Origin of the sequence: Ruminococcus sp. AM26-12LB (assembly GCF_003480785.1) — a bacterium.
GTDB classification, from domain to species: Bacteria; Bacillota; Clostridia; order Lachnospirales; family Lachnospiraceae; genus Blautia_A; species Blautia_A fusiformis.
Genome location: NZ_QUJX01000011.1, coordinates 1 through 115,343 on the forward strand (window position 1 = coordinate 1; position 115,343 = coordinate 115,343).

Sequence of the window (115,343 nt, forward strand, 5' to 3'; positions counted from 1 at the left end):
AATGAAACATAGAAGTTTATAACTTTTTATAAGTTTTCAGTAACGGAGCATTCATATGAAATACGACTTCACTTCCATCATTGACCGACATGGCAGAGATTCCATCGCAGTAGACGGCCTGAAGGGCGATGGTTTCTCTCCTGCCCCGCCGAAGGAGGGCTTCGATGCCATCCCGATGTGGGTAGCAGACATGAACTTTCCTACTGTACCTACCATACAGCAGGCGATCATCGAACGGGCCAGTCACCCGGCCTTCGGTTACTTCGAAGCCCCGCCGGAATATTATAAAGCCATCATCCGCTGGCAGGAAACACGCCACGGTGTCACCGGTCTGAAGCCCAGGCACATTGGCTACGAAAATGGCGTTCTGGGCGGAGTTATCAGTGCACTGAACTGCATCTGCTCCCGCGGTGATAACGTCCTGGTCCACAGCCCGACATACATAGGCTTCACCTCAAGCCTGAAAAACAACGGCTACGAGGCCGTACATTCTCCGCTGGTAAGGGATGAAAACGGCATATGGAGAATGGATTATGCAGACATGGAAAAACAACTCCGTGAAAAGAAGATCCACGCTGCCATTCTCTGCAATCCACACAATCCCTGCGGACGCGTGTGGGAACGCCGGGAGCTGGAAAAAGCCATGGAGCTGTACCGAAAATATGATGTCTACGTCATCTCAGACGAGATCTGGTCTGACCTCATCCTGAATGGCCATAAGCATATCCCCAGCCAGTCCGTCAGCGAAGATGCCCGCCAGCGTACAGCAGCCTTCTACGCTCCATCCAAAACCTTTAATCTGGCAGGACTTGTTGGCAGCTATCACATTGTATACAACAGCTGGTGGCGGGATCGTATTTTGAAGGAGTCCAGTCTGAGCCATTATAATATGATGAATGTTCTGTCCATGCACGCTCTGCTTGGCGCTTATCAGCCTGAAGGCTATGAATGGACCGATGAACTATGCGAAGTACTAAGCGGAAATGTAAGCTTTGCCTGTGATTACATTGACCGGCACTTTAAGGGTGTCAACGTTTCCAGACCGGAAGGCACCTACATGCTCTTTGCCGACTGCACCGACTGGTGTACTGCCCATGGCAAAACAATCGAAGATGTGGAAAAAGCCTGCTGGGATGTCGGCGTTGCCGTCCAGGACGGCAGGATGTTTTTCGGTCCCTGTCACCTAAGAATGAATCTGGCCTCACCCCGTTCCCGCATAGAAGAAGCCTTCCGCCGAATGGATCGGTACGTCTTCAACAGGTAAAAATCCACTCTGCCATTCATTACAATCTATGCTATAATAGAGCTCATAACATCAGCGTTCCATCCTGTCACTTTCCGGAACGCTGTAAACAGGAGGAAATCAATATGGATATTAAAGAGGAAATCCACGCATTATCAGAAGAAATGCTCACAAATCTTGGCAGACTGGTTGCCATTGACTCCCAGCTCGGTACCCCTTCCGAGGGAAAACCATTTGGTGAGGGTCCTGCAAAAGCCCTGGAAGAGGGACTGAAGATTGCCGAAGAACTTGGCTTTAAAACCGTAAACCTGGATAACTACTGCGGTTATGCCGAAATGGGTGAGGGCGATGAGATCGTCGGCATCGCCGGTCATCTGGATATCGTTCCTGTAGGCGGAGACTGGACCTACGATCCGTTCCGCCTTACCCGTGAAGACGATCATGTATACGGCCGCGGGACCACTGATGACAAAGGCCCTATCCTGGAAGCGCTCTATGCCATGAAGCTTCTCCGCGACCACGGCGTGAAGCTGAACAAAAGAGTCCGCCTGATCATGGGCTGCAACGAGGAAACAGGTTCCAAATGTATGGATCACTACAATCAGGTAGCAGAAGAGCTTTCCTGCGGTTTCACACCGGATGCCAGCTTCCCGTGTATCCACGGTGAAAAAGGTCAGCTTGCCATGATCGCCTGCTCCAAAAACACCCGGATTATCTCCATGAACGGCGGTTTTGTATCCAATGCAATGTGTGACACCTGTACAACCATTGTTCCCGATGAGGACGGTCTGAAGGAAAAGCTGGAATCCGCACTTTCCCGGACGAAGCTCCAGGAATATAAGGTAACCGAAGAAAATGGTGAGCTCACCATCTACGCCAAAGGTATTCCGGCTCATGCCAGCACTCCCCATCTCGGTGTCAATGCTGCAGGAGTAACCTTTGAATGTCTGGCAAAAGCAGGCTTTGAAGATGACTTTGTGGAATTCTATAACTCCCATATCGGCACTGCATGTGACGGCTCCGGCATTGGTCTGAAATTTGCAGATGAATACGGCGATCTGACGTTATGCAACGGAATCGTAAAAACAGAAAACGGTGTCATTTCCTGTACCATCGATATCCGTGTTCCGGTAACTCTTAATGAGACCGATATCCGCAAAATGTGCCAGGACAGACTGGAAGATAAAAACGGTCGTATTGAGATCATAAAGGTTGTTGCTCCGTTATTCTTCCCAAGAGAATCTCCGCTGGTAAATGCTCTTTACAAAGCTTACACAGATGTGACCGGCGATACCGAACACAAACCAATGGTCATCGGAGGCGGCACTTACGCAAAATCCCTCAAAAACATCATAGCCTTCGGACCTGAAAAAGAGGGAATTGACTACCGTATCCACGGAGCCGATGAATTTATCCTGGTCTCCGGCATGGAAGAAGCAGTACTGATCTATATGGAAGCGATCAAAAATATGCTTGCGATCTGAAATCAGGAGGATAAGAAATCATGAGTACAAAAGCTGAACACGCTACAAAATTACACGAGAATGGCTGTAACTGTGCACAGGCAGTTGCCTGTTCTTTCTGCCAGGAATTTGGCATCGATGAAAACGAGATGTTCCGTATTGCCGAGGGCTTCGGCCTTGGAATGGGTGTTATGGAAATGTGCGGTGCTCTTTCCGGTATGGCTATGATCATCGGACTTTCCAACAGCCGCGGAAATACCGAAGAAGGTTCCGGCTCCAAAGGTGACACTTACAAAAAGCTCCGCACCTATATCCAGAAATTCAAAGAAAAAAACGGTTCCTGTATCTGCCGTGAATTAAAAGGTGTAGAGACAGGCAAGGTTCTCTGCAGCTGCCCGCAGTGTATCACCGATGCGGTTGCTCTTACAGAAGAATATCTTGCGGAAAACAGATAATCTCATAAAATAAAACAGCAGAATTGTATATTCCCTGTAATCCCGGGACATACAGCTCTGCTGTTTTCTGTTTCTATTCGCTTTTCACTGTCAGATCCTTCACCCATCTGTATTTCTTATAATTCAGGTACACAGCTGGGATCTTTGCAACTTCATCCAGACTGATGAGCTTTCTGGTAAAAATGCCGGCGCTCTTTTATTTTTGCCCACGCCTCTTCGTCAAACTTACGGTCTTTCCTGATTTTCTATTTCATCTCGATCTTAAACAGTCTGGCCGCTTTTTCCTGTGGCATCTTCACTACAAGATTTCCATTTTCGATCTTATATCCGCACATCTCTTCCTTCGGATAGATCACGGATACTCTGCGGACCTGCTCTGCATTTTCCAGCGGGATCACTGCTTCTGTTGTTCCCGGTGTCCATACCGAAAGATAGGTATTCTTCTCTGCTTTCACTCCGTAAGCAAGAACTTCAGATTTCAGAGTTCCAAAACCAAGCGGGAAGAACGGCACGCCGTCACGGACTTCCTCACGGATCTCCTTATACAGGGAGATTCCCTCCTTCATACGGTTCATGGAATTTTCGCCCAGCTTCCATACCATACCGCTGATATATGGGCGGAGAAGCATACCATTTACTACATTGTAGATCACATGCTCTTCTTCATCCTCATACGGATATACCCACATACCACCCTGCTCCGGAGTTACCGCACTGGCTACATTGGCAGCGATATTGGCATTGTAGAGATAATCTGTCTGATCACTGGTAGACTGCAGGCTTAAGATCTTCAGCATACCATAATCCATACGCTGTCCGCCGGAACCGCAGTTCTCCACAACAAGCTCCGGATGATCCCGGAAGATTTCCTCATACCACTGGTGAAGACATTCATAATGCTCACGGATGGCATCTGCACAGCTGTCACTGTTCAGATCACTTCCATATCCCATGGTTACGTTATAGTCCACTTTAAAGTACTCTACACCGTAATCATTGATCAATCTGTCTACTACATCACGGCAATATTTCCGTACCTCCGGATTGCGGAAATCCAGCATATAGCGTTTATTGTCAATGTGGCGTTTTCCATGACGGCAGACAAACCAGTCATCCGGAAGCTTGTTTGCCAGCTCGCAGGCAACTCCCATAACCTCGATTTCCAGCCAGAGTCCCATTTTCAGGCCTTTACTGTGTACATAATCGCAGACTTCTTTCAGACCATTGGGGAATCTTCCGGATGCTTCTTTCCATTCCCCGACACGGTCCCACCAGAATCCGTCGTCATACCAGCCTGCATCCAGGCAGTAATATTCGCATCCGAGCTCTGCTGCCTTGTCAATGATGGAAAGCTCCCGCTCCGTTGTAGGGTCTCCCATCAGGCAATTCATGTAATCATTAAATACCACGTTCAGCTTCTCATCGTCCGTATTCGGTCTGCGTACTTTTCTCCGATATCTGGTCAGTGCCGCTGCTGCCGGATTCAGGCCACCTTTTACAACCGCTGCCCCTGCCGGAACGGTTGTAAAGCTTTCTCCCGGTTTCAGATTCTTATACCAGCCATGCTCCTGCTCTGTGGCGCCGCTTAAGGCAAGATACAGATTTCCGCCCTGTGCAGAGCCATATTCTGCCAGCCACTGTCCGGAGCTTTCAATCTGGAAAATATACGTCTCCCCTGTTTCTCTGTCCTCGGCAATTCCCATGGGAAGATACTCACAGGTAGACCAGGTGCCCTTTCCACTGTAACAATAACGGTTCAGGCCATATCCCTGATGATTGAAGCCATCTACGACCATTCCGTTTAAATTCAGCGTTTCTGCATCGTATTTCTGCCACTGTGCCTCACAGCACCAGCTGTTAAACGGCACATAGATATCTGTTTTTTTATAATAAGGCTTCTCGCCGCCTCTGGAAATTCCCTGATACATAAAAGAAGAAACATAGGTCAGCCCCTGATCCTCGCTTCCCTCGTTGATGATCTCTGTCCAGGTCTGTACTGTCGGCACTCCGTCAAACAGGCGCATATGATATACTGCCTTCAGCTTTTCCGGGGAAATCATTACGATCTCCAGCTCTTTTCCGCCGGCCTGTGCCTTCAGCTCATGGTTCTCATAAACAAAATCCACAGAGGACTGATTGATGTTGTTTTTGTAGGCATGCATGTTTAAGCTTCCTGTGCCGCTTCTGTGGATCTCAACAGCCGGATAACAGATATCATCCTTCGGCTCCATGACTGCTTTTTTTACTTCCTGTGAAGAAAAATCTGCCAGCTCTACCACGCCGTTTTCCCGGATACGAAACTGGATATCCAGGCCATTCTCATGTAATTCGATCATTTTCATGTTTTCATTTTTATAGCTCATAGAAAATACCCTCCGTTTTTCTGATTCTGATCACAGTATAATATCTGTTTTTTTATAAGGTGACAGGTATCATCCCCTGAATGTAAAAATGCAATATATTGTCGTATTTATTTTTGCGTGATATACTGTTTGCTGACAGTAAAGAGTACAGTCAGTCAGACATGTAGGGCGATTTAATCGAATATCTGCATCTGTCCGACTCGCAATTTACAGCTGAAATATTTACATTCCGCTTCGCAGTATACTCAGGAGGTTTTTTCATGCCAGATATTTTCCAGGACTCTTCCCGATATTTCCATATTTCTGCTTTTTATGCTCTCTCCCTGCCTTATTATCATATGGAGCATCACACACATTCCAGCTATGAGATCATGTATATCACCTCCGGTTCCTGCCGGGTTTTCTGTCTGGATGGCACACAGGACACGGAATTCCCACTGAAATCCGGGCAATTTATCTTTATCCGGCCGGATGTACCTCACAGGCTGGAGATTCCGGATGGTTTTCCCTGCTCGATCCTGAATCTGGAATTTTCCCTTACTCCCGAAAAAAGTCCGGTTGCTCTGGAGCTTCTCCTGAAAAAGGATCCCGGATTTTCCTGGTTCTGGAATTTTACGGAAGCCTCCCAGGGCTTTTGCTCCGGCGCGGATTCCCGCAGCTTCGGATACAGCCTGAAGGATCTGCTCACCTTTTTACAACAAAATTCCGGTCAGATACAAAAGGAAGAATTTCTCTTCTTTCTTCTTTTCAGCCGCATGCTTACAGAGCTTGCATTCTGCGCCCGCTCCAGCCGGAGCCCCCAGGGAATCGTCTATCTGAAAAAAGCGCTCCGCTATATTGACGAGCATTATCTGGAAGACATTGATATTCCTGCTATCTCCGCATATGCAGGGATCAACAAATCCTACCTGCAGGCGCTCTTTACAGAAAAAAACGGCTGCACCATCAATACCTATATCAACCGCAAGCGTATGGAACAGGCCGCCTTTCTTCTGTGCAACAGTACTCTGCACATTACGGATATTGCCTTTTCTTCCGGATACAACAGCCGGCAGCATTTTGCACATACCTTCGAAAAATTTTATCATATGAGCCCCTCCAGGTACCGAAGCCTTCATACCCGGCCTCTCCGTTCGGATACCCAAAAGAAACGCTATCATATGACTGACGGACTGATGTTGGAAAGCGAACCCTTTCCTCAGGAATAAAACTTACTTCATACACCTACACCTTCAGGCTGATACCTGCGATCCACGTCTGAGCAGCCTAAAAAAGCCGGCCAGGTACGAAGCTCTTATCTCTTCGATAACCTGGCCGGCTTTTTATATTTATTGTCAAGCGGATATTCGCAATCCTACAGGGGACTTACTTGATTCGGTTAAAAATTTTCTATGGAAGCAGATTCTGCATACTCTTCAGGCTGATCGCCAGTGTGGAGGTATTATGCAGAAGTGCGGATGAAGTCGGCTGCAGGATACCTGCAACGCCACAGGCGATAAGACCTGCGTTAAAGGTAATAATAAAACGGTAATTGCGTCTGATACGCTTCATCAGTGCATTGCTGATCTCTTTCAGAACAACCAGCTCCTGAAGATCATCTGCACCTACAGTAATATCTGCAATCTCCCGGGCAATTTCAGCACCATCACTGATGGCGATACCGACATTGGCTGCGGAAAGTGCCGGAGAATCATTGATTCCGTCACCTACCATGATAACCTTTCTTCCGGCTGCCTTTTCTTTTTCGATGAAGTTGGCCTTATCCTCCGGAAGTACCTCGGAATAATATTCGTCCACTCCCACACGTCTGGCAATGGCTGCTGCTGTACGCTCACTGTCCCCTGTCATCATAACGATCTTGGAAATCCCTGCCCCACGCAGTGCTTCTACAGAAGCTTTCGCCTCCTCACGAAGAGGATCTTCAATACAGATCACGGCTGCAAGGCGTCCGTCAATGGCAAGATACAGATGGGAATACTCTTCCGGAATATTGTCGAATTTCTCCTTGCCATCCTCCGGGATCAGACATTTCTCATCTTCAAATACAAAGTGATAGCTTCCGATCACGGCCTTATGGTCTTCGATCGTAGTGGAAATTCCATGCGCTACTACATATTCAACCTTTGAATGCATCTCCTCATGGGCCAGATGCTTCTTCCTGGCAGCACTGACAACAGCCTTGGCCATGGAGTGTGGGAAATGCTCTTCCATACATGCGGCGATACGCAGCATCTCCTCCGGATCATTGTTGTCAAAAGGAACCACATCCACAACGGTTGGCTTCGCCTTTGTCAGAGTTCCTGTCTTATCAAATACGATGGTATCTGCCTCAGCCATTGCTTCCAGATATTTACCGCCCTTAACTGTAGCCTTATGTGTACCGGCCTCACGGATCGCAGACAATACAGAGATCGGCATTGCAAGCTTAAGCGCGCAGGAGAAATCCACCATCAGGATCGCAAGGGCCTTGGTGGCATTTCTGGTAAGGAGATATGTAAGTGCTGTTCCTCCAAGAGTATAGGGAACCAGCTTATCTGCCAGATGCTCTGCCTTTCCCTCCAAAGAAGATTTCAGCTTCTCAGACTCCTCGATCATGGTAACGATCTTGTCATAGCGGCTGGAACCACCTACCGTCTTTACGCGGATGGTGATCTCACCTTCCTCCACAACAGTGCCTGCATAGGCAACGCTGCCCTCTTTCTTGCATACAGGTACAGACTCACCGGTAAGAGAAGCCTGGTTGACCATAGCCTCTCCATCTGTAACACTTCCGTCAAAAGGAATTACGGTACCCATACGTACAACAACCTCATCTCCCGGCTGGACCTCTCCGGACTCTACCAAGATCTCCTGATCCTCTTTCTTCAGCCATACCCTGCCAACATTCAGGGACATGGTTCTTGCAAGATCACCTACGGATTTCTTGTGCGTCCACTCTTCCAGGATCTCTCCAATCCCAAGCAGGAACATGATGGAGCCTGCAGTACCAAAGTCCTGACGTAATACAGACACTCCAATTGCAGTGGCATCCAGGACCGGCACCTCGATCTTACGGTGAAGAAGTGTATCGATTCCCTTCCAGATATATTTCAGGGAAGTAGCTGTTGTATAAATGGCATTCAGCGGATATGGCAGAAAAAGCCTTCTTCCGTAATGGCAGATCACCTTGGAGATCAGCTTCTCCTGATATTCTGCATTCAGTGCTCTCCCTGAGCTCTGCAGCACCTGTGAAGGAACCTCTACATCCTGATAATGAAATTCGCTGATACCACGGATAACCGCAGCTCTGCTGCCCCGATAATTTACAACTGCGTCACAGGTTCTCTCATATACCTTGGCAGAAACCACTCCATCAAGATTCTCGAGATAATACAACAGCGTATCTGCCTGCCCGTAGCTCATCCTCTTCTGAGCAAGATGGATACGAAGCCGGCCTCTTGTCTCATGTTTGATATAAAATTTCACGGAAAATCGCCTCTTTACTCAGCTGTCTCTTCTGCTGTCTCTTCTGCTGTTTCTTTGAATGCATCCTCATCTGCAGTTTCCTCTGCTTCTGTCTCAACATCCTCTACAGCCTCTTCAGCTGCTGTTCTTTCCTCATTGATCTCCTTAGCTTCAGCATAAATATCTTCAGCATTCTCCTGAAGATTCGTAGCTGTTTTCATGATGCAGTCCTTAGCTCTTAAAACGGCTGCTGTGCATCCTGTGTAAAGCTTCTTCGCATCCTTGCTTGTGAGGATCTTGATTCCTGCTGTACCGAAAAGAACGCCTGCTGCAAAAAGTCCTGATTTCTTGAATTTAAAGTCTGCCATAATAATTTCCTCCTGATATATGATTTTTATTTTTTTCTGATTCCCGGTGAGGATTTTTCATGTCCGCCCCGATATTTTCATTATTATAAAATGTCTGTAAAAAAAAGTCCAGTGTTTTTTGTGTGAATTCAACACAATTTGTTAAATTTTCAGTTATTTTTGCCTAACAGTTAATTTTTACTAATAGTTTAATCTATCTAATTCTTAGTCTGTACAAACCTCTTCTTTCCTATTATATTGTGCCATAGCTTTTCCATACTCACCCGACCTCATGAACAGGCAGCAGCGCCAGGGTACGGATATTCTGTTCACTGATCTCCCCGCAGGCCCGAAGTCCTGCAAGAATCACTTCATTAAGCTTCTGTCCGGACAGATGGCATATCGTATCATCATCCAGTTCTACTGTGCAGACGCCTTTTGTGCTGCATGCCACGCGATACATATTCTTTCGGCTGATAGCACCAATGGATTCCAGCGTATTGACCATACGGTATACTGTAGCTACACCGATCTTCGGATCCAGTGCGGAAGCCCTGTAATAGATTTCCTTACAACAGGAGCACTCTCCCTCCAGGATAATGTCCAGAAGAATCTTTCTCTGTCTGGTGATGCGGAGCCCCTTCTCCTTCAGTTTCTCTATAATAAGATCCCTCTGCATCTCTGTATGTCGGTAGCATCCTGTTTTTTTCTCTTCTGTTTCGGCTTCTGCAATATGCATTCTGATCCCTCCTTTATTGAGAAAACTTTTCTTTTATCTAATAAGTTAGTATACTCCAACTTAGGTTAGTTGTAAATAACTCATTTGAACTTTTTTACATATTGAGGATTCTGCCTGAATACCATATAATGTTTCGTGAACCTGTACATAGGAAACCGTCGTTTTGACAAAATGACGAAAAATCCCCTTTCGTTTTTTCGTCAGAATGACAAGAAACTGCCGGAAACTTTGTAAGATTCAGCTCTAGCCCTTTTCTCTCATTTTCGATATACTGTTAACCAGCAAAGGAAATTACGTAAAAACAATATATTAATTTTGGAGGGAAACAACAATGGCAAGTTTATCATTATCTCACATTAATAAAACTTATCCGAACGGCTTCCAGGCAGTTAAAGATTTCAACCTGGAGATTGAAGACAAAGAATTCATCATCTTCGTAGGACCATCCGGATGTGGAAAATCTACAACACTTCGTATGATCGCAGGTCTTGAGGAGATCAGCGGTGGTACACTTAAGATCGGTGACAAAGTCATGAACGATGTTGAGCCTAAGGACCGTGATATCGCAATGGTATTCCAGAACTACGCTCTGTATCCTCATATGACAGTTTATGATAACATGGCATTCGGACTTAAGCTTCGTAAAGTTCCGAAGGACCAGATTGACAAGGCTGTTCGTGAAGCAGCAAGAATCCTTGACCTTGACAAGCTTCTTGATCGTAAACCGAAGGCTCTTTCCGGTGGTCAGAGACAGCGAGTTGCTATGGGACGTGCTATCGTTCGTAATCCTAAGGTATTCCTTATGGATGAGCCTCTTTCCAACCTGGATGCTAAGCTTCGTGTACAGATGCGTATCGAGATCTCTAAGATCCATCAGAGACTTGGTGCTACCATCATCTATGTAACACATGACCAGACAGAGGCTATGACACTTGGTACCAGAATCGTTGTTATGAAAGACGGTGTTGTTCAGCAGGTTGATACACCACAGAACCTGTATCAGAAACCAGGCAACCTCTTCGTTGCAGGATTCATGGGATCTCCGCAGATGAACTTCCTTGATGCTGTTATCTCCGAGAAAGGCGGCAATGTAGTTGCTACGATCGGTGGTGAGCATGAGGTTATTGTTCCGGCAGCTAAGGCTAAAGTCCTGAAAGACAAAGGCTATGTTGGAAAGAAAGTTGTTCTTGGTATCCGTCCTGAGGATATCCATGATTCTCAGATGTTCCTTGAGACATCTCCAAGCAAACCAATGAACTCCGTAGTTAAAGTTTACGAGCTTCTTGGTGCTGAAGTATTCCTGTACTTCGATGTTGACGGAACTCAGGTTACAGCACGAGTTGATCCTCGTACAACAGCTAAGACCGGTGATCCGATCAGATTTGCATTCGATATGGAGAAAGCTCACTTCTTCGACAAAGAGACAGAGCTTACTATCACAAACTAATTCTCGTCGAATCATAAAAACAGAATGTAACCCCGGGGGATATGATTTCCCGGGGTTTCTTTTTATTTCACTAGTTTTATTTCACATCAGAAAGGACGCTTTTTATGAAAATACAGCAAACAATTCAAAAATGTCTGGATGACTGGAACCGGATCAGCGGTCTTGATTTCTGTATTCTGGATGAAAATGACCAGATATACATTTCCACAGGGGACCGCCGACTTCCTTCTTCTGAAAAGCTTGCTCAGTTTCGGGAGGATCCTGCCTTATGCATCTCCAACCGCAGCTGCAGTCTGTACAAGCTGAACAACATACCTCAGAGCAATATGCTTCTGATCGTATGGGGCTCCGGAGAGCAGGCTTCTACCATCGGAGAGCTTGCTGTCTGCCAGGTAGAAAGTCTCCTCACTGCCTATACGGAAAAAACAGACAAGAACTCCTTTATGCAGAATCTTCTCCTGGACCGCTATTCCCAGGTAGAAGCTTTTAACAAGGCTGCCCGTCTTCATATCACACCTTCTGCCCGCCGTGCGGTATTTCTTGTGGAAACCAAGCAGCACAAGGACGAAAATGCCCTGGCTACCATCCGCAACATCTTTTCTGCCCGCACACGGGATTTTATCACTGCACTGGATGATTCCGGCATCATCGTAGTACGTGAGCTTCAGAGCACCGAAAGCTACGAAGAACTGGAGGGTATCGCCTGCATGCTGGTGGATATGCTCAATACAGAGGCCATGACCTCTGCCTGGGTTTCCTACAGCAATGTTGCAGATGATATCATGGAGCTTTCCGATGCCTACAAGGAAGCCCGCACTGCTCTGGAGGTCGGCAAGATCTTTTATGCTGACAAAAACGTTTTCGGTTACAACCGTCTGGGCATCGGACGTCTGATCTATCAGCTTCCCACTCAGGTTTGCAACATGTTTGTAGGCGAGATCTTCGGAGAAGAATCCCTGGAATCTATTGACGACGAAACCCTCAATATCATCCGGACCTTCTTTGAAAATAACCTGAACCTTTCTGAAACCTCCAGACAGCTCTATGTGCACCGGAATACTCTGGTGTACCGTTTTGAAAAGCTACAGAAGCGTTTTGGCCTGGATATCCGTACCTTTGAGGATGCACTGGCCTTCAAGCTTGCCATGATGGTGTCCGATTACATTACCTATTCCGGAAATCATGGAAAATAGATTCTGCTCGTAAAAATCCATCCAAAATGCAGGAACACAAAAAATCCCCGGAAACAGCAGATAATGTCTGTTTCCGGGGGTTCTTTATTTCAGCAGCATCAGATGCTCCGATGGAAAATACAGATATTCCGGAAGATCTTTGTCCGGATCCTCCGTAAAGCTGTTTTTGGGACGCATCCACCATAATCCGGCAGCATTCTCTTCCGCTTTGTTTCGGATCATATACTGATGTTCAAATGTAGTTTCTATGTATTGGTCTACCTGCACTGCCATACAGTTCTCACCCGGCTCTGATTCCGGGCGGATCCAGTGGCCACGGATCCCTACATGGGTAATATCCTCATCTACATTTTCTTCGGTATGGAGCTTCATTTTCCAGTCCGCCGCATAGATCTCGTGAGGTCCCAGCCTCTCCGCTCTGGAAAAATTCTTACAGCCGGTAAGCTTTGCTGCCTCCAGAAGTCCCGGTCTCTCAAACAGCTGCTTTGTCTCCCCTGTCACAAGGATTCTGCCTTCATGTACAATGGAAAGCTCCCTGCAGAATTTATAGGCCTCATCTCTGCTGTGTGTCACAAGGATCATATCTCCCGGATAGTCCTTGAGGAAATCCTGCATCTCCCGCTGGAGCACATCCTTCAGGTAACCGTCCAGTGCGGAAAACGGCTCATCCAGAAGAATAGCTTCCGGCTCTCCAATCATCATTCTGGCCAGTGCCACTCTCTGCTGCTGTCCGCCGGAAAGCTGTGAGGGCAGGCGCTTCTCCAACCCCTCCAGATGATATCGCCGGATCAGATCTGCCACTTTTTCTCTGGCGGAGGATTTTTCCCCACGATAACCGCAGCGGATGTTCTGTTCCACTGTCATGGTTGGGAACAGCGCATAATTCTGAAACAGATATCCGATCCGTCGCTTCTGCGGTTTCAAATTGATCCCTTTTTCAGAATCAAACACTGTTTTTCCATTGATAACGATCCTTCCCTTATCCGGTGTTTCGATCCCTGCAATACAGCGTAAGGTCATGCTTTTTCCGCTGCCGGAAGCACCAAGAAGCCCAATGGCTGCCGAACTGCCTTCAAAATCTACCTTCAGGGAAAAATCACGGAAGTTTTTTTCGATATTTACTTTGACTGCCATCAGATCCACCTTCTTGTTTTCATTCCTCTTCCGGATACGATATTGATCAGCGCTACGATCACAAAGGAGATCAGCACGATCACAACGACCCAGAAGCCTGCAGTTCCGTAATTTCCGGCTGCTGTCTCTGATGCAATGGCAACAGAAACTGTTCTGGTTTTTCCAAGGATATTTCCGGCAAGCATAGAGGTTGCGCCATATTCTCCGATCGCGCGTGCAAATGCCAGCACTGTTCCGGATGCGATCCCCGGTCCTGCCGCCGGCATGACTACCCGCCAGAAGATCCGGCTGTCGCTCATCCCCAGAGTCTGACCTGCATGGATAAGATTTATATCCACCTGTTCAAAAGCAGCCCGTGCATTGCGGTACATCAGCGGAAATGCAATCACTGCCGCTGCGACCACACAGCCCTTCCAGGTCTGCACGATCTTAATATCAAAATTATCCAGAAGAAAGCTTCCGAAGGGCCTTTTCAGGCTGAAGATCAGTAGCAGAAAAAATCCAGCCACTGTAGGAGGAAGTACCAGCGGAAGAGTAAGGATCCCGTCCAGTACTGCTCTGGCTCCCGGCTTCAGCTTCATGATCTTCCGGGCGCAAAATATTCCCAGAAAAAAAGCGATCACTGTGGCTGCCAGACCTGTTTTTAAGGAAATCCACAGAGGACTCCAGTTTATTTCTCTCAAAAATTCTGTCATATTTCATTCCTGTGCCGGCATTTACTGTGTTTCAATATTTACTGCCTGCCGGTTTTCTACACCATACTCATTTGGATGTGCTGTCTGCGGAAGCTGTGCTGTCCTCAGCCTCCGTGTTGTCTGCAGAAGCTTCTGTGGCATCCTCGGAATCCTCAGCCTCATATGCTGTAAATCCATAGTCCTCAAATACCTTGATTGCTGCGTCAGACTCCACATAATCAAGAAAAGCCTCTGCTGCCCTGGTATCGTCTTCCGATGCTTCCTTGTCCTCGATAAGTCCCACAGGATAAAGAACCGGCGTCTTAAGGCTGTCTGCCGGCGCCTCTGCGATGATATCTACTTTATCAGTAACAGACGCAGCATCTGTCGCATATACAACACCAACCTCATTACTTCCTTCACTGACTGCTGCAAGTACATCCGTTACATTCTTGCACTCGTTGATCTCCATTTTGTTTACATCGTCCATGATTCCAAGATTGTTAAAGATCTCACGGGCGTACTGTCCCACCGGAACATCCTCTCCTGCAAGCGCCATATTCTCAGCGTCTGTGATATTCTCGAATCCTGTTACCTTTGTCTCTCCGTCCTTTGGTCTGATCAGAACGACTTTGTTCTCAAGAAGATCCTTAACGGTGTCTTCCTTTGTCAGTTTTTCCTCTGTGAGGGCATCCATCTGTTTATCTGCTGCTGAAAAGAAAAGATCACAGCGTGCACCTTCCTCGATCTGTGTCTGCAGTGTACCTGAGCTGTCTGCACTGTAATAGATCGTTACATTCGGATAAAGCTCATTGAAATCCTTCTGGATCTCCTCCATGGAATTGCTGAGGCTGGCAGCAATAAATGCATAAACCTCTCCCTTCAGGTTCTCATCACCTTTCACTTCTGTGTCCGCCGCAAAAACAGTTCCGGTCATAAGGCCTGTTGTTAAAATTCCCGCGGTAAGGGCTGCTAAGATTTTTTTCTTCATCTTTTGTTTCTCTCCTTTTCCGTTTCGTTCAGTTTTGTTTAGTTTTGAATGGTTTTGTTTAATTTTACCGAAAGAAAAGTTTCTTGTCAAGCTATAAGGCATTGCTGTTTTTCTCTACAAGTGCTATCATAAATACATAGTTGACAAGCCAGGCGGATGTTCACGATCCGCTTCGTTTCTTATCATGAGTGGCTTACAGCACTCCTGATACAGACAAATCCCACACAAGGTTCATTGCTCTGCACAACGGAAGCAGAGAACTTGCCTGATCCGGTTCATTCAATATTCAAGAAAAGGAGAATTACTTATGAAACTCAGTGCACGTAATCAGTTAAAAGGAAAAATCATCAACATCAACCAGGGAGCTGTAAATTCCATCGTTTCCATCGATATCGGTGGTGGAAATATCATCACTGCTACCATCTCCTGTGCGGCGGTGAAAGAACTTGGACTGAAAGTAGGCTCTGATGCTTACGCAGTTATTAAGGCAACCAATGTTATGGTAGGTATCGATGAATAAAGTCTACACAGCACAGGAAGTTGCAGATAAACTAAAGATCAAAAAATCCACAGTATATGACCTGATCAAACGCGGAGAGCTTTCCTCCTCCAAAGTCGGCAAACAGCTGCGGGTCAGCGAGGAACAGCTGTCTCAGTATCTTAAGGGTTCGGAATGTTCTGCGTCTTCTGCTCAGTCTTATGATCACCAGCCGGAGAGTTCTCTTTTGAAAAGGGATTATCTTCTGCATTCCAGTGGACTGATCATCAGCGGACAGGCTTCTCCGGCTCTGGATCTTCTCCTGAATCAGCTTCCCACACACCCGGACAATCTGCCTGTTCTGCAGTCTCACATGAATACCTACAACGGACTGTATTCTCTCTATTTTGAAAAAGTCCACATTGCCTGTGCATCCGCCTCACCGGAAGATATCCATAGCCTTATACCCGGTATCCCACTGACTGTGATCTCTCTGTGTCAATATCCCGTCGGCTTCTATGTAAAAAAAGAAAATCCCAAAAATATCCGGGGATTTTCTGATCTTACACGGGCAGATATTATTTTTGTGAACCGCGAAAAAGGAAGCAGCCGTCGCATCCTTCTTGACCGTACACTTCTGTCTTCCGAAATTTCACCGGATTCCATATCCGGATATCGAAATGAGCTTGTTACCGATCACTCCACGGCTGCTGCAGTGGCTGGCGGACAGGCAGACATAGCTCTTGGCGAGGCCTGTGTAGCGAGAAACTTTCCGGAGCTGGATTTTCTTCCTGTTTGCCAGGAATCACTCTTCCTGGTTATGCAGACCAAAAATCTGAGCACCCCCGGCTTTCAGGCCGTAGCGGAAACCATTGCATCCGAACCTTTCCGCCGGTTTTTAGCTCTTCAAACCGGATACGATACTACTAACACCGGAAATATCCGGCATATTTAGGGCTAAGAAAAACGCTTATGTAAAAAATTCTTCCACAACCATTTCTTTGATAATACAAAATCAGCCAGCACGTCAATGATCACTCCTTATTTTTGCCCAATTAAGGAAGTTTCTTGATCCTATGACTGCTGGCTGATCTTTATTTATTCAGATATTGATATACTCTTGAAGAAATCGAACGAATTCCGTACAGTAAATGATCTTCGGAAGCGCCTTCTGAAAATATACATAATACATAATTTGTTTTCTTTCCATAGACGATTGCCATATCATGCTGAACTGAGCTTGTCTCACCAGTTTTGTTCGCGCATACTATACCTGTCGGAAGACCTGATGGAATTTTGTATCGTTTCGTCTGATGCAGTAAAAGATTTAGCATTTCTCTGGAATACTGTTGAGAAACACACTGACCTCGATAGATTTTTTCTAAGAGTATCCCACAATCTTTTGCAGATGCCGTGTTACGCCAGCCATCACTGCTCCAGGCAGAAGAAGACGGATGCAGGGAACTGTGACAACCGGTATTTTTGTAACCGTTCTTTCGAAGATATTGGTTCACTACAGCCGTTCCTCCTACAAAGCTTCCGCCTCCCTGACGCCTTACCAGTTCATTATAACATTCATTATCACTGACGGTGATCATATCCCACAGCAAGCTGTACACACCGGAGCTGTATTGCATTTTTCCCTGACGGATCTGATCATAGACCGACGCCATCACAAATGCCTTGATCGTACTTGCCGGATACATTTCCCGATCATTTATGTTTACAACATTTCCTGTTTTCAGATCTTTTATATAAACAGACCAGTCTCCACCGTAGGCAGAAACAAAGCTCTCCAATTCCGATTTAAATGCACTTAGAGCATACTCTGATCTTGTACTTTTTCTTCCCTGCCAGTCCACATACTGACCATCCGGTGTTTTCATATTTTTCGCAATGGTTCCGTTCGATTTCAGGTAATAACCATCTTTCCACCGGTTCACCAGCATTTTTCCATTTTGGTCTACATAATATTGCTGGCCCTCACAGGTTACCCACCCTGCCTTCTGCACCATTCTTCCGTTATCATTGCCAAAATAATAAATTCCGTTAAACTTTTTTCCCTGAACTGTTTTGTTCACTTTATGAAAAGACGGACACATGCAGATTCTTCCGGTTCCATAGAAATAATAATAACCACCTTTAAAATTACGCCCACCGAATCTTCTCTGTCTTATATAGCGTACTGTTCCACGATCAGCCAGTTTTCCGTACGCTTCCACATAATAAATGCCTGCGATAATTTTTTTGCCCCGTACCTTCTGTTCAGCTATGTTTACAAAGCCACGCTCTCCCTTTGAAATTCTTCCATTGGAGTCTGTGATGTGGTATTTATCAAAGCGGACACCAGAAACTGTCTTTTTATCGAAATAATAAACGGATTGCTTTCTCAAAAGTTTTCCGTTTTTATCAAACATATAAAATCCTGTTTTTAAAAACTCTGTCTTTGGGATTGACAAATAACGTAATCCGGTAAGTTTTCGCTTATTAGAATCTTTCAAATACCAGTTCCCGCCAGATTTCTGAAGATAATTTCCACTGTTATCCCAAAATCGTACCGTTCTTTCAGCAGCCTCGACCTTTATCTCTGTACTTCTGGCACCAATAATACATCCAAAAACCACTACTAATATCAACCAATATATACAAACTGTTTTTTTTGCTTTCATACTTTAACAAGACCTGCCACAGACGATGGCAGGTCTTTCTCCTTTATCTTTATTATCCTATTTTCACACAGATGTTCTGGATCAGGCGGTTGTATCCGCTTACCTTTTTCAGCCATTCCAGCGCTATGGACACTGCCAGTGAAGCCAGCAGAAGCGTCAGTGTATTGGTCAGAAAATATCCACTCACATACACAAAAGAAGATTTTCTTATAAATGTATGTATCAGAAATATATTCATGGAATGTTTTCCGAGGAACAATAAAATCTGTCGCACTCCCGGAATGACATTAATAAATTCGCAGCAAAATGCCATAAATACAATTGGATACACACCCCAGTGGATCTCACTGTATACCGTCAGCGGCAAAGTTCTGTACGCTTTATACAAAATAAACACCGCAAGAAGCTCCAGAAGAAATTTGAAAACATGCTTCATTCCAGCATTCCATATCTTAAACCATCGGTTAAACAGATCATACTTGGCTACACACATTCCCATGAGAAATACCGGTAAAAATGCATAAATACCCGTAATTCCCATAACCTCCAGGGAAATTATCCGTGGAAATGCTGCAACAGCCACAAGAATAAATACCAGATATTCTTCCTTTATCATAAACAGTGGCACGCAGATGATAAAAATGATCGCCGCACTCATATACCACCAGGTTCCGTTCAGAGTCGAAGTTCCGAAAAGTTTCGCCAGACCAAAAAAATCCAGCACCATTGCGCTAACACCTTTGGCAATATTTCCGTTTCCGAAATATCTGGCCACGGCATAGCCGTTATAAAGCTGTGAGCTCACAACAGAAAGCCCCCATATAATCCAGAACCCTCCCATTGTTTTTATCAGTCTTTTGGCTGTCCACTTGCCAGGTGTAGAATTATTTTTTCTGTAACTGAGATACAGTCCGTATCCGGAAATAAATGCATAGATCGGTACACAGATCTTAAATGTTCTGCACAGATACATGATCCGATCTGCTGAAAACGGAGTGAAAACAACATTCAGCCCCTCAAATCTATCTTGACTCAGATACATATGATGGAACAGCATTATAACAATGGCAATGCCCTTCATCACCTGAGAATTATATTTATCAAACTTTATTGCCTGCTTTCCTTCCAAAATCCAACCTCCATATTACCGATTCTCGATGATCCTCTCATAAACTCGTTTGGAACAGTTACGGTCATTAAATGCAAAGGTCTCATCCATTCGTTTCCGATATTCCTCTTTCATCTGACAGCCGTCTGCCATATATTCGATGATCCGGTCCACAGTTCCGTCCAGTGTATGCTCCACCTCTCCGAAGCCATCTCTCTCATAGTCAAAGTATCCCTCTGTGTAGGAATGCGCGCCACTGAAAAAGCTGTCTCTGTCAAACTGGGAGTATACGATGGGTTTTCTCAAATATGCAAAATCAAAGGCAACCGAAGAATAGTCCGTGATCATCAGATCTGTCTGGGCAAAAATGTCCTTGTAGGAATAAGACGAATCCATAAATTTTACCCGTGGATCATGACGGAACATATGCAGACCGTCAATGGTATTTGGGTGAGGCATGAAGCAGATGGTATATCCGTACTTCTCTGCCGCTCCCAGAAGTCTTTCGTTGTTGAGAAGATCATCATAAAAATGGAAATATTCGCTTTCCTGAAATTCTTTTCCAAGCTGCCATACCCCTCTGGCATCGGTTCCTGAGGAAAGGCTTTTGCGCCAGGTAGGCATCACCGTCACATACTTACGCTCATCATGAACCAGACGGTCATAACGCGGCATTCCCGTAAGCCAGATATTTTTTTCCGGATAAAAATAGTCATAGGTAAAGGCAGAATCATATTCCGGCTTTGTGCTGACGATAAATCCGAAAAGATTACGGTTGTATTTGTTCAGCCACTTGGACTGGTTGTCTTTGGTCACACCATGCTGCAAAAATACCAGCTTTTTGTCATAGATGATATCGCGGTACAGATACTCCAGCTTTCCAAAAGGATTGATCACCGGTTTGTTAGCCTGGGAGGACAGTGAAAATTCATTCAGCAGGAACAGAAGCTTATGCTTCCAGGAGAAAGGCTCCACAACCTTTCCAAGCTTCTTCATTTCCACATAATCCTGTGTATCCTTGTTGACTACAAAGTACGGCTCCACCGTAGGGTCCGGATTGGCGCAGAGATAGCGGAACATCACTTCGCCGTTGTCATCTCCGCGTGTTGTACGATCGGAGATCAGCCAGATCTGCTTTTTCTGCTTTGCCTTCTGCATCTCGTAGAGCTTACGTACGAGAACTGCCTTTTTTCCGGCCTTTCCCTGAGAAAATATTGCTTTGGTGCGTTTTTTCTTCAGCTGTTTCTCCCTACTCTGACTGTATGGCTCTACCGTTACTTCATACTGATGGCCCAGAACCTTTGCATCTTCCTGATCCTCTCCACGGATCATCCGGACTTTTTCGTTAAGATACAGAAGCTTATCCTCTATATGCAGGAAAAGCGGCAGCTTCTTTGTAAATGGCACATATTTTCCGTAGGAAATATTGTACATTTTATTTATATGTCCATCTGTGCCTGTGCCCCAGCTGATAAACTCCCGGATCTCGGAAAGCGGAATGTCCACGATATACAGCTTCTCAACGGCACTTTCTTCTCTGCACCAGCCGGTTCTTTCCAGTGTATATTTCCATCTGGCTTCATAGGTGTTGCCACCAGTCATCATATATGCACGGTTTGTCCTGCTCACAGGCTCCACAATGGAAAATTCACAGTGCAGCTGGTCTTTTTCCGGCTGGAATATCTTGACACGGAGATTGTCATATATGGGATTCAGGATCGTGTCTGCCTGATCCGGAAATTTTTTGCATATATCCGGATAATATTTTCGGAGAAGATATACTTTGTTTGCCCTGCTGATATGCTGATTGGACATCACGATCTCCGGAAACTCCATCTGCTTCAGGAAGCTTTCGATACCTTCCTCATATCTGCACTTTTTCTCTTCATCAAGCTTCTCGTTATCAAATATGATATCAGCTATTTTTGCGCTGTAATACAGCAGCACATAATCTGCATTTTTTTCATGAACAGGATTTTCTTTTATTCTGCAGTCTGCGATCTTTCGGAAAAATTCCTGATAAAATACCTCCAGCTGGTCCGGATCCTGCAGCATATTCTTCCAATCCTCCACCATGAGATGGTCCGCAAGGATCTGCACATAGATATCTTCCCCTGAAGCCACTCCCAGACTCCGGCAGCTTACAACGGACTGATATACCATGGTCATCACATCCAGATACCAGATCTCCGGACGGATCTCGGATACCCATTTCACCTGATCTGCGGCAAATGTGTAAGCGGTATACAGCTGATGCAGAAGATATACATTGTTATCCAGCGTTGTTTTTTCGGTGAAACGGTTACAGTAATTATTATGCTCCCGCACATAGATATTTCCTTTTCCACGGATCTTTGTTAGGACAACATCTCTGTTTTCTTCCTCAAAGCAGCGTCTGATCTCTGCACTGGATTTTGGGGAAAAACGGATTCCGGCTTTTGCAAAAACAACATAGCTTCCGGCTATCTTATCCTTCAGCTCCGCCACAAGATCCCCACATTCCAGTCCGTCAATATATAAAAGATCCCGGTCATCCAGCATCTCCCGGAAACGAGGATCCTCCGGATTGAACTCTCCGTAGATCTTATCCAGCTCTTCGTCCTTGAGCTCTTTCTCCTTTTCTCCGGCTTCCTCCAGCTCCCGCATGTCCCGTTCATCAGGAATATCCATATCTCCTGCAATGCATACTGCAAGGATCTGTACCGTTCCTTCCGGTGTGACCTCACGTACATTTTTAAAGGTTCTGTAAAGCTTTGCGGTATCTTTTGCAAAAACAACTACTGAAAATTCATACTCCCTGTTCATATTGCTCCTTTTGTATCCTTACATTAAAATTTTTTCTCTTTCAGCCTTCTTTTCAGTTTGTCCGGTATTTGAGCATTGGCTATATATTCATAAATTCGTTTGCTGTTGTCATTGTCCCTGTAGGGAAGAAGCTCATCTCTTCTTCCTGAAAATTCCGGTTTTTCACGGAATCCGTTCCTCGCATATTCTCCGATAAGGTCTACCAGCTGGTTCTGATCCCATGCCAGATCTCCGAAAACATCTTTTTTGTAGTCCATATAGCTTCCCTGGACTTTCTCATAGGTTTCCAGATCAAAGGGATAAAATACCACCGGTTTTTCCTGATAGTAGACATCCCAGGAAACAGAAGAATAATCGGTGATCAGCATATGACAGCTCATCAGAAGCTGATTCAGCGGCATAGTCCCAAATGGGATCAGACGGATATGCCTGTCTTCCACCTGAAAGCTCCGGATATGTTCCCGGAATTTCGGATGGATATAAAAATTCAGCGTGATATTTTCCTTTTCCAGAAGAGTCTTAAGCCTCTCATCCTGCAGAAATGCTTTATAACGCTGATAGTATTCACTTTTTTTGAACTGCTCCTCGCTGATATCCTCCAGCCAGCTTCTCCATGTAGGCATCAGCAGGATCTCTTTATGAGCCGGATCCGACTTGTCCTCCAGCACATCCCATCTGGCCAGTCCGGTGATAATGATCTCTTCATTATCGTATCCGAAATAATCATGGATGATCTTCTGTTCATAACCCGAAGACACCACAAACAGTGCCATCTGATTGCCTCCGCCTTTATGGAAGGTCCTGTGGCATTGCTTGAAGCCCATCACTCCATGCTGGAGAAATACGATGTTCTTCCGTGCCTGATACAGAACCTTGTAGATGCTGTTGGGCGAATCCCAGATATAAAAATGCCGGATTGCATCGGTAGATATCAGATACCGTGCAGCGCTGAGATAGATCATGTACTTAAATGACATGAACTGGATCACATTGGCATCATACTCTTTTACAGCCTGATAATCCGGACATTTTTTATCTATTACATAAAAAATCCGACTTCTGTCCTTCTCCGGTGCATGCTCCATACAGTACCGGAAAAAATAGAGGCCGTTGTCCTGTGCCATTGTACAGTATTTCTCGCAGATCAGCCATAATTTCTTATGATCCCAGTAAGGTTTCAGGATAAAATAGCAGAATAATGCAAGAAATTCTTTTGCTATAAATGCATAGCTGTCATATTTCGGATCATATTTCCGGTATTGAATGGTAAACTGCCTTGCTCCGTTGACAAAGGGATAAACCATATGCCCATCCCCGGTTCTGGTCCATCTTGGAAAAAGGATCAGCTTAAGTTTAAGTTTTGAACTTAAGCCTCCCAGGATCGCATCCTCATAATTTCCTTTTCCTTCTTTATCCACAGATGCCACCACATCCCAGAATGCGGTTTCCATCGGATACTGATCTACATTGATCTGTGCATGATACACGATCGTATTTCCTTTTTTTGCTGTCTGCATTTCAAAAGGAAAACTTGTATCCAACACTGCATTTCGCTGTTTCAGCTTCAGGGAACGGATCCTTCCTCTGGATCCTTCCAGCTCAAAACTGATCTTTATGGTTCCTTTTGTCAGCGAAAATTTCCTGGTTTTTACCTTGATCTCCGCCGGAGCTTCCATTAACTGCTGCAATTTTTCACCACCTGTTACATTTCTTTGATCGCTTTGTAATTTCTTTCACAATTCTTTGTATCCCACAGATCAAAATATTTTCCGTGTCTTTCCAGATAGATCTCTTCATTGGCAAATCCCTGCTTATGCAGGCGGATCAGCCAGTCCGTTACTTCCTGTTCCGTTACACATACCGGACCGAAGCCATCTTTCCGGAAATCAAAATACCCGATCTGATGATGACTTTGCCGGAATTTTTCATTGTCAAACTGGTAGTAGACCAGTGGCTTTTTCATGTAGGCAAAGTCCATGGCCACACTGGAAAAATCAGTCACCAGCACTGCGGACTCTTTAAGGAGTGTCTGCACATCGTACTCAGGCCAGGACGCCACTGTGATCTTCGGATGATCCACATGAAAATATTTCAGGAACCGATGCATTTCCCTGTGCGGATAAAAGATGATCTGAAGATCGTTCTCCTCAATATAGCGGATCAGTCTCTCATCCTTGAGAAGTGCATCCCAGTACCGGTAATAATCGGTTTCCATGAATTTCTGTGCTTCCAGCTCGTGATCAGAGGCTGAGATCTCATTGCGGATATACATACGCCAGGTCGGCATGATCAGGATCTGGTTCTTTTTTACCTTCATATCATGAAGCTGGTCAAAACGACACAGTCCCAGCTCCTGCACATAGCCTTCCGGATATCCGTACCGGTCATTGACATATTTCCACTCATCATAGGTACTGGTAACAAAAAGGCTCATTTTTGTATGGGGATAATACAGAAAACTAAGATCTGCCGTAATGATCCCATGCTGCAGGAACGCCCGCTTGTTCCGTAGGATTCCGTAAACCTCCAGCACATAGCAGATGGCTGCGTTTGGTTTTCCCATTTTCTGGGAGCTGATATTTTTTGATGCAGCCAGATAGTAGATCCAGTGGCGGAAGCTTCCATACTGGATCACAGGTCCCAGATCTTTTACCCGGGCATAATCCGGAGATTTTCTATTGATGGCGTACACTGCATCCTCACTGGTATTTTCTCTCAGATATTTGTACAGCCAGAATCCGTTATCCCGGCATTCATTCTCTGTATCACAGAGAAGCCAGAGATCCCTGCGAAAAAGTCTGTAGACCATCGCAATGGGAAATGCCAGGATAAACTTGATGATGTGAAGCAGATCCCCAGGTTTTACTCGTTTCAGTTTTTCAAGAAATGTCTGTTCCATGTTTCCCTCTGTTTACAGGATCCCGGTTTATTCCTCTGACCAGTCTCCGTTATCATCCCAAACAATCTCTCCGTCTCCGCTGTCATCTGTATCTGTACTGTTGTCAAGAGAATCGTCACCGCTTCCGCTGTTGCTGCTGTCATCTACATAGTCGCCGCTATTATCACTGCTGTCATAGTTTCCATCATCACTGCTGTTGTCGTAGCTTCCGTCATCGCTGCCGTCGTAGCTTCCGTCATTACTGCTGTCATAGCTTCCGTCATCACTGTTATCATAGCTTCCATCATCACTGTTGTCATAGCTTCCATCGCTGCTGTCGGAAGAAGTATCCGTGATACCGGAAGAACTGTCTGTCAGATCTGAAGCATCTGTGCTGTCTGCGGAATCACTGCTGTCCGCCTCACTGTTATCCGTTTCCACATTGCCAATAGTGCTCTTCTCACTCTTGTCACTGAGGCTTGTATAGGTCAGGTATGCTTCTCCGTTATCGATCATCAGTTTTGCCTTTTCCATATCGCTCAGCTGTACACTGTAGATCTCATAGGCATTTCCGTCTCCGTCTACGATCTTCATATCATAGATGGCATCTCTTGCAGAATCCGGGGTGTAATACATCTGCACCTGCTCCGCATCTTTGATGGTAGCTTCTGCAGGAACAAGACTTTTGCCCCATTCTTCCCCTCCTGCCGCGCGGAGATAGATCTCACGGATCTCTCCCTTCGTGCTGTTGGTAAGATAAACAAATTTTGCAGTACTGGTCTTTACACCGATCAGCTTCGGTGCAGGTGTAGATGTGGGAAGCGGTGTGGATGTAGCCGGTGCAGCCGTAGGTGCGGCTGTAGGAACCGGTGTTGGTGTCACCTCTGCTGTTTCCTTTGATGATTTTCCACAGCCGGCAATACCAAGCGCCGTCACTGCTGTCAGTACGATCAAAAGCTTCTTATATTTCATAATGATTACCTCCAGATTGCAGTTTTATGCTAAAAATGTTTTTCCAACGAAGTATCCGAGCACCAGGATACCAAGAATGATCCTGTACCAGCCGAATACTTTAAAATCGTGTTTCTTGATATATCCCATCAGGAATTTGATGGCAAGAATAGATACCACAAAAGATACCACAACACCTACGATCAGGATGATCAGCTCTGTGGAGCTGAAGGCAAAACCGAATTTCACCAGTTTCAGAAGACTTGCTCCGAACATAACCGGAATTGCCAGGAAAAAGGTAAATTCCGCTGCAACTGTACGGGATGTTCCTGCAAGGATTCCTCCGATAATGGTAGATCCGGAACGGGATGTTCCCGGAATCACGGAAAGCACCTGGAAGCAGCCGATGATCAGCGCTGTCTTAAAGGAAAGCTCATCCAGTCTGGTGCAGGTTGGTCTGCGGCGTTTGTTGTAGTTCTCGATAACGATAAAAAGCACACCATAAACGATCAGCATGATGGCAACGACCACATAGTTGTAAAATTTCTTTTCAATAATGTCATTAAAAGGAAGAGCGATGATGATCGTCGGCAGACATGCTACCAGGATCTTAAACCAGAGGATCCACTTATCCTTATCACAGTATTTTTCTACAAAAGTAAGGACAGTTCTGGGTACTGCCGGCTGTTTACGCAGTGCCATCTGTGTTTTCTTCGGGATTTTTCTTATGTAAAAAGGCCACAACTTGTTCCAGTACAGTACAACAACTGCCAGGATCGCGCCAAGCTGGATCACCACCAGGAAAAATTCCATAAATGCCTCGGATACATTCAGCTTGATAAACTCATCCACAAGGATCATATGTCCGGTACTGCTGATCGGAAGCCACTCGGTGATTCCCTCCACAATACCGAGAAGGATAACCTTCAGTAATTCTATAAAAATCATGTTAACTCCTTTCTAAAAGCAAGATAAGGACAGGGCCGGTATGTGAACGACGGCCCCGTCCTTATCAGTATATTACATATTTGACAATTCGTAAACTTTTAATTTTTTATTTCACAAAATTTACAATTTTTTATCGATTGTCGATGGTGGCGATATCTACCAGAGTCAGGTGGTTCAGGTCTGTATTCTCAAGACTTGTGACCAGAGCCTCTGCAGTATCAAGGCTTGTAAGCACATTGACACCTGTCTCGATAGCATTACGACGGATCACGAAACCATCCTTCTGGTGCTCAACACCCTGTGGCGGTGTGTCGATAACAACATCGATCTTGTGGCCAAGGATCAGGTCCATCAGGTTCGGAGACGGCTGCTCCAGCTTGTTGGTACGTGTTACCTTGATTCCGTTTTCAGTCAGTACGCTTGCAGTACCTCTTGTTGCAAAGATACGGTATCCCTGAGCTTCGAAACGTTTTGCGATCGGAATGATGTCCTTCTTATCCTCATCTTTTACAGTGATGATCATCTGTTTGTGCTTCGGAAGACGGATTCCGGCTCCGATGAAGGCTTTGTAAAGAGCCTCGTTAAAGGTTTTTGCAATACCAAGGCACTCACCTGTGGATTTCATCTCAGGTCCGAGGCTGATATCTGCGCCTCTGATCTTCTCGAAGGAGAATACCGGCATCTTGATTGCGAAGTACTCTGCTTCTTTCTGAAGTCCCGGTGTGTAACCAAGCTCTTTGATCTTATGTCCAAGGATAACTCTTGTTGCAAGCGGAACGATCGGGATTCCTGTTACCTTGCTGATGTACGGTACTGTACGGCTGGAACGCGGGTTAACCTCGATGACATATACATCCTCGCCTACAACGATGAACTGAATATTGATCATACCGATTACATGAAGTGCCTGTGCAAGACGGCGTGTGTACTCGGCGATGGTATCTTTTGCTTTCTGGCTGATGGTCTGTGCCGGATATACGGAAATACTGTCTCCGGAATGGATACCTGCACGCTCGATGTGCTCCATGATTCCAGGGATCAGGATGTCCTCACCGTCGCATACTGCATCGACCTCGATTTCTTTACCCATCAGGTACTTATCAACAAGGATCGGATGCTCCTGTGCGATCTGGTTGATGATTCCGATGTACTCTTCCACGTCCTCATCGCTGACAGCGATACGCATTCCCTGTCCTCCAAGTACATAGGACGGGCGGACAAGTACCGGATAACCCAGCTCATTGGCTGCTTTTTTCGCCTCTTCTGCTGTGAATACGGTATGTCCCTTCGGTCTCGGGATCTCACATTTCTCAAGGATGGCATCAAAGAGCTCTCTATCCTCTGCAGCATCTACGTTCTCAGCAGATGTTCCGAGGATCTTAACGCCCATCTTGATCAGTGCCTCTGTAAGCTTGATAGCTGTCTGTCCACCGAACTGAACAACAGCTCCGTCCGGTTTCTCGATATTTACAACATTCTCAACATCTTCCGATGTCAGCGGCTCAAAATACAGCTTATCTGCAATATCGAAGTCTGTACTTACTGTCTCCGGGTTATTGTTGATGATGATCGTCTCATATCCTTCTTTCGCAAATGCCCATGTACAGTGTACAGAGCAGAAGTCGAACTCGATACCCTGACCGATACGGATCGGGCCGGAACCAAGTACCAGGATCTTTTTCTTATCTTTTGTTTCTACAGCTTCATTCTCTGTCTGCTCATCGCCGTATACAGAATAGTAATATGGTGTCGCTGCCGCAAACTCTGCTGCACAGGTATCAACCATCTTGTATGCTGCACGGATGCCGTACTCTTTACGCAGGTCTTTGATCTCAGCTTCTGTCTTTCCTGTCAGGTCTGCGATGATGTAGTCCGGGAACTCCAGACGTTTTGCTTCCAGAAGAAGGTCTTTGTCCAGCTTCTGAGTTTTCAGAGCCTGCTCCATCTCAACAAGGATAGCCAGCTTATCGATGAACCAGATGTCGATCTTTGTGATATCATGAAGCTTCTCCTGGGAAACATTTCGTCTCAGAGCTTCTGCGATCTTCCAGATACGGCGGTCATCCACAATGTTCAGCTCGTCCATCAGTTCTTCATCAGAAAGATGTGAGAAATCATAGGACATCAGACTGTCTACATGCTGCTCCAGGGAACGGATAGCCTTCATTAAAGCACCCTCAAAGTTATGGCAGATACTCATAACCTCACCGGTAGCCTTCATCTGTGTAGTCAGTGTACGTTTTGCTGTGATGAATTTGTCAAATGGCAGACGCGGGATCTTAACAACACAGTAATCCAGCATCGGCTCGAAGCTTGCGTATGTTTTGCCTGTGATGGCGTTCGGGATCTCATCCAGTGTGTAACCCAGTGCGATCTTGGCTGCAACCTTGGCGATCGGATAACCGGTAGCCTTACTTGCAAGTGCGGAGGAACGGCTTACACGAGGGTTAACCTCGATAACGCAGTACTCAAAGCTCTCCGGATGAAGAGCGTACTGTACGTTACATCCACCTGTGATGCCAAGCTCTGTAATAATGTTAAGAGCAGATGTACGGAGCATCTGGTATTCTTTATCTCCTAAGGTCTGGGAAGGAGCAACTACGATGGAGTCACCGGTATGGACACCAACCGGGTCAATGTTCTCCATGTTGCAGACTGTGATGCAGTTTCCTGCGCTGTCTCGCATTACCTCGTACTCGATTTCTTTCCATCCGGCGATACATCTCTCTACAAGAACCTCGCCTACACGGGAAAGACGGAGACCATTCTCAAGGATTTCACGAAGCTCCGGCTCATTATGCGCGATACCACCGCCGCTTCCGCCAAGTGTATATGCAGGACGGAGAACAACCGGATAACCGATAGTCTGAGTAAACGCAACACCGTCTTCTACAGTTGTTACGACCTTGGATGCTGCAACCGGCTCGCCGATCTTTTCCATTGTATCCTTAAATTCCTGACGGTCCTCAGCTTTACGGATCGTTGCTGCTGTGGTACCGATGAGACGTACATTGTGCTCTTTCAGGAAGCCCTTTTCCTCAAGCTCCATGGCAAGGTTCAGACCTGCCTGTCCGCCCAGTGTAGGAAGTACACTGTCCGGTTTCTCTTTGAGGATCAGCTGCTCTACGACTTCAACAGTCAGAGGCTCGATATAAACTCTGTCTGCGATGTCTTTATCTGTCATGATGGTAGCAGGATTGGAGTTTAAAAGTACAACCTCCATGCCCTCTTCCTTCAGGGAGCGGCATGCCTGGGTTCCTGCATAGTCAAACTCTGCTGCCTGGCCGATTATGATCGGGCCTGAGCCGATTACAAGTACTTTTTTTATGTCCTTATTCCTTGGCATTATTTCTCTCCTCCCATCATCTTCATGAATCTGTCAAAAAGGTAACTGGAATCCTGTGGTCCAGGGCATGCTTCCGGATGGAACTGTACAGTAAAGATGTTCTTTCCGTTATATGCCATACCCTCGTTTGTTCCGTCGTTGACGTTTACAAATGCAGGATGTGCGATATTTTTCTCCTCAAGTCCCTCTGCATCTACAACGTAGCCATGGTTCTGGGAGGAAATATATACTCTTCCTGTCTCAAGGTCTTTAACCGGATGATTTCCGCCTCTGTGACCGTATTTCATCTTATGGGTGTCTCCGCCTGTTGCAAGAGCCATAAGCTGATGTCCAAGACAGATGGCAAAGATCGGTACATCAGAGTCGTAAAGTTTTTTGATCTCTTTAATAATAGAAGTACATTCCTTCGGATCTCCAGGTCCGTTGCTGAGCATGATGCCGTCCGGATTGTCTCCAAGAATCTCTTCTGCAGATGTCAGAGCCGGGTAAATAGTAACCTGGCATCCTCTCTCATTCAGTGAGCGTGCAATGTTTTTCTTGGCGCCCAGATCAAGAAGGGCAACCTTCGGTCCGTTCCCCTTAAGCACTTCCTTTTCGCGGCAGGAAACCTTCTCTACCACTTTTCCTGTTGTATATGCTTTTAATCTGGGGATGATTGTATCCAGGTCATAGTTCTCATCAACTGTGATCATTCCGTTCATGGTTCCCTTCTCACGAAGGATCTTAGTCAGTGCTCTGGTATCAATTCCTGCGATTCCCGGAATGTCGTTTTTGCTCAGAAAATGCTGAATGGTGTCTACGCTTCTGAAGTTGCTGGGAACTCGTGATAATTCGCGTACAATAAATCCGTCAATCCACGGCTTCCTTGATTCCTGGTCATCATAACAGATTCCGTAGTTTCCGATCAGCGGATATGTCATACACACCGCCTGTCCTGCGTAAGAAGGATCTGTCATTACTTCCAGATAACCGGTCATGGAAGTGTTAAAGACAATTTCACTGATGACTTCCCTTGCAGAACCAATGCTAGTTCCTGTAAATACATGGCCATCTTCCAATATCAGAAATGCTTTCATACAATCTCCCTTTCTTTGTTCTCTTATTTTATCCTAAATCTTCAAGATTGTATCACAGGAATCGTCATTTTTCAACACCATATGCAAAAAAAATGTATAAAACTAACTTAAAATATTTTTTTTGAATTTTTTTAACTTTTTTGAATTTTTCTATTGACATTATCCAATTCCTGAGTTATTATAAGTGAGCAGTCGACGAGCGGAGCAAACAAAGCAAAGCAAGCCGGTTGAAAAAATGCAGGAATGGCGGAATTGGCAGACGCGCAGGCTTCAGGTGCCTGTGGTCGCAAGATCGTGTGGGTTCAAGTCCCATTTCCTGCATTCTTTTTTATTTTATCCAAAATCAAAAAAACAGAAGCGCCCAACACCGGCACTTCTGTTTTTTTATTTATTTTTCTTTTTCAGAAAAGATCTCGCTCCCGCCCCAGAGAAGCGCACCTGTAAATATGAAAAGATCCGAAATATTAAATACGACCTTCTTAAGCTTCGGATTTTCCACATTCAGGCTCATATAATCCGTGACGTATCCCTTTCTGCAACGTTCCGTATAATTATTCAGACCGCCGCCCAGGATCATGGAAAGCCCAAGCTTGGATATGCGTGTGCCTTTTTCTCCGGAAGTACGTATATACTCCCAGATCGCACCGCCCAGCACCATAGATGCAAGATCTCTCAGGAATTCTTTATCTTTGTTTTTTAATATTCCAAGCATCATCCCATGATTATGGCAATTTCTTACGATCAGTCTGCCTCCCAGGCACTTTTCCTTCAGATCTTTCTTTTCCGATGTGTTGATTTTCTTCTTTATATAATAGTCTGTACCAAAGATTCCCGCCGTCAGTAAATTCCACAACATTATTCCCTCTCCTTATTTCTGTGGTCTACATAATACTCAGGCAGGCTCCCACTGGGGAAAGCCTGCCTTATATGCTTATGGTTATTCTGTTTTTTCTTCTATTGTTTCTGTATTTTCCGGATCAGCCGCAGGCTCCTCTGTTTCTGCAGATCCCACTTCCGTTCTTTCCTCTTCCAATTCCGGATCTAATCCTGACGTTTCTGTTTCTGACGCTTCTGCGGTTTCTGCTGTTTCTACTACTTCTGACGCTTCTACTGTCTCTTCCGGATCTGCTGCCACTTCTGTAACTTCTGCGTTTTCTTCCGCTTCTGTCTCCGGTACTTCTGTCACCTCTGCCTCAGCAGCCTCTTCCAGCTCCTCATCTGCCTGCTCGATCACATCGGCAGCTTTCTCTTCCAGCTCCGCTGTAGGACACGCCGCTCCGCAATACGGACAGAAGCTGGCCTCCCGCATCACCGCCTTATGGCAGGCCGGGCAGAACTTCTCCCCTTTACTGGCAGCGATCGCATCTCTGTAGTGATCCGCCTCCAGCATGTGCTGGCTGATCTCCTCGCAGATAGCTCCCGTCTCACCGTCAACGGCTTCTCCCTGCTCATAACGTGTATAGATCATCTTTCCGATATCCATCATCAGCTTTTCGGTCATACGCTCCTGTGCAGAGAGCTTGTTACGGATCTTCTGGATCTCATAGAGATTCTCTGCTCTGGAACTTAAGCCCTTTGCCTTTCTTGTCAGTGTGTTTCCCAGATCATCCCAAAAACTGCTTTTTGCCATATCTGTCACGCTCCTTTATATTAAAGAATCTTCTTGTTTCTTATCCTTCCAGTGCCGGGATCTCCTGTCCACGCATAAGGATCTTCGGACCTCCGTTGCCCTGAATGTATCCCTCTGTGATCACGACCTCACCGATATTGTCGTCCTTCGGGATCTCATACATGATATCCAGCATATATTCCTCCAGGATAGCCCGGAGAGCTCTGGCTCCTGTATGGCGTTCCAATGCCTTACGGGCAATGGCATGTAAGGCACCGTCCTCAAACTCCAGTTTCACTTCATCCAGTGCCAAAAGCTTCTTGTACTGTTTCAGAATGGCGTTCTTCGGCTCCTTGAGGATTTTCACAAGCATATCTTCCGTCAGCCCGTTCAGGGTAAAGATGATCGGAAGACGACCGATAAATTCCGGAATCATTCCAAATGCACGGAGATCATCTACCGTTACTTTCTCCAGCACATGCGGATCATCATCATATTTGTCCTTCAGATCTGCATAAAATCCGATAGACGCCTGTTTATTCAGTCTTTCTTTGATGATATTCTCAAGATCCGGGAAGGCACCGCCACAGATAAACAGAATGTTCCTTGTATTTACAGTCACCATAGGTACCATGGCATTCTTGCTGGTAGCACCTACCGGAACTTCCACTTCACTTCCCTCCAGAAGTTTCAGAAGTCCCTGCTGGACAGCCTCTCCGCTGACATCTCTCTGGTTGGTATTCTTCTTCTTTGCGATCTTATCGATCTCATCGATGAAAATGATCCCGTGCTCTGCCTTCTCCACATCATTATCTGCAGCTGCAAGCAGCTTGGATACTACGCTCTCGATATCATCACCGATATAACCGGCCTCTGTAAGAGATGTGGCATCTGCAATGGCAAGCGGTACCTGAAGAAGTCTGGCAAGCATCTTCACCAGATAAGTCTTACCGCAGCCTGTAGGTCCGATCATCAGCATATTGGATTTCTCGATTTCAATATCATCCATGGTATCTGTGGCAACTCTCTTATAATGGTTGTATACACCTACAGACATTACCTTCTTGGCATATTCCTGTCCGATCACATATTCATCCAGAGTTGCTTTGATCTTATGTGGTGCAGGAATATCTTTGAGATCGATCACCGGCTTCGGAGTCTCTGATTTTTTCTTGATCTTCTTCGCCTGGTTTCCGGGATTCTGGAAACTGCTGAGATCGATCATGCTCACATTCGGCATGTTAAAAAGATCGGAATAATTTCCATTGTTCATCTGGGTGTTCATAGTATCAAAGCTTTTCTGCATGCAATCCGCACAGATATGTATATGATTAGGAAGGTCGATCATCTTCCCTGCCTGACTCTCCGGTCTGCGGCATAAAAAACAGAATTTCTCGTATTTCTGCTCCTGGTCATTGTCTTTATTATTATCAAACTGATCTGCCATAACATTTCCTTTCTGGTTTTTATTATGCATATTATAGCACATAATCCCGCTGTATCAAATTAAGTTTTTATAAACCGGGGAGCTGCATGTTCTTATGCAGCTCCCCGGTTTATAAATGGTTATCCTGTATTTTCTTTTATTTGTCAGAAGAGGGTTTGCTTCCGAGGGTCACTTCAACCGTCTGTTCCTTGTACTCTCCGCTGTTCGCTCTGGAGATCACCACTTCGATGGTTTCTCCTGCCTCATAATACTGCAGCTTATCAACAAGGTCATCCTTGCCGCTTACCTTCTGTCCATCCAGCTTCACAATGATATCGCCTTTTTTGATCCCTGCATTATCTGCTGCGCCACCTTCCGTTACCTCAGTAATAAAAGCACCTGCCGGCATATTATACATCTGGATGGCTTCTGTTGTAAGATCAGCAGCCTTGACTCCCATATATCCTACCTTGGAAGAATCTTCCACCTTATCTCTGGTTTCGCGGTTCATCAGTTCTTCCAGGATCGGCTCTGCCTTGGAGATCGGAATGGCATATCCCATGCCTTCCACCTGACTGTCTGCATACTTGGCCGCATTGATACCGATCACTTCACCGTTCATGTTCAGAAGTGCACCGCCACTATTTCCGGGATTGATTGCTGCATCAGTCTGGATCAGTCCGCTGGCTTCTCCGTCCTCTGTACTAATGCTTCTGTTAAGGGCACTTATCCATCCGGAGGTAACTGACTGTCCATAGCCCAGTGCATTGCCAATGGCAACCACCTGCTCACCAACTACAAGATCGTCCGAGCTTCCCATCTGTGCGATCTTGATCTCATCCATGGTCTCATCCGGAATATCGGATTTCTCCACTGCCACCACTGCCAGATCATTCTCTTCATCGGTGCCTTTGATCTTGGCAGAAACTGCATTATCCACATCCGCATCTCCATCGGAGCTGCTTGCCATAGCCTGGGTTTCTTCTTCCGCTCCTACCACATCACTGCCTGCAAAGCACACAGTAAGTGTAGTCGCTCCAGATACCACATGGTTGTTAGTCGCAATGAGAAGCTCGCTGTCATTTTCTCCTACAATAATACCGGAACCACTTCCTGCACTCTGATACTGCCTCGTTCCATATCCGAAAAAGCTTGGGATTTCCTGCACACTGACAGATGTAATGGCAACGATAGAAGACATGGTTGCCTGGGCTACACCGGCCACTGTACCACTCTCTGCCACAATATCCTTCACAGTAGAATCCGCAGAGCTACTGTCAGTACTGTCCTCTGTCCCGGTAACTGTTTCTGTCTTTCCGATCGTTGTACTGCTGTCATTTCCTCTGTATTTATCTGCTGCAATATTCACACCCTGAAAAACTACTCCGGCTACCAGCCCAAAGATCACAGCCAGTGCCACCACAGTGGCTGCTTTCTTTCCAAAGCTGTTGTGGCCTGAAAAATCTCTCTTTTTCCGCGGCTTTTTGGGCGGTATATTTCCACCGGCATAATTACCGGCCTGAGGCTGATGCACCTCATAATGTCCGTATTTTGGTTTCTCCTGCGAAGTGCCTTCACTCTGTCCGGCACCTGCATAACTGTCCTGTCCGCTCTCCTGCATCCTGCGTCCCTCAGAATAAGGATGCGTCAGCGGTTTCTGTTCTGCCGAAGCATTCTTATCCTCATCCGGCAAGCCTGTCCCCCATTTATTCTCTTCACTCATGCCTCTGGTGCTCCCTTCTATGTTATCTGATGCATGTATCTGTTACTGCTCACTCCGTTCTCAGTAACATTTATTTCTCTTATAAAAGACAGTTTAACAGGGAATTGTGTTTAAACTGTGATATCTCTTTTAAAAAACCGTGACCTGCTCTTATTTGTTCTTTTTCCAGTATTCCGGATTCATGGTGCAGGATCGGATCATTTTTTCAGGGAGCTTTTTGTATCGTTTTCCGAGAAAATATCCGGCGTATTTGGAAGCGCTCTGCAAAAACAGTCCGGGGATCAGCCATATGTGGCCTGTTTTCAGAAGATATGCCATGCTTTTTTTTACCAGCCGGATGCCCTCACCTTCGGAAGGCACTCCTTCAAAAACCTCCGGATGCTCCGCCTGGGAAACTCCCAGATCAAAATTCCTGTGGAACTGCTGCATACAGGTGTAATTGTGAGAATGATATACACGCGCTTCTGATACATAGGCAACTCCATAGCCTTTTTTTACCATCCAGCCTGCATAGATCATATCTTCATTAAAAATAGCATGCTCCGGAAATCCACCAATCTCATCATAGATCCTGTGATCATAAGCAGCACAGACATTGGAGCAGAAATATGTTTTGATCCCGTAGGTCTGTACATCTTTTTCCGTTTTCAGACAGGACTGTTCCTGATAATTAAAGGAACGGGTATATTTTTCCAGAAATCTGCAGTCCTTTTTTGGAAGCTGACGCGCATAAGCGGCTCCTGCCTGTGGATTCTCTGCAAGAGCTCCTACCAGTGCTCCGATCAGTTCCCTGTCTGCCGGCATTGCATCCTGTGTCATAAATACAAGGATCTCCGCATCCGAAAGCTCTGCCGCCTGCCTTCTGGTACCGCCATGGTCAAATTCTTCTTTTGTAAGATGCCGGACTTCCACAAGCGGATATTCCTGTTCCCAGGTCTCTTTCCAGAATTTCTTTTCTGTATTCATGACAAGGATCTTATTGATAGGATATTTCTGTGCGCTGAGTCTTTCCAGCAGTTTTTCAAATTCTTCTCCCGGACGGTATGCCGGGATGATCACGTCTGTTTTTAATGTTTTCATATTTGTCTCCTGTCCAGAAAGGACCACCCGTTACTGGATGGTCCCTTCTGCTGGTTGCTTATTTTGATGTTTTATTCATTCTCCGAATAATCTTCTCCGTCGGTATAATCGTTATAATCCGTATCGGAATCGCCTCCGGAATAGTCCGTATCTGTGCTGTAATCGTCTCCGGAATAATCCGTATCTGTGCTGTAATCGTCTCCGGAGTAATCCGAATCATAATCTGTGTCTGTGCTGTAATCAGCATCATCACTTGTGTCCGTACTGCTGTAATCTGTGGATGTATCTCCCTGCCACGTGTACGAATCATCCGTTGCGTCATTCGGTGTATCTGTCACCGCAGGTGCAGTGTCCTGCACGTCGCCTCCGCCTGCGATATTTGTGATCTGGGCACTTCTGTTGAGTACATCCTGCGTCGGAGTGTAACTGGTGTCTCCATACAGAAACTGATGCATCTTCAGAACATTGGATTCCAGTGTGGTAGGTACGATAACGCTGCCCTTTACCTGGGCAAATTTATAATCGTTGGGGAAGCCTGTAGTTTCATCAATACTGTAGCCTATCATAGCCGGGATCATCTTCAGGATCTCTGTTTTGGAAACAGAAGTTTTGACCATCGGGAATACCTGATCCATAATATCAAAGATAGTGGAAAGTCCTGCCTTTTTCGCCTTATCTACGATCATCTGGATCACTCGTCTCTGTCTCTCGGTACGTCCCATATCAAGACTTGCAGTATAACGGATACGGCAGTAGGATGTAGCCTGTACACCATTAAGATGATAGGTATCTACGATTGCTTCCTCATCCTCCGGCTTCGGATCCGGCAGTTCGATCGGTGTGTAGCTCTTTCCGGTTTCCTCTGATGTCTCCACACAGTAATTGTTCATATGAACGATCTCCGCATAGGAAAGAGGGATGTCCAATCCTCCGAGGCAGTCTACCACAGTTACCAGCGCATTAAAATCAATGGCAACATAATCTGTGATATTCAGATCCAGATTCGTATTCAGCATGGAAACCGCGTTGGTCGGTCCGCCAAATGCATATGCCGAATTGGCTTTGGAATAGGTATCATCCTTTACATTGAGAAGGGTATCTCTATAGACAGACACAAGTTTGACTGCCTTCGTATCATTGTTGATACTCGCAATGATGATGGTATCACTGTTCTCTGTATTCAGCTTCTCATTCTTGCTTCTGTGGTCCAGTCCGAACAGTGCATAGGTGGTATATCCCGTCATCTGCGGTGCCTGATCATTAGTTACAATATCCTGGTCTGCAAGATCTGTTTCCTGGATGTCGATCTTATCCAGTTTGGCTGAGATCTGACCATAAACGAACAGACCTCCGATAAACAGGAGCAGTACGACGATCTCCAGGATAAATAAAATCTTCTTGCTTTTTTTCCGAGGTTTTGACATCTTTTCCTTTTCCCCTTTTTAGTATGCGTTCTTATTAATAAATCCTTTGAATATGGTAAGAAACATGATCTTTATATCAAATCCCACAGACCAGTTTTCGATATAATACAGATCACACTCTATCCTTTTTCTGATAGAAGTATCTCCACGATAGCCATTTACCTGTGCCCACCCGGTAAGACCCGGCCGCACCTGATGCTTGACCATATAACGTGGTATCTCCTCCCTAAACTTTTCTACAAAAAACGGCCGCTCCGGTCTTGGTCCCACAAGACTCATCTCACCCTTCAGAATGTTAAAAAGCTGTGGAAGCTCATCCAGACTGGTATGACGCATAAATTTACCGATTCCGGTAACTCTTGGATCGTTCTTTACTGTCCACGCCTTTTTTTCTTCTGATTCTTTCTGGATCTCCATGGACCGGAATTTATACATCCGGAAAGTCTGATTGTGAAGCCCGACACGTTCCTGCTTATAGATCAGCGGTCCCGGCGAAGTCAGCTTGATCAGCATACACAACACCAGCATCACCGGTGAGGACACAATGATCGCAACGATCGCGCCTGCAATATCCATAGATCTCTTGATCAGTGCATTAAACGTGTTGCTCAGGGGCACATACCGGATATTGATCACCGGAAGCCCGAGAATATCTTCTGTATATGGTTTGGTCGGAATAATATTATTATAATCCGGAATAAATTTTGTGTGCACGCCGGATTTTTCACAGAGTGCAACGATCTCTTCCAGACGATAATACTCACTTAAGCCCAGGGTAATGGCTATCTCATCCAGACGACTGGATGGAAGGATGATCATCAGATTGGCGATTCGACCGATCACCTTAACGCCCTTATAAGTAGTGCCTGCCGGCACATTGTCATCCAGTATGCCCCTGATCACGTATCCCCATTGCGGATTCTGCAGGATCCTGTCTACATATTCCTCGGCAGCACGGCTGTATCCTACCAGCAGCACCTGTTTCTGGTTCATTCCTTTTTTGCGCATATCCCGGAGAATGTAAAATATGACCATACGTACAAACCATTCCAGGACGATATTGATCACACAGAAAGAAACCAGAGTAAGACGGGAATAGTCCAGCTCTTTAAAATTGTAAAGTGCAAACATGATGATAAGGAGCCCTAACGCATTTGCCTTCACAATTCCGGCAAGTACGAGACGACGCCCCTGCATTCGCATCGGTGTATAAAGATCAAAGGCCTGATAAAGAAGTAAATATCCCGGAATAATGAATATCAGCATAAACATATATTCCTGGACGGTCTTGGACTGGACCGCCGAATGTTCAAAAATTCCCTGAAAACGGATCAACCAGGCCAGGGCATAGGAGGCCGCGATCACAAATACATCGATCAGCATATGGAGACGACTGAAATTTTTCTGGTTGTCTTTAATCAATTTCCGCCACCTCATTTAAGTTCATTGCTTTTATCTTATAATAGATGAAACTCAAAAGCAATAAAATCTTCCCTCCGAAATATAAAAATTCTGTGAAAATATGATGTCTTAACCGGCAAAACGCCTAAAAATGTTGATCCAGAGTTCAAACTGGAGCTGTATATAACGCGGAAGATTCCTCATGGAAAATCTGACTTTTTTGTTTTTGCGGCTGATCTGAAAGCCGTTTTTGATGCCTGCAAGGTACTCACGTCCGAATCCCTTGGACGCAAAAAACAGGATCTTCGCACCGAATCCCACCAGAAAAAACGGAAGGTTCAGCACGATCTGGAGAAACGGCATATTCTTATAGATAAGATAAATATTGTTTCTGGAAGAATACCGGATCTTAAACTGATTATATCTGGAGCCGCTGGTGCCGCTTCCTACATGATAAACCTTCGCTTTTGGAGCATACCAGTTCTGATAACCGCAGATCCTGGCACGATAGCCGATATCCAGATCCTCCAGATAAGCAAAATGCTCCTCATCAAAATCTCCGATCCTGTCAATAAATTTCTTCCGGTAGATCGCAGCTCCCGCACAGGTGGAAAAAATCTTCTGCTCTCGGTCATAATGGCGGATATCCTTGCCTTTTCCCCTGGCAAAAGCCCAGCCAAGGGCACAGTAATAATTTCCGGCATCATCCATCTTGTCCCTGTCATGAAGCTGGATCATCTTTGCCTGACAGGAAAATGCCTTCTTATGTCTGCGCAGGGCAGCAACCATCTCCTCCAGGAAATCCGGTTCCGCTTCCGTATCATTGTTCAGAAGCAGCACATATGGGGAACGTGCCGCATGGATTCCTTCATTGACGGCTCTGCTGAAGCCGTAATTCTCCGGAAGCTGTATCATGTGTACCCATGGATATTCCGCCGAAACAAACGCACAGCTGCCATCAGTGGAACCATTATCCACTAGTATAACCTCAAAATTACGGATAGTCTGTCTTTCAAGACTGGAAAGAACACCATCCAGATATGCCATTCCGTTAAAGTTTGGTATGACTACTGATACTTCCTGCATTGCTTTATCCCTTCTTCTTTCCCATTCCCGGAAGGGGCTTCAGGGAATAATTCCATTTGGTTAAAGAAAGATTTTTGTTATAGTATGGATCTCCTTTTTTCAGGATATCCAGCCAGTGACAGCGCATGTATTCGATCTCCGTCTGGAAACGGCGGACCTTTTCCTCGCTGTCCTCAGTGCCTCTTGACTTGGATTCGTAATGATAGAGCTTCACATACGGATCATAGACGATCAGATGGCCGTGGCTTCGCACCTTCAGACAGAGATCCACATCATTAAACGCAACTGCAAGCTCTTCCGTAAAGCCTCCTGCCTCCAGAAAAACTTCCTTCTTCATCATCATACATGCTGCAGTCACACAGCTCATATCCTGCAGAAGAGAAGCCTTATGGAGATATCCGGTACGCTCTGCCGGCATATTCACAAACATGTTCCCGGCAATTCCGCCCATTCCCACCACGCAGCCTGCATGCTGAATGGTGTTATCCGGATAGATCAGCTTGACGCCAACTGCACCCGTTTCCTTGCGCTGGCACACGCTCAGCATCTCTGACATCCAGTCCGGATCGATGACCTTTACGTCATTATTCAGAAAAAGCAGGTAATCTCCTTTGGCATGGCGCACCCCGAAATTGTTGATGGCAGAATAGTTGAAGCCTTTTTTCCAGCGGATCAGATGGACCCTGGGATCCTCCGAAAGCTTTCTGTAATACCGAAAGATCTCTTCGGAGCTGCTGTTATTCTCCACAATGATGATCTCGTAATTTTTGTAGGCAGTTTTTTCAAAAATGGATTCCACGCAGGCCTGAAGCGTTTCTTTCTCCTCACGGTTCGGAATGATAACAGAAACCAGAGGTTCTCCCTGCACCGGATACTTCACACGGTAAAATCCAAAATCCGGAGTATGCTCCACGGTTCCCGGAGTTCCGGTCCGTTTGAGATTCCCCTCAATGGCACGTCTGCCGGCTTCAAAAGCATACATCTTGCTTGCCGGATTATCTGCTGTGGAGGATTTATGGGTCCTCCAGTGATAAAGGATCTCCGGTACATGGACCACTTCCCTGGCCTGCTCCACACAGCGGAAAATGAAATCATAATCCTGGGCGCCGTCAAATTCCCGGCGGAATCCGCCCACTGTCTGCACTACGGAACGTCTTACCACCAGAAAATGGCAGATATAATTATTGGATCTTAAAAGATCCAGGTTAAAGTCCGGTTTCAGATGGGGCTGAAAATGTTCAGAAAGATCTGTCGTGACCTTATCCTCATCTGTATAGATCACATCCGCCTCTGGATGCTCCTCCAGTGCCGCCGCGATCTCATACAATGCATTAGGTGCCAGCAGATCATCATGATCCAGAAGTGCGATAAAATCACCCTCTGCCATGGCAAAAGCCGCGTTTGTATTTTCTGCAATGCCAAGATTCTCTTTCAGATCCTGATAGCGGATCCTCCTGTCCATCTCTGCATAGGATCTCAGCACGGTCTGCATGTCCGGATCCTCCGGGCTTCCGTTTGCCAGACACAGCTCCCAGTTCTCATATGTCTGTGCAAGGAGAGAGTCCAGCATCTGTCTTAAAAAACGCTCCGGTGTCAGATATGCAGGTACCACAATGCTGATCAGCGGCCCATCCGGAAATTTGCGTTTCCGCTGCTTCTCCAGTGTTTCCTCGTCAGGTCTGTATGCCTCATACCATGGTCCGTAAGGAACCTCTTCCGGTTCAAAACGCTCATGAAGCCGGATCCAGAACTCTTTCAGGCCATAATGCTTCAGGTATCTTAAGCCCTTCTGTACTGTATAGGGGGAAAGCTTCTTTATAAGTCTGTCCCATTGGATCTTTCCTGTAGAATCATCTTTACTCATATATTATCTCCGTATTACTCAGTTTGATGTTACTGTTCACTCTGTTCTCAGTAACAGTTTGATGAACATATTTTACCATTCCATCATTTTTTTTGCAAGGAAGAGAGGAAATGTGTTATACTGAGCTTACGTATGTATTGCTTACATAAGAATTATTTTTTATACAGGAGTACCATTTATCATGAAAAAATCAAGAATAACCACAGCGCTTCTGGCTATTGGGATCTCCGCTTCCATGGTGTTCCAGACTCCAGTTTTCGCCACAGAAGAAACCGCTGTTGCTGTATCCTCCGGTATTACCACCAATGGGATCAGCGGATGGCCTCAGGGGCCTGAGATCACTTCCGCATCTGCCGTGATCATGGAAGATACTTCCGATACGATCCTCTATGCCAAGGATATGGACACCACGCTTTCTCCGGCCGGCGCAGTTAAGATCATGACCTGTCTTCTGGCACTGGAGAACAGCCAGCTTGACGATCAGGTTACCATGACAGAAACCGGCGTATCCGGTGTTACAGACGGAGGCGCTCATATTTCCTCACAGCTCGGAGAGGTATTTACCATGGAGCAGTGCCTTTACGCTCTGATGCTGGCCTCTGCCAATGACATTGCACTCCAGGTTGCAGAACAGATCGGTGGATCTGTAGATGCCTTTGTCCAGAAAATGAACGACCGTGCCAAGGAGCTAGGATGTACCAATACGGTATTCACCAATCCTACCGGTCTCCCGGATGACAACCAGCATACCACAGCACATGATCTGGCTCTGATCATGCAGACGGCTATCCGTAATGACAGCTTCCGCACCATCTCCGGAGCCACCTCCTATACGATCCCAGCTACCAATGTTTCCGGCGGTACCCGTAACCTGACAAGCTCTTTTACCATGACAGATCCTGCATCCGCTTCCTATTATGAAGGATGTATCGGCGGTCGTGAAAGTACCACCACTGCTTCCGGAAGCGTTCTTGTCACATCTGCACAGCGAAACGGTACTACTCTGATCGCAGTAGTCATGAACGGAGCGACCGGTCAGACAGCCAACGAAGCGATCTCACTTCTGGATTACGGTTTTTCCAATTTCCAGCTTCTGGATCTCAGCGAGGATGATTTTCACATCCTGTCCGGCGGCACTGTAATGGTTCCATCCGGCGCGACCGCAGACGACCTGACTACGGAAGATACGGAATCTGATGGTCAGATCTTACGCACCTATTCCTTTGGCGGAACTCAGGTGGGAACTGCAGTTGTCGAGGATCCCTCCCAGGAAAGCTCCTCCGATGTACTGGAAAATGATGAAAACATGGATTCTGCAAAAGCTTATTCCGAATCCAGATCCCAGATCCCGTATTTTGCCATTGGCGGTGTGGGCATCCTGCTCCTGATCCTTCTGCTGTGGCGCATGATCCGGATCATCCGTTCCTGATCTTGGTCCCCAGGCGGATATACTTCAGAATTAAAAAATCCCTCCTATGTACCGGTCATATCCGGATACATAGAAGGGATTTTTTTCTGCCATCTCACCCATCGGGGTGTCAGCCATAAAACGGAACTACCAGGAAGATATAGCATAAAAACGGCGAAGCAGCCAGAAGTGCTGTCAGGACCCGGTATATCCACATTCTGATATTTTCCTTTTTTACAAAACGCTCAAGCAGACGATTCCAGCCGGCTGTCACAAAATACATGGCCGGATACAGTGCCGGCATGATATAACGTCCCTGTGCCTGGTTGTCACTATAATATACATAATACATAAACAGACCCACAGGGATCAGGATCAGAAGGATCAGCAGCAGATGAAAGATTCCTTTTCTGTCCCATTTATCGTACACGGTTATTGTTTTTATCTTCAGCTTTTCACTTCCTGCTGCTTTTCGTTCTTTTACCACAGTACGTTTCTTCGGATAAAATATTCCCAGCATGGTCAAAATACCGATCCCACCCATTCCAAAGAACAGGAAATATGCCTTGCTCACATTATAAGGCATATAAATCTGCATCAGACCAAAGGTTCCGATAAAGCTTACCAGTACTGTCAGCAGCCAGTTATGCTGCCAGCCCGGATCCTGATACAGAAGGATATCCTTCCATGACCAGTTCAGCTTCTCCGGTGTAGGGTATCTGGACGGCCTGTAATCAACAGCCGCATATTTTTCCGCACACTGTGCACAGGCTTTTCTTCCGATAAGATCTCCGTCATAGAGAACGGCATTTCGTATAAACCACCAGCCGCATAAGGCAAAGGTTACTGCCGCGATCACGATCCCTCTCCGGAACAGAAATGCAACTCTCTGTTTTACCGGCTCTTCCCTGCACAGAAGGACTGTCAGGCAGAAAAACAGAAAGCTGCATAAGATCCATCCGTAGGCATTATAGTAGGACAGTGCACAGACCGCCATTCCAACAGCCAGAAGGATCGAATTTCTGAAGCTCCAGTCTCCCGCTTCCAGATAACAGGACCAGGAATACAGGATCATCGCCATGGATAAAAGTGCCAGGGAATCCGTGTTTACATAAGTTCCCAGAAACAATGCCTGCGGCATAAAGCCTGCCAGTGCGGCAAACAGCCATCTTCCCTCTTTCGGAAAAAGCTTTCCGGATGCTTTCACCACAAAATATACCGCTCCGGTCACAAAGAGCACATCTGCCATTCTCGCCGCATGGAGTAATCCGTCTGCAGAAGCATGGAACAGACCTGCGATCCCCATAAATACAGCAGATACCATATAGGAAAGGATCGGATAATAGGCATAGGAAATCCCCCATGTCGCATCACGGATGGTTGGCTCATCTCCAAGAGGCAGCTTTCCCGGATGCTCATGAAGATACTGTGCCACCATGTAGCGCATTTTTTCATCGGGGCCTGCCCCCAAGGGCTGCATGAACGCCCATGCAGTCAGGAGCAGAAATGCTGCCAGGACAAGAACCCCTGCCTGAACTCTCTCATCCTTCCAGATTTTTTTCTTTTCCAAAATATAACCTCCTATATCCGCTTCAGAGAGAAATCCTGGCTCTCCAGTGTAAGGTTCGGATTATAGTAAGGATCTCCGTCACGGAGGATCTCCGGCCAGTGCTTCTCAAAGGAAGCGATCTCGCGGTTAAATCTTGCCACCTTCTCCGGTGTATCCTCAAGACCTCTGGATTTGGATTCATAGTGATAAAGCTCCGCATAAGGATTGTATACAACCAGATATCCGGCTTTTCCCAGACGAAGGCAGAAATCTATGTCATTAAAGGCAACCTGAAATTCCTCACTTAATCCGTGAACCTTATCAAAGGCCTCACGCTTCACCATCATGCAGGCTGCGGTTACAGCGCTGTAATCCTGGGCACAGATGATCCTGTGGCAGTATCCGGTAGCGTCTCTCTTCTGCTGCACAAAGCAGTGTCCCGCAATGCCGCCGAAGCCAACGACTACTCCTGCATGCTGCACGGTATCATCCTCATAATAGAGCCGCGCTCCTACAGCTCCCACATCCGGTCTCATACAGTATCCCAGAAGCTGCTCCAGACAGTCCGGGCTGATGATCTCCGTATCATTGTTGAGAAGAAGCAGATAGTCACCCTTAGCATGAGCAGCTCCGAAATTATTGATGGCAGAATAGTTGAAAATACCATCCCAGTACACCACATGGGCTTTCGGATTGGATGCTTCTAGCTCTTTATAGTAAGCAAAGGTCTCATCCTCCGTACTGTTGTTCTCTACGATCACATACTCATAATTGCGGTAAGTTGCCTTTTCTTCAATGGAATCAATACATCTCTTCAGATCATCGATGTGATCCTTGTTTGGGATGATGATGGAGATCAGCGGTTTTTCCTCCCAGAGGAATTTTGTACGGTAAAGTCCAAGATATTCACCCTTTTCGATTTCCACCGGAACTCCGAGCCTGTCATAATGAGCCTTGATGGCACGTGCTCCTGCATCAAAGGCATACATCTTGCTTTCCGGATTCTCTGCTGTGGAATCCTCATGGCATCTCCAGTGATAAAGGATCCTGGGGATATGATGGATCTGCTCTCTTCCCGCAGCTTCCACACAGCGGAACACAAAATCATAATCCTGTGCACCGTCAAATTCCTTTTTCAGCATTCCGATCTGATCCACGATTTCTTTTTTTACGACAAAAAGATGACAGATGTAGTTTACTGTACACAAAAGATCAATATTGAAGTCCGGTTTGAAATGCGGCTGAAAGAATTTGTGCCCGTCCATGGACATCTTATCTTCATCGGAATACAGAACCTTAAGCTCCGGATCCTCATTCAGCGCTTTCACACACCGGAACAAGGCGTCCGGCGTCAGCTCATCATCATGATCTGCAAACACGATAAAATCTCCTGTTGCCGCTTTCATGGCCGCATTGGTATTCTCTGCGATCTGAAGTGCCTGGTCGTTGCGGATCACACGGATCCTGTCATCACTTTTTTCCAGCCTGTTCAGATAATCGGTAAGAGGAGAATCTGCTCCGCTTCCGTCGGAAAGACAAAGCTCCCAGTTCCCGTAGGTCTGGGCTTCTATGGAATCTACCAGCTGCTGTAGATATTTTTCCGGTGTTTTGTAAAGCGGGATCACAATACTGAATTTTGGATTCCTGGAAAATTTCGTTTTTCTTTCTTCTGCAAGCTCTGCCTTGTCCGGCAGATGCTTCACGATCCATTTGGAATAATCCACCGGACGGTTTTTACGGTCCAGCACCTTTCCAAATACCTTTCCGGTAAGGGCTGCTGCCCCGTGAAGCTTCATGTAACGGCTTCCCTTACGGAAATATACCGCAGCTTTCTCCGCAAGGCGCTTCTGTGGCTGCAGATGTACCAGACGAAGCGTCCGCACATTGCCTGCCTCAAATACAATGTAGAATTCCTTCACACTGTCATAATGGAATTCAAAGAAAAAACCGCTCTTCTCATCGATTTCTGTTTCCTGGTACTGATTCTGTACATCCACACGTTTCAGTCTGGTGATCTCGCAGGGGATTTCCTTCCGGCTGCGATCCTCCAGGCGTATGGTCAGGGGGCTGTTAAAAGCTGCCCAGCCACGGACACGGCAGATCTTTTCCCCGGCTTCCACCTCGATACTCTCGATAAAGTACTGCGGTTTTCCCTGTTTCCTGTAAAGCTGTGCTGCCGAAACAGAAAACCACCGGACACGTTTTTCACCCTTTACCGCATAAACAACAAGCTTCTTTTTGCCCTCCAGATCCGGCAGGCAGATTTCCATCTGCACACGTTCTCCGTTTACCAGATCCAGATCCTTAAAGCGCTCCAGGGCGCTGACACGCTCCTGGGCACTGATGGCTGCCGGAAGCTTTTCCCCGTCAAGAACGGCTTCCGGCTTATGATCCTTCGGCCAGGTTCCCTGAAGGTGATACAGAGAACTGTCCTTCAGGTCAAACCTGTCCTTTTCTACTTCGTATAGCTCTCGCTGCATAACAATTCCTCCATTGCATCCTTTCCGGTATTTACTGTAAGGTAATGTTCCATAACCTTCTGATGTGCGGCCTCACCCATGGCTTTTCTGGCCTTCTCATCAGTAACCAGAGCTTCCAGGGCATTGACCCACTCTTCTTTTGTGGTGCACATCCAGCCATCTTTTCCGTTTTCGACCACGTATTCCATCTCACAGTTACGGCTCATGACACTCGGAACCTTTACAAGGGCAGCCTCTGTCCACTTATTCTCGGATTTACACCAGTGGAACAGGCTGTTCTCCAGCGGCATCAGATTGATATCAAGTCCTGCGATCACGGCAGGCAGCTGTCTCCAGTCCATAAACGGAAGCTTCTCGATGCGGTTCTGTACCGGCTCCATTCCGGATTCATCCAGCACACCCACCAGCTTCAGGTAAACCTCCGGGTGGCGCTCCATCACCTCCAGAAGTGCTGCCTCCACCTGGGCAAAATCCTGATCATGCGTTTTGGAACCACTTAAATATCCGATATAGATCCGGTCTTTAGCCTTGTCTGTCTGCTCCACAGCCTCGTGAGACAGGATCTCCATCTCCATACTCATACAGTTGCGGTTGATCACCACCGGTTTTTCCGGAAATTCTTCCCGGATCTCTCCTGCCAGTGTCTCCGTAGATGTAAAATATCCGTCGCAGAATCCCATACATCCGCGGATACGGTCTGTAGTTGTGCGGAAGTCACTGTACTCGCTTCCCTTCAGGAAATGCAGCCCGGAAATTTTTTCGTAATTAAATACCAGGTCATCCACATCATAGTAAACAGGGATTCCGGCTGCTTTCGCCCGGTTGGCAAGCAGTTCTGCTTCCATCAGCTTGCTGCAGCGGTACATCACGATTGCTGTATATTCCTCGATCTTTTCCTGCTCTGCCTGATCTATCTGGATAAACTTCGATGCATAGCCTTTAAGGATCAGCTGCTCCCGGAAATGCTCCACACGATATCTGGAGGCAAAGGAAATCTCCTCTCCTACGAAAAGAAGCCTGCGTTTTTCCACAGGAAGTTCACTTTCGCCGAGAGTTTTCCACAGAGAAATCATCTCTTCCACAATATTCTCCGGCTTCTCATCTTTCAGAACAAGGCCCTTGGCATAGCGTTTCACACGTTCTACAGGTGCACCTACCGGAAGTACCGCTACCGGAAATCCCATGGAAATGATCTCCGAGGTTGTGTAGGAGAATGTCTCCGGCCATACGGACGGGATCAGGAACATATCAATATCCTGCTCCAGGGTAAGTCTTGGGATCTCCTCTCTTGTATATCTTCCTGTCTGGGAAAATACCGGACTTTCGATCTCTTCGTCGGAAGTACCGATCAGTCTCAGACGGATATTCAGTCCATTCTCTTCGATATATCCTGCAAGCGCCTTCACAACCTCCAGGCCTTTTTTGTAGCAGAGTACGCCGATAAGACCAATGTTAAAGGTCTCTGTGGTTTTTTTATTTTTTTTCACTGCCGGAAGGTAATGGGGTGCATGCGGGATCACATGGAGATTGTATACATCCGGATAAGCACGCTTGAACAGCCTTGCCGTATCATCGGAAAATGCACGGATCTCATCACAGTTTGACAGAAATTCCCGGAATTTTGTACGCCAGAGCGTTCCGGTTCCGTATTCTGTGCAGGCATTGCTGCGGTTATCCGGAATACATTTATCGCAGACCTCACAGGATGGAACACCACAGTATTTTCCTTCTGCATCGATCAGATTCACTGCCGGGCAAAGGGCAAAGAAATCATGAAGAAGCATAAGGAGCTTCGCACCCTGCTCTCTCTTAAGACGCAGGATACGTTCCAGGGTTCCGTAAAGATCCTGATAGGTCACAAGCTCGTTGATCCAGATCTCATCCACACGCATCAGCTCACCAAGGGCAGTTTCCAGATCATTTGCAAAAAATTCCATCTCATACTGCTTATACTGATACGTAAAGTAAAAACGATTGCTTACGATATTATAGCGGATGGTCACAAAACGGTATCCTTCCCGCAGAGCCAGACGTCTTTTTTCCACAAGATAAGCCGTTGCACCGCCGCCAAGATCATGGTCAAAGGCCACAATGGTAGGCACATCCAGCTTCCTGTTGAGAAGCTTCATTTCCACGTAGAGTCTTACCGGACGAAGCGGGTCTCTTCTGCAGTAATCCGCAGTATCCTTGTTGTAATCCGGATGCTTGCGGAGCAGCGCCTCACTGTGCTCTTTCAGGAGTCTCTGCTTTTCCTCAGACGGGAAGCTTCCACCATGCTTGTGATATACAAACAGGTTATCCACATGCACGTTCTCATAGCCTGCAGCTATGGCACGCTGGCACCAGTCATTCTCCTCACCGTAGCCTTTTCCGAAATTCTCCTCATCCAGAAGGCCAACCTCCTGGATCGCTTTCAGGTTCATACCCATGCAGAAGCCCACACCGGTAGGCATAGCCGGATACTGCGGACGGATCATGCGGAATTCATCATCGATCTCCCACAGCGGCATTCCCTCAAACAGTTTGTTATCCCGGCAGAAATCCGGGAAGCTGCAGATGGTTCCGCAGGTGGTAAACGGTGTAGTAGTTGCAATATTTTCCTTTGCAAAGATCGGAAGCATCAGGCGCTCCAGCCACTCTTCCGGAACCTCCACATCTGTATTTACAAGAGCCACATGATTTTCCGCCATCTTTAATCCACGGTTTACAGACGGAAGAAAGCCCATATTGGTCTCATTATTCAGAAGTACCACATTGTCATGCTCTGCGACATATTTTTCCAGATAGTTTCCTACCTCAGGATCCGGACTCTTGTCATTTACGATGATCAGACGATAAGGAACCTTCGTTTTTTCAATTCCGGAAAACAGGGCATCAAAATACTCCAGTCCGTTGTAAACCGGCACGATCACATCCACCTTCTGCTGATAGACTGCCTGTGGATATGCCTTTCTTGTGCTGCGTACATGACGCTGTTTGAAATGGCGGAGATTTCCGATACTCTTCGGATCTTCGATCGCGTATACCAGAAGCTCTTTCTGATCCCTGGTTCCCGGGATCTTTCCGATAAGGAATCTTCCGGTATCCGCTGCGGTTCCGTATTCCAGGAAAACAGAAGTCTCTGCCGGCGCAAGAACCGTTGCCAGGAAAGAAAATCCGGCACTTTCCGCATCCGGATTTCCAATGGCATTAGCCACATCCGTACGGTAGATCGTAGTACAGGAAGCCTCCTGAAGCTTCTGTGTTCCCTGATAAAATGCGATCCTTGGCTGTCCCATAGACGCAAACGTCGGATCAAAGGCCCAGCCAATGGCATTTAAGGTGCCATTCTCATAATGGAAGAAATCAACACTGCCCATACAGGTAGGAGTTGTCTCCACTCCCATCACTGCTGCCGGCTCTGTATGATAACGAAGAACCTTTTTGACCAGTCTCTTTACCCGCGCTTTTTTGCCTGGATGACGAAGGGCCTCTTCCTGCGCACGTGCTGCTTCCTCTGCTGCCTGCTTTGCGGCACGTTCAGCCTCTTTTCTGACACGCTCCTGTTCTCTTCGTACTTCCCGCTCTTTTTCAAAGGCCAGAAGCTTTTCCACATCCGGAAGCTCAAGGCAGTCAAGTTTTCCCTCTATTACGATCCTGTCCACATTTTCCGGGTGCGTAACATCGATAAGATAAAAGCCATCGGTGGTAAAAAACGCAGTGGTACTGTTATCCACCTTCATATGGACACCCTGAGGCACAAGCTCCGCACTGCATCCACAATCCAGACGCTCTATCCTCACTTTCAGGAAATGACCGTTTGCGGGATTCCAGCGGAGATTTCGTATTCCTTTAATACCGGAAAGCGCAAACTCTACCCGGAAACGGTTTCCGGAAAGTGTTCCCTCTGCATAAAGTGTATGCTCTTCACAGAATCCCTCACCAAGATCATAGTACAGCTTGCTGTGCATCTGGTGCTTTTCTCTTTCTCTGTTCACCAGCTCTGTTACGGAAACCGGCACCTTTTTCTGTTCAAACGGGATCAGGGAACCACAGCCCACATACTCATAGACGAAATGCATGGTCCAATCCATAAATATCTCATAGTCTGTATAGCTGATGTCAAACTCCGCCATCATCTCATCCTCATGACATAACCGCGGCAGCTCAGAAATATGTGTATACAGTTCATGGATCAGGCGCCACATGATAAAATTCACAGGCACAGGGAAATCAAACATCCACTCATAATCTATGATCTGATTTTCCTTTTCTCCCATAAAGATGTTGCTGCAGATCAGATCCACATTGGCCGGGCAGACGCATTCGTAATCATTTCTTCCCGGATGATCACCAAATACCTCACGGAACTCTCCGGTCCTGTAATCCACAACCTGACGAGCCCCGAAAAATTCCTGATAGAATTTTTTAAGAAGGGCCTTGATCTCTTCAAGATCTTCTTTCTGGGCAAGCTCTGCGATTTCCTGATGAAGAGTTTTTCCAGTAAGGAGCGGATAAGAGATCTTTCCGTTTTCTGCCCTGCAGGGAAGATTCTTGTATTTATCGGATCCGGTACTCTCTGTTCCGGTTTTTTCCAGTTTTTCCACAAATTCCTCAGCCTGGGGCACCATAGCCTCTTTTTCCGCACGGACCTCTCCGTTCTCCCGGACGATCCTGGTCAGAAGACGGAACTTTTCTTTTCGCTCCTGGTTCAGCTTCACATAAAGGATTTCCTCCGGGTCCCGGTTTTCGGTACGTCCTGCCTCCACAAGAAAAGAATTCACAAAGCTGTCCAGGATCTTCTCTTTTTCGAAGGCCTTTACGCCTTCACTTTCTGCAAAAAGATCTGCTGTCTTATCTGTGTATACAGGATAGCTTCTTCCGTAGGAATTGGTATAAAGACTCTCATCTGTAAAAATCTCTGTCGGAAATTTATAATCCGGATACGGGTAGTAAAAGCGCAGAAAAGGAAAGCCGCTGTTTTCCAGCAGCTCTCCCAGTTCATTCTTGGAAAAGGTGCGCACAGACTGATTTCCCGGATATCCATTGATCCCGAAAAAGTGAAGATCTGTGTGATCCTCCGGTGCTCCGGCAAAGTACTTCAATCCCAGTCTGTTCTCAATGGCGATCAGAAGTCTTCCCTCCGGCTTCAGATAAGCGCCCATACGCTGAAGAAATGTCTCGTAAGGAGTTTTTCCCTCGGTAAAACTCATGGCATACTCCAGCACACCGTTTACTACCACATAGTCGAATTTTTCCGGAAAAGTCATGTCATTCAGGTTTCCAACCATGATCGTCAGATTTTCCTTATCCCTGTTTCTCGCATAATTGATATCTGCCCGACGTTTGGAAAGCTCCACGGAAGTCACATGACCGGCCTTGCGGCAAAGCATTCCGGTAATGGCTCCGCATCCGGCTCCGATCTCCAGAACGGAATCCGCCTTTTTCAGAGGATACCAGCTTAAGATATTCTCCCGCAGCCCTGAAAAATGGTAGACCATTGGAAAACTCACCTCTTCCTCCGGCAGGTCTTCAAAAGATTTGCCTTCCTGTGCCATTTTCAGAAGTGTTTCCTCGATATCCCCATCGGAATAATGATCCTTCGCCGTATAATAATCTAAATTCAACTCCGCCATAGTCGTTCCTCCACTTATTTCACAGATACTTTGGAAAACAGATCAAAATATCCCACTGCTTTCTTATCTGTGATCACGGTCAGGTTACACACATCGTAAAGACGATGAAATACGGTAAAATCGCCGTCTTTATATCCGGTGCAGCCCAGACACAGCATATATTCCCCTGCCTCCAGAGGCATCACCTGTTTGAAGGTGATCTCACGGACATCGCCTGCCTTCTGCGGTTTCAGAGGCGTATGTTCATACATGGTATTGGTTCCTGTGATCTCGGTGCCTTTCAGATCTTTCAGGGTAAATGCAAAGATCGGATCACTGACATCTGCCTGGAACTTCACTTTCATCTGAACGGAAAATTCCTTGCCTTTTTCGATCACATTTGTGATCATACCTGTATCATCCCGGATGGCAAAATCCACAATCTCGCCAAGCTTACTGCCGTATTCCAGGACCTTGGGATTCAGGTTCAGGCTGTCCTTCATAGCTTTACCGCTTCCGGTATGTGCTTTCAGTGAAACGTCTGCTCCGGCTGCCTGGTTCTCCGTCGTCTGTCCCTCTTCTGCATCGTCTGTGTTTTCTTCCAGATCTGCATCGTCATACTGATTGACCAGCACACGACGGTAAAGATTGACCATCTCCTTGGCACCACCCTCTGCAAGCTTCTCACCTTTGTTTAGAAGTACAACACGGTCACAGTATTTTCCGATGCTGCTCAGGTCATGGCTTACAAACAGAATGGTCTTCCCCATTTCCTTGAACTCTTCGAACTTCCGGTAACATTTTGCCTGGAAAAATACATCTCCTACGGAAAGAGCCTCATCAACGATCAGGATCTCCGGATCGATATTGATAGCTACCGCAAAAGCCAGACGCACGAACATACCACTGGAATATGTTTTTACCGGCTGATAGATAAAATCACCGATATCTGCAAAATCCAGAATAGACTGCAGCTTGGCATCGATCTCTTCCCTAGAAAAACCGATCATGCTTCCGTTGAGATATACATTTTCAAGTCCGGAATATTCTCCGTTAAATCCGGCTCCCAGCTCCAGAAGCGCTGAGATCCTTCCGTTTACGGCTATTTCTCCGGCCGTAGGCGAAAGTACGCCGGTGATGATCTTCAGGATCGTGGATTTACCGGAACCATTTGTTCCGATAATTCCCACTGTTTCTCCCTTATGCACCTGAAAGGATACATGGTTGAGCGCATAATGCTCTTTATATTTCTTTTTTCTGGATAATCCCAGGGACTCCTTAAGACGATCCATAGGATTATCGTAAAGCTTGTACATCTTACTGACATCATTTACTGAAATCGCAATATCTTCTGCCATTTTCAACCTCACTTTTGTGTAAATCGTTCACTCTCACAATCTGCCGCCGTTCTGCTTTTTATCCTTACAGAGCAAATCCCCCGTGGGAACTGTCCGGTCCGGATCAAGCGGATATCCGCCATCCACATTCAATTAAAGCACATCTGCAAAATGCGGCTTCAGACGTTTGAATATCACAGATCCCAGTCCGAAAAGCAGGATCGTAACTACCCAGAAATAGATCGTCCATGAAGCATGGTTCCAGATCCCGATATGACCAAGCATGGAATCGCGGTAGCCCGTAACTACATAGTACATCGGATTCAGCTTAAACAGCTTGATCAGCCATGGATGTGAAGAAAGCATATTGATATCCCACATGATCGGTGTAAGCCATACACCCACCTGAAGAAAAATACTGATGATCTGGGTCAGATCACGGAAAAAAATGACGATCGCACTTGTAGCATACACGAGTCCCAGTACAAAAAGGAAGGTGCAGACAGAGTAATAAATGATCTGCAGTGTATAAAGGCTTGGTGTATATCCGTAGCATGCACATAAGATCAGTGCAAAGGCCACAAAGAAAACATGCACGAAAAGTGCGGAGATGATCTTTACGATGGGAAGGATGCTGATCTTGAATACAACCTTCTTCACAAGATAATTGTATTCGATCAGGGCATTGGTTCCACCGTTTAATGCATCCTGGAAGAAAAACCACGGCACGATACCGGATACCAGATAGAGTACAAAAGGGTAATCCGATACCGTTCCGGCCTTCAGTCCTACGGAAAATACAAACCAGTAGACCAGGATCGTTACGATAGGCTGGATAAATGCCCAGACAATACCAAGATAGGATCCTGCATATTTTGTTTTGAAATCATTTTTTGCAAGGCTTAAAACCAGCTTTCGATTCTGGTACAGCTCCGCCGGCAAAGCTAATATTTTCTTCATTCTGCAATTCCTTATCGATTCTTATATTCCTCGAAGCTTCCCCACTTCTGGTCCTTGTCGGAGAAAATAAGCTCCATGCCTTCCGGGATCGGCCACTCAACGTTAATGTCCTTGTCATTCCAGATCAGTCCGCCCTCATCGTTTGGGTGATAGAAATCAGAGCACTTGTAAGTGAACTCTGCATTCTCGGAAAGTACCAGGAAGCCATGAGCAAATCCCTTAGGAATAAAGAACTGTTTCTTGTTTTCTGCGGAAAGGACTACACCATACCATTTTCCAAAGGTCTTGGAGCCTTCACGAAGGTCAACCGCAACATCAAACACTTCTCCGTTTACCACACGTACCAGCTTATCCTGAGGATAGCTGATCTGGAAATGAAGTCCGCGGAGAACACCGTAACGGGAGCTGGACTGATTATCCTGAACGAATTCTACATCAATGCCTGCTTCCTTGAAATCGTTATAATTGTATGTTTCCATGAAATATCCTCTGGAATCACCAAATACAGTTGGCTCGATTACTTTTAATCCTTCAATATCTCCGCACTGTGTTACTTTTATTTTTCCCATTTTTTCTTTCTCCTTTTCTGTTTTGATTTATTTGTGATGTTTCTTTTCTTTTATTCTGAGAGCCGCAAGAAGGGCGATCAGGATCAGGATCATCGCTGCCATGATCATAAGAAGGATCTTACGCAGGGCAGGAATGCTCTTTTTTTCGCTGGTGTCCTCTCCGGCTGTACTCTTCTCTGTTGTTTTGCTGTTATCTTCCTCTGCTGATTCTGTGGAAGCTTCCGCTTCGGAACTGTCCGCTTCCTGGCTGTCCTCTGCCGCCGCGGTCGGTTCCGGTACCGGTGTATCAGTTGCCTGTGCAACACTTGCGGTACCGATCAGATAGTCTCCGAAATAGTAACCGGTTTCTGTTTTCCCATTGGTATTCTCTGACTTCTCGGTAAGGGAATTCAGCTCCACCCCTTTTGGAAGGAATACATAGCCACCATTTACTTCTGTTTTTGTGAAATTCTCAAATGCGTAATTGAACATAGCTGTACTGTCCATACAGGAATTGGAAAGCTCTGTTCCACGCATGGTTACTGCAATATATGTGGTATTATCTCTGGTCACTCCTGTGACAAGTGTATGCCCTGCCGCAACGGTAGTTCCGGTTTTTCCGCCAATGCAGCCTTCATAGTAAAATCCGCTTTCCGGTGCAAACATAGGATGATGAGTATGCAAGATCCTCTGCTGGCTGTTCATATTTGTAGGCTGGATGATATAGTCCGGTGTGCCCACGACCGTACGGAATGTTTCATTTTTCAGGCCTTCTCGGAAGATCAGCGCCATATCCCGTGCTGAGGAATAATGATTATCATCCGGAAGTCCGCTGGAATTTGCAAAATGTGTATTGGTACATCCAATCTCACTGGCGCGCTGGTTCATCATATCGATAAATGCCTGCTCTGTCCCGCCGATATGCTCTGCGATCTGTGCCGCAACGTCATTGGCAGACTGGATGATCAGAGCATGAAGGCACTCCTCCATAGTCAGGACTTCGCCCACCTTTGTACCGATATTACTGGAATCTGCCGTAACATTACGCACCCCGGTCTCTGTAAAGGTCACCTTCTCATCCATGGTGGAGTTCTCCACTGCCACCAGCAAAGTCATGATCTTGGTAATGCTGGCCGGATATCTCTGTTCATCTCCGCCCTTGTTATAAAGAACAACTCCTGTGTCTGCATCCATCAGGATACCGGTATCTGAGGTAATATCCGGTCCTGCCGGCCATCCCTGGATCTGGTTGGTGCTGATATCATATTTCGCATTCAGATCCACTGCAGCCATGGTCTGTAACGGCAGCATCAGCGCCACACCGACTGCTGCGAAAACTGCCAGTAATTTTTTTGTTTTTTTCATAGCTCTCCCCTTCTTCTGTTAAAACCCGTCAAAGGAAGCAATCGCATCCACAACTCTCTTCGCATCCTCCATATCCAGATTATAGAACATAGGCAGTCGCATAAGACGCTCGCTTTCTTTTGTAGTATAAACATCTTCTCCGGAAAATCTTCCGAATTTTTTTCCTGCCGGTGCGGAATGAAGGGGTACATAATGGAACACACTGCAGATATCCTTTTCGCGGAGATATTTCAGAAGCCTTGTGCGTACCTGGATATCATGTACCTTAATGTAGTACATATGTGCATTATGTGTGCATTCTTCCGGTACATAAGGCTGCTGGATCTTTCCTTCCTCCGCCAGAAACCTGAGGTTCTCATTGTAAAAATCATAGATCTGCATCCGCTTATCGCTGATCTTCTTATGCTGCTCCAGCTGGGCATAAAGATATGCCGCATTCAATTCGCTCGGAAGATAGGATGATCCATAATCCATCCAGCGGTATTTATCTACCTGACCACGGAAAAACTTACTGCGGTCCGTTCCTTTTTCTCTCAGGATCTCTGCCTTCTCCAGGTACTGATCCCCGTTGAACAGGATCGCACCGCCTTCTCCCATGGTATAGTTCTTAGTCTCATGGAAGCTGTAGCAGCCAAAATCTCCAATGGTACCAAGGGCTTTTCCCTTATAGTAGGCATCCACACCCTGGGCCGCGTCTTCCACTACCTTCAGATCATGTCTTCCAGCAATCTCCATGATCGTATCCATCTCGCAGGCTACTCCTGCATAATGGACCGGAACGATTGCGCGGGTCTTATCTGTGATCGCCTGTTCGATCAGCTTCTCGTCAATATTCATGGTATCCGGCCGGATATCCACAAATACGATCCTTGCACCGCGAAGCACAAAGGCATCTGCCGTTGATACAAAAGTATAAGACGGCATGATCACCTCATCGCCAGGCTGGATATCTGCCAGAAAAGCAGCCATCTCCAGTGCATGGGTACAGGAGGTTGTCAGCATCACATGACCCACATGAAAGCGCTCTTCCATCCATGCAGAACATTTCTTCGTGTAGATCCCGTCGCCGCAGAGCATTCCCCGTTCTACTGCGTCACGGATGTACTCAAATTCCTTACCTGTAAACGCAGGTCTGTTAAAATCAATCATGTATTTCCTCTTTATTTCTTATTCTTCATGGTTTTTCTACATTAACTGCACATTTCATTTTCTCACACTCATGTTGTAAATTCAATGCCTATTTTTCTGCCGGTGCATAATCCGGGATCTGATTATGGTATGCCACCTCCTGGCCGTTGGGATCCAGAATATGCATTTCCTCATAAAACTCTTCTGTGAGAAGATCCATTTCCTTACGATTCTCTGTTTTTACATAATATAATGCCAGATACGGATTAGGGCCATGCTCAATGACCTTCTCTCCTTCCTGATAAAAGATCCAGGGCTTTTCCACCTGTTCTTTCTCTCCCAGCCGGACTGCCGCAGACTGATCTTCGATGGTAAGAAGCCTTCCCTGAAAATAAATGACAGCTCCACAGCACTGTGGTTTATGAACATCGTGTTCTGCAAGCATTTTTTCCAGTTTATCCGGATCATAGAGAGATGCAAGAAGAAGCTCTTCCATATTAAAGCCATAGACCATATCGGTCAATTCATGCTCATATCCGAAAAATCGTGCGGCGATCTCGCAGACCTGGATACCTTCTCCCGGCTTCCAGAAAAACTGCATGGAAAGGGCTCCGTCTTTCTGACCGGTTCTGTCCGCATATGCCTGAAGAAGTTCTGTGGCAGGCTTTTCAACTTTTGACAATAATCTGGAAGGATACACATTTCTTGTGCTGATGGGGATCTCACCTTTGGCAACAAATGTCTTTTCACGGTCTGCAATACTGATCACATGGACTTTTCCATGCCGCACCCAGGTCATCATATTGAATTCATAGCCATCGTTATATTCTTCCACCAAAATCTCCGGCATATCAGAAAATCCTGCTGTTTTTTCTGCCCCGTTTATCAGCTCCTCCAGATCTTCGGATATATAGATCCCGCGGGAGCCGTATTTATCCAGTGGCTTGCTGACCACCGGATAGCGAAGTCCCTCAAGCAGCTCTTTCAGCTGAGTTCTTTTGGACCTGTCTTTAAAATATGCGATCGGGATTTTTCGAAAGCCCGGAGTGGGAAGTCCCAGTTCAGTAAGCAGTGCTCTGGTCGCTGATTTATCACGATACCAGGGAAGCTGCTCCGGTTTCAGATAACAGGGGATTCCTGCCCGGTCCGCGATCTTTACCATACATTCCAGAAGAAGGTCGGAAAAGGATGTGATGATCCCATCGATCTCTTTTTCTCGGCAGAGACAGGCGATCCGTTCCGTATCTGTTACCGGGATCTGAAATGCCTCATCTGCAAATTTTCTTGCCGGACCATCCGGATATCCGTCACAGACAATGGTGTAGTATCCTTTTTCGCGGGCCTTCTGCACCAGCTGCTCAAATTCTCCCAACGTTCCCAGTATCAGCAATCTGTGTTTCATGATTCCGTTTCCTCCCATTCTCTTATGGAATCCGCGATATACTGCATTTCTTCTGCCCCGTATCTCTGGTCACAGGGAAGCGGCAGCACATTGGCAGCCCAGTCATATTCCATGGTATCCCTGTCAAATTCTTCCAGGATATTGCGCCAGTTTGTCGGTACAAAAATCTTCCGGCCTGCCAGCCAGTGTCGAAGCTCCAATCCGTTCTTATGATAATACGGATAGGCAAACGGTCCCTCCGGCACCTCCCCTGTAAAAGCATTCCTTGAAGGAAGAAGCTGCGACAGCAGACGGTAGTTCTGTTCTCTTCTTGCTTTGATACCGGAATAATCCATAGTCCTGAGGAGGTTTCCGGTCAGACGGGACATTCGGCGGATCTCCATCTCATGATAATTTGCTGCATTATCCAGCATTTTCTGATAGAAGGTTCCGGCATCATATTCATAACGTCCCAGAATATGCTCCATTCTTCCCATGGAATGGTCCAGAGGCTTCTTTTCCGGTTCCAGTTCCGCATCGGTAGACAGATATGCTCCGTCACTGACTCCGAGAAATTTTCTGCAGGAGTACAGAGTGTCCACACCCGGCAGCGGCTTCTGAAAAAACGCATGCGTATGATCCACAATGATATTCCCATAGATTTTTTTATACTTCCGGATCTTATCATCGGTAAGCTGGCCATAATAATTTACCAGATACAGATATTCTCCTTCCGGAAGAGTTCTCTCCTCAAGAACCGGATGCAGACCTTCATCCATATGATAAAATTCGATTTCTGCCCCGGACCTCTCACAGGCACCGGTTACGGAATCGCAGAGAAAAAATGGCAGGTAGATCTTTTTGCACCTGCGTGCTTCCATCAGCCACAAAAGCGCTGTTCTTCCGAGATTCACGCCGCAGAGATCCGGATAGTATTCCTGTCCCGCCGGTTCTTCCAGTTCCAGATAGCCGCCAATCTCTTTTTTCATCAGTCTGTCTCCTCCTGACGGATCACATAGTGCGGCATCTTTTTGGCCTCATTGAGAATATTCATGAGATAAATACCGATGATCCCGATTGAAAGCAATGTCAGTCCGAAAAATGCCAGCATCACAAGCATCAGAGATGTCCAGCCTTCCACTGAGATCCCGCACAGAAAATATCTCACCAGATAATAGATCCCCAGTAAAAAGCTTACCAGAAAACTGGCAATGCCGATGTTTCGCACCATAAGCAACGGAAATGCCGTATGGGCAGTAATATCATAGATGAGATCCTTCACAAGGCGGCGAAAAGAATATCCGCTCTTTCCATATGCACGTGCTGCATGCTGCACCGGAACATTGATGATACGGTTGGAGCTTAAAACCAGAAGATTTCCAATCTGCGGAAGATATGTATTGGTCTTCAGCATGGCTTCCACCAGAAACCGGCGGATCAGTCGATAACTGGTGATCTGAAGGTTCGGATCCTTGCCGAGCATTTTGGAAGTTGCCCATACAGACAGCTTTGTGCCCAGCTTCCGGATCAGATTATGCTTACGTCCTTCATAGCTTGCAATGATCACATCCACATCGTCACGTTCCTTCATTACATTGATCATTTTGGGGAGCTCCTCAGGCTGATGCTGAAGGTCATCATCCATAGTTACGATGAACTCTCCCTTTGCGTGGGCAAATCCGCACAGAAGCGCAGGATGCTGTCCAAAATTCCTTGCCATCTGGATGATCTTGACACGGGGATCTTTTTCCCGGAGTTCTTGCATAACCGCAAAAGACCGGTCCCTGGACCCGTCATCTACAAGGATCAGTTCAAATTCTTCTTTTATTGTTTCCCGGAATACTTTTTCCAGACGGGTGTACAGTTCCTGCAGCGTATGTTCTGAATTGTATACAGGAACAACCACTGAATATAAACACATATCGTTTTTCCTCTCTTTTGTATCAATTGACACTTATCGTTTAATCTTATCATTTTCATTTCCTGTTGTAAACCGTTACATTGTTCAAACATTTTCTTGCATAAACCTGCCGGATGATATATATTGATTATCAGTCTATGATAATCGCATTTATGATATGGAGGAAACATGACAAAAATCAAAGATTATATTCAGCTTCATCTGAATATCCTGCTGTTTTCTCTTACCAGCGTTTTTTCCAAGCTTGCATCGGTTTATTACAATAAAGAAGGGCTTCATAGTCCTCTTCTCTATGTATTTCTTTTTCTTATGATCGCAAACTGTGGGATCTACGCCATTGCATGGCAGCAGGTGATCAAAAAATTTTCCCTTTCCACGGCCTACGCCAACAAAAGCGTCTATCTTCTGTGGTCCCAGGTATGGGCTGTGATCATTTTTCACGAAAATCTTTCGCTTCAGAACATCATCGGCATCCTGATCGTTCTGATCGGAGTCTGGATGGTGCAGAGATATGAATAGAACATTTATGCTGATCATGCTGGCCGGAACCTTTTTTTCGGCAATTTCCCAGGTACTTCTGAAGCAGAGTGCCAATATGGAATACAAAAATCCCCTCCGGGAATATCTGAACTGGCGGGTGATCCTGGCCTATGGTATCTTTTTTGGAGTGTTACTCCTGAATACCTGGTGCTACACCAAAGTGGATATGAAATTCGGACCGGTGATCGATACTGCCGCCTATGTTTTTGTCCTGCTGTTTTCCTGGCGGATCCTGAAAGAAAAGATTTCCCGCGGAAAGATCATCGGAAATCTGATCATCATCCTGGGAATCCTTGTTTATACCTTATGATCATAAAAATGCCGGCAGCTTTATGTTCGCTGCCGGCATTTTTTTTATTTTTTCTTATTTGCTGCGGATACAGTTGTGTATACACCATCTTCATCGAATGTATAGCTCTTTCCGTTTTTCTCAATAGTACAGTTTTTGTACATGATTCCTGTTTCCGGATCAAAATAATATCTCTTTCCGTCCAGTTTGAGCCAGCCTCTCTGCATCTTTCCATTGGAGCCAAAATAATAGGTATGGCTTTCATTGTTTCCGCTCCATGTATAGAATACCTTTTTGACCATAACGCCGTCACCGCCAAAATAATATACATCATTCCTGCTGTTCATGTACCGCACGTGTTTCATCATGTATCCGTATTTGGACTGAAAATAATAATAGTCCTTTCCAACCTTTTTCATGCCCTTTAACGCATGTCCGTTTTTGTCAAAATAATATTTTTTATCCTTATAGGTGATCCAGGTATTTTTCACAAGGACTCCATTTTTATCTACATACCTGGAAATATTCTTGGAATCTCTGATCAGCTTTGAACGGCACATTCCTGCGGTCTTATGGATATAATATTTCTTATTTTTCACCTGAACCCAGCCGTATTTTTTGACACCATTGACATAATAAAATTTCTTTCCGTTCTCTGTTGCCCAGCCGGTTTTTCCTTTATAGTTGCTGGTATCCGGTCTGGTGGATGCCTTGTATCCGGTCTGTGCATGCCATCTGGATGTGATGATCTTGGTATAATCAACATAACCGAAGTCAATATCTACAGTAGAATAAGACGGGATTCCCGCAACCAGACCCTTGGTGGTATTCAGATATCCGCCACCGTCACCATCGGTGGACTGCCAGATGGTATATTTGTACTTTTTCTTGTCAGGAGCCGGGATCGTATCACCATACCGCGCAAGCCATACATCATAACCTGTCATCTTGCTCCAGTCAAGCTTGTTGTCATACCAGTCTGTATTGCAGTAGATCATTGGATGATATCCGGCTTTTTTTACCTCATTGCAGAAGGTCTTTGCCAGATCTGCGATCTGTGATGCGGAAAGATTGCGCATCTGATCATATTCAATGTCATAAACCACCGGATAGGATACTTTATATCCATCCATTTTACGGATAGCAAGCTGCGCTTCCTTCAGTGCCTGCTGTGTGTTCAGCGCAAGGCTGTACACATAGGTTCCTGTCGGAATTCCTGCCTTCTCTGCCTGTTTCATGTTGTAATCATATGTCTTATCCAGATGGTTCAGACCATAGGAGATCCTGACAAAGGCAAAATCTACATTAGATTTTTTGACCTGGCTCCAGTTGATGGTATCCTGCCACTCAGAAACATCGATTCCACGTGTGACAGCACCTTCCAGCTTCTGGCCGCTTCCGTTATAGCAGACACCGTTGATCTTCTTCCAGGCCTTTGAACTTACCCTGGAATTCTGCGTTGCCTTCCCGCTGGGGACCTTTTCTTCCTCAGCAACTGCCTCGCTTCGGTCTACGCCTCCGCCGCCCATGGCCATCGCTGTAGTTCCCATTGTTCCGATTCCCAGCAGTGCTGCCATACAGCCTGCCACCAGCCATTTCTTCCAGTTTTTCATTTTAGTTTCCTTCCATAAATTATGTTGTTTATTTGTGCATAACTTTTATTATACATATGAAAAAATGGAAAGTAAAGCCATATATGGAAAAAGACCGATGTCAGCTTCATACAGCTGAACATCGGTCTTCAGTTATTCTATATATTTCTTTCTGGTACTGTTCGGTAAAGATCACGGAACTTCCGGGTCTGTAGGATCAAAGTTTCCGGCTCCACGGAAGGTTGCCAGCGGTCTGCGGCCTAACGGTCCCTTGAAGGATTCATTGTTAACGTAATTTCCGCTGCTGTAAATGTGGATCGTAGAACCGTTACAGTTCTCAAATACCCACTTCGCATCAGCCACACAGGTACGGATACATCCGTGAGATGCAGGCTGACCAAGCTTCAGGTACTCGCCTGCCGGAAGATTATAAACACTCCTGGTCGATCCGGCTACGGAATGGATAAAGATTCCTCCCTGTCCGCATCCGTCAACATGTGTTCCATACTGTCCCCAGGACGGTCCCATCAGTGGCTGCCATCTCAGACTGCGGGTCAGTCTGTATGTACCATCCCATGTAGGTGTTCCGGAGAGACCTACAGAAACACGGATTGTCTTAACCGGAATGGTCTTGCTACTATTTGTGTATACAGTCATAACACCGTTGGTCTTATCAACCTCCAGGTAATATGGTCCTCCGTAAATACTGGAAACATCATTACGGCGGTAACCATCCTTATCAAAGTAATACAGTTTTCCATCGATCCATCTGCTTGTATTGGTCAGATACTTGGAACCGCTGTCCGGATCGATATATTTGACCTGATCATAGTAATCGCTGACGATCACCCAGCCGGTGGAAAAACGTCCCTGGCTGTCCAGATAACCATTTACGGAACCACGCTTCATGGATTTATTTGTCACAACGGTATAGTTCTGCAGATAGTACCAGTATTTACCTACCTTCTGCCAGCCTGACTTTTTCAGAACACCGTTGCCGCCTGCATAATACCACTTATTCTGGTAACGGATCAATGTACTCTTGTACATCCAGCCTCTGTGCGCATTGGCATCTGATGTTGCAAAGAAATAGTATTTTTTGCCGATCTTTGTTTTTCCTGTTGCAAGCTGTCCTGTGCTATTAAAGTAATAGCTCTTTTTGGAGGACTTGTTTGTTATCATCTGGCTCTTATAGTGGTTTCCGTTTTTGTCAAAGTAAAACCATCCGAAGAACTGGCCTTTTGCGTCGGTCACCTTCTGCCAGCCATATTTTTCAACAACTTTTCCTGCTGTGCTTCCGAAATAATAAATCTTGTTGGATGCACCCGGGCAGCCATGCCAGCAGTTCTTCCAGGAAACTCTCTGGCCATTGCCTCCGAAATAATATCTGCTGCCTTTATACTTCACAAGTTTTTTTGTAATGATGCGGCCCTTGCTGTCTGAAACATAATATGCGTTATTCTGCGCCTTCGCCATTGTATTCGTCATAACATAGCCGCTGGCATTCAGCATATATCGATATTTCTTGGACATTACAGGTGATACATAAACTCCATGTTTCATGATCTGTCCACGTGTGGCAGCCTTCGGACTACAATAGATAAAACGTTTTTGATTTTTGCTGTTTAAAACATATGTCCATCCGCCATAAAAAAGCTTTCCTGGAATCTCTCCTGCCTTTGATGCCGGCTGGAAGTAATACTGATATGTTGTGGAACCGGTTGTCAGCTTCAGGATTCCTGTTCGCGGTTTTCCGTTACGCATCAGTGTATAATAAGCATTTCCGATCTTTTTGATCTTGCCTACAAGGTTCTGAGCCTCTATGGATTTGTAATCACCCTGGGAATTATAATAGCGGAAAACAGTTCCTGTCCATAACCAGTAATTTCTCTTCTGCTGGCCAAGATTGGATGTCCACGGTGTGATTGCTTTTCCGGTGGAATCCGAATACAGGGAAGCTTCGGAACTTTCGAGAAAATACCATTCTGTCTTCTGTGTTCCGGTATAACCTGCTGCACCTGGCTCACGGGTCATACGGCCGGTTACCAGATATCCGTCTTCATTAAAAAGATAATATCCCTCATGTCCGTTGGTATTGATCTTAAGAAGACCATCCTGCGCAGTAAAATAATTATCTTCGATGGAACCTGTTTCTGATACCTGAGAAGCGTTCCCTTCATCCTGGGCAAGAGACTCTGCGTTATCTACGCTCTCTGATGTTTCGACTGCCGTCTCTGTTTCTGCGGGTGCTGTATCTGCAGATGTCTCCTCTGCAGACACTACATCTGCGGATGCTGTATCTGCAGAAGCTTCTGCTACGGATACTTCCTCTGTAGAAACTTCTTCTGCTGCACCTTCCTCGGCTGCAGTCTCCTGCTCTCCTTCTGCTGGCTCATTCTGGAGTACCGGAGCCTGCTCACTCTCTGCTGCGCCATCCGGAAGCTCTTCAGTCTGCTGTACCTCCTGTGCTGCTGCAGCTGTTTCGTCCACTGTTTTCTGCTCTTCTTCGCTGCTTTCTGCCGGATCCTCAGAAGCTTTTCCCTCCGGGGCTGCAGATGCAGCAACCTTCTTTTTGCGGAGTCTGTAAAAACCGTTTGCAGAAACCCAGTCACTTGTCTTGGCAACGACTACACCGTTTACCAGTGATGCTCCGGTAGTAGAAGTTTCCTCTGCCTTGTTGTTCTCTACTTTGTTCTGTACTGCGGTATCTGCTGACGGTGCATCCAGTTCCTGTGCATCACCTGCACTGAAATCATCGCCCGGATCTGTACTGTCTTCTGTTGTCACATCCGGTGCTTCTGTAGTTTCCGGTGTCTCTGTAATCTCCGGTGTTTCTATAACATCCGGTGTCTCTGCGGGGTTCTCCGGTGCAACAGGTGTTTCTTCTGAACTGTCTGTACTGTCAGTACTACCTGTCTGATCCTCTTCTGTCTCCGGCTGCTGTACAGTCGTTTCCGCTTCATCACTGAATACATCCTCAGCCGGATTGCCGGCTGTCTCTGCTGCCATCTGCACGTCTGTACTTCCCAAAGCCGCAGCGCCGGCTTCCAGAGTTCCGCCCATGCATAATGTCAGACTGAGAAAAATTGCCACAACTCTTCTCTTCACAATAATCCCTCCTGATCATGCTGCTGTAAATAATTATTGTATCTGTTACGTATCATTCGCCCAGTCCGCCTTCGATAAGAGCCACAAGCGCATCTATCGCAGCCTGTTCATCCTCACCCTCGCAGACCAGTGTGATCTCATCCCCGCTTTTAACACAGGCACCCAGAACACTCAGAACACTTTTGGCATTCGCTGTACCTCCGGCATACTGAAATGTTATGGACGATTTGTATTTTATTGCCTCGCCGCACAAAAGCCCTGCGGGACGAAGATGAAGCCCTGACGGGTTCCTGACCGTTACCTTATAACTTAACATTGCTGCTGTCTCCCTTTATATTACTTATCCTTCAAGCCTTGTCCAAAGCTGTGATTACTTACTGACTGCTGCTGTCTACATTGGAAACCTTGGAGATTTTGATCTCGGCGGTTACATCCTCCAGCAGCTTGTAGCCTTCCGGAAGACTGATTTTGATCGGTACTTCGTAGCTTCCCTCCTCCCAGTCATCCATGGAAAGTACTGCTCCCACCGACTTCAGATCAAATTGGGAAAGATCTCCTTCTTCCGCCTGCACCTTCAGTTCAATATCCGCAACTTCAAATGCCAGCTGCAGATCATCAGGCAGACCCTTTACTTTGATATCCTCTGTCGGGAAGCTGTATATCTTACTGCCCTCCGGCAGGATATTGACTGTGATCCAGAGGTCCGTACTGGATCCTGATGTCAGCTTGAGGCCATCCGGAAGAAGCTCTGACAGGTTTACTTTCTTTTCCACGTCATTGCTCTTTCCTGAAATATCCACATTCTCATTGTCTAGATAAATGGTATTTCCCTGAAGTTTCAGATTGTTCAGTGCTTCCTCACTTCCGGCTACGCTGAAAGTCTCCGGTACTGTTGTGACACTATCCACAACATAGCCTTCTGCTGGTTCCCCTGTATATCCCGCACTGATCCGTATATCAGAACGCACCTTCCAGAGCTTTGCCGTGACATTAACCTTTCCGTTGTTGTCAAATTTCAGATAGCTCATGGAATTTGATGAAAGAGTGTCCTGATTCTTATCTGTGATAGTCAGTTCTGCGTCCGTGATCATCGTATCCTGATCGATCCCGTCAAGTTTTGAACTTACATCCACACTCACACTATCTATTTTACCAACCAGAGATTCCGGTCCTGTAATACGGACTTTTTCCGGATTTGCGGTGAGCGAAGCAATCTCCAGCCCCTGTGCCGGCTTGCTGTCATCACTGGTAACATTGATCGCAAATTCTTTGGTCACCTTTTTTTCCAGATGGACACTCAGATTCTGCGGTGATACACTAATGTTTTCCGGCAGTATCCCGGAGCAGGTCGCTGTAATGGGAATCATTACAGGATCTGTATCGGTAGACTGGGCCTGCTGCAGATCCGCAACTGCCTTAATATCACTTGAGGTGAGACGGTTGACTGTCTTCCGATCACCTGTAATATAAACACGTACGGAATTTTCACGGTCATCCTGCATGACCATCTCACCCAGCTGATCCACATAAGCTTCGTTGATGATCTGCACATCTGAGATCACAAAGCCTTTCGTAATGATAGGGTCATCAACATTTACTACGATCAGCCACACCAGGATTCCCACAATAATCGACATGATCTTCAAAGGGATGTTCTTAGTCAGATTTTTCTTCATGTTTCACTCTCCCTTTCAGCAGATTTCTCAGCTTACCGTTGTCAACAACCTTTTTATTCTGAGCAGAAACAAGTACTTCACGAAGCTGCTTGCTGTTAAGCCCTCTGGACAGTTCTCCGCCTCTGGCCACTGAAACCTGTCCTGTCTCTTCCGAAACAATGATCGTAAGAGAATCCGTAGCTTCGCTGATACCCACACCTGCTCTGTGTCTTGTTCCCAGCTGTTTGCTCAGTTCCATATTATCTGAAAGAGGCAGATAGCAGGTTGCTGCTACTACACGGTTCCCACGCACGATCACCGCTCCGTCATGAAGAGGTGTATTATGCTCAAAAATATTGATCAGCAGCTGACTGGTAAGGATACCGTCAATATTGATACCGGTTCTCACATATTCGTCAAGCCGGATCTCTTCCTCGATCACGATCAGTGCTCCGGTCTTAACTTCACCCATATCAAAACAGGCCTTTACCAGTTCGTTGATAGTCTTGTCATTGAAACGCTCCTGCACTTCCCTGCCGGAATCAAAGGGAATAATGTTGGAAACAAACTTCTTCTGTCCCAGCTGCTCCAGCGCCTTCCTCAGCTCCGGCTGAAAGATTACGATCACACCGATCACCAGCACATTAGCCAGGTTCCGGAAGATCCAGAGGATCGTATTCATTTTGAAGATATATGCGACCAGGATAAATCCAAGGACGATCAAAATGCCCTTCAGAAGGGTATATGCACGTGTAAATTTAATCCATGCCATAAACTGATATACAAAAAAGGAAATCAGTCCGATCTCAATGATATCTATCACGCCAAATCCCGGAAGGGAAATCTTCCCCAGATATCCGGCCACAACTGTCAGCACATTCTGCATAAGTCTCCTCCTTTCTTCCTGAGCTATTCCAATCGTTCCTGTTTAAAGATCCTTCAGCGATTCCTCCAGCTGTTTTTCGAAATCGATCTTGTCCAATCCCTGCGGTTTCTCACTTACTGTATTTTCGGAAACCATATCCGGCATCTTTACTGTATGCATTTCGTTCTTCTCAGGAAATACATCATCACTGAAAGACACAACATTGTCTTCTTTTTTTTCTTCTTTTACCGGCTCCGCATTGATCTTTTTGATGCTTCTCTCAGAAGTGGCGACCGTTGCCTTCGGAACGGCTTTTACGTAGTAATAGTACTCATCATCCTCATATTCCAGACGTTCTGTTCTGCTGTAATCTCCGCCAAAAACAAAGAACTCCAGAACAAATCCTGCCAGTACGGAGATCACTGTGGACAGGATCATCGGCACCATGGCTACCGTAATACTAATGCAGAAATCTCCGGCAAGGATAACCAGGATATAGATCACGCCGCCGGCAATGACAGCGATCCTCCATGCATAATCAAACGCCCGTGTTCTCAGAAGGTTCACAAACAGGATCACTACCACAAACGCGATCACCGTGATCCACATTGCCCAGTTGTGGACAAGTCCGTCAGAGATCAGCTTCAGTTTTTCTGTGATCTCTGCGGCAGGATCACTGAGTGCCGCCGACTGTGCATGTACAAACCGTATAAAATAATAGATCACAACACCGCATCCGGCCGGAAGCGCTGACAATGCACTACCCAGCAGGCCTGCTCCGATCGGCATAAGTGCAGGAACACCAAATCCGAAGGAAAGTGGTGTAAGGATCATTGCAAGATTCTGTGACCTGCTGAATCTTAGGAACAGGATCAGCATAAACAGAATAAGAAGCAGCATAAATCCTGCCGTTTCGATCCCGACTGCATAACAGTGCCCGATCATCAACGCAAATCCCATAAACATCATCACGGAAACCGGAAGGATCGAACATACAAGCGCCAGGATCAGGACAACAAAAATATTATCCAGCTGTTTCATGTAGCCCATATTGCTGTTGATCCAGAGAAAATAGGCAAATGCCAGAACAAACTTCAGGACCGGCAGTATATATACTTCATATTGTCCGTAAAATCTTTTGATATTCTGTTTGATCTCAAGTAAAGCTGTCATTTTCTATGTCCTCCTGCATTTCTCCGGACCGGATTTCTTTTTTCCTCCCGCCCGTAGATTTTTTCCAGTCTTGTAAGATCCTGATAATATTCCCTGACACTTTTTTTTGCCCGGAAATATTTCACAGAATACTGGATGTAGGTCAGTATCGAATATACAACAAGCACGATCAGATAACCGACGATGATATAGATCCCAACCTCGACCAGATTAATCTTATTCACATTATCCATAAGATATTCGCTGAAATATGCGGCAACGCCTGCAAGTCCCAATATATATCCGATCGTTACCAGAAAAAAGTTTCTGATCAGTGCAAGTCCAATATAATCACTTCGATAATATCTGCTCACCGGAAGATACTTCCTGCCTTCTCCATGCTCATACATGGCCAGACGGTTCATGATCTTCACTTTTTCTTCATTTACCATAAAAATAACTCCTCATAAGCTTTCTTTATCAGGAAAATCCCCGATATATGATCTGCATTACGCTTTCCATACAGTTATACTGTTTAACTGCAATCAAATTTATTGTAGCATAGTTCCATACCTATGAAAAGTGTTTTTTCGGCTGTTTCATGCCCTTCCTGCGCATATTGTCAGAAAATAAACTTTCTCTGCACCGGCCTCAAGAAGACACATTGCCATGGCATCTGCCGTACTTCCTGTTGTGTATACATCATCCACCACAAGTACAGAAAAACCCGGGATCTTTTCGGTTACCTGATATGCATTTTTCAGGTTCTGACGCCTCTGTATGGCATTAAGTTTTTTCTGAGATCTTGTGCTTCGTATCTTCTTTACCAGATGCTCATTCCATGGGATCCCCGTAAGAACACTGAGCCTTTCTGCCAGATATGCTGCCTGGTTAAAACCTCTCATCCTTTTTTTTCTGGGATGCAGAGGAACGGGAACGATCAGATCAGGCTTCCACCGTTCCAGATATTTTTTTCCGAAGACGCTCATTGCCTTTGCATAAAAATCCCCATATTCCCGACATCCGTAATACTTAAATCGTACCAGAGACTGTCTCCAGACCTCTCCGTACCAGAAAATACTTCTGCCCTCCGTAAAATGATGGGCACCCTTGCGGCAGTCTTCACAGTATTCCTCTTCCATTCTTACCGGTCTTCCGCATTTCATACACCTGGGACCGGATATAGGCCTGACCTTTCCGGAACACTCCGGACAGATCAGCCGGTCTTTTTCTTTCAGTATCTGATGACATAGCGGGCATTTTTTCGGGTAAAGCATGTCCAGTAAAAAATCTGCTGTTTTTTTCAAGAAAGTCCTTTCTCCCCGATGGCGCTCTCTTTCTGTTCAGATTCATCCAGCTCCCGGATCCGTCTGTCCAAAGAGCTGTATCTCTGCTGCTGTTTTTCATTACGGATCATCTCCGCAAAAGTGGTCTCGCTGCCTACTACGGTAACACATTTTCTGGCTCTGGTCACTGCTGTATACAGAAGATTCCGATTCATCAGCATCCTTGGTCCGGAAAGGATTGGAAGGATCACTGCCGGATATTCTGAGCCCTGGGACTTATGTATGGTCACTGCATAGGCAAGTTCCAGTTCCTCAAGCTGTTTGAAGGAATATTCTGCCTGTCTGCCATCCTCAAATTCCACGGTAGCCGTTTCCGCAAATTCATTGATCTCCGTCATAATACCGGTATCTCCATTAAACACGCCCACACCTTTATCCACAGGAATCTTGTATCGTCCAAGGATTTCCCACTCCAGCTGGTAATTGTTCTTCACCTGCATCACCTTATCCCCTTCACGGAAAAGGCGCTGTCCGATCTCTTTCTCCTTTTTCTTTTCATCCGGCGGGTTCAGATATCTCTGAAGTATCTGGTTCAGCCGCTCCACACCTAAAAGTCCCTTACGCATAGGCGTGAGCACCTGGATCTCATAGGGCTTTGCATCTACATAACGCGGAAGCTTCTCCTGGATCAGTGCGATCACCACACGGATAATGATGTCCGCGTCATATCTTTTCAGAAAAAAGAAATCCCGGCTCTTGTTATTGATGGTCACCTGCTCGCCCCGGTTGATCTTATGTGCATTCACCACAATATCACTTTCAGATGCCTGGCGGAAAATCTTTTTCAACTCTACTACCGGAAAACAGCCGCTGCGGATAATATCCCTCAGAACATTTCCCGGGCCTACACTGGGAAGCTGATTTTCATCACCTACCAGGATCAGTCTGGTCCCTGCTGTCACTGCAAGAAGCAATGAATGCATCAGTGCGATATCTACCATGGACATCTCATCAATGATGATCACATCCGCTTCCAGCGGATTCTCCGAATTCCTGTCAAAATGAACTGCACGGCCTTCCTGCTCTTCCTCCGGCATTCCATTCAGCTCCAGAAGTCTGTGGATCGTCTGAGCCTCGTATCCGGTAGCCTCTGTCATTCGCTTGGCTGCACGGCCGGTGGGAGCTGCAAGCCGCAGCTCAGCGCCTTCCTCTTCAAAATAACGGATAATCGCATTGATCGTTGTAGTCTTTCCGGTTCCCGGCCCGCCGGTCAGAATGAACAGACCATGACTGGCAGCTGCCGCCACTGCCTGTTTCTGCATTTCATCTAACCGGGTTCCTGTCTCCTTTTCGATCCTGTTGATCCGTTTCTCCATCATCTCCTCATCTTCCGGGCAGAGGATGTTCAGCTCACAGAGCATTCTGGCTGAATTCAGCTCAAGATAATAATATCGTGTGGGATAGACAACTGCACCGTCTTCTGTTTCTTTCAGGATCAGTTTCCGGTCTACTACCATATCCATGAGATGTTTTTCCATGTAGGAGGAATCTACTCCCAAAAGTCCGGATGCCCTGGAAAAAAGTTCCTCCTTCGGGAGATAGATATGGCCTTCTCCTGAAGCCTGTAGGAGAGTATACAACATTCCGCTTCTTATCCTGTAATCTGAATCTGTATGGATCCCGATCCGGGAAGCGATCTCATCTGCGATACGGAATCCCACACCACTGATATCCTCTGCAAGGCGATACGGATTCTCCTGCAGGACTCCATATACAGTCTGCCCATATTTCTGATAGATCTTTGCGCCGAGATTCAGTGATATCCCGTATTTCTGGAGAAAGATCATAGCGCGGCGCATATCTGCTTTCTCCGTCATCTGTTCTGCGATCTCCATGGCCTTTTTTTCGCTGATTCCCTTGATCTCAGCCAGCCGCTCCGGCTCTTCCTCTACAATACGCATAGTATCATCACCGAAACGACGTACGATCCTGGCTGCCAGTGCCGCTCCGATCCCCTTGATCGCACCGGAACCCAGATAACGCTCCATGGCCAGTGCATCCTCCGGCATTTTTTCTACGTAGGAGGCTATCTGAAACTGCTTGCCATACACCGGATGTGTTGTATAATTTCCGGAAGCTTCAATGGCAGCCCCCTGGGTGATCGCAGGAAATGTCCCCACACAGGTCAGTTCCCGTTCCTCTTCCATCCCTTTCAGTACCATGACCGTATATCCATTATCTTCATTTCGGAAGATCACATGATCTATATATCCTGTAACTGTCTCACTCATTTTTTTCTCCATCTGTAAACCTCTGATAACAGCAAAAGGCACTGCAGCTGCAGCGCCTTATCTGTATGAGTTTCCTGCGGCAGTCTCTTCTCTGACCCTGTGCCGTCCGGACGACTCATAACGGTTTACATCCTTGACATGATTTCCGCATATTTTCCTGTTCCTGCAGCCACTACAAGCATTGCATCCTGTACCGTCAGTGTGCTGACTCCTGTTTTCTGCTCGATCAATGCATCCATTCCATGCAGCATGGCACCTCCGCCTGTAAGAACGATTCCTCTGTCCATGATATCTGCCGCCAGCTCTGGCGGTGTTTTCTCAAGAACGCCATGGACTGTCTCCACAATCTGTCCGGTCGTTTCCCGCAAAGCGGTCCGGATCTCCTCAGATGTCAGTGTTGCCACCTTCGGAAGTCCTGTGATGATATTTCTGCCCTTGACCTCCATCGTGCGAAGATCCGCTTCTTCACTGGCTGTTCCGATCTTGATCTTGATATTCTCCGCTGCATCTTCCCCGATAAAGAGGCTGTGCTTCTCACGTACATAATTCATGATCGCATGATCAAAATTATCTCCTGCAACCTTCACAGAAGCGGAAACAACCACTCCCCCTACCGATATGACCGCAACATCCGTGGTCCCTGCACCGATATCCACGATCAGATTACCAAATGGCTTGGTGATATCTACACCTGCACCGATAGCAGCAGCGATGGGCTCGTCCACAAGAAAAACTTCCCTGGCTCCTGACTGATAGGCAGCTTCCTCAATTGCTTTACGCTCAATCTCCGTGATCCCACTCGGAACACTGATGCTGACTCTCGGTTTCCGGAACGCTCTCCGTCCCATAGCCTGTGAAATAAAATATTTCAGCATCTTTTCCATTACATTATAATCTACGATCACACCTCTTCGGATTGGCCAGATCACTTCCATATTGGAAGTCAGATGGCTTGCCATCTGTCTGGCTTCCTCACCGATTGCTCTGATCTTCTCTGTATCTTTATCATAAACAACCACAGAGGGCTCTCTTAAAACGATTCCCTTGCCTGTGGAAAACACCAGACTGTTTCTGGTTCCCAGATCGATTCCAATATCCTTTGCCGGCATAAATCCTCCCGCCTGCGTCATACACGTTCATATGCTGACGCATTTCTGACTTATTCTGTTCCGGTCTGTGCCGAAACGTTCCCGCACTTCATTATATACAAAACCACAGAAATTGAAAAGAACTTTTACCGGTTATTTCTGTTCCAGATATTTTTTCACATATTTACCGGTGTAGGAAACCGGATTCTCTGCTACTTCCTCCGGAGTTCCTCTGGCAATTACCGTTCCGCCTCTGTCACCGCCTTCCGGTCCGATATCAATAATATGATCCGCCGTCTTGATCACATCCAGATTGTGCTCAATGACCACAACGGTGTTTCCTCCTTCAGACAGACGGCGCAGGATCTCGATCAGCTTGTGGACATCCGCAAAGTGCAGTCCTGTGGTAGGCTCATCCAAGATATAGATCGTCTTTCCGGTACTGCGCTTGCTGAGTTCTGTGGCAAGCTTGATACGCTGTGCTTCTCCTCCGGAAAGAGTGGTGGAGGGCTGACCCAGACGGATATAGGAAAGCCCTACATCATACAGGGTCTCGATCTTTCTCCGGATCGACGGTACATTCTCAAAAAATGTCAGTGCTTCTTCCACAGTCATATTCAATACATCATAAATACTCTTGCCCTTATACTTCACTTCCAGAGTCTCACGATTGTAGCGTTTGCCCTTGCAGACTTCGCAAGGCACATATACATCCGGAAGAAAATGCATCTCGATCTTGATGATTCCGTCACCGCTGCAGGCCTCGCACCGTCCGCCCTTGACATTAAAACTGAAACGGCCTTTCTTGTAGCCCTTTGCCTTGGCATCTGCGGTGGCTGCAAAAAGATCACGGATCTGGTCAAAAACTCCGGTATATGTGGCAGGATTGGAACGGGGAGTTCTTCCGATCGGGGACTGGTCGATATTGATCACCTTATCCAGCTGATCGATACCCAGGATGTCATCATGTTTCCCGGGGATCACTCTGGCACGGTTCAGGTCTCTGGCAAGTCTCTTGTACAAGATTTCATTGATCAGAGAGCTCTTACCGGAGCCGGAAACACCTGTGATACAGGTCATCACTCCCAGAGGAATATCTACGTCGATATGCTTCAGGTTGTTCTCTGCCGCACCCTTTATATGAAGAAATCCGGTTGGTTCCTTCCTCACTTCCGGTACCGGGATCTTCAGCCTTCCGCTTAAATAAGCTCCTGTCACAGACTGCTCATTTTTCATCAGATCCTCAGCTGTCCCCATTGCGACCAGTTGTCCGCCATGTTCTCCGGCTCCGGGGCCGATATCGATGACACAGTCTGCAGCACGCATGGTATCTTCATCATGCTCCACCACGATCAGACTGTTGCCAAGATCACGGAGACGCATCAGTGCCCCCAGAAGCTTGTCATTATCTCTCTGGTGAAGCCCGATACTCGGCTCATCCAGGATATATGCAACCCCCACAAGCCCGGATCCGATCTGTGTGGCAAGACGGATCCTCTGAGCCTCTCCGCCGGAAAGGGTTCCGGTAGCTCTTCCAAGTGAAAGATACTCCAGGCCAACCTCTGCCAGAAATCCAACCCTGGCGCGGATTTCCTTCAGGATCTGCCTTCCAATAAGCTCCTGCTGCTTTGAAAGCTTCAGATCGCGGAGAAAGCCCTGCAGCTTCTGTACCGGCATATTGGTCACTTCATAAATATTCTTATCCGCCACGGTCACTGCCAGGGACTCCTTCTTCAGCCTCTGTCCCTTACATGTGGTGCACGGAGTAATCCGCATAAAGCTCTCGTATTCCTGCTTCATAGCCTCGGAACCGGTTTCACGGTATCTCTGCTCCACATTGCGGATCAGTCCCGGGAACGCCACATCGTAAACGCCCTCTCCCCGCTGTCCTTTATAATAAACCTTCACAGAATGACCGCCGGTACCATGGATGAGGATATCCTGGACCTTCTTCGGATACTCGCAGAAAGGTGTATCCAGAGAAAATTCATATTCCCTTGCCAGGGCATCCAGGATCGCTCTGGAAAAGCTTCCCTGCGTGGTACAGGACTGCCATCCGAGAACAGCGATAGCCCCTTCATTGATACTCAGTTTCTTATCCGGGATCATCAGATCGATATCAAATTCCATCTTATATCCAAGACCCAGACACTGCGGGCAGGCACCAAATGGATTATTAAAGGAAAAGCTCCTGGGTTCGATCTCATCAATGCTGATGCCGCAATCCGGACAGGAAAAACTCTGACTGAAATTCAGAAGCTTCCCGTCCATAGTGTCTACTACCAGCAGGCCATCCGCCAAATCCAGCACGGTTTCAATGGAATCGGAAAGACGCTTCTCTATTCCCGGTTTCACAATAAGTCGATCCACAACGATCTCAATGTTATGTTTGATATTCTTATCCAGCTTGATCTCCTCAGAAAGCTCATAGAGATTTCCGTCGATCTGCACTCTCACATATCCGCTTCTTCTGGCCTGATCCAGAAGTTTAACATGGGTTCCCTTGCGGCCCCGCACTACCGGTGCAAGAAGCTGGATCTTCTGGCGTTCCGGAAGCGTCATGATCTGATCCACCATCTGATCTACCGTCTGTTTGCGGATTTCCCTTCCACATTTGGGACAGTGCGGGATTCCCACACGGGCATACAGAAGTCGGAAATAATCGTAGATCTCCGTTACCGTACCCACTGTAGAACGGGGATTCCGGTTCGTTGACTTCTGATCAATGGAGATTGCCGGCGGAAGGCCCTCGATACTCTCCACATCCGGTTTCTCCATCTGTCCCAGGAACTGCCTCGCATAGGAAGAAAGTGACTCCATATAACGTCTCTGTCCCTCTGCATAAATGGTATCAAATGCAAGAGATGACTTACCGGAGCCGCTGAGTCCGGTAAGTACCACAAACTGGTCTCTGGGAATATCGACGCTAAGATTCTTAAGATTATTCTCATTGGCTCCGCGTATCCTGATAAAACGCTTCTTATCGTTTGCTTCTGCTGACATGAAAGCCTCCTACTCTGTCCGGTCATAAAAAATACTCCGGTATTCTTCTCAACAGCAGAATCTACCTCTCTTATTCCGCTGTAAAACTTCTGATTTTTTATCAGTATACTGCCAGAACATTCGTTCGTCAAGGTAAAAAAATCGACAAATTTTTCTACAGCAGAAAATCCGCCATCACTCCATTGCTCACATGGATTCCCTTTCTCGAAAGATATATCCTGTCTCCTTTTTGTTCCAGCATTCCGATCTCCAGATGTTTTTTCAGGACCTCTCCGTAAACGTTTTCCATATTTTTTCCGAAATATTCCGCAAACGCTTCCATTGAAACGCCCTCTGTCATCCGAAGCCCCAGAAACATAAACTCAGCCATCTCATCTGCCTCTGTAAGGCTTTCCATATTCTGGCGGATCTTATCCGGAAACGCACTGTTTCCAATATATTCCTTCATATCCGCAGTATTGGAAAAACGCATATGATCCAGAAGTGAAGACGCCCCAAGTCCCAGTCCCAGATAATCGATCCTCTGCCAGTATCCCTTATTATGGCGGCATTCCCGCCCGCCTTTCGCATAATTGGAGATCTCGTACTGATGAAACCCATATTCCTCCAGGATCCCTGCCGTATTCTCATACATACGGTACTCCGTATCCTCATCCGGCAATTTCAGCTTTCTCTCCCCGAAAGGAGTGCCTTCCTCAATGATCAGACTGTAGGCGGAAATATGTTCCGGCGAAAGCCCTGCCACCGTGCGGAGATTTTTTTCCCAGTCTGCATAGGTCTGTTCCGGAATGGCACTCATCAGATCGATATTGATGTTGGAAAAGCCTGCATCCCTTGCCATAAAAAAGCTCTCCTGAAACTCTTCCCACGTATGGATCCTTCCAAGGATCTTTAATTCCCGATTCTGCGGGGACTGAAGCCCCAGACTCAGTCGGTTGATCCCGTGTTCCAGATATATCTGAAGTTTTTCTTTATATAAAGTCCCCGGATTTGCTTCGATGGTGATCTCAGCATCCGGGGCCACAAAAAACTTATTTCTGATCTGATCCAGCATCTCTCCAACAAGAGACGGATCCGGCACGGAAGGTGTTCCTCCGCCGATAAAAACTGTGGTGATCTCCCTGTCCGAAAAATCCGGAACAGCGGCAATCTCCCTTTCCAGAGCCTGGAAATATTCACGCTGCCTCTCTTTTCCGGCAGGTCCGGAAAGGAAATCACAGTAATCGCATTTTTTTACACAAAACGGAATATGGATATAGAGCTCCAGCGGTTTTTTCGCCTCATTCTCCATCCATGGCTCCTTCCTCTCCACCACTACCTGATGTATCATTATCCTCATCGGAGCTTGTATCTTCACCGGCACTATCCGCATTATCCGTACTTCCGTCTGAAGCAGCCGGTGTCGGTGTCACGCCATCGATCCCCAATGCCTCGCTGCCGTTTTCTGCCAGGTACTCATTGACCATTGTCAGATTTCCATTGCTCGTCACTGCATCCGGATCTACAGTTTTCGGATCAGGAGTGGCAGTCGGTTCCGGCGCTGTACTGATTTTGATCACACTTTCCTCTTCTGCATTTTTCTTCTTTGAACCACATCCGGTAAGCAGAGCTCCTGTCATAGCCAGAAGTCCTGCTGCCAGAAACAGTTTTTTTATATTTTTTTTCAAAAAGTCATCTCCTATTTATCATCCAGCTTCAGGACACTCATAAATGCCTTCTGCGGGATCTCCACGTTACCTACCTGACGCATACGTTTCTTACCTTCCTTCTGTTTTTCCAGAAGCTTCTTCTTACGGGAGATATCTCCACCGTAACACTTGGCAAGTACGTCTTTACGCATGGCTCTTACCGTCTCTCTGGCAATGACCTTGCTTCCGATAGCTGCCTGGATCGGGATCTCAAAGAGCTGTCTCGGGATCTCGTCTTTCAGCTTCTCACACATCTTTCTTCCACGCTCGTAAGCAGTATCTGCATGCACGATAAAGGAAAGAGCATCCACTTCTTCTTTATTCACAAGGATATCCAGCTTCACAAGCTCACTTCTCTCATATCCGTCCAGTTCGTAATCCAGGGATGCATAACCTCTGGAACGTGATTTCAGTGCATCAAAGAAATCATAAATGATCTCGTTCAGCGGCAGTCTGTATTTCAGGAGTGCACGGGTTTCTTCCATATATTCCATGCCTTCATACTGACCACGTCTCTCCTGGCAGAGATCCATGATCGCACCAATGAACTCTGTGGTTACCATGATCTCCGCCTTCACCATAGGCTCTTCCATGTATTCGATCTCTGAAGGATCCGGAAGGTTGGTGGGATTTGTCAGCTCGATGATCTCACCATTGGTTTTATAGACCTTATAGATAACACTCGGTGCTGTAGTTACAAGATCCAGGTTATACTCTCTCTCCAGACGTTCCTGGATGATCTCCAGATGAAGAAGTCCTAGGAAGCCGCAGCGGAACCCAAATCCAAGGGCGACCGATGTCTCCGGTTCATAATAAAGGGAAGCATCGTTGAGCTGAAGCTTCTCCAGCGCGTCACGGAGATCACCGTACTTGGCACCATCTGCCGGATAAAGGCCACAATAAACCATAGGGTTTACCTTCTTATATCCCGGAAGTGCCTCTGCACAGGGGGTGTCCGCATCCGTTACCGTATCACCCACGCGGGTATCACGGACATTCTTGATGCTGGCTGTGATATATCCGACCATACCTGCTGTCAGCTCGTCACACGGGATAAACTGACCCGCTCCAAAATATCCAACCTCCACAACCTCCGTGGTGAATCCGGTCGCCATCATATGGATCCTCGTGCCCTTTTTCACACGTCCGTCCTTCACTCTGCAAAATACGATAACACCCTTATAAGGGTCATAAACAGAGTCGAAGATCAGAGCCTTCAGAGGTGCATCCACATCCCCCGCCGGCGCCGGGACCTTATTGACGATCTGCTCCAGGACCTGGTCTACATTCAGTCCTGTTTTTGCGGAGATCTGCGGTGCATCCTGCGCTTCGATTCCGATCACATCCTCGATCTCATTGATAACACGCTCCGGATCCGCACTTGGAAGGTCGATCTTATTGATCACCGGAACCACATCCAGATCATGGTCCAGTGCCATATATACATTGGCAAGTGTCTGAGCTTCGATTCCCTGTGCTGCATCCACAACAAGGATCGCTCCGTCACAGGCAGCAAGGCTTCGGGAAACTTCATAGTTAAAGTCCACATGTCCCGGGGTATCGATCAGGTTAAAAATATACTCATTTCCGTCCTTGGCTTTGTATACAATACGAACCGCCTGGGATTTGATGGTGATTCCTCGTTCTCTCTCAAGGTCCATGTTATCCAGAACCTGGGCCTGCATTTCCCTCTCGGTAAGAAGTCCCGTCATCTCGATGATACGGTCCGCAAGTGTTGACTTGCCATGGTCGATATGTGCAATGATACAAAAATTCCGAATTTTACTCTGGTCTATCATTCAGGAAGTCCTCCTTAAATTTCTCTCGTATAAAGCGTTTAGAACGCATATTTTTCCATACTGCTCTTTATCATATCATATTTCAGCCTTCTTTGTCACTGCCTTTCAGAACTCTGTTTAAGATATCTGCAAATGGTTCCATGGCATTTCGGACTTCCTCTACGGTATTTGTCTGTGCTCCGGCCTCCAGAAGCAGGGCCCGTGGCTTAAGATGCAGATTATAGCGAAGACCTGCCAGATAGATCCCCCGGTAAAGATCGGGGTAATACTGTGCCGCCTGATATTCCAGCTGAAAGGAAAATGCCAGATTCTCTTCTATGTAAGGATTGGGCAGATAACTCACTGCCCCCTGACTGACTGTATAGCTTAATCCATTATAAAAAAGTAGCTGAGCAGTAGGTTTTCCATTCACCTGCGTTACCAGATGACGCTCATCCGGCACACCATCTCTGTGAAGGTCGATCACAACCTCAATGGTGGGATTTTCTTCCAGCACTTTTTCTATGGATGCCCTGGCATAATCATAAGCCTTGCTCCTGTCCAGTGTTCCTCCCATCATATCAAAGGCATCTGTTATATGAATGACCTGGTATCCATATGTTTTTTCCAGAAGTTCAGTAAGATGATCTCCCACTCCTACGATGGTGTCCTCAGTCTGTCCTTCTCTTGAATCTGCAAAAGCCTCCTGGGAATGGGTATGATAGATCAGAATCTGGGGTACCGATGAATCCTTTTTAACGGACAGATCCTCCTTCAGAAAACGGGGCGCACTGATCTGCTGCGCATTCGTTTCCGTATTGGAATCCAATATAAAAAACTGATTCATCACATAGTCAAAATCTGCCAGTTTCGCCTGAGACAAGTCAATCTGCGGATGTGGCAGTGCCACAGTCTCCTGTTCCTTCGCAGTATTTTCACCGGATCGGTTCTCCTCTGACGCTGGAGGCTCCGGTTCTGTGTTCCCCGGCTCCGTAGCTTCCTGTTCTGAACCTCCCGGCTCTGTAATTTCTGGCTCTGCAACTTCCTGTTCTGCATTTCCCTTAACAGTCTCCTTTTCATTTTTTTTGCCGTCAGGAGATTTTTTCTCTGCCTCTTCCGCTTCTTTCTTTTGGATTTCTTTTTTCTTTTGAAGCTCTTCTTTCTTCTGAAGGGCTTCTTTCTTCTCCACTTCTTCCGCCTCGGCCATCAACAGCGTCTCCTGCTCTTTTCGGTTCTCTGCTTCCACTTCTTCACCCAGATGCTCTGCGTTTTTTTCCTGCAAAAGCATCTCTGTTTCCCGGTCTCTGCCATTTTCCTTCTGCAGAGCTTTCTTTTCCAGAAAGCAATACAGCGGCAGCTGTCTGTAGATCTCACCATGCCTGAAAAAATCTCCCGGAAGGACAGCCACCACCCCCAGGAAGATCAGGCTCAAAACCACGCAGAAAGCCCTCTGGATATTCGTCACCAACGATCACCTCTTATGGTATTTTATGACCTGTCCTCTTCGATTAGACTATCGGAAAAAGCCAGATTCAGTCCCTCGGAAATGGTAAAGCTTAAATATCGTACCGTTTCATCCACATCCTTTGGTGTTACAAACATGGTGTAAAGCTTCGGTGAGATCATTTCTTCCAGAAACTCCTTCTGCTTATCTTCCTCCAGCGCCTCCAGAAGCTCTGCCATGGAATCATGGACAATAGTAGCCGCATCCACCACAGTCGGAACACCGATCCCGATCACACGGACCGAAAGATTTTCTTCATTCAGGCCTTCCCTGTGATTCCCCACGCCGGAGCCCGGACTGATCCCGGTATCCGTGATCTGGATCGTCCGGTTAAGTCTTGTCGTACTTCTGGCCGCCAGCGCATCTACGGCGATCACCAAATCCGGCTTTGTCTCAGAAACAACACCCCGAACAATTTCCAGAGTTTCCATTCCGGTCTGTGCCATCACACCCGGAACGATCCCGCTGATCTGATGCATTTTCATATGTTCATTGCTCTTCAGCCCATATTCCCGGATCACATGCCTTGTCATATGAAGATTGGAAACTGCACGAGGGCCAAGGGAATCCGCAGTAATCTCCTGATTTCCAAGGCCTACCACCAGGATCGACTGCTGCCGTCCGAGATCGATCAGCTCCCTCAAATGATGTGCCACCTCTTCCGAGATCTCCCTGTGATAATCCTCATCCGGAACGGAAAGATCCGGTGCCTCAATGGTAATATAGGTCCCCTGTGGTTTTCCCATGGTCCTGGCTCCATTTTCCGTTGTGATCCGCACTACGGTAGTCCGAACATCCTTTTCCTCATCGTATCTTTCCCTGATCTCTACTCCACGTACTTCTACGTTTTCCGCCTGAAAGCGTTCCGTTGCTTCCAGCGCCAGGTCTGTTCTGATTCTGCTCCTTCCAGCCATACTCTCATCCTCTTTTTCTGTAAGATTGCAAAGACTTTTTCGCTGCTGCCTGCAGCTTTTCCGGTGTTTTCCCTTTTATTATTTCCCCTTTTTCCCATAAATATGTATCATTTCCCCTTTTCCACACAGCATCTGGTATTTTTTGCATATTTTTTTGGAATTTTTGCGAAAAACATCTTGACATTCCTGTGCACGTATAATAATATATATAAGCATGTTTCATAGGAGCGCCCGTGTCTGTTCCTGTGAATGTAATTTAATATTATATTTTTAAGGAATCGGAGGTGTACGAATTGGCTAACATTAAATCCGCAAAGAAGAGAATCTTAGTTAACAGCACTAAGGCTGCAAGAAACAAAGCAATCCGTTCTGCAGTTAAGACTTCCATCAAGAAAGTTGAGACAGCAGTTGAGAATAAGGATAAGGCAGCTGCAGAGGTTGCTCTTAAGGACGCAATCTCCACAATCAGCAAAGCTACATCCAAGGGCGTTTATCACAAAAATAACTGCGCCAGAAAGATTTCCCGTCTTTCCAAAGCTGTCAACAGCATTGCGTAATAGACCACGGAATATTTTAGTTATAAGCTTATAAGTAAAAGGAAAGACAGTCGAACCGTCAGCGACTGTCTTTTTTGTATATAGATTTCTGTTTTGTATATAGATTTCTGCATTGACCAAAAGGAGTTTTTTATGATATCCCATCCCTTTCCCTACCGCATTATCCGCAGCAGTCGGAAAACCCTGGCGATCCAGGTCAGCGTTTCCGGTCAGGTAACTGTCCGCGCTCCACACACAATGCCAGATTCCACCATCCATCGTTTTCTCTCCCAGAAAGAAAGCTGGATCCTGAAGCACCTTTCCCACGCCGCCTCCAGGCCGGCACAGCCCCAGGCTGAAAACCCGCCTCTTTCGGAATTCCGCCGCAGTTATTATATGGAATCCGCCAGAAAAATATTCAAAAGAAAAGCCGCAGCCTACGCCAGAAAAATGGGCGTAACCTACGGCCGTATCACGATCCGGGAACAAAAAACCCGCTGGGGAAGCTGCACCAGCGAAGGAAACCTGAACTTCAACTGGCGGCTGATCTTCGCCCCGGAAAAAGTCCTGGATTATGTTGTAGTACACGAACTTTCCCACAGAAAAGAAATGAATCATTCCCCTGCCTTTTATGCAGTGGTGGCATCTGTGATGCCGGAGTATAAAGCCTGCGAAAAATGGCTCAGGGACAACGGAGCGACCCTGTGGCAGAACCCGTCTCCGTAAAACTCAGGCTCTCACTGCTCTCGCCGAGCTGTACTTCACGATCAGAAGCTCCACGCTGAGCACATCTCCAAGTGTACCTGTCTTTACCGCCTCTTCCGCATCCACAAAATCCCGCACAGCATTCTCCAGCTCTTCCACAGTGTAGGATCTGGCACAGGATGCCAGGTTCCGCACAACAAAAGAGGGTACTCCCAGTTTGGAAGCGATCTCGGTTTGAGAAAGACCCTCCTGTGACATTTTCTTGGTCAGGCAGATCTGACGAAACTGTTTCGCCAGAAGAAACAATATCCGCATCGGCGGTTCCCGAAGAGCCAGAAGGTCATAGTACAGATCCAGGGCCCGCTTCTGGTTCTTCTCCGTCACCGCACGCACCATATCAAAGATCTTATTGGTTGTCTGCGTGGTACAGACAGCCTGGATATCTGCAGCCGTCACAACATCTCTTCCGACCGTATAGGAGATCAGCTTTTCCAGCTCCATCCTTATATTACCCATATCTGTTCCCGTCATGGTCAGCAGAAGCTCCACATCTCTCTGGGTGATCCTGCGGCCATTTTTTCCAAGGATCCCTGCTGCCCACCGCATAAGAGTCTTTTCATCCTGCTGTTTAAATTCCCCGATGCTGCCGCAGGCTTTTACCGCCTTGTACATACGGCTTCTTTTATCTACTTCAGACTCGCAGAACACCAGATACAGATAATCAGGCAGAGCTTTCATATAATCTGCCAGTTCCTCGCATTTGTTCTTAAAGAATCCCGTATCCTCAAGAAGGACTACTCTTCGCTCTGCAAAAAAAGGCATGGTATCACAAAGACTCAAAAGCTCCCGGACATCGATCCCCTTCCCCTCATATCTGGTAAAATTCATGGTATCATCGTCCGGGTTCAGAGCCTTCACCAGATTTCTTTTATATTGCTGTTTCAGATAGGCTTCCTCACCGTAAAGGAGATATGCCTGCTTAAATTTTCCTGTTTTAATATCTTCCTGAATATTCTTCAATCTCTGTACCCCTGTCTGATTTTCTCTGTAATCCAGTTTATACGACAACTGCCGGAAATGCAACACCCAAGCAAAAATTTGACTTTCCACCGGATTCATGCTACTGTAAACAGGTACATATTCCGGCAGATCCGTTCTGTCAGCGAAATATGTGGAAGGGAGTGTTCCATTATGGAAAAAAGAAGAAACAGCAGAACAAGCAACCTGAAGAGCGCAACCACCAAGGCCAAAGCTACCGTGAAATCAACTGTAGAAAAGATTGAAAAAACACCTGCAGCTGAAAAAACCGTTAAAGCAGTCAAAAAGGCAACAGAGACTGTAGCAGCCAAGGCACCAGAAGTAGTAGAAGAAGTTAAGAACACTGTAAAAAATCATAAGATCAGCGGCATCACACTTGAAATTTTTGAGACATCCATCACAGTTGCCGACCTTGAGGCAGCTGTTAAGAAAGATGCAGAAGCAAAGGGCCTGAAAGGCAAAGAGCTCCACATCTATGTAAATGCAGAAGAAAGAGCAGCTTACTACACTGCTGACGGAGCGGGTTCCGACGATTACAGGATCGATCTGACCACTCTGTAAGCTCCGGCGGATCTGTTCCGCGATCGCTTATATGCCGGTCTGTCTGTGACATTCCGGAAACGCAAAAAAGCCATGCACAGGACATTTTCATCCGGTCCCGCTGCATGACTTTTCTTTTTTATCTTTTACTGGATCTTTTTGATCCAGTCTCTAGAGCAGCCTACTGCAGCTCTCCAGCCTTTTACCATGGCATTTCGCTTCTCGTCATCGATCTCCGTGCGGAAAATACGTTCCACATCACGACTTTCCAGTACTGCCTCCTTGCTTTCCCAGAATCCCACAGCAAGACCTGCCAGATATGCGGCACCAAGAGCAGTTGTCTCAATACATTCCGGACGTTCTACAGCCACATTACTGATATTGGCCTGGATCTGCAGGAGAAGATTGTTTGCACTTGCTCCGCCGTCTACACGAAGAACTGCAAGGTCACTTCCTGCATCTTCCTTCATAACCTCCAGCACATCATTGACCTGATATGCAAGTGATTCCAAAGTCGCACGCACAATATGATACTTATTTACACCACGGGTCAGCCCCACGATCGTGCCGCGGGCATACTGATCCCAGTAGGGAGCTCCAAGTCCCGTAAACGCAGGCACGACGTAGCAGCCGTTTGCATCCGGTACCTTTCCCGCAAAATACTCGGTATCCGATGCGGAATCCACCAGATGAAGCTCATCACGAAGCCACTGGATCGCAGCACCAGCCACAAATACGGATCCCTCCAGAACATAAGTGATCTCTCCGTTAAGTCCCCATCCGATGGTTGTAACCAGCCCGTTATTGGAAAATACCGGTTTATCTCCTGCATTCATCAGAAGAAAGCCACCGGTTCCATATGTATTCTTGGTTTCACCTTTCTCAAAGCAGGCCTGTCCGAACAGCGCCGCCTGCTGGTCCCCGGCAGCACCGGCTACCGGGATCCTTCCACCGAAAAAGGATGGATCTGTCTCACCATAAATCTCACTGGACTCTTTTACCTGCGGGAGCATGCATTTCGGAATATCAAGCTCCTCCAGGATCTCATCATCCCACTCCAGTGTATTGATATTGAACATCATCGTTCTGGATGCATTGGAATAATCTGTTACATGAACAGCTCCCTTGGTCAGCTTCCAGATCAGCCAGGTCTCCACGGTACCAAACAGAAGCTCACCCTTCTCTGCTCTTTCGCGGGCACCCTCCACATTATCCAGGATCCATTTTACCTTGGTGGCAGAAAAATACGCATCGATAACAAGTCCTGTTTTCTGACGGAATTTTTCTTCCAGTCCCTTTGCTTTCAGGCTGTCGCAGTATTCTGAGGTTCTCCTGCACTGCCATACGATGGCATGATAAACCGGCTGTCCCGTATTCTTATCCCAGACAATGGTGGTCTCTCTCTGATTGGTGATACCGATCGCCGCAATATCCTCTGCCGTTGCCTCAATCTGGTTCATAGCCTCTCTGGCAACAGAAAGCTGTGTGGACCAGATCTCACCTGCATCATGCTCTACCCATCCTGGTTTTGGAAAATGCTGGATAAACTCCTTCTGCGCCACACTGCGGATCCTTCCGCTTTCATCAAAAAGAATACATCGGTTACTGGTCGTTCCGGAATCCAGCGCCATAACATATTTTGCCATATAAAAATCCTCCAATACATTTCTTGGCTGCGGCTCAATACCTCTGCAGCCTCATAATTCCCATACCTTCTGATTTGTAGTGGAAACCGCTGCTGCCCCCGCACCCAGGGCTCCCATCACATCCTCCTTATCGGAGATCAAACCGCCTGCGATCACAGGCACCTTGCTTGTTTTACATATCTGTTTAAGAATCTTCGGCATCAACCCTGGCAGAACCTCTACCACATCCGGCAGCTGCTCATGCTGATTTCCCAGATTCTCAATGTTCTTGATCGCCATGGAATCAATAAGGAAAAAACGCAGAACTGTATACATTCCAAGCTTCTTCGCCCTGTTGATCATGGATGCTTTTGTTGAAATGATCCCATCTGCATGGATATTTTTACAAATATAATCCACAGAAACCTCTTTTGAGCTTAAACCTGTGATCAGGTCTATATGTGCCATCGCGATCTTCCCCGCCTGGTGGATCCGCTCCACAATTCCCCCAATAGAACGGATATCTCCATACAGGATAAAGATCACGGTAAGCTCCTCCCTGCCCAAACAGTTCTGAAGCCCCTGCTCATCCTTTACAGCCGCTATGATCGGGTTCGCCTCGATCGCGTCCAGAAATTCTTTGTTCATCTTCTCTCTTCCTCCGCAATGTTCACACAATATCATTTTATCTCCGCGCATTATTTGAAGATATTATTCTTATTGTATCAGTTTATTGCTTCAAAGACCAGACGCATTTGCCAAATATATTTGTTTTATTTCCGGCTGTATTACAATTCTCAGACAATCTTCTTCTCTGGTAAAAGAAGGGAAGCCCCTATGGACTTCCCTTCTGCAGATACATTATTTCTCAAACGGGAATTTGAACTGTGTAAGTCCGAATTCATCGCGAAGTCCGATAAACTCTTTCTGAACTGCCTCTGTCACCGGAACTCCCTTATCCTTACGATACATCCATACATCATATTCCTTCTCGCCTGCTGTGTAGATACGTTCCTGTCCAGGAGCCTTCTCGGAGCCTCTCAGGTCTCTCAGGATATCACCGCATGTTTTCTTGAATGCCTCTGCACCCATAAATGCCTCTGTGTCGATAGCAATAAAGAAATGTCCAAGATGATATGGACGGATCTTTCCTTCCTCATCCTTACCATCCAGAGCTTTCAGGAAGAGACCGGACTGAAGAGCAGCGGAAAGGATCTCAACAACAGTAGAGTATCCGTATCCCTTATATCCTCCGGTTGTCTCACCAAATCCACCGAGAGGAGCAAGTGCTGCCTGCTGGCTTCTGATCTTCTTAAGGATCTCCGCACTGTCTGTAAGCTCCTCTCCTTCTCTGGAAATAACAAGACCCTTAGGAGTATCATGGTTGATACGTGCGTAGTATTCGATCTTGCCATTCTGGATAACAGATGTTGCACAGTCCAGTGTAAACGGGAACGGCTCATCTGTAGGCATACTAAATGTCAGTGGGTTGGTTCCAAGCATATTCTCAACACCAAATGTCGGTGCAACAGATGGTCTTGCGTTGGTACCGCTGATACCGATCATATTCTCTTTTGCTGCGAGACCTGTCCAGTATCCTGCGATTCCATAATGGGAAGAGTTACGGACTGCAACCATACCCATGCCGTATTTATGTGCTTTTTCAATACACATGTCCATAGCCTTCTTGCTGGCTACCATTCCCATACCATCGTTGGCATCGAGAACTGCAGTTGTTGGTGTCTCTTTAAGGATATCGATTTTTGTTACAGGATTTAAGATTCCGGATTTGATACGGTCGATATAGATCGGTTTAAAGCGGTTGCAGCCATGGCTCTCAATTCCACGTCTGTCACTTTCCAGAAGTACATCAGCGCAAAGTCTTGCATCCTCCGTCGGAACTCCCATTTTCTCAAATACTGCAGTCATAAAATCGTCTGCAAGCTGCCAGGAAATAAAAGGTCTTGTTTCTTTCTCCATTGTAAAAATCCTCCATATACATTATTATAGTTTTTTTATTTTGCTTATATAGATCTGCAGCAGGACCCCCTCCTGCCGGAGATTTCAAATTTAGCCTGCCTCCTGTATGTACCTTACAGAAAGCATCTTTGCATTACAGTTTCAATCCTCGTCTGCCACTGCTCTTCCTCTGTCCGGATAATTGGTAATGATGGAGTTTACTCCCCATTTCTTCATCCTTCTCATATCCTCTTCCTCGTTTACAGTCCAGACATTCACCCCGATCCCGTTCTGGGAACAGCTGCGTACATGTTCTTCCTTCAGGTATTCCAGATTCGGATGATAATACTGCACATCACAGGTTCTTGCATAAACCCCTGCATTATCCACATATTTCTCTACCAGAAAGCCTCCTGCAATAGTCTCATCACTCTGTCTGCACAATACAATGGATGCGTTATTGAAAGAGGAAAGGATGATCCGATCCTCCAGACCATATTCGCAGATCATATCAATGACCTTCTCTTCCATACCACCATAATAATAAACACTGTTCTTCAGCTCGATGTTTGTAATCAGATCTTCCTCCTCTGCCATCCACTCCAAATACTCTCTCAGAGTCGGAATCTGAAGCCTGCCGAATTTTCCGGCAAACTTATCCGGATAACTGCAATCCAGTTTACACAGCTCAGCATATGTAAGATCATAGATATATCCGTTTCCATCTGTGGTACGGTCAACCTTCTCATCGTGCATGATCACCGGAACCAGATCCTTGGTCAGCTGCACATCAAGCTCGATTCCCTCGCAGCCAGCCTCCACAGCCTTCTGAAACGCCAGCATTGTATTCTCCGGATATTCTCCGCTGAAACCACGATGTCCAAATACTTTCATTCTAATCATCCTCCATTCAATGCATTACATCGTTATGAGCATTTTTGCTAATTCATATTTCTGATTATATCATAACGTTTATTTATTTTCAACATTTTTTATCGATTCTTATATATTTTTTTGTTATTTTTTAATTAATTATTCTTTTAAGCACTAATACTTTTTGTGCATTTTGTATATTTTATTTCATGACAAACAAAGCGATAAAAAAGCCTTTTCAGGTTTATTTTATTCGCTTTGTCTGCCGGAGGGCTGACATATTATAAGCATACAGATTGCCATATATCCTTTGCAGATCACTGTATGATCTGCTTCACATTTCCTGTAGCCACGATATCCACGCCTGTGCCTGCTACATTCTCCAGGATCACGTCCCCGATCTGAACCGGCGCTTCCACACATACATCCCGCAGCGTTTCCACACAGTCAAAAATCTTTCCTTTCGGAATATCCTGTGCTGTCTTTACTGACACCACCGGCATGCTTCCATTCTTCACACGCACGGTCGTTGTCACGATCCTGGTCGGATCTGTCACTTCCTTCACTGCATATTCCGCACCTTTTTTACAGGTATTTCCTGTGACGGAAATGATCTCTTTTCCATCCATTTCCACCAGAAGGGCGCATCCCATAGGACATCCGATACAAGTAAGATTTCTTTTTTCCATTTTCATCACTCCTCCACCTGGATCACAAGTTCATGTTTATCCTGTTTCTGTTTTCCTTCCAGAATGGAAAGAAGCTGCTCTTTTTTCAATTTGATCTGTTCCATCTCTCCGGGTGCTGCCACCTGTTTTTTTCTGGAAAAGATCCGTTCTCCATCCAGATATGCACGGATGTAACAATTTTTATATACATTTCCCACACGGAAGCGGACCAGCTGCTCCTCCGCCATATGACCGATACGGATCTCAGACGGCACTGTATAGCGGACTCCGTTTTGGGGCGAAAGCGTGATTTTTATCTCTTCCGGTATTTTGTCCTCTCCATTGTTGTTTATATAGAGAGCCGCATTTCTTCCTGCATTGCCGGCTTCCTCCGAAACAAAATCCACCAGATCATGAACATGAAGAACATTTCCGCAGGCAAAAATACCTTCTACATTTGTCTCCAGACTTTCGTTTACCACCGGTCCAGAAGTCACATTACTCAGCTTCACACCTGCCTGTCCGGAAAGCTCATTCTCCGGGATCAGACCAACAGAAAGAAGAAGCGTATCGCATTCAAAAAATTCCTCTGTACCGGGAATCGGGCGTCTGTTTTCGTCTACCTCTGCAAGAGTGATTCCTTCCACACGTTCTTTTCCTTTTATGTCAACCACTGTATGGCTAAGCTTCAACGGGATTCCAAAGTCATCCAGGCACTGCACGATATTTCGCTTCAGGCCTCCGGAATATGGCATCAATTCTGCCACTGCCTTAACCTCTGCACCTTCCAGCGTCATACGTCTAGCCATGATCAGTCCGATATCACCGGATCCCAGGATCACTACTTTTTTTCCCGGCATAAATCCTTCCATGTTTACAAGGCGCTGTGCTGTTCCTGCTGAATAAATGCCTGCCGGTCGATATCCCGGAATGTTCAGTGCACCTCGCGGTCTCTCTCTGCAGCCCATGGCAAGGATCACAGCTTTTGCCCGGATCTGATACATTCCCTCCTGGCGGCTCATGGCAGTGATCACCTTATCCTGGCTGATATCCATGACCATGGTGTTCAGCCGGTACTCGATCTGCTGCTCTTTTACCATCCGGATAAAACGTGCCGCATATTCCGGTCCTGTCAGCTCCTCCTGAAATGTATGAAGGCCAAATCCATTATGGATACACTGATTCAGGATCCCGCCCAGTTCCTTATCACGTTCCAGGATCAGGATACTCTCTGCTCCCTCTTTCTTTGCAGCCAGGGCTGCTGCCAGTCCTGCAGGGCCTCCGCCTATGATCACGATATCTCTCTTCACCATAATCTTATCATTCATGGTTCTCGCCCTCCTCTGCAATTTTCTTGTTGATTCCTTCGATCAGTCTGGAAGCTCCGCCTGTTTTTGTGATCTCCTCCATGGAAATGCCAAGCTCTCGGCTGAGGATTTCCATTGTTCTGGGAGAGCAGAAGCCTGACTGACATCTTCCCATTCCTGCTCTTGTACGACGTTTTACTCCGTCCAGGGATTTCGCTCCAAGCGGTCTTCGGATCGCATCCAGGATCTCTCCCTCAGAGATCATCTCACATCTGCAGATGATATTTCCATATTCCGGTGATCTTTTGATCAGCTCATTTCTTTCTTCCAGAGAAAGCTCTGACGGATCCAGGATCCCTTTTCTCACCGGATCAAAATCCGGATTTACTTCCGGATGTAATTTTTCTTTTACGATGTCAGCAACCATACAGCCAATGGCCGGTGAGCTGGTAAGTCCCGGGGATGCGATTCCTGCACAATCGATAAATCCAGGAGCATCCTCCACCTCTTCGATCACAAAATCCATACCGTCCTCGATAGCTCGAAGCCCTGCAAAGCTTGTGATCACCTTTCGCATCGGAATATCCTTTACTGTTTTCCGGGATTTGGCACTTACTTCCTCCATCCCCTCTGATGTAGTCGCTGTTTCCTCCCGATCCTCCAAATCCGTAGCTGTAGGCCCGATCAGAAGATTACCGTGAACAGTCTGTGTTACCAGAACTCCTTTTCCGTTCTTATTTGGAAGTGCAAAGATCGTATGATTCACATGTATTCCTGCACTTTTATCAAGAAGCATATACTCACCCTTACGAGGAGCGATATGCAGTTTTTTCTCACTTACCATATTATGAAAAACATCCGCATAGATCCCGGCAGCATTGACGATACAGCCTGTCTCAAGATCACCCTTTGAGGTTTCCACAACAAAACCTTTTTCCTGTTTCCGGATGTTCTTTACTTCTGTGTCAAATTTAAATTCCACACCATTGTTATATGCATTCTCTGCCATTGCAATGTTCAGCTCAAAGGGACAGACAATTCCGGCTGTCGGTGCATACAGCGCTGCCAGCACCTGATCAGACAGATTCGGCTCCATGGCAAGTGCCTCTTCTCTGTCAAGGATCCTCAGTCCCTCTACTCCGTTTTTCAGTCCTCTTTCACGCAGCTTATGCAGCATGGCGATTCCATTCTCAGTTGTACAGACAGTCAGTGAACCAGTCTGTTTAAAAGGAAAATCCAGTTCCTTCGAAAGCTGTCCCATCATATTGCTGCCCTTCACATTCAGTTCCGCCATAAGGCTTCCCGGTTCTGCATCATAACCGGAATGAGCGATTCCGCTGTTTGCCTTGGAAGTTCCACAGCATACATCCTCTTCTCGCTCCAGAACGCAGATTTTCAGCCGATATCTTGAAAGCTCTCTCGCCGCTGCCGCTCCGGAAACTCCTGCTCCGATAATGATCACATCATACATAGATCTGTTTCTCCTTTCCTGTTTGCGGATCTTCTGAACTGTCCCCGGCTTTCTCTGCGCCGGAAACAGCAGAATATCCGTTGCAACACAAGCATTGCCGTCCGCAGGTATATATTCTGCGAGGAGTACTGCTTACGAACAGCAATCTTTCAAGTGAATATGCCATTATTTTTATGCCGTAACCCTTTGTAACCCTTGTAATCCTTTTGAAACATTAACATTTGCGCATAAAAATAGCCGGCATAAAAACACACTTATCCATGTGTCTTCATGCCGGTCTCTGTTCTCAATGGCATTCTCTGTATTCAGCAAGCTGAATCAGATTCCTTCTTCACTTTGTATTCATTGTATCAGACTATTCTTCATATTTCAAGTGCATTTTTCGTAAAATACATCGTTTTTTCTTTAACATGCTCTTAACTTTCTCAAAAACATGATAAGTTTCATTGTATTCCCGATTCCCGATCATATTTCCTCCACAGAAATAACTCCTTCCTGCTGTCTTACCTCACGAAATACAGTATGGCGTGCTTTCCATTTGGCAGCCTCCATTGTTGCCTGGATCACCACACTCTGTGTTTTGGATCTCTTTTTGATGATAACTACGTTGGAGATCATGATGTCCTCTTCCCGGAGCTTCTTTATGACCATACTCATCTTGTCTTCATTTTCAAACTCCATATATACGTCATAGGTATTGGAATGCTCTTCCACATAAACCTCTATATATTTCGCATATTTGAACACCAGAATAAGCCCCAGCGTGGTAAAGATCGCACCGCTGTAAAAGCCGATTCCCACAGCAAGTCCGATACACGCAGAAGTCCAAAGACTGGCTGCTGTCGTAAGACCGGATACATGTCTCTGTCCGGTCACAATGATAGTTCCCACTCCAAGAAAACCAATCCCGCTGACAACCTGTGCGCCAAGTCGTGCAGTATCTCCGATTCCTGCCCCATTAGAATATACATGGATAAAATCGCCCGTCATCATAACCAGAGTTGCCCCCATACAGACGATCATATGTGTTTTTACACCTGCCACACGCTTCTTCATTCCACGATCAATACCGATCAGACATCCAAGAAACATCGCAAGAATCAGCCGAAACAGCGTCGATCCCATATTTAAAGTGTGCAAATAATCCGATATTGCATTACATGCTCCGAGAATTCCGCCCATAAATTTGCTCCTTTCCTGTTGTAACATTATTTTCTGCCGGTGATAACGCCAATCGCGCATCACTTCATTTTGCCTTGCACGAACGCCGCAGGCCACACTCACTCCATTCGAAAGCTGTCTAGTCAGCCGGACTCACTCCGTCCGTCTCACTACGCAGTTTTTCATATGATCCTATACCCCGGATATACATGATCTGTAGTCTCACAGCATGTAAAACAGCAGGGATACCGGCGCCCGGCGGCGGTATCCCTATCTGTTGCTCTATCTACTGATCAGAGGGCATTCTGATTATTTAATAGACTCGTTATAGTTCTCGATCGCTTTGTTTACAGAAGCTGCAAGCTGATCAACAGCGTCCTGAGTTGTAAGCTTGCCATCATATACCTGCGGCATGATCTCGTTGAATGTAAGACGGGCTTCTGTCTGTACACCTGAGAGAACACCTGCTGTATTGCAGTTTACAGGAGAATCCTTCAGCTGGTTGATAGCTGTCTCGAAGTTCGGGTTTTCTTTGAGGTAAGCCTTCATATCCTCTGTCTCATAAGCTTTCTCGTTGATCGCAAAGTATCCTGTACCCATGGACCATTTAGCCTGTACATCAGGAGTTGTGATGTACTCGATGAATTTCCATGCTGCATCTTCGTTAGCTTCGTTGCCTGTATCTGTAAGCCACAGGGATCCACCACCGATGATAACACCGCCTTCATCATTCTGCTCGATTCTCGGAAGATATCCTGTACCAACTTCGAACGGAGAAGAATCAACTGCATTTTTCAGGATAGCAGTAGACTCGATGATCATACCAACCTGTCCGGAGAAGAATGCTGTCTGAGTATCTGCTGTTGTTGTTCCGTAATCTTCGAAGCATCCGGAATCATACAGCTTTTTCCACATATCAAATACTTTTAGGCCACCGCCGTTGGAATCAAAATCAACAGCTGTAACTGCCTCTGTACGTCCATTGTCATTGTTTCCGTATGTTACGCCAAGTCCTGCAAGCTGCTGCTCAAAGAACCATCCGTAAATAGCCTGTGAATAACCAACCGGAGCTGCTCCGCTCTCTACGATCTTCTTGGCATCCTCAAGAACCTCATCATAAGTTGTCGGCGGAGTTTCAGGATCAAGTCCTGCTGCCTCAAATACGTCTTTGTTGTAATACAGCATAGGTGTGGATACGTTAAATGGCATTGAATACTGCTTGCCGTCTACGGTATAGTAACTGCTGATAACCCCCATAACAGAGCTCTTATCATAGCCTGTGCTTTCAAATTTGTCTTCTACAGGAATGACAGCACCACTGTCATACATGAACTTTGTTCCTACGTCATACATCTGGCAAACATCCGGAAGACCGGAGTCACTCTGCATAGCAGCTTTCAGTTTTGTGATGGTATCATCATAGGTTCCCTGATACTCAGCTTTAACCTCGATCTCATCCTGGGATGCGTTGAAATCATCCACGATCTGCTGAAGCACCTCACCGTTTGTGCCGCCCATTGCATGCCAGAATGTAAGTGTTGTTTTCTCAGCTGCACTTACTGAGCACGGAGCTGCCAGAGATGCAGCCATGATTCCTCCTAAAAGAATCGCCATCCATTTTTTGTTGTTCATATAGAAACCCTCCTTTTATAATGGTCCGACCCGCCCCAATACAGGTCGGACAAATTAACATTTTTGCTACTTGCTCTTATGTGATTGGATCAACCCTTAACAGCACCTGCTGTCAGACCACTGATCATCTGCTTCTGACCAATGATAAATACAAGGATCGACGGAATCAGGATAACCATAGCACCAGCCATAACCGGTCGGAAGTCTGTTGCCTCAGCCCCCTGAAGCATACCAAGACCGATCTGAACCGTTCTCATATTTACACTGTCTGTTACAAGCAGTGGCCACAGATAGTAGTTCCAGCTCTGAAGGAATACATAGATGATCAGAGCACCCAGTGATGGTTTGATAAGCGGAACACCGATGGTATATAAGAACTTGAAATTTGTACATCCGTCAATCTCTGCCGCCTCATGGATCTCCTTCGGCAGTGTCAGGAATGCCTGACGCATGTTGAATACCGCAAAAGCTGCTGCTGCATTAGGAAGGATCAGCGCTGCGTATGTATTACGGATACCCCAGTCAGCAATAGTCAGGTAGTTTGCGATGATGATCGCCTGGCTCGGGATCATCATGGTTGCCAGCATAATATAGAACAGGACCTTTTTGCCTTTGAACTCCATCATTGCAAAAGCATATGCTGCAAGAGCACCTGTAACGACCTGAGCAAATGTGATAACACCGGATACGATCAGTGAGTTCTTAATGAAGGTAAAGAACGGTGCAAGCTGAAATGCTCTTGTGTAGTTCTCGATAGTCAGATGGGACGGCCAGAACTTTCCGCCGTAGATCTCCTTCAGATCCATCATACTAACATTGAAACAGTAGATAACAGGAACAATAATAATAATTGCAAAAATAATATTCAGCGCATACATCGCCACTTTTACATATGGTTTTTCTTTCATCAGTAGGTCACCTTCTTTTCCAGTCTAAACTGCAGTGCAGTCAGGATGATCAAAATAACAAACAGAATTACGGATTCTGAACAGGCCACACCGAAACGGCTGTTGATAAATGCCTCCTGGTAAATCTCATACACGATAACGTTGGTACTCTCTGCCGGTCCGCCCTGGGTCATCATCTTGAACTCTGCGTATGCCTGTACGGAGTTGATGACATTGATGATGAGAAGGAAGAACAGTGTCGGAGAGATTGACGGAATCGTTACATGACGGTGCTTCTGGAAGAAATTCGCTCCATCCAGGGCAACGCTCTCATAAAGCTCAGCCGGTACACTCTGGATCGCTGCAGTAAGGTAAATGAAATTCATACCGATCGCCATCCATACACTAACGATCGTAACTGCGATCAGTGCATATTTCTTATCTGTCAGCCATCCGATATGAGTTCCGAGAGCCCTGTTCAGGATACCCAGAGAGCTGTGGAAAATAAACATGAACACTACAGATGCCGCTGCTGCGGAAATAGCCATCGGAAGTGCATATACAGTACGGAAAAATCCCTTTGCCCTGATCTTCTCTGTACTGATGATCGCCAGTATAAAACCGAGCACAATAGAAAGGATAACTCGCATAACAGAAAATTTCAGTGTTGTCACCAAACTGTTAAGGAACGTTCCATCTGTAAAAATATTCGTATAGTTGTCAAGTCCTACATACTGTGCCACCTGACCAAGAGGTGTGGTTCTGGCAAAGCTCAGCTGGATCGTCTTAACGAACGGCCAGAATACAAACAGTATAAAAAGGATCATTACAGGAACCAGATAGAGATAAGGCTCCACTGTCCTGAAAAAAGATTTTTTACTTTTCATTGTATATCACCTGCTTTTCATAAATTTACGTACTACCGATCAGCTGCATCATCACGATATCTCTGTCCTCCTGACAGTGCTGATCATGTTGCTCATTACACATTCTGCTGAAAAACATTTCCGTTATATCTTCCAGCAATTACCCCAATACATTAAGCAAAACTCTCATTTACGTTCTGCTGTCAAAAATGCCCTCTCACTACCCTCCTTTGTATTTGCGCATTTGTTATCTTTACCAACTTTTTACCAAATGATAACATATTCCTTGCATATAATCAACAGTTATTTCCCTATTTTTCAATATTTCTTTATTTATTTTAGACAATTATTATTTGATAATAATTATTTTTTTATCTATTTTATACAATTTATCGTACCCCAATAAGGCAATCCATTCTGATCACCTTCCATAAAAAACAGATAAAAAAATCGGCAGAAAATAACACATCCTTCGATGTATATCTTCTGCCGTTCTCTCTTCTCAATGGCATCATCTGTTTTTATACAAAACAGACACAATCTCAACTTGTTAACCCAGATTATACAGTAAAATCCACTATAAATCAAGACCAAACACATATTTTTTATGCAAATCTTATAAATACTTTTTTCACAAGCAATCCATTTCATTACGCGGAAATTGTCTTTAATTCACAGCTATTGTGGAACACTTATACTTTTTTCTTCCTGTACCAGGATATTAAATACAAAACTATACCAAAAATTATCAAAAATGGAGCAACTGCCACCAAAACAGTTGTTAAAAGTATCACAATTAACGCTGCAATAGCGATCACGATTGCCTTTCCATACCATGTGCTCAGATCCAGTTTAAAGCTTCTTGCCTTTCCGGCACTGCTCTCCGTCCCATTATCCGCATAATCATCTGCACCATAGCTCTCTTCAGAATAACCAGACTCATCATAAACAGCTGCACTGTCATCTGTATCGATCAAAGTCTTGGCGATCAGCCTGGGATCCCCCAGTTCTGCCAGAACATCTGATTCACTTCGACCGTTCCGGACCTGAGACTGAATGTAATCCTCATAATACCGCACATGAGCCGCAGCTCTCCCCTGGGTCATCTGTCCGGACAGCTGCCCCCGTAAAACCTCAAGAAACTCTCTTCTGCTCATAAATATGTCAAACCTTTCTTATGAAATATAATGAAAAAACAAAACTCAAAACAACTCCAGAAACCTCACCTTGAAAACTTCTGCAAATTCTTTTTTATTACTCTCTTAAAATTTTTCTCATTATACCATAACCCATAAATTTAAATCAGAAACAAATCATAAAATTTTGATTAAAAAATAAAAAATCATAGTACAGCGCAAAGGGCGGTTCATTTCCGGATGCCGCCAAAGCCGCATTCGGAAACGAATCGCCCTCCATGACGTTCGTTATGCCATCAAAAATCACTCAACATGAACAGCCCCTGTACTCCTGATATTCATCGGATAGACATTTTCCCTTCCAACATACTGAGCCATATAGTCCACATACGCATCTGCGTTCTCGATCGGAAGCACGCACATGATAACTCCTGCAAAACCACCACCATGAACTCTGCAGATACCAGCACCGATCTTATTCAGAAACAGCTTGGTAAGCGCCAGACTCAACGTGATCTTCTGCTCCTTGCAATTCTGCAGAGAATAACAGTTCTGCAGCCACTCCCAGGAAGAATTACCGGACTCCTCAAGAAGACGCAGGAATCCCTCACCGTCTTTATTCTCAACAGCCTTCACAGCATCTGCAACACGTCTGTTCTCTTCATAAAAATGCATCGCACGAAGAACAGCACGGTCATTCGGAATATCCTTCACATGTGCCAGAAGATTCTCCATATTGGACTCACAGAGAAGCTCTACGCCCATAGCCTTCGCAGCCTCACGCATCTCCATAGGAATAGAGGAATATTCCTCACTGAGATCTGCATGGCCCTTACCGGTATTTACGATCACAAGTCTGCAGCCCATATCCTCAAAGGAAAATGCGATCTTCTCACAGCTGATATTCTCTTTATCAGAGAAATCCAGAAGGATCGGGCCGCCGGCAGCACAAGCCATCTGGTCCATCAGACCGGAAGCCTTTTTCCAGTAAACATTCTCAGCATACTGACCTGCTCTCGCATACTCGCCATACTCCAGCTTACCTTCATTAAAGAAATAATTGGTGATCGCACATACAAGCATCTCAAAGGAAGCAGAAGAGCTTACACCTGCAGCGGCAATAACCTTGGTGGAAACATAAGCGTCAAATCCACCGGTAGCATAGCCTTTTTTCTGCATATACTCCATAATACCTGCAACAAGAGCATCTGTACCTTTTGTATAGGTTTCTGTGCTGAGCTTGTCAAGATCAACAACTACTTCCTGTTTGTAACCCTCACTGATCATATGGATCACATTGGTTCCGTTTGGATAAGCAGCACCGATGGTATCCAGATCGATACTTGCCGCAATGATCTGACCGCCGTTATGATCAACATGGTTGCCAATGATCTCCGTACGGCCCGGAGCAGTAAAAAACTCTGCCTTGTCATGATGATATTTCTTCTCGAAATTCACAGCAAGATTGGTATAACGGGCGCTACTCTCCTCTGTCTCTCCATAGATTTTTTTCAGCACTTCTGCTGCCGGAATTTTAATTGTTCCCATTTTTTCTTCCTCCTGTTATATAGTTTACACCCCAGATCCGGAAGAACCTGAAAAAATCTTCCGCTCTGTCACGCTTCATGGTTACTGTTCACTCCGTTCTCAGCAACACACTTCGCAATGCGCAGAATATCACCAGTGAATAGTAACGCTTCATGTACTTTTATTATAACAGTCCCGTCTTTTCTGTCCATAACAATTTTGTGTAAAAACCGTATTATTTTGTGGTGATCCCGGAATATCCCTTTGCATTTTCTGCCTTTTCTGATAAAATAAATTCCACTATGAAAAGCAGATATACACTTCAGGATCCGCGCACAGAAGGAAGGAGGTAACACCTTGCAGATCATCACAGATCCCGCCGGAAAAGAACTGAAAAAACACGGAGACAGCTCCTTCCCATTCCTGGTAAGCTACGAGCGGCTTTCCGGCTATGAGACCGGTTCCTTTCTGTGGCACTGGCATCCGGAGATCGAGCTTACCTATATCGAAAAGGGCGAAATGCTCTACAAGATCAATCAGAATACCTTTCACCTGAAAGAGGGACAGGCAATCTTTGGCAATGCCAATGCCCTTCATGCCGGATATATGTATCAGGATCAGGACTGTCAGTATATCCCCATAACCTTTGACCCCAAACTGATCTACGGATTTTCGGGAAGCCTTCTTTTTCAGAAATATACAGAACCGATCCTCCGAAGCTTTTCCCTGTCCGCTGTACCGCTTGATCTATCCTGTAAATGGCATTCCGAGGCCATAAAAGATATCCGTGACATCATCGACCTGGACAGTATCCGGGAACCCATGTATGAATTTGAGATCATCGCCAGACTGCAGCACTTCTGGAAGATCTTGTATGAAAATACGATCTCCCGGACAACTCTTCCATCCGGTCAGGATGAAGAAAACTACCGCCGCATCCGTCAGATCATGTCCTATATCGCAGAACACTACTCTGAAAAGATTCTCCTGAATGATGTTGCAGACCTGATCCACTTAAGTCCCAGCGAATGCAGCCGGCTTTTCAAAAAATGCATGAATATCACACTCTTCGGATACATCCAGGAATACCGCATTGAACGCAGCCTGGAATATCTGGAAAATCCTTCCTGTTCTATCACAGAATCAGGACTGCTGTCCGGTTTTTCGGACTCTAATTATTACACAAAGGTCTTTACGAAAATCAAGGGCTGTACACCAAGACAGTACAGAAAAAATCAGGAGCTGTGACATGCTCCTGATCTTTAACCGTTCAGTGCTCCATACCTATGAAGCAGAACAATATTTATCCGTGAAAATGGCTGTTATCTGAACAACTCTTTCATTGCCGGATACAGTTTGCGGAATTTCCGGTATTTTTCTTCATATTTTGCAACCAGCTCCGGTTCCGGTTCTACCGTATCTACTACCCTGACCAGCTTATTACAGATCGTTTCTACATCCGGGTATTCGCCGCAGCCTACTGCTGCCAGCATTGCACCGCCCATGGACGGGCCTTCCTCATTCTCCGGCACATCCACCTTCAGGTTCATCACATTTGCAATGATCTTTTTCCAGAGAGGGCTCTTAGCTCCGCCGCCGCAGATCTTGGTGCGCTCAATATGGATCCCGAGGCTTCTTGCAACCTCAAGGGAATCTCGAAGTCCGAAAGCAACTCCCTCCAGAACAGCCTGTGTCATATCTGCTCTCGTGGTATCCATGGACATTCCGAAAAATACGCCTCTTGCATCCGGGTTGTTATGCGGAGATCTCTCTCCCATCAGATATGGAAGGAAGAATACCTGATTCTCGCCAAGCTTTTGGATCGGTGCCTGCTCTGCCACAAAATCCTTTGTCTTAAGGATCTCCTCTGACCACCATTTGTTGCAGGAAGCAGCGCTTAACATGCATCCCATCAGATGATAGCTTCCATCTGCATGGTCAAAGGAATGCAGTGCATTGTTTTCATCCACTCCGAAATCTTTGCTGGAAATAAAGATCGTACCGGATGTTCCAAGGGAAATGTTGCACTGGCCATCGCCAACCGTTCCTGTTCCGACAGCTGCCGCAGCATTGTCGCCTGCACCTGCTACAACCTTCACATCTTCTGAGAAGCCAAGCTCTTTTGCAACTTCCGCTTTCAGGTTTCCGACTACCTGCCAGCTCTCGTACAGCTTCGGAAGCTGTTCCTCTGTGATATGGCAGATCTCAAGCATTTCCTTTGACCAACAGCGGTTCTTCACATCCAGAAGAAGCATACCGGAAGCATCGGATACATCTGTGCAGAAGGATCCGCTTAAGCGATAGGCAAGATAATCCTTCGGAAGCATGATCTTTACCACTTTTTTAAAATTCTCAGGCTCATGCTTCTGCATCCAGAGTATCTTTGGTGCAGTGAAGCCTGCAAATGCAATGTTTGCGGTATACTGAGAAAGTTTTTCCTTTCCGATAACCGTATTAAGATATTCCGTCTCCTCACCGGTACGGCCGTCATTCCAGAGAATCGCCGGACGGATCACATTGTCATCTTTATCCAGAGTTACAAGACCGTGCATCTGACCGCCAAAACCGATTCCTGCTACTTCTTTGCGGTCAATCCCTTCTGTGAGCTCTTTGATCCCTTCCATGCTCTGGGCGAACCAGTCCTCCGGATTCTGCTCAGACCAGCCCGGATGGGGGAAGAACAGCGGATATTCTTTTGATACGATGTTGCAGATCTTTCCGGATCCTTCCATAAGAAGAAGCTTTACAGCGGAAGTTCCAAGATCAACGCCAATATAATACATAGTAATTTTTCCTCCTGTAAATACAGAAACCGCAGCTCTCAGTTCGCAGCGCCTGCACGCCTGAGAGCCCGCGGTTTCTGAATCGTATTTAACCAAATCAAGAAAGTCCCCTGCGGGGTTACGAAAAGCAATAAGCAGCGAGTGGAGACTTGCTTGTATCAGGCAGCACGTACGGATGATCTTACCTGCCTGTTTTAATTATCTCCAAGGATTCTCTGTCGGATATCTCACGCCTGCCGGCTGATTGTAACCGATCTCTTCAACCGGTACACCAATGTATTTGAACACCTCGAAGAGAGCTTTTCCGTGATGTCCGAATGCTACAGCACCGTGATGCGGGAATCCTCCCTCGATCAGCACGTGACGGTAGAAACGTCCCATCTCCGGAATTGCAAATACACCGATAGCACCGAAGGAACGTGTTGCAACCGGAAGAACCTCGCCGTGTGCGATATATGCACGAAGCTTGTTGTCCGCTGTACTCTGCAGACGATAGAAGGTGATATCTCCAGGCTTGATATCTCCCTCAAGAGTTCCGTTTGTAACCTCGATTGGAAGGGATCTTGCCATGATCATCTGATATTTCATCTCACAGAAGGACAGCTTGCTGGATGCTGTGTTTCCACAATGGAATCCCATAAAGGTATCCTGAAGTGTATAGTTGAATTTTCCTTCGATAGATTCTTTGTACATATCCTTCGGAACGGAGTTATTGATATCAAGAAGTGTAACGATATCATCACTTACTACCTGTCCGATAAACTCACTTAATGTACCATAGATATCAACCTCACAGGATACCGGAATGCCCTGTGCTGTCAGACGACTGTTTACATAACATGGAACAAATCCAAACTGTGTCTGGAATGCAGGCCAGCATTTTCCTGTCAGTGTTACATATTTACGATATCCTTTGTGATCTCTTACCCAATCCTTCAGAGTCAGCTCGTACTGTGCAAGCTTCGGAAGGATCTCAGGTTTCTTGTTTCCCGCACCAAGCTCTTCTTCCATCTCTTTTACGATCGCCGGGATCCTTTCATCACCTTCATGCTTGTTGAATGCCTCGAAAAGATCCAGCTCTGAGTTCTCCTCGATCTCAACGCCAAGGTTGTAAAGCTGTTTGATCGGTGCATTGCAGGCAAGGAAGTTTGTAGGACGCGGTCCGAAGCTGATGATCTTCAGGTTGCTCAATCCCTCGATCGCTCTTGCGATAGGAAGGAATTCATGGATCATATCCGCGCAGTCCTCTGCATCACCTACCGGATACTCCGGAATATAGGCTTTTACATTACGAAGCTGCAGGTTGTAGCTTGCATTCAGCATACCGCAGTAAGCATCTCCACGTCCCTGGCAGAGATTATCCTGTGTTTCCTCAGCTGCTGCGATAAACATCTTCGGTCCCTCGAAATGCTTTGCAAGAAGGGTCTCAGAAATCTCCGGTCCGAAGTTTCCAAGATATACACAGAGTGCGTTACAGCCTGCTTTTTTGATATCCTCCAGAGCCTGGACCATATGGATCTCACTCTCTACGATACAGACCGGACATTCGTAGATATCCTTTGCATCGTATTTCTTTGTGTAAGCTTCTACAAGAGCTTTTCTCCTGTTTACGGAAAGGCTTTCCGGAAAACAATCTCTGCTGACTGCAACGATTCCGATCTTAACTTCTGGCATGTTGTTCATAATCTTCATTCTCCTTTTTATATCCGGCAGATTTTCCACCGGTGATATTATTGTTCGTTTGTAACTATTCACTTCACCCAAAATCAGTCAAGTGTGATATTTTCACCCTTCAATCCATTGAATGCGCCTTCGATCTTCGCATCCTCATGAGCGATAAGCCATTTATTTCTGGCTGTCATCAGACCGTCCTCTCCGTCCTCTGACATCGGAAAATCAATCTCTGTGTTGGTTCCTCTTGGAAGAACAACTACACACTGAAATCCACTCTCATTCACATGACACGGTGCATAGTGGAGCGTTGTGGCATAAACCTCGATCCCGGTTCCTGCCGGTACCAGAAATGCCTCCACCTTTGAGGTATCGTATGTAAGATCCTCTTCTATATCCTGCTGATGTCCGATAAGCAGTACAAGATCTGTCACTGCTACATTGATCTCGGAATTCCGATGATATTCCAGGGCATTCAGCTTTTTATTGTGACCATTGCAATATCCGATCTGGACAGGTAATCCACCAAACGCTCTGTTTTTCAGCTCTTTTTCCACATCGAGAGCTTCCAGCTCCTCTGCTGACGGAACATATACCACATCCTCCGGAACCGGTGTATGCTTCATCTCCTTCAGAAGCGGACCGAAATTGTATCCCTCCAGAACCTTTCCGTATCTGCGGAAAGCCGGATCTGTTACTTTCTGAATTTTCACGATTTAACCCTCCTTACAAAATTACTGTTTCACAGCTTCTCTGTATCTTCGTTTTGAACTGAAAAAAGCATACCACATCATGGTATGCTTTTCGCCGCTTTTCTTGACTCATTCATAGCACTTTTTTGACATTTTTATGATTCTGACGCTCCACTCTTCCCGGCAGGATCCCGTAACGCTTTACAAATTCCCTGGAAAAAGCCCTGCTGCTTGCAAACCCGTTGTCAAGTGCGATAGAGCTGATGGTATGATCTGTATGCAAAAGCTCCTTATAGGCGTATGCCATGCGGATATCCTGTAAATATGTCTTAAAATTGACCTTCGCATATTTCCGGAACATTCTTGACAGATATGCATCGGAATATCCGAACATGGCTGCAAGTCCGGAAAGCCTGAGATCCTCCTTGTAATGCTCCCGCATATAAGTGGTTATTTTTGACAAAGCATCCAATCTGCGGCTGATCTTCAGCGCATTCTCCTCCACCTCTGTTTCCCTGTATGCAGAAACCATAAGATAAAGGACTTCATAGAACACTGCCCTGATACGGAATTCGTACCCCGTTTCCCCGGATACGTACACCCGATACATCTCCCGGATCAGAGAAACCATCCGCCTGTCTGTTTCCTCAGACTCTTCGTTTCTGCTCCGAAAACGGATAAATCTCTGAGCGGTAAAATAATCCGAAAACTGCTTCAGCGGGATCTGCAGTACGATGGTCTCATTACGTACTGGCGCCTGAATAGAATGTACTTCATTGGAATTAATGATCAGAAACTCCCCTGCCTTCAGAGGATACTCTTTCTCATCGATATAGAAATAAAGGCTCCCCTCCATCACCGCAAAGATCTCGATCGAAGTATGCCAGTGTTTTTCCCTTACATAATTTCCGTTTCTTCCTTCAAAAAGAAAAAGCTTAAAAGGAAATCCTTCATTGGGAATGATCAATTCATGCTGAAACTCCATGCTCCTTCTCCCTTTCCTGCTGTCCGGTCTGGATCCGGCGCATCATACTTCCGTAAAAAGCCGCCAGGATCTGCTGAAATAACGTTCCGATCATAACCGGAAATAATGTTTCCGCCGGAAAATACGCTCCCGCGATCACCGCACCGGCGCTGATGTTCCGCATTCCGGAACCATAGATCATGGAAACCGTTGCCGCTTTATTCTGCCTTGTAAGAATGGCAATGATCCAGCCAATGGCATATCCCCCTGCTGCCAGGACCAGGATCGCTGCTGCTACCTCCAGCCGTTCTCCATTAAGATGCTTCATATAAGGAGAAACCTTGGAGGAGTTAGAGGTTACCACAAAGATCAGGCACATTTTTGAAAAAGGCGCCAGCTTTTTCGGCCAGGTCTCCATAACCTTTCCATGGCTGACTTCATTAAGGCACATGGCAAGGACTGCCGGCAGAGCGATCATGAAAACCAGCTCCTTCATCATTCCCACAGTATCCATTTTTACGCTGGAGCCCACCAGGAGCTTCAATACTGCCGGGATCAGAAAGGGAGCCAGGATCGTATCGATCACAACCAGCGAAAGTGACAGTGGACTGTTTCCATTATAAATGGATACCCACATCAGACTGATCACCGCTGCAGGTACGGAAAATTCCAGCACCATTCCTGTGATATAATTCATATTGCCCGGGAACAGAAGATGTCCCAGACCGCAGGCGGCCACCGGTCCCAGCACATGAAGGATCAGCAGCATCAGGATCAGCGGAAGCGGCCGCTTAAACACATCTGCTACATCACGGAACCTGGATTTCAGCGCACCGATAAAGGTCATAAATGCAAAAGCATACGTCACATAGGGCACGCCATGCTTTGCAATATCCGGAAACAGTACCCCCGTAAGCAGACAGGCCGGCGTCACAAAAGCCATCCATTTCTCCATAAAGCTGTTAAATTTTTCCAGCATATCACACCTCTTGTTTATCTTTTTTTCTGTCTTTTTTACAGTTTATCACAAAAAAACAGCGGTGCAAGAAAAAAATCCCCTGTTTTATAGCCGATTCCGGACAAATATGATATGATAGTACCCATCCAAAAGCAACCTGAAACCAGGGCGGACTACAGATATCCGCCAAAATGATCATTTTTTATGATCTGGAAAACGAGGCCAAAAATGATTTCTTTAATTATACCATGCTTCAATGAGGAAGAATCCCTTCCGCTTTTTTACCCGGAAGCCACTTCTGTCCTCAGGCAAATGAACTGTGATTATGAACTGATCTTTGTGAATGACGGTTCCAGAGACAGAACCCTTGAGATTTTAAAAGAGCTTTCCGAAAAGGATCCTCATGTGATCTATCTTTCTTTTTCCAGAAACTTCGGAAAGGAAGCTGCCATGTATGCAGGCTTCTGCAATGCCGGCGGCGATTATGTAGCAGTAATGGACGCTGATCTTCAGGATCCGCCGTCCCTTCTCCCGGAAATGCTGGAGAAGCTGGAATCCGGAGAATATGACAGCGTTGCCACCAGACGTGTCAGCCGTGACGGAGAGCCACCTATCCGGAGCTTTTTTGCCCGGAAATTTTATCAGCTGATCAATAAGATCTCGGATGCAGATATTGTGGACGGCGCCAGAGACTTCCGTCTGATGAAGCGCAGTATGGTGGATGCCATCGTCTCCATGAGTGAGTACAACCGCTTCTCCAAGGGAATCTTCGGCTGGATCGGTTTCCGCACCTGCTGGCTCCCCTACAAAAATATCGAACGCGTAGCCGGTGAGACCAAATGGAACTTCTGGAAGCTGTTTAAATACGCCGTCAGCGGCATCATCAATTTTTCTCAGGTACCGCTGACCATCGCCTCCTGGTTCGGAACGACCATGACCGGTTTTTCCTTTCTGGTCCTGGTAGCCATCATCGTCCGAAAGCTGATCTTCGATGATCCGGTCCCAGGCTGGGCTTCCACCATCTGTGTCATCATCTTCATCGGCGGCCTGCAGCTTTTCTGCCTGGGTATCATGGGACAATACATAGCCAAAACCTATATGGAGGTCAAGCAGCGCCCCCATTACATCATAGCAGAGTCCAACAAAAAGGACTTTACACCCATACGTTGATTTTCTATTCTGTCGGCAGCTCGACCACCTGATATTCGTGGCCCAGCGCCGGCAGGATTTTTTCTTTTACATCACTGGTCTTCATCAACAGAGTGGAAGTATTGATACACGGATGGCATCCGAAATATTCTTCATCCAGGACTTCTTTATCGATCACCAGGTGTACCTTCTTTTCTTTATCAAAGATCAGTCCCATCAGACTTAAGGACCCCGGGGTAATGTTCAGATATTCCTCCATCTGCTCTCCGTCTGCAAAGGAAAGTCTGGCTGTTCCGATCTGTTTGGACAGAAATTTTGTTTTAAACGGCTTCTCTCCCGGCATCAGCAGCAGATAGAAATCCGTTTTCTGTCGGTTGCAGAGAAAAAGATTTTTGCATATCTGCGCCCCCAGAAGCTGATCCACTGCCTCGCAGGCCTCCATGGTCATCAGTGCTTCATGATCTGCTCTTTTATATTCAATCCCAAAACTATCCAGAAAATCGTACACTGCGATTTCCTTCTCCAGACGGCCCTCGGTGTTCTCCGGTCTTCCTGTATAGACTGTTTTGTCAATTCTTGGTTCTTCCATGATGTCTCCTCCGTTATTTTTACATTCTCATATGTGCAGGTCTTAGTCGCAGCATATTACGCTTTACTGCTTCAACCGTAACCTGCCGATTTGTTTAATCATAGCACACCTGTAACAAATAAGATACTCCGGATTTCCGTCTGACTATTGACGATATCAGCCTCGGATGCTATACTCTCAGGCAGAAAGGGAATGAAGTTCTCCCCCGATTTTTATCGAAACCGCCAATGAGCTGATGACTTCTGTGCAATGCACGGGGTTACCAGCTTTTTTTGATGGATTTTTAAGATCCGGGAGATTGAAAGGAGTTACTATGACAAAAGAAACTATCCAAAAAGAACATCAGATCCTGCAGCTGAAATATGCTGTCCTTGCAGTGGTCGTGGGAATCTGCGTCGGGATCGTAGATACTATCTTCGGCCGGGGCCTGCTGGCGATCTCTGCTTTTCGCACTGCACACTGGCGCTGCCTGCTGCCCTTCCTGCCTCTGGCCGGACTTCTTATTGTATGGATGTATCATCATTTCAGCACCTTAAGCTTAAAGGGCATGTCCCTGATCTTCGAAACCGGGCAGAAAAAAAGAGACCAGATTCCTCTGGCCCTTGTCCCTCTGGTAATGCTCGGCACCTGGATCACTCATCTCTTCGGAGGAAGTGCCGGCCGTGAAGGTGTTGCCGTGCAGATCGGTGCTACACTCTCCCACGAGGCCGGACGCAGGCTGCATATCCGGGAAAATAAGCCTGTCATGCTGATCACCGGTATGGCTGCCGGTTTTGGCGGTCTGTTCCAGACGCCACTGGCCGCTGTATTTTTTGCCATGGAGGTGATCGTTGCCGGATATCTTGAGTACGATGCGCTGCTGCCGGCACTTATTGCCGCATATACAGCCTCCTTCACCTCTCATTTCCTGGGACTGGAAAAATTTGCTGTGGATATCCAGGACACCTGGACTGTGACCAATCTCCGAAGCATGATCTCTCTCATTGCTCTCGGACTTGCCTTTGGTCTTGCCGGACGATGCTTTTCCGTACTTCTTCAGGAAGCAAAGAAATTATTCGGGGAAAAAATTTCAAATCCGCTGATCCGCATCGGTGTCATGGCCATTCCACTGGCAGCTCTGCTGTTTGTGAGCTATGGCGGACGCTACACAGGTCTTGGAACCAATCTCATCTCCGCTTCCTTTGCCGGAGAAACGATCTACGGATATGACTGGATTCTGAAGCTTCTGTTTACTGTATTTACACTTGCCATCGGTTTTCAAGGCGGCGAAGTGACACCACTGTTCTCCATCGGCGCTTCCCTTGGAGTCGTCCTAGGTTCCATCCTCGGGATCCCTCCCATTATCTGCGGGGCACTTGGCTACGCCGCAGTATTCGGCAGCGCCACCAATACCCTCATCGCCCCGATCCTTATCGGCCTGGAAGTCTTCGGCAACCGAAATACCCTTCCCCTCATCCTGGTATGCATCCTCGCTTATCTGATCAACGGAAATCACTCCATTTATGGAGCACAGCAGAAGGCGCTTTGCAGGTTTGAGGAGTAGATATGTACATATTTTTTATTCGGTCATGACTGACTCGGTTGTGGCCGAGTGAACTACCCAGCACCTAAGGATATCAGATTCGCCATATGATTCCTTTCTTCAGCTATTAATGGATTCTATCTCCGAATCATCATATATTTTCTTTAACTCTTTTCTCATTTCCTTATTGATACTTATATATTTTGAATCATTATCAGCCCATTTTACTTTCAGGATATCGTGTTTGCGTATATATAATACAGGCAGCCGGCTTCTGTGCTTATCCATAAAGATTCCCTGGCTTTCATAAAAAATTTCCTGCAGATAATCATTCATTTCATCTACCTGGATTACAAATGTAAAACGAATATCCTTCTTTTTTTCTTCTCTGCTCATCTCATTGATCCAGAACTCTGCAAATTTATCATTTAACAACAAAACATCATTTCTATCCATATCTGTAATATCTATAAGCGCCCAGATATTCACCTGATTATTTCTATTTTTCTTGAAAAAACTTACTTTTCCTTTTTCGTCCAGTTCATATTCTGACTTTTTTTGGTACTGGTTATGTAAAAGCCCTTTTTCAAATACAACGTTTCGTTCTTCGACCTCTTCTGGAAAAGTTATTTTGATATCTATTAACTTCTCATATTTGTAACAAATAAAACTGAATGGCATCCAGATTTCTTTTTTATTCTCTATATACCTGTAGCTTCTTGCATGAATCCTAGCACTATGCTTCAAAATTGAACATACCCCGCTGTCATTAAAATATACAGTGGTAATAACGCTTTTTCAATCGCATCATTCCCACTGCTATTCGTCCAACATTTCCAACAGGAATATACTGCTGCAAAAAAAACATCTGTCAAAAGCAACATTTGAAACAGAAAACAACCTCTGATTCCGGAAAACCATTTTCGATTTTTTCTCATCATCCCATAAACATATAGAGGATTTTCATCTACACTTTCCGAAGAAATATCCTGATCCGGTGTTTCGCCACATCTGAATACCCATCCAGTCAATGCCAAATATCCCCAAAAGGCTACTCCAAATGTGAATCTATCATCTTCAAAAATCCAACGATATGACAAAAATAAAATACAAAATAACAAAATTTTTCCAAGTATATTATTTTTTCTTTTTCGGTTTATTATGATCCCCCCTAGTCATCAGGCCTGTACAACATCCGATATTCCCAGACAATCCAACAGATCTTTTTTCATTTTCTCATATTGTTTTTTACATCTCGAATATCTATATAACGGAAGGATTTCCAAGCGATTATA

The 115,343-nt window shown here is 46.1% G+C and carries 93 protein-coding genes, 1 tRNA gene and 1 riboswitch (1 of these 95 running past the window's edge); of the genes, 18 read left to right on the forward strand and 76 right to left on the reverse strand.

Features of this window, described 5'->3' with window-relative positions:
* Positions 1-55: 55 nt before the first annotated feature.
* The 3 genes from DW694_RS09425 to DW694_RS09435 all read left to right on the forward strand — a co-directional run bounded on the left by DW694_RS09425 (position 56) and on the right by DW694_RS09435 (position 3,161).
* Entirely contained in the window at positions 56-1,264 is a 1,209-nt protein-coding gene (locus tag DW694_RS09425; RefSeq protein ID WP_059086118.1) for an aminotransferase class I/II-fold pyridoxal phosphate-dependent enzyme, read from the forward strand.
* Between the two features lie 104 nt (positions 1,265-1,368).
* A complete protein-coding gene (locus DW694_RS09430; protein WP_022426237.1) occupies positions 1,369-2,727 on the forward strand; it encodes a M20 family metallopeptidase in 1,359 nt (452 codons plus the stop codon).
* A 20-nt stretch (positions 2,728-2,747) separates the two neighbouring features.
* Entirely contained in the window at positions 2,748-3,161 is a 414-nt protein-coding gene (locus DW694_RS09435) for a C-GCAxxG-C-C family protein (RefSeq protein WP_022426236.1), read from the forward strand.
* Between the two features lie 245 nt (positions 3,162-3,406).
* Here DW694_RS09435 and DW694_RS09440 read toward each other — a convergent pair whose 3' ends face one another.
* Positions 3,407-5,524, reverse strand: coding sequence for a glycoside hydrolase family 36 protein (locus DW694_RS09440; RefSeq protein ID WP_118752893.1), 2,118 nt, complete (start codon positions 5,522-5,524; stop codon positions 3,407-3,409).
* Between the two features lie 260 nt (positions 5,525-5,784).
* Between DW694_RS09440 and DW694_RS09445 the strand changes: the two genes are divergently transcribed.
* Positions 5,785-6,732 (forward strand): AraC family transcriptional regulator, encoded by a 948-nt coding sequence (locus DW694_RS09445; protein WP_118752894.1) that lies wholly within the window; start codon positions 5,785-5,787, stop codon positions 6,730-6,732.
* Positions 6,733-6,913: 181 nt separating this feature from the next.
* Here the strand turns inward: DW694_RS09445 and DW694_RS09450 are convergent, their stop codons facing one another.
* From DW694_RS09450 to DW694_RS09460, 3 genes are all read right to left on the reverse strand, one after another.
* On the reverse strand, positions 6,914-8,989 hold the full coding sequence (locus DW694_RS09450; RefSeq protein WP_118752895.1) for a heavy metal translocating P-type ATPase: 2,076 nt from the start codon (positions 8,987-8,989) through the stop codon (positions 6,914-6,916).
* Positions 8,990-9,003: 14 nt separating this feature from the next.
* Positions 9,004-9,336 (reverse strand): DUF6110 family protein, encoded by a 333-nt coding sequence (locus DW694_RS09455; protein ID WP_118752896.1) that lies wholly within the window; start codon positions 9,334-9,336, stop codon positions 9,004-9,006.
* 259 nt (positions 9,337-9,595) lie between these two features.
* Positions 9,596-10,054, reverse strand: coding sequence for a transcriptional repressor (locus DW694_RS09460; protein WP_021651932.1), 459 nt, complete (start codon positions 10,052-10,054; stop codon positions 9,596-9,598).
* A 331-nt stretch (positions 10,055-10,385) separates the two neighbouring features.
* Between DW694_RS09460 and ugpC the strand changes: the two genes are divergently transcribed.
* Together ugpC and DW694_RS09470 are read left to right on the forward strand one after the other, a co-directional pair.
* Positions 10,386-11,501 (forward strand): sn-glycerol-3-phosphate ABC transporter ATP-binding protein UgpC, encoded by a 1,116-nt coding sequence (ugpC, locus tag DW694_RS09465; RefSeq protein ID WP_015527387.1) that lies wholly within the window; start codon positions 10,386-10,388, stop codon positions 11,499-11,501.
* 104 nt (positions 11,502-11,605) lie between these two features.
* On the forward strand, positions 11,606-12,694 hold the full coding sequence (locus DW694_RS09470; RefSeq protein WP_021651931.1) for a helix-turn-helix domain-containing protein: 1,089 nt from the start codon (positions 11,606-11,608) through the stop codon (positions 12,692-12,694).
* An 84-nt stretch (positions 12,695-12,778) separates the two neighbouring features.
* On the opposite strand, the gene DW694_RS09475 is transcribed toward DW694_RS09470, so the two are convergent.
* The 3 genes from DW694_RS09475 to modA form a co-directional block, all read right to left on the reverse strand.
* Positions 12,779-13,828, reverse strand: coding sequence for an ATP-binding cassette domain-containing protein (locus DW694_RS09475; protein ID WP_021651930.1), 1,050 nt, complete (start codon positions 13,826-13,828; stop codon positions 12,779-12,781).
* Positions 13,828-14,523: a molybdate ABC transporter permease subunit gene (gene modB, locus DW694_RS09480; protein WP_021651929.1), complete on the reverse strand. Its 696-nt coding sequence runs from the start codon at positions 14,521-14,523 to the stop codon at positions 13,828-13,830. Before modB ends, DW694_RS09475 begins: the two co-directional genes overlap by 1 nt.
* Before the next feature lie 67 nt (positions 14,524-14,590).
* Positions 14,591-15,493 carry a molybdate ABC transporter substrate-binding protein gene (gene modA / locus DW694_RS09485; protein ID WP_118368932.1) on the reverse strand — a complete coding sequence of 301 codons (903 nt, stop codon included), beginning with the start codon at positions 15,491-15,493 and terminating at the stop codon, positions 14,591-14,593.
* Positions 15,494-15,800: 307 nt separating this feature from the next.
* On the opposite strand from modA, the gene DW694_RS09490 reads away from it, so the two are divergent.
* Together DW694_RS09490 and DW694_RS09495 are read left to right on the forward strand one after the other, a co-directional pair.
* Positions 15,801-16,013 (forward strand): TOBE domain-containing protein, encoded by a 213-nt coding sequence (locus tag DW694_RS09490; protein ID WP_110102792.1) that lies wholly within the window; start codon positions 15,801-15,803, stop codon positions 16,011-16,013.
* A complete protein-coding gene (locus DW694_RS09495; protein ID WP_110102793.1) occupies positions 16,006-16,926 on the forward strand; it encodes a helix-turn-helix transcriptional regulator in 921 nt (306 codons plus the stop codon). Before DW694_RS09490 ends, DW694_RS09495 begins: the two co-directional genes overlap by 8 nt.
* A 139-nt stretch (positions 16,927-17,065) precedes the next feature.
* Here DW694_RS09495 and DW694_RS09500 read toward each other — a convergent pair whose 3' ends face one another.
* The 9 genes from DW694_RS09500 to DW694_RS09540 form a co-directional block, all read right to left on the reverse strand.
* Complete coding sequence (locus DW694_RS09500) at positions 17,066-18,388, reverse strand: serine hydrolase (protein WP_173722537.1); 1,323 nt, start codon at positions 18,386-18,388, stop codon at positions 17,066-17,068.
* 304 nt (positions 18,389-18,692) lie between these two features.
* On the reverse strand, positions 18,693-19,769 hold the full coding sequence (locus tag DW694_RS09505) for an acyltransferase (protein WP_118752898.1): 1,077 nt from the start codon (positions 19,767-19,769) through the stop codon (positions 18,693-18,695).
* A 15-nt stretch (positions 19,770-19,784) separates the two neighbouring features.
* Positions 19,785-22,553 carry a CDP-glycerol glycerophosphotransferase family protein gene (locus tag DW694_RS09510; protein WP_118752899.1) on the reverse strand — a complete coding sequence of 923 codons (2,769 nt, stop codon included), beginning with the start codon at positions 22,551-22,553 and terminating at the stop codon, positions 19,785-19,787.
* A 23-nt stretch (positions 22,554-22,576) separates the two neighbouring features.
* Positions 22,577-24,241: a CDP-glycerol glycerophosphotransferase family protein gene (locus DW694_RS09515; RefSeq protein WP_110102797.1), complete on the reverse strand. Its 1,665-nt coding sequence runs from the start codon at positions 24,239-24,241 to the stop codon at positions 22,577-22,579.
* A 14-nt stretch (positions 24,242-24,255) separates the two neighbouring features.
* Positions 24,256-25,452 (reverse strand): CDP-glycerol glycerophosphotransferase family protein, encoded by a 1,197-nt coding sequence (locus tag DW694_RS09520; RefSeq protein ID WP_015527396.1) that lies wholly within the window; start codon positions 25,450-25,452, stop codon positions 24,256-24,258.
* Positions 25,453-25,479: 27 nt separating this feature from the next.
* Positions 25,480-26,403 (reverse strand): hypothetical protein, encoded by a 924-nt coding sequence (locus tag DW694_RS09525; protein ID WP_118752900.1) that lies wholly within the window; start codon positions 26,401-26,403, stop codon positions 25,480-25,482.
* A 24-nt stretch (positions 26,404-26,427) separates the two neighbouring features.
* Positions 26,428-27,330 carry an undecaprenyl-diphosphate phosphatase gene (locus tag DW694_RS09530; protein ID WP_015527398.1) on the reverse strand — a complete coding sequence of 301 codons (903 nt, stop codon included), beginning with the start codon at positions 27,328-27,330 and terminating at the stop codon, positions 26,428-26,430.
* 130 nt (positions 27,331-27,460) lie between these two features.
* Entirely contained in the window at positions 27,461-30,676 is a 3,216-nt protein-coding gene (carB, locus tag DW694_RS09535) for a carbamoyl-phosphate synthase large subunit (RefSeq protein ID WP_118752901.1), read from the reverse strand.
* Positions 30,676-31,752 carry a carbamoyl phosphate synthase small subunit gene (locus tag DW694_RS09540; protein WP_015527400.1) on the reverse strand — a complete coding sequence of 359 codons (1,077 nt, stop codon included), beginning with the start codon at positions 31,750-31,752 and terminating at the stop codon, positions 30,676-30,678. Before DW694_RS09540 ends, carB begins: the two co-directional genes overlap by 1 nt.
* Before the next feature lie 237 nt (positions 31,753-31,989).
* Here DW694_RS09540 and DW694_RS09545 point away from each other — a divergent pair.
* Positions 31,990-32,073 (forward strand) — tRNA-Leu (locus DW694_RS09545).
* A 67-nt stretch (positions 32,074-32,140) separates the two neighbouring features.
* On the opposite strand, the gene DW694_RS09550 is transcribed toward DW694_RS09545, so the two are convergent.
* The 9 genes from DW694_RS09550 to DW694_RS09590 form a co-directional block, all read right to left on the reverse strand.
* Positions 32,141-32,608, reverse strand: coding sequence for a signal peptidase II (locus DW694_RS09550; RefSeq protein ID WP_118752902.1), 468 nt, complete (start codon positions 32,606-32,608; stop codon positions 32,141-32,143).
* An 81-nt stretch (positions 32,609-32,689) separates the two neighbouring features.
* Positions 32,690-33,382, reverse strand: a complete 693-nt coding sequence (locus tag DW694_RS09555; RefSeq protein ID WP_118752903.1) for a zinc ribbon domain-containing protein — start codon at positions 33,380-33,382, stop codon at positions 32,690-32,692.
* A 40-nt stretch (positions 33,383-33,422) separates the two neighbouring features.
* Positions 33,423-34,808, reverse strand: a complete 1,386-nt coding sequence (gene clpX, locus DW694_RS09560; RefSeq protein WP_022426973.1) for an ATP-dependent Clp protease ATP-binding subunit ClpX — start codon at positions 34,806-34,808, stop codon at positions 33,423-33,425.
* 136 nt (positions 34,809-34,944) lie between these two features.
* Complete coding sequence (locus DW694_RS09565) at positions 34,945-36,510, reverse strand: trypsin-like peptidase domain-containing protein (protein ID WP_110925790.1); 1,566 nt, start codon at positions 36,508-36,510, stop codon at positions 34,945-34,947.
* Between the two features lie 150 nt (positions 36,511-36,660).
* Positions 36,661-37,590 carry a glycosyltransferase family 2 protein gene (locus tag DW694_RS09570; RefSeq protein ID WP_118752904.1) on the reverse strand — a complete coding sequence of 310 codons (930 nt, stop codon included), beginning with the start codon at positions 37,588-37,590 and terminating at the stop codon, positions 36,661-36,663.
* A 71-nt stretch (positions 37,591-37,661) separates the two neighbouring features.
* Positions 37,662-39,014, reverse strand: coding sequence for an LCP family protein (locus DW694_RS09575; protein WP_092072540.1), 1,353 nt, complete (start codon positions 39,012-39,014; stop codon positions 37,662-37,664).
* Positions 39,015-39,032: 18 nt separating this feature from the next.
* On the reverse strand, positions 39,033-40,436 hold the full coding sequence (locus tag DW694_RS09580) for an undecaprenyl-phosphate glucose phosphotransferase (RefSeq protein WP_022426969.1): 1,404 nt from the start codon (positions 40,434-40,436) through the stop codon (positions 39,033-39,035).
* Between the two features lie 108 nt (positions 40,437-40,544).
* Positions 40,545-41,501, reverse strand: a complete 957-nt coding sequence (locus DW694_RS09585; RefSeq protein ID WP_021651911.1) for a glycosyltransferase family 2 protein — start codon at positions 41,499-41,501, stop codon at positions 40,545-40,547.
* Between the two features lie 4 nt (positions 41,502-41,505).
* Positions 41,506-43,365 carry a glycosyltransferase family 2 protein gene (locus DW694_RS09590; protein WP_021651910.1) on the reverse strand — a complete coding sequence of 620 codons (1,860 nt, stop codon included), beginning with the start codon at positions 43,363-43,365 and terminating at the stop codon, positions 41,506-41,508.
* Between the two features lie 181 nt (positions 43,366-43,546).
* Here DW694_RS09590 and DW694_RS09595 point away from each other — a divergent pair, with 181 nt between their 5' ends.
* Positions 43,547-44,794, forward strand: a complete 1,248-nt coding sequence (locus tag DW694_RS09595; RefSeq protein WP_118752905.1) for a D-alanyl-D-alanine carboxypeptidase family protein — start codon at positions 43,547-43,549, stop codon at positions 44,792-44,794.
* A gap of 109 nt (positions 44,795-44,903) precedes the next feature.
* Here DW694_RS09595 and DW694_RS09600 read toward each other — a convergent pair whose 3' ends face one another.
* From DW694_RS09600 to DW694_RS09650, 11 genes are all read right to left on the reverse strand, one after another.
* The gene (locus DW694_RS09600; protein ID WP_243148622.1) at positions 44,904-46,343 is read right to left on the reverse strand and encodes a DUF2142 domain-containing protein; all 1,440 of its coding nucleotides are present in this window, start codon (positions 46,341-46,343) and stop codon (positions 44,904-44,906) included.
* A gap of 11 nt (positions 46,344-46,354) precedes the next feature.
* A complete protein-coding gene (locus DW694_RS09605; RefSeq protein ID WP_118752906.1) occupies positions 46,355-48,802 on the reverse strand; it encodes a glycosyltransferase family 2 protein in 2,448 nt (815 codons plus the stop codon).
* Complete coding sequence (locus DW694_RS09610; RefSeq protein ID WP_118752907.1) at positions 48,778-54,417, reverse strand: glycosyltransferase; 5,640 nt, start codon at positions 54,415-54,417, stop codon at positions 48,778-48,780. The genes DW694_RS09605 and DW694_RS09610 overlap by 25 nt, the downstream gene beginning before the upstream one ends.
* A gap of 14 nt (positions 54,418-54,431) precedes the next feature.
* Complete coding sequence (locus tag DW694_RS09615) at positions 54,432-55,754, reverse strand: ABC transporter ATP-binding protein (protein WP_021651905.1); 1,323 nt, start codon at positions 55,752-55,754, stop codon at positions 54,432-54,434.
* A gap of 132 nt (positions 55,755-55,886) precedes the next feature.
* The gene (locus DW694_RS09620) at positions 55,887-56,693 is read right to left on the reverse strand and encodes an ABC transporter permease (RefSeq protein ID WP_015527413.1); all 807 of its coding nucleotides are present in this window, start codon (positions 56,691-56,693) and stop codon (positions 55,887-55,889) included.
* Positions 56,694-56,704: 11 nt separating this feature from the next.
* Complete coding sequence (rfbC, locus tag DW694_RS09625) at positions 56,705-57,262, reverse strand: dTDP-4-dehydrorhamnose 3,5-epimerase (RefSeq protein ID WP_015527414.1); 558 nt, start codon at positions 57,260-57,262, stop codon at positions 56,705-56,707.
* 27 nt (positions 57,263-57,289) lie between these two features.
* On the reverse strand, positions 57,290-58,606 hold the full coding sequence (locus tag DW694_RS09630; protein ID WP_118752908.1) for a D-alanyl-D-alanine carboxypeptidase family protein: 1,317 nt from the start codon (positions 58,604-58,606) through the stop codon (positions 57,290-57,292).
* Positions 58,607-58,624: 18 nt separating this feature from the next.
* The gene (gene rffA, locus DW694_RS09635) at positions 58,625-59,755 is read right to left on the reverse strand and encodes a dTDP-4-amino-4,6-dideoxygalactose transaminase (protein WP_015527415.1); all 1,131 of its coding nucleotides are present in this window, start codon (positions 59,753-59,755) and stop codon (positions 58,625-58,627) included.
* Between the two features lie 88 nt (positions 59,756-59,843).
* Entirely contained in the window at positions 59,844-61,136 is a 1,293-nt protein-coding gene (locus tag DW694_RS09640; RefSeq protein ID WP_015527416.1) for an ATP-grasp domain-containing protein, read from the reverse strand.
* Positions 61,133-62,104: a hypothetical protein gene (locus DW694_RS09645; protein ID WP_021651900.1), complete on the reverse strand. Its 972-nt coding sequence runs from the start codon at positions 62,102-62,104 to the stop codon at positions 61,133-61,135. The genes DW694_RS09640 and DW694_RS09645 overlap by 4 nt, the downstream gene beginning before the upstream one ends.
* Positions 62,104-63,036 (reverse strand): glycosyltransferase family 2 protein, encoded by a 933-nt coding sequence (locus DW694_RS09650; RefSeq protein WP_015527419.1) that lies wholly within the window; start codon positions 63,034-63,036, stop codon positions 62,104-62,106. Before DW694_RS09650 ends, DW694_RS09645 begins: the two co-directional genes overlap by 1 nt.
* A gap of 168 nt (positions 63,037-63,204) precedes the next feature.
* On the opposite strand from DW694_RS09650, the gene DW694_RS09655 reads away from it, so the two are divergent.
* Together DW694_RS09655 and DW694_RS09660 are read left to right on the forward strand one after the other, a co-directional pair.
* The gene (locus DW694_RS09655; RefSeq protein ID WP_015527420.1) at positions 63,205-63,555 is read left to right on the forward strand and encodes an EamA family transporter; all 351 of its coding nucleotides are present in this window, start codon (positions 63,205-63,207) and stop codon (positions 63,553-63,555) included.
* The gene (locus DW694_RS09660) at positions 63,548-63,886 is read left to right on the forward strand and encodes an EamA family transporter (protein ID WP_015527421.1); all 339 of its coding nucleotides are present in this window, start codon (positions 63,548-63,550) and stop codon (positions 63,884-63,886) included. Before DW694_RS09655 ends, DW694_RS09660 begins: the two co-directional genes overlap by 8 nt.
* Positions 63,887-63,930: 44 nt before the next feature.
* Here the strand turns inward: DW694_RS09660 and DW694_RS09665 are convergent, their stop codons facing one another.
* From DW694_RS09665 to DW694_RS09745, 17 genes are all read right to left on the reverse strand, one after another.
* Positions 63,931-65,478, reverse strand: coding sequence for a GH25 family lysozyme (locus tag DW694_RS09665; protein WP_118752909.1), 1,548 nt, complete (start codon positions 65,476-65,478; stop codon positions 63,931-63,933).
* 171 nt (positions 65,479-65,649) lie between these two features.
* Positions 65,650-68,565: a L,D-transpeptidase family protein gene (locus DW694_RS09670; protein WP_118752910.1), complete on the reverse strand. Its 2,916-nt coding sequence runs from the start codon at positions 68,563-68,565 to the stop codon at positions 65,650-65,652.
* 52 nt (positions 68,566-68,617) lie between these two features.
* Positions 68,618-68,881: an HPr family phosphocarrier protein gene (locus DW694_RS09675; RefSeq protein ID WP_015527424.1), complete on the reverse strand. Its 264-nt coding sequence runs from the start codon at positions 68,879-68,881 to the stop codon at positions 68,618-68,620.
* A 58-nt stretch (positions 68,882-68,939) separates the two neighbouring features.
* Positions 68,940-70,241: a CdaR family protein gene (locus DW694_RS09680; RefSeq protein WP_059086146.1), complete on the reverse strand. Its 1,302-nt coding sequence runs from the start codon at positions 70,239-70,241 to the stop codon at positions 68,940-68,942.
* On the reverse strand, positions 70,222-71,106 hold the full coding sequence (gene cdaA / locus DW694_RS09685) for a diadenylate cyclase CdaA (RefSeq protein WP_015527426.1): 885 nt from the start codon (positions 71,104-71,106) through the stop codon (positions 70,222-70,224). Before cdaA ends, DW694_RS09680 begins: the two co-directional genes overlap by 20 nt.
* Before the next feature lie 42 nt (positions 71,107-71,148).
* Positions 71,149-72,258: a hypothetical protein gene (locus DW694_RS09690; protein WP_022426958.1), complete on the reverse strand. Its 1,110-nt coding sequence runs from the start codon at positions 72,256-72,258 to the stop codon at positions 71,149-71,151.
* Positions 72,255-72,689: a hypothetical protein gene (locus tag DW694_RS09695; protein WP_015527429.1), complete on the reverse strand. Its 435-nt coding sequence runs from the start codon at positions 72,687-72,689 to the stop codon at positions 72,255-72,257. Before DW694_RS09695 ends, DW694_RS09690 begins: the two co-directional genes overlap by 4 nt.
* 147 nt (positions 72,690-72,836) lie before the next feature.
* Positions 72,837-73,544 (reverse strand): ComF family protein, encoded by a 708-nt coding sequence (locus DW694_RS09700; protein WP_242981958.1) that lies wholly within the window; start codon positions 73,542-73,544, stop codon positions 72,837-72,839.
* A complete protein-coding gene (locus tag DW694_RS09705; protein WP_330383261.1) occupies positions 73,541-75,826 on the reverse strand; it encodes an ATP-dependent RecD-like DNA helicase in 2,286 nt (761 codons plus the stop codon). The genes DW694_RS09700 and DW694_RS09705 overlap by 4 nt, the downstream gene beginning before the upstream one ends.
* 113 nt (positions 75,827-75,939) lie before the next feature.
* Positions 75,940-76,923: a rod shape-determining protein gene (locus DW694_RS09710; RefSeq protein ID WP_015527433.1), complete on the reverse strand. Its 984-nt coding sequence runs from the start codon at positions 76,921-76,923 to the stop codon at positions 75,940-75,942.
* A gap of 132 nt (positions 76,924-77,055) precedes the next feature.
* Complete coding sequence (gene uvrA / locus DW694_RS09715; protein ID WP_118752911.1) at positions 77,056-79,905, reverse strand: excinuclease ABC subunit UvrA; 2,850 nt, start codon at positions 79,903-79,905, stop codon at positions 77,056-77,058.
* A 154-nt stretch (positions 79,906-80,059) separates the two neighbouring features.
* On the reverse strand, positions 80,060-81,196 hold the full coding sequence (gene hemW, locus DW694_RS09720; protein ID WP_118752912.1) for a radical SAM family heme chaperone HemW: 1,137 nt from the start codon (positions 81,194-81,196) through the stop codon (positions 80,060-80,062).
* A complete protein-coding gene (locus tag DW694_RS09725) occupies positions 81,186-81,572 on the reverse strand; it encodes a hypothetical protein (RefSeq protein ID WP_118752913.1) in 387 nt (128 codons plus the stop codon). Before DW694_RS09725 ends, hemW begins: the two co-directional genes overlap by 11 nt.
* A gap of 11 nt (positions 81,573-81,583) precedes the next feature.
* Positions 81,584-83,392 (reverse strand): translation elongation factor 4, encoded by a 1,809-nt coding sequence (gene lepA / locus DW694_RS09730; protein WP_118752914.1) that lies wholly within the window; start codon positions 83,390-83,392, stop codon positions 81,584-81,586.
* A gap of 82 nt (positions 83,393-83,474) precedes the next feature.
* Complete coding sequence (locus tag DW694_RS09735; RefSeq protein ID WP_265190994.1) at positions 83,475-84,836, reverse strand: stage II sporulation protein P; 1,362 nt, start codon at positions 84,834-84,836, stop codon at positions 83,475-83,477.
* Positions 84,837-84,859: 23 nt separating this feature from the next.
* Entirely contained in the window at positions 84,860-85,789 is a 930-nt protein-coding gene (gpr, locus tag DW694_RS09740) for a GPR endopeptidase (RefSeq protein WP_118752915.1), read from the reverse strand.
* Between the two features lie 4 nt (positions 85,790-85,793).
* On the reverse strand, positions 85,794-86,012 hold the full coding sequence (locus tag DW694_RS09745) for a hypothetical protein (protein ID WP_015527439.1): 219 nt from the start codon (positions 86,010-86,012) through the stop codon (positions 85,794-85,796).
* Between the two features lie 70 nt (positions 86,013-86,082).
* Between DW694_RS09745 and rpsT the strand changes: the two genes are divergently transcribed.
* Both rpsT and DW694_RS09755 read left to right on the forward strand, forming a co-directional pair.
* On the forward strand, positions 86,083-86,346 hold the full coding sequence (gene rpsT / locus DW694_RS09750) for a 30S ribosomal protein S20 (protein ID WP_022426951.1): 264 nt from the start codon (positions 86,083-86,085) through the stop codon (positions 86,344-86,346).
* A gap of 132 nt (positions 86,347-86,478) precedes the next feature.
* Entirely contained in the window at positions 86,479-87,051 is a 573-nt protein-coding gene (locus tag DW694_RS09755; RefSeq protein WP_173739797.1) for a SprT family zinc-dependent metalloprotease, read from the forward strand.
* Positions 87,052-87,054: 3 nt separating this feature from the next.
* On the opposite strand, the gene holA is transcribed toward DW694_RS09755, so the two are convergent.
* On the reverse strand, positions 87,055-88,050 hold the full coding sequence (gene holA / locus DW694_RS09760; RefSeq protein WP_118752916.1) for a DNA polymerase III subunit delta: 996 nt from the start codon (positions 88,048-88,050) through the stop codon (positions 87,055-87,057).
* 171 nt (positions 88,051-88,221) lie between these two features.
* Here holA and DW694_RS09765 point away from each other — a divergent pair, with 171 nt between their 5' ends.
* Positions 88,222-88,629, forward strand: coding sequence for a DUF6465 family protein (locus tag DW694_RS09765; protein WP_118752917.1), 408 nt, complete (start codon positions 88,222-88,224; stop codon positions 88,627-88,629).
* 125 nt (positions 88,630-88,754) lie between these two features.
* Here the strand turns inward: DW694_RS09765 and glpK are convergent, their stop codons facing one another.
* From glpK to DW694_RS09830, 13 genes are all read right to left on the reverse strand, one after another.
* Entirely contained in the window at positions 88,755-90,254 is a 1,500-nt protein-coding gene (gene glpK, locus DW694_RS09770; protein WP_022426947.1) for a glycerol kinase GlpK, read from the reverse strand.
* Between the two features lie 51 nt (positions 90,255-90,305).
* Positions 90,306-90,881 (reverse strand): glycerol-3-phosphate responsive antiterminator, encoded by a 576-nt coding sequence (locus DW694_RS09775; protein WP_015527444.1) that lies wholly within the window; start codon positions 90,879-90,881, stop codon positions 90,306-90,308.
* A gap of 213 nt (positions 90,882-91,094) precedes the next feature.
* The gene (locus DW694_RS09780; RefSeq protein ID WP_015527445.1) at positions 91,095-92,213 is read right to left on the reverse strand and encodes an Ldh family oxidoreductase; all 1,119 of its coding nucleotides are present in this window, start codon (positions 92,211-92,213) and stop codon (positions 91,095-91,097) included.
* Between the two features lie 141 nt (positions 92,214-92,354).
* Positions 92,355-93,086, reverse strand: coding sequence for a glycerophosphodiester phosphodiesterase (locus DW694_RS09785; protein WP_021976755.1), 732 nt, complete (start codon positions 93,084-93,086; stop codon positions 92,355-92,357).
* Positions 93,087-93,382: 296 nt separating this feature from the next.
* Positions 93,383-93,754, reverse strand: a complete 372-nt coding sequence (locus tag DW694_RS09790) for a DUF1667 domain-containing protein (protein ID WP_044961717.1) — start codon at positions 93,752-93,754, stop codon at positions 93,383-93,385.
* 5 nt (positions 93,755-93,759) lie between these two features.
* On the reverse strand, positions 93,760-95,046 hold the full coding sequence (locus DW694_RS09795; protein WP_118752936.1) for an FAD-dependent oxidoreductase: 1,287 nt from the start codon (positions 95,044-95,046) through the stop codon (positions 93,760-93,762).
* A 7-nt stretch (positions 95,047-95,053) separates the two neighbouring features.
* On the reverse strand, positions 95,054-96,511 hold the full coding sequence (locus tag DW694_RS09800; RefSeq protein ID WP_118752918.1) for an NAD(P)/FAD-dependent oxidoreductase: 1,458 nt from the start codon (positions 96,509-96,511) through the stop codon (positions 95,054-95,056).
* A 465-nt stretch (positions 96,512-96,976) separates the two neighbouring features.
* Positions 96,977-97,693, reverse strand: coding sequence for an MgtC/SapB family protein (locus tag DW694_RS09805; RefSeq protein ID WP_022426944.1), 717 nt, complete (start codon positions 97,691-97,693; stop codon positions 96,977-96,979).
* 288 nt (positions 97,694-97,981) lie between these two features.
* Complete coding sequence (locus tag DW694_RS09810; RefSeq protein WP_110102820.1) at positions 97,982-99,304, reverse strand: ABC transporter substrate-binding protein; 1,323 nt, start codon at positions 99,302-99,304, stop codon at positions 97,982-97,984.
* 89 nt (positions 99,305-99,393) lie between these two features.
* Positions 99,394-100,212: a carbohydrate ABC transporter permease gene (locus DW694_RS09815; RefSeq protein ID WP_021651865.1), complete on the reverse strand. Its 819-nt coding sequence runs from the start codon at positions 100,210-100,212 to the stop codon at positions 99,394-99,396.
* The gene (locus tag DW694_RS09820) at positions 100,212-101,078 is read right to left on the reverse strand and encodes a sugar ABC transporter permease (protein ID WP_022426943.1); all 867 of its coding nucleotides are present in this window, start codon (positions 101,076-101,078) and stop codon (positions 100,212-100,214) included. The genes DW694_RS09815 and DW694_RS09820 overlap by 1 nt, the downstream gene beginning before the upstream one ends.
* Positions 101,079-101,749: 671 nt before the next feature.
* On the reverse strand, positions 101,750-102,214 hold the full coding sequence (locus DW694_RS09825; protein WP_022426942.1) for a DUF1700 domain-containing protein: 465 nt from the start codon (positions 102,212-102,214) through the stop codon (positions 101,750-101,752).
* Between the two features lie 282 nt (positions 102,215-102,496).
* Entirely contained in the window at positions 102,497-103,741 is a 1,245-nt protein-coding gene (locus DW694_RS09830; RefSeq protein WP_110102821.1) for a galactokinase family protein, read from the reverse strand.
* Between the two features lie 336 nt (positions 103,742-104,077).
* Between DW694_RS09830 and DW694_RS09840 the strand changes: the two genes are divergently transcribed.
* The gene (locus DW694_RS09840) at positions 104,078-104,968 is read left to right on the forward strand and encodes an AraC family transcriptional regulator (RefSeq protein WP_110102822.1); all 891 of its coding nucleotides are present in this window, start codon (positions 104,078-104,080) and stop codon (positions 104,966-104,968) included.
* A gap of 74 nt (positions 104,969-105,042) precedes the next feature.
* Here the strand turns inward: DW694_RS09840 and xylB are convergent, their stop codons facing one another.
* The 5 genes from xylB to DW694_RS09865 all read right to left on the reverse strand — a co-directional run bounded on the left by xylB (position 105,043) and on the right by DW694_RS09865 (position 110,809).
* A complete protein-coding gene (gene xylB / locus DW694_RS09845) occupies positions 105,043-106,503 on the reverse strand; it encodes a xylulokinase (protein WP_059086154.1) in 1,461 nt (486 codons plus the stop codon).
* 198 nt (positions 106,504-106,701) lie between these two features.
* The gene (locus DW694_RS09850; RefSeq protein ID WP_110102823.1) at positions 106,702-108,186 is read right to left on the reverse strand and encodes an L-fucose/L-arabinose isomerase family protein; all 1,485 of its coding nucleotides are present in this window, start codon (positions 108,184-108,186) and stop codon (positions 106,702-106,704) included.
* 83 nt (positions 108,187-108,269) lie between these two features.
* On the reverse strand, positions 108,270-108,887 hold the full coding sequence (locus DW694_RS09855; protein ID WP_110102824.1) for a DUF4867 family protein: 618 nt from the start codon (positions 108,885-108,887) through the stop codon (positions 108,270-108,272).
* A gap of 112 nt (positions 108,888-108,999) precedes the next feature.
* The gene (locus DW694_RS09860; protein WP_015527463.1) at positions 109,000-109,851 is read right to left on the reverse strand and encodes an AraC family transcriptional regulator; all 852 of its coding nucleotides are present in this window, start codon (positions 109,849-109,851) and stop codon (positions 109,000-109,002) included.
* A complete protein-coding gene (locus DW694_RS09865; protein WP_110102825.1) occupies positions 109,835-110,809 on the reverse strand; it encodes a bile acid:sodium symporter family protein in 975 nt (324 codons plus the stop codon). Before DW694_RS09865 ends, DW694_RS09860 begins: the two co-directional genes overlap by 17 nt.
* A 207-nt stretch (positions 110,810-111,016) precedes the next feature.
* Between DW694_RS09865 and DW694_RS09870 the strand changes: the two genes are divergently transcribed.
* Entirely contained in the window at positions 111,017-111,958 is a 942-nt protein-coding gene (locus DW694_RS09870; RefSeq protein ID WP_015527465.1) for a glycosyltransferase family 2 protein, read from the forward strand.
* A 4-nt stretch (positions 111,959-111,962) separates the two neighbouring features.
* On the opposite strand, the gene DW694_RS09875 is transcribed toward DW694_RS09870, so the two are convergent.
* Positions 111,963-112,526: a prolyl-tRNA synthetase associated domain-containing protein gene (locus DW694_RS09875; protein WP_110102826.1), complete on the reverse strand. Its 564-nt coding sequence runs from the start codon at positions 112,524-112,526 to the stop codon at positions 111,963-111,965.
* A 179-nt stretch (positions 112,527-112,705) separates the two neighbouring features.
* Positions 112,706-112,778, forward strand: a riboswitch (Fluoride riboswitch).
* Between the two features lie 61 nt (positions 112,779-112,839).
* On the opposite strand from DW694_RS09875, the gene DW694_RS09880 reads away from it, so the two are divergent.
* Entirely contained in the window at positions 112,840-114,069 is a 1,230-nt protein-coding gene (locus DW694_RS09880; RefSeq protein WP_178016050.1) for a chloride channel protein, read from the forward strand.
* Positions 114,070-114,168: 99 nt separating this feature from the next.
* Here the strand turns inward: DW694_RS09880 and DW694_RS09885 are convergent, their stop codons facing one another.
* The 3 genes in view from DW694_RS09885 to DW694_RS16765 are tightly spaced (at most 57 nt apart) and all read right to left on the reverse strand, a layout consistent with a single transcriptional unit that may run on beyond the window.
* Positions 114,169-114,795 (reverse strand): hypothetical protein, encoded by a 627-nt coding sequence (locus tag DW694_RS09885; protein WP_147420730.1) that lies wholly within the window; start codon positions 114,793-114,795, stop codon positions 114,169-114,171.
* Positions 114,792-115,169, reverse strand: a complete 378-nt coding sequence (locus DW694_RS09890; protein WP_118752920.1) for a hypothetical protein — start codon at positions 115,167-115,169, stop codon at positions 114,792-114,794. Before DW694_RS09890 ends, DW694_RS09885 begins: the two co-directional genes overlap by 4 nt.
* Positions 115,170-115,226: 57 nt before the next feature.
* Positions 115,227-115,343: the final stretch of a hypothetical protein gene (locus DW694_RS16765; protein ID WP_129976250.1), read on the reverse strand. The gene runs 237 nt beyond the window's last position; the window shows 117 of its 354 coding nt (coding positions 238-354); the start codon falls outside the window, past its right edge — the gene reads right to left on this strand; it ends in the stop codon at positions 115,227-115,229.

Bases quoted from the DNA above. Each gene is read 5' to 3' on its own strand.
- DW694_RS09650 (WP_015527419.1), bottom strand. From the start codon at position 63,036: ATGTGTTTATATTCAGTGGTTGTTCCTGTATACAATTCAGAACATACG.
- DW694_RS09590 (WP_021651910.1), bottom strand. From the start codon at position 43,365: ATGAGTAAAGATGATTCTACAGGAAAGATCCAATGGGACAGACTTATA.
- DW694_RS09655 (WP_015527420.1), top strand. From the start codon at position 63,205: ATGACAAAAATCAAAGATTATATTCAGCTTCATCTGAATATCCTGCTG.
- DW694_RS09680 (WP_059086146.1), bottom strand. From the start codon at position 70,241: ATGAAGAAAAATCTGACTAAGAACATCCCTTTGAAGATCATGTCGATT.
- DW694_RS09690 (WP_022426958.1), bottom strand. From the start codon at position 72,258: ATGACAGCTTTACTTGAGATCAAACAGAATATCAAAAGATTTTACGGA.
- DW694_RS09470 (WP_021651931.1), top strand. From the start codon at position 11,606: ATGAAAATACAGCAAACAATTCAAAAATGTCTGGATGACTGGAACCGG.
- DW694_RS09565 (WP_110925790.1), bottom strand. From the start codon at position 36,510: ATGAGTGAAGAGAATAAATGGGGGACAGGCTTGCCGGATGAGGATAAG.
- DW694_RS09550 (WP_118752902.1), bottom strand. From the start codon at position 32,608: ATGTTGTGGAATTTACTGACGGCGGGAATCTTTGGTACAGACTATTAT.
- DW694_RS09520 (WP_015527396.1), bottom strand. From the start codon at position 25,452: ATGGAACAGACATTTCTTGAAAAACTGAAACGAGTAAAACCTGGGGAT.
- DW694_RS09810 (WP_110102820.1), bottom strand. From the start codon at position 99,304: ATGAACAACAAAAAATGGATGGCGATTCTTTTAGGAGGAATCATGGCT.
- DW694_RS09595 (WP_118752905.1), top strand. From the start codon at position 43,547: ATGAAAAAATCAAGAATAACCACAGCGCTTCTGGCTATTGGGATCTCC.
- DW694_RS09795 (WP_118752936.1), bottom strand. From the start codon at position 95,046: ATGGTGAAGAGAGATATCGTGATCATAGGCGGAGGCCCTGCAGGACTG.
- DW694_RS09865 (WP_110102825.1), bottom strand. From the start codon at position 110,809: ATGCTGGAAAAATTTAACAGCTTTATGGAGAAATGGATGGCTTTTGTG.
- DW694_RS09615 (WP_021651905.1), bottom strand. From the start codon at position 55,754: ATGGCAGAAGATATTGCGATTTCAGTAAATGATGTCAGTAAGATGTAC.
- DW694_RS09540 (WP_015527400.1), bottom strand. From the start codon at position 31,752: ATGAAAGCATTTCTGATATTGGAAGATGGCCATGTATTTACAGGAACT.
- lepA (WP_118752914.1), bottom strand. From the start codon at position 83,392: ATGATAGACCAGAGTAAAATTCGGAATTTTTGTATCATTGCACATATC.
- DW694_RS09780 (WP_015527445.1), bottom strand. From the start codon at position 92,213: ATGGAGAAAGAAACAAGACCTTTTATTTCCTGGCAGCTTGCAGACGAT.
- DW694_RS09705 (WP_330383261.1), bottom strand. From the start codon at position 75,826: ATGGAGAAAAAAATGAGTGAGACAGTTACAGGATATATAGATCATGTG.
- DW694_RS09640 (WP_015527416.1), bottom strand. From the start codon at position 61,136: ATGAAACACAGATTGCTGATACTGGGAACGTTGGGAGAATTTGAGCAG.
- modA (WP_118368932.1), bottom strand. From the start codon at position 15,493: ATGAAGAAAAAAATCTTAGCAGCCCTTACCGCGGGAATTTTAACAACA.
- DW694_RS09430 (WP_022426237.1), top strand. From the start codon at position 1,369: ATGGATATTAAAGAGGAAATCCACGCATTATCAGAAGAAATGCTCACA.
- DW694_RS09575 (WP_092072540.1), bottom strand. From the start codon at position 39,014: ATGTCAAAACCTCGGAAAAAAAGCAAGAAGATTTTATTTATCCTGGAG.
- DW694_RS09800 (WP_118752918.1), bottom strand. From the start codon at position 96,511: ATGTATGATGTGATCATTATCGGAGCAGGAGTTTCCGGAGCGGCAGCG.
- DW694_RS09775 (WP_015527444.1), bottom strand. From the start codon at position 90,881: ATGAACAAAGAATTTCTGGACGCGATCGAGGCGAACCCGATCATAGCG.
- DW694_RS09440 (WP_118752893.1), bottom strand. From the start codon at position 5,524: ATGAGCTATAAAAATGAAAACATGAAAATGATCGAATTACATGAGAAT.
- DW694_RS09455 (WP_118752896.1), bottom strand. From the start codon at position 9,336: ATGGCAGACTTTAAATTCAAGAAATCAGGACTTTTTGCAGCAGGCGTT.
- DW694_RS09805 (WP_022426944.1), bottom strand. From the start codon at position 97,693: ATGGGCGGAATTCTCGGAGCATGTAATGCAATATCGGATTATTTGCAC.
- glpK (WP_022426947.1), bottom strand. From the start codon at position 90,254: ATGGCAAAATATGTTATGGCGCTGGATTCCGGAACGACCAGTAACCGA.
- DW694_RS09510 (WP_118752899.1), bottom strand. From the start codon at position 22,553: ATGAACAGGGAGTATGAATTTTCAGTAGTTGTTTTTGCAAAAGATACC.
- DW694_RS09660 (WP_015527421.1), top strand. From the start codon at position 63,548: ATGAATAGAACATTTATGCTGATCATGCTGGCCGGAACCTTTTTTTCG.
- DW694_RS09850 (WP_110102823.1), bottom strand. From the start codon at position 108,186: ATGAACAACATGCCAGAAGTTAAGATCGGAATCGTTGCAGTCAGCAGA.
- DW694_RS09830 (WP_110102821.1), bottom strand. From the start codon at position 103,741: ATGGGAACAATTAAAATTCCGGCAGCAGAAGTGCTGAAAAAAATCTAT.
- DW694_RS09790 (WP_044961717.1), bottom strand. From the start codon at position 93,754: ATGGAAAAAAGAAATCTTACTTGTATCGGATGTCCTATGGGATGCGCC.
- DW694_RS09475 (WP_021651930.1), bottom strand. From the start codon at position 13,828: ATGGCAGTCAAAGTAAATATCGAAAAAAACTTCCGTGATTTTTCCCTG.
- DW694_RS09490 (WP_110102792.1), top strand. From the start codon at position 15,801: ATGAAACTCAGTGCACGTAATCAGTTAAAAGGAAAAATCATCAACATC.
- DW694_RS09745 (WP_015527439.1), bottom strand. From the start codon at position 86,012: ATGAAACATGCTTATATATATTATTATACGTGCACAGGAATGTCAAGA.
- DW694_RS09585 (WP_021651911.1), bottom strand. From the start codon at position 41,501: ATGCAGGAAGTATCAGTAGTCATACCAAACTTTAACGGAATGGCATAT.
- rffA (WP_015527415.1), bottom strand. From the start codon at position 59,755: ATGATTGATTTTAACAGACCTGCGTTTACAGGTAAGGAATTTGAGTAC.
- clpX (WP_022426973.1), bottom strand. From the start codon at position 34,808: ATGGCAGATCAGTTTGATAATAATAAAGACAATGACCAGGAGCAGAAA.
- carB (WP_118752901.1), bottom strand. From the start codon at position 30,676: ATGCCAAGGAATAAGGACATAAAAAAAGTACTTGTAATCGGCTCAGGC.
- modB (WP_021651929.1), bottom strand. From the start codon at position 14,523: ATGACAGAATTTTTGAGAGAAATAAACTGGAGTCCTCTGTGGATTTCC.
- DW694_RS09695 (WP_015527429.1), bottom strand. From the start codon at position 72,689: ATGGTAAATGAAGAAAAAGTGAAGATCATGAACCGTCTGGCCATGTAT.
- gpr (WP_118752915.1), bottom strand. From the start codon at position 85,789: ATGGCTGGAAGGAGCAGAATCAGAACAGACCTGGCGCTGGAAGCAACG.
- rfbC (WP_015527414.1), bottom strand. From the start codon at position 57,262: ATGGGAAAAATAAAAGTAACACAGTGCGGAGATATTGAAGGATTAAAA.
- DW694_RS09555 (WP_118752903.1), bottom strand. From the start codon at position 33,382: ATGGCAAAAAGCAGTTTTTGGGATGATCTGGGAAACACACTGACAAGA.
- ugpC (WP_015527387.1), top strand. From the start codon at position 10,386: ATGGCAAGTTTATCATTATCTCACATTAATAAAACTTATCCGAACGGC.
- DW694_RS09860 (WP_015527463.1), bottom strand. From the start codon at position 109,851: ATGGAGTTTCAGCATGAATTGATCATTCCCAATGAAGGATTTCCTTTT.
- DW694_RS09605 (WP_118752906.1), bottom strand. From the start codon at position 48,802: ATGCAGCGAGAGCTATACGAAGTAGAAAAGGACAGGTTTGACCTGAAG.
- DW694_RS09645 (WP_021651900.1), bottom strand. From the start codon at position 62,104: ATGAAAAAAGAGATTGGCGGCTATCTGGAACTGGAAGAACCGGCGGGA.
- DW694_RS09820 (WP_022426943.1), bottom strand. From the start codon at position 101,078: ATGAAAAGTAAAAAATCTTTTTTCAGGACAGTGGAGCCTTATCTCTAT.
- DW694_RS09880 (WP_178016050.1), top strand. From the start codon at position 112,840: ATGACAAAAGAAACTATCCAAAAAGAACATCAGATCCTGCAGCTGAAA.
- DW694_RS09435 (WP_022426236.1), top strand. From the start codon at position 2,748: ATGAGTACAAAAGCTGAACACGCTACAAAATTACACGAGAATGGCTGT.
- DW694_RS09765 (WP_118752917.1), top strand. From the start codon at position 88,222: ATGGAAAAAAGAAGAAACAGCAGAACAAGCAACCTGAAGAGCGCAACC.
- DW694_RS09445 (WP_118752894.1), top strand. From the start codon at position 5,785: ATGCCAGATATTTTCCAGGACTCTTCCCGATATTTCCATATTTCTGCT.
- DW694_RS09530 (WP_015527398.1), bottom strand. From the start codon at position 27,330: ATGATTTTTATAGAATTACTGAAGGTTATCCTTCTCGGTATTGTGGAG.
- DW694_RS09500 (WP_173722537.1), bottom strand. From the start codon at position 18,388: ATGTTTGATAAAAACGGAAAACTTTTGAGAAAGCAATCCGTTTATTAT.
- DW694_RS09755 (WP_173739797.1), top strand. From the start codon at position 86,479: ATGATATCCCATCCCTTTCCCTACCGCATTATCCGCAGCAGTCGGAAA.
- DW694_RS09630 (WP_118752908.1), bottom strand. From the start codon at position 58,606: ATGAAAAAAACAAAAAAATTACTGGCAGTTTTCGCAGCAGTCGGTGTG.
- DW694_RS09620 (WP_015527413.1), bottom strand. From the start codon at position 56,693: ATGAAGAAAATATTAGCTTTGCCGGCGGAGCTGTACCAGAATCGAAAG.
- uvrA (WP_118752911.1), bottom strand. From the start codon at position 79,905: ATGTCAGCAGAAGCAAACGATAAGAAGCGTTTTATCAGGATACGCGGA.
- DW694_RS09875 (WP_110102826.1), bottom strand. From the start codon at position 112,526: ATGGAAGAACCAAGAATTGACAAAACAGTCTATACAGGAAGACCGGAG.
- hemW (WP_118752912.1), bottom strand. From the start codon at position 81,196: ATGGAGAATGAGGCGAAAAAACCGCTGGAGCTCTATATCCATATTCCG.
- cdaA (WP_015527426.1), bottom strand. From the start codon at position 71,106: ATGCAGAATGTGCTGACAGTTGTGGCCGGATATCTGGGGAAGATTTCC.
- DW694_RS09665 (WP_118752909.1), bottom strand. From the start codon at position 65,478: ATGAAAAACTGGAAGAAATGGCTGGTGGCAGGCTGTATGGCAGCACTG.
- DW694_RS09570 (WP_118752904.1), bottom strand. From the start codon at position 37,590: ATGAAAACATTAAAAACAGACGTGATCATCCCGGCATACCGTCCGGGA.
- DW694_RS09495 (WP_110102793.1), top strand. From the start codon at position 16,006: ATGAATAAAGTCTACACAGCACAGGAAGTTGCAGATAAACTAAAGATC.
- DW694_RS09815 (WP_021651865.1), bottom strand. From the start codon at position 100,212: ATGAAAGAAAAACCATATGTAAAAGTGGCGATGTATGCGCTGAATATT.
- DW694_RS09525 (WP_118752900.1), bottom strand. From the start codon at position 26,403: ATGAAATATAAGAAGCTTTTGATCGTACTGACAGCAGTGACGGCGCTT.
- DW694_RS09425 (WP_059086118.1), top strand. From the start codon at position 56: ATGAAATACGACTTCACTTCCATCATTGACCGACATGGCAGAGATTCC.
- DW694_RS09460 (WP_021651932.1), bottom strand. From the start codon at position 10,054: ATGCATATTGCAGAAGCCGAAACAGAAGAGAAAAAAACAGGATGCTAC.
- DW694_RS09710 (WP_015527433.1), bottom strand. From the start codon at position 76,923: ATGCCGGCAAAGGATATTGGAATCGATCTGGGAACCAGAAACAGTCTG.
- DW694_RS09785 (WP_021976755.1), bottom strand. From the start codon at position 93,086: ATGAAAGTATTTGGACATCGTGGTTTCAGCGGAGAATATCCGGAGAAT.
- DW694_RS09610 (WP_118752907.1), bottom strand. From the start codon at position 54,417: ATGGCGGAGTTGAATTTAGATTATTATACGGCGAAGGATCATTATTCC.
- DW694_RS09870 (WP_015527465.1), top strand. From the start codon at position 111,017: ATGATTTCTTTAATTATACCATGCTTCAATGAGGAAGAATCCCTTCCG.
- DW694_RS09825 (WP_022426942.1), bottom strand. From the start codon at position 102,214: ATGAGCAGAAGAGAGTTTCTTGAGGTTTTACGGGGGCAGCTGTCCGGA.
- xylB (WP_059086154.1), bottom strand. From the start codon at position 106,503: ATGTATTATATTGGCGTTGATCTTGGAACTTCCGCTGTAAAGCTTCTT.
- DW694_RS09675 (WP_015527424.1), bottom strand. From the start codon at position 68,881: ATGTTAAGTTATAAGGTAACGGTCAGGAACCCGTCAGGGCTTCATCTT.